This is a genomic window from Aeromonas sp. PI_26, assembly GCF_027854445.1.
Lineage (GTDB): Bacteria > Pseudomonadota > Gammaproteobacteria > Enterobacterales > Aeromonadaceae > Aeromonas > Aeromonas veronii.
The window spans coordinates 1-100,823 of sequence record NZ_JAJNOE010000017.1; the positions used below are offsets into that span (position 1 = coordinate 1).

Below are 100,823 nucleotides of genomic sequence, written 5' to 3' on the forward strand. Positions count from 1 at the left end.
CGCTCCTCAACAGTCATGAGACTGGCAAAGAACTTTTAAAAATGGCTGGGGTACTAGGATTCGAACCTAGGGATGGCGAGATCAAAACCCGCTGCCTTACCGCTTGGCGATACCCCAACAGCGTTCCTCAACAGTCGCGAGACTGGCAAAGAACTTTTAAAAATGGCTGGGGTACTAGGATTCGAACCTAGGGATGGCGAGATCAAAACCCGCTGCCTTACCGCTTGGCGATACCCCAACTAGAGATGGTGGCTATGACGGGATTCGAACCTGTGACCCCCGCATTATGAGTGCGATGCTCTAACCAACTGAGCTACATAGCCAACCTTGCTTCCGGTGAGTCGTTACCTCGTCACCGTGCGGGCCGAATTATGCGTATCTGGCTCTGGGGCGTCAACCCTTTTTTTGCCAGAAAAACGCAATTTGAGTGCGTTTGACCAGTTATTGGTCTCTGTTGCGCAAAAGCCCAACAATCTGCTTTTTTTTAAGACATTGCCATGATTGCCCGGGCAATGGCAGATAAAAAACAGGCCAGCAAATGCTGGCCTGTCATGGGATTAGACGTTGAACAGGAAGTTCATGATATCGCCATCTTTGACGATGTAATCTTTCCCTTCAGCGCGCATCTTGCCCGCTTCCTTGGCGCCTTGCTCACCCTTGTAGTTGATAAAGTCTTCAAAGGCGATGGTTTGGGCGCGAATAAAGCCTTTTTCAAAGTCAGTGTGGATCTTGCCAGCCGCTTGCGGGGCAGTGGCACCGACCGGAATAGTCCAGGCGCGTACCTCTTTCACACCGGCGGTGAAGTAGGTCTGCAGGTTGAGCAGCTGGTAGCCGGAGCGGATAACGCGGTTCAGGCCCGGCTCTTCGATGCCCAGGTCTGCCATGAACTCGGCGCGATCTTCATCGTCCAGTTCGGCGATGTCGGCTTCGATGGCGCAGCAGACCACGACCACGACCGCGTTCTCGGCGGCGGCGATTTCACGCACCTTGTCCAGATAGGGATTGTTCTCGAAGCCATCTTCCGCCACGTTGGCGATATACATGGTGGGTTTCAGGGTCAGGAAGTTGAGGTAGCTCACGGCGGCCAGCTCTTCTTTATCCAGCTTCATGCCGCGGATCATCTGGCCGTTTTCCAGCGCGACCTTGATCTTCTCCAGGGTTTCCACTTCCAGCTTGGCATCCTTGTCGCCGCCTTTGGCACGCTTGGACTGACGGTGAATGGCGCGCTCGCAGGCGTCCAGATCCGACAGGGCCAGCTCGGTGTTGATCACTTCGATATCGTCAGCCGGGGAGACCTTGCCCGCAACGTGAATGATGTTCTCGTCGTCGAAGCAGCGCACAACGTGGCCGATCGCTTCGGTTTCACGGATGTTGGCCAGGAATTGGTTACCCAGACCTTCACCCTTGGAGGCACCGGCAACCAGACCGGCGATGTCCACAAATTCCATGGTGGTCGGCACAACGCGCTGCGGATTGATGATGGCAGCCAGCTGATCGAGGCGGGGGTCCGGCATCGGCACCACACCGGTGTTCGGCTCGATGGTGCAGAACGGGAAGTTGGCGGCTTCGATACCGGCCTTGGTCAGCGCGTTGAACAGGGTGGATTTGCCTACATTGGGCAGGCCCACGATACCGCATTTAAAACCCATGGATTGTTACCTTACTTGATGGATGCTGTTGGGGGCGCCCGCAGGCGGCCCATGTCATGCTTGTTCTGGTCGTTGCTCATGTACCGGCACAATGCCCGTACAGGATCAAACCGACCTAACCCTTTTCAGCCTTGAAGCTGTGCAAGCGATTCATGGCCTTGGTCATATCTTGTTTGAACAGGATGTCGGTAGCGCGCAGGGACTCGTCCAGCGCGGCGTCGATCAGGTTCTGTTCACTGCTGGGGGCCTTGGTCAGGACGAAGCCCGCCACCTGCTCTTTGCTGCCGGGATGGCCGATCCCGAGACGCAGCCGGAAGAAGTTATTGTTGTTGCCCATCTTGGCGATGATGTCCTTGAGGCCGTTATGGCCACCGTGACCACCACCCTGCTTGAACTTGGCGATGCCTGGCGGCAGATCCAGTTCATCATGGGCCACCAGAATCGCTTCCGGCTCAATCTGATAAAAACGCGCCAGTGCGGCCACAGCCTTGCCAGAGAGGTTCATATAGGTGTTCGGGATGAGCAGCCGCACATCCTGCCCCTCGACCAGGATGCGGGCAGTATGGCCGAAGAACTTGGGTTCTTCACGCAGGCTGACATTGTGCCAGCGGGCCAGTTGCTCCACATACCAGGCGCCCGCGTTGTGGCGGGTCTTGGCATATTCCGGGCCGGGGTTGCCCAGTCCGACGATCAGTTTGATTTCGCTTGTCACGCTTGATGTCTTCACTCGCAGCTGCCGTGGGCACACTACCCAGGGCAATAGGACGCAATATTCTAGCCGCCGAGTGGCGATCACTCAACCAATGCGCATGTTATGGCGGGATTTGCAGCATTATTGCGGCCAATGGGTGGCTAACGGTGGGCAAACGGGCCTCTTGCAAGAGGCCCGTTTCAGTTTACCGATGGATTGTGCCCGGTTGACTACCGTCGTTATTTGGTACGCAGCAGGGTGACGGTCTCTTCATCCAGTGCGGTCAGGGTGGGACGGGCATCGCGCACATACTCCACGAAAGAAGCTGCATCGGTGCCGCAATCCACGCCGCTGGCCTTGCAATCGAGGGCCTGGCCCGGGGCATAGACGGCGCTCAGCAGTTCACCGTTTTGTTCCACCTTCAACACCGGGAAGGCGGTCAACTTGCCATTGACGCTGGCGATGTCGACCCGCTCGCTCTGGTGGCGCTGGGCATTGGCCAGTGCCTGCCAGCCATCGTTGCCGTTGGCGCTGTAGGCGTTCATCACTACCCGATAGCGCTGGCTATCCACCAGATCCTGCCACTCGCCGCTTGCGGTCTTGCGCTGCAATTGGGTCAGGGAGCCCGCTTTGCCTGCGTCGGTCTCCTGGAAGGTGTAACGCAGGTGACCGCCATAGGGGAACTTGCCGGCATGGGCGCTGGCGGGCAGGGTGGCGGTGATGGTCTCGGTCAGCAGGGCGCGTACCTCGGCGCCGGTCAGGGTCAGCACAGAGAGCTGGTTCTTGAACGGCAGCAGGGTGAGGGCACTATCCCCCTCACGCCATTCGCCAGCAGGCAGGTCGGCGCGCACGCCCCCCACCGCAACCAGAGAAAAATCGACCGGGCCGCCGGTCAGGGCTTGCACTGCTGGGGTATTGGCCCAGTAGAACTCCCCTTCGGCAACCAGCGGCGCGACATCTGAGCCGTGGCTGTCGCTGCCGTTGTCACCGGGGCGACGGGCATTTTGCAGCTGCTCGGGGATGGTGCCGATCACCGGGCCGTAGGCTTTCTCCAGCGCCGGTTTGTAGTGGCTGTCGATGATGCCGCGCAGGCGCGGATCTTCATCCACGGTCACCAGATTGGGCTGGTTGTCGACAAACTGGCTTGCCTCTTTGCTGCGGGCGTCGTCGAGCGCTTGCTTGCGCGCCGCATCGGCGAAGAAATCGCGGCTCGCCAGCAGGCTGTTGTGGCCCTGGCAGTCGGTCACATGACCCTGACCATCAAAGCTCACCTGAGCCAGACCAATGGCCTGGGCGTAGGAGCCAGCCTGCACCACGCAGGTTTTGCCGATGCCATCCGGATTGGTCACCAGCTTGGCGTAATCGCCGGTCTTGCCCCAGCCAATATTGCGAAAATCGCCGAGCAGGCTGTGGGAGTGGCCGCCGACGATGGCATCGAGGCCGTTTACCTTGGCGGCCAGTGCCAGATCCCGCTCGTTGCCGATGTGGGTGAGCGCCACGATCTGATGGATCCCCTTGGCTTGCAGCATGTCGACCGTGGCCTGAGCCGAGGCGACCTCCTTGCCAAAGCGCAGCTTGCCGACGTTGGGGGCGATATTGCCCATGTCTTCCAGTACCAGACCGATGACGGCGACCAGCTGCTTGCCTTGCGGCAGGTTGTCGAGATCGGTGACCGGGCTCTTCTGGTTGCCGTCAAAAGCGTAGACCACGAAGGGCTTGAGGTTGTCAGCCTTGCTGAGGGCCGGATCGGCCTTGGTGTCGAGGTTGGCGGCCAGCACCGGGAAGTTGACCCCCTCGATGAAGCGGGCCAGCTTCTGGTTATCCAGATCGAACTCGTGGTTGCCCAGCGCCATGGCATCGAGGCCGAACTGGCTCAGCAACTCGGCGTTGGCCATCCCCTCGTTGAGTTTGAAGTAGCCACTGCCCTGCCAGGCATCGCCGCCGTGCAGCAGCAGCAAGGGCTGGTTCTTGGCCAGCGCATCGGCCTGATAGGCTTTCGCCATGGTCAGCAGGCGCGGGTAACCGCCAAAGCGGGTATAGAGGGTGTCCGTCTCCCCCTGCTGGGCAAAGATCTGCCCTTTGATCTCGGCATTGACCGGATCAAACTGGGAGTGGGTGTCGTTCATGTGAGCCAGAGTCAGCACGAAGGACGGGTTCTCTTTGACGGGCTGACAGGCGAACAGGGCGGAGGTGAGGGTCGCGAGCAGGAGGGGACGCAAGCAATTCATGGGTAAATCCTTAAGCCTGCCGGGGGCAGGGTCGTACCAGATAGCAGAAAGTTGGAAAGAGAAGGTCCAGAAAGACGAAAACCGCCTGATGGCGGTTTTCGTTATTGCTGAATCTATCAATGCTCAAACATGGCAGAGATGGACTCTTCGTTGCTGATGCGACGAATGGCTTCGGCCAGTACAGTTGACAGAGTCAGCTGCTTGACCTTGCCTACCGCTTTCATCTCCGCAGTGAGCGGGATGGAGTCGGTGATGATCAGTTCATCGATCACGGAGTTCTTGATGTTCTCGACGGCGGAACCGGAGAAGACCGGGTGGGTAGCGTAGGCGAATACACGCTTGGCACCGCGCTCTTTCAGGGCCTCTGCAGCTTTGCACAGGGTGCCGCCGGTGTCGATCATGTCATCAACGATGATGCAGTCGCGGCCGGCAACGTCACCGATCAGGTGCATGACCTGGGAGACGTTCGGGCGGGGACGGCGCTTGTCGATGATGGCGATGTCGGTGTCATCCAGCAGCTTGGCGATGGCGCGGGCACGCACGACGCCACCGATGTCCGGGGAGACAACGACAGGAGACTCGAGGTTCTTGGACTTCATGTCTTCCAGTAGCACCGGGCTACCGAACACGTTGTCTACCGGAACGTCGAAGAAACCTTGAATTTGCTCGGCATGCAGGTCAACGGTCAGCACGCGATCCACACCGACGCTGGAGAGGAAGTCAGCGACAACCTTGGCGGTGATGGGTACACGGGCGGAGCGGACGCGACGGTCCTGACGGGCATAACCAAAGTAGGGGATAACGGCAGTGATACGGCCAGCTGAAGCACGACGCAGAGCATCCACCATGACGATCAATTCCATCAAATTGTCGTTGGTCGGGGCACAGGTGGATTGAATGATGAAGATATCGCCACCACGTACATTCTCATTGATCTGTACGCTGATCTCGCCGTCGCTAAAGCGACCTACGGCAGCATTGCCGAGTTTGATAAACAGGCGATCTGCGATCTTCTGGGCTAGTTCCGGCGTTGCGTTACCAGCAAACAGCTTCATGTCAGGCACGGTTTGAAACCTCGGGGTTGCATCCAGTATGTGGGGGAGTCTGAAATCAGACCCTATCGTTTTGGGGCAAACGATTTATCAAGATAACGTACAAGGTGTCTGCTGCCCAATGATTGTGATGATACCGGTAACCCGAATCCGTGGCCGAGTGCAAAACCGGCCACGTTAATCATCATCAATACCGTTCGGTAAAATTGGCTGGGGTACTAGGATTCGAACCTAGGAATGGCGAGATCAAAACCCGCTGCCTTACCGCTTGGCGATACCCCAATCATTTGAACTGTTGCAATGTGGAGAAGAGAGGTGATATGTTCTCGCCCTTGGCGACAAACCCATCAAGTCCCTTCGGCACGCAGGCCAACACTTCCCGAGCAGTCACTTCGTCTTCAAATTGAGCAAAGACGCAGGCTCCTGTGCCCGTCATTCTTGACGGCGCGTATTCTAGCAACCAGCCGAGCGCATTGGCAACCTCGGGGTGGCGCTTTTTCACCAGTGATTCGCAATCGTTTTTCCACTCGCCTTCCAGCAGGTTGTCCAGCGCCATTTTCGGCGTGGCTCTCGGCAGCTCCGGATCCTGGAATACGGCCGCGGTCGCCACATGGCAATCGGGCTTGAGCACCAGATACCAGGCATCGGGCAGTTCGACCGGTTGCAGCCGCTCGCCCACTCCTTCTGCAAAGGCCGCCCGGCCACGGACAAACACCGGCACATCGGCCCCCAGCTGCACGCCGAGCGCTGCCAGTTCATCTTCGCTCAAACCCGCTTGCCAGAGGTGGTTAAGCGCCACCAGCGTGGTCGCTGCATCGGACGAACCGCCGCCAATGCCGCCCCCCATGGGCAGCACTTTCTCCAGCCGAATATGGGCACCTTGCGGGCTCGGCAGAGTTGCCTGCAGCAGCCGTGCCGCGCGGATAATCAGATTCTGCTCATCCGGCACCCCGGGAATGGCCGGGCTCAGGGTGAGTGTGTCGCTATTCGGTATCACCTCGAACTCGAGCCAGTCGCTGTGGTTGAGGAAGATAAACAGGGTCTGCAGCTCGTGATAGCCATCAGGACGACGGCCATTGACGTGTAAAAACAGGTTGAGTTTGGCCGGTGCCGGCCAGCGTGTGGAAGCCATTAACGTGCAAGAGTCCATTGGTTGATCTGAAGCTTGAGGCGGCTGTTCTGGCCGGTCATGGTCAGCTGGTGCGGCAGGCGGTAGCCATCCTGATCCCGATAATCGCCATAGACGATCTGCCACTGGCCGTCGCGCACGCTGGCCAGACTGCTGTCGGGGTTGAGTTCAAACTCCGCCTGACCCGGCAGCCCCTTGATCCACTCCGGTAATCCCGCAACCGGAATATTCCAGCCGGTCAGTTGATAGATGAGCGCTTCGGCATCCTGGCTCTGGTGGCGATTGCCGTCGCTGTCGAGCAGGGTGATTTCCCCCTTGCTGCGGGAGAGCTCCAGAATGCTGGTGCCAATCAGGCTGGTGAGGTTGAGGCGATAATCCTCCCCATCCTGCTGCCAGTTGAGACGGGCGCTGCCCTTTTGCTGTGGCGTGATGATGGCCATCTTGCCGGATAGCTGCCAGTGGGTGAGCTGCTCGAGGCGGGCCCGCTCCTGGTTCCAGTTCACCTGGTCACGCTGGGGCTGGGTGGTGGCACAACCGGCCAGCAACAGCAGGCAGGTGAGGGTAAAAATACGTAGCAGCAAGAGACGGCTCCAGAGAGAGGAATTTGCCACAGTATACGGGGCGGCCGTATTGCTTTTAAAGACTTACCCTTTCTCGTACAATTGGCAGCCTTTGCACCCAGCGTATGAAATGATCGTCGCCCACTCATGAGTTTGCTTGCCCTCGGAATCAACCACAACACCGCCAGTGTCGCCTTGCGGGAACGGGTCGCCTTTGGCCCGGACTGCATCGATCGCGCCTTGCGTGAGCTGGTGAGCCAACCCGGTGTCAGCGAGGCGGTGATCGTCTCCACCTGCAACCGGACCGAACTCTATTGCAATCTGGAGGAGGAGCGGCAGGAGCAAGTGCTGCGCTGGCTGCAGCAGTTCCACGGGCTGGACGCGGCCGAACTGGTCACTGCCATCTATCAGCATCACGATGAAGAGGCGGTGCGCCACTTGATGCGGGTGGCGTGCGGGCTCGACTCGCTGGTGTTGGGGGAGCCGCAGATCCTGGGGCAGATCAAGCAATCCTATGCCCACGCCCAGCAGGCGGAGTCGGTGAAGGGGGCGCTGGAGCGGCTGTTCCAGAAATCCTTCTCGGTGGCCAAACGGGTGCGTACCGATACCGAGATTGGCGCCAGTGCCGTGTCGGTGGCGTTTGCCGCCGTCAGCTTGGGTCGGCGGATCTTCTCCGATCTCTCCCAGACCAAGGTGCTGCTGGTCGGTGCTGGCGAAACCATTGAACTGGTGGCCCGTCATCTGCGCGAGCAGAACGTCACCAAGATGATGGTGGCCAACCGCACCCTGCAGCGCGCCCAGACCCTTGCGGCCGAATTCGGCGCCCAGGTGATGACGCTCGAAGAGATCCCCGACTATCTGCACGAGGCGGATATTGTCATCAGCTCGACCGCCAGCCCCCTGCCCATCATCGGCAAGGGGATGGTGGAGCGCGCGCTAAAGGCCCGCCGCTTCAAACCCATGTTTCTGGTGGATATTGCCGTGCCGCGCGACATCGAAGCCGAAGTCGATGAGCTCTCCGATGCCTATCTCTACACGGTGGATGATTTGCAGGGGATCATCGAGCAGAACCTCGAAACCCGTAAACGGGCTGCCGCACAGGCGGAAGTGATCGTGCAGGAAGAGCGCGACGAGTTTATGGGCTGGTATCGCGGCCAGAGCTCGGTCGATCTCATTCGCGATTACCGCCATCAGTCACAGCAAGTGGCTGATGAAGAGTTGCAACGGGCCCTGCTGGCATTGGCGCAGGGCGAGAGTGCCGAACAGGCGCTCAAGGCGATGGCCCATCGCCTCACCAACAAATTGATCCACGCGCCGACCCAGGCGTTGCGCCAGGCTGCCTCCCAGGGGGATCAGAGCGAGCTCTCCCGCTTGCGGCAGGCGCTGGGGTTGTCACAAGAGCCATAATTTTCGGGCAACCTGCCGGTTGTCCCGTCCTCCATTGAGAATGCAAGAGTTATGAATCCGTCACTGATCAGAAAGCTGGAAGGCCTCATCGAGCGCCACGAAGAAGTACAGGCCATGCTCGGCGAGCCAGACGTGGTCTCGGATCAGGATCGCTACCGCGCCCTGACCCGCGAATATGCCCAGCTGGAAGATATCGTTCACGCCTTCCAGCGTTACCGTCAGGCGCAGGATGATCTTGAGACCACCCAGATGATGCTGGAGGAGGAGGATGCCGACCTACGCGAGATGGCGCAGGAGGAGCTGCCGCTGGCCAAGGCCAATCTGGAGGCGCTGGAGCAGGAGCTTCAACTGATGTTGCTGCCCAAGGATCCCAAGGATGACAACAACTGCTATCTGGAGATCCGCGCCGGTGCCGGTGGCGACGAAGCGGCCATCTTTGCTGGTGACCTGTTCCGCATGTATTCACGGTTTGCCGAGCGTCAGGGCTGGCGCGTCTCCATCGTCAGCTGCAACGATGGTGAATATGGTGGCTACAAGGAGGTGATCGCCAAGATCGACGGCGAGCGCGTCTATGGCCGTCTCAAGTTTGAATCCGGTGGTCACCGGGTACAGCGGGTGCCGGAGACCGAGTCTCAGGGCCGGGTGCACACCTCCGCCTGTACCGTCGCCGTGCTGCCGGAAGTGCCGGAAGCCGAGCAGATCGAGATCAACCCTTCCGACTTGAAGATCGACACCTTCCGCGCCTCCGGTGCCGGTGGTCAGCACGTCAACAAGACCGACTCGGCCATCCGCATCACCCACCTGCCGACCGGTCTGGTGGTGGAGTGTCAGGACGAGCGCTCCCAGCACAAGAACCGCGCCAAGGCGATGTCGGTGCTCTCCGCCCGCCTGCAAGCGGCCGAGGATGAGCGCCACCGCGCCGCCGAGCAGAGCACCCGCCGCAATCTGGTGGGCTCCGGTGATCGCTCCGAGCGCATTCGTACCTACAACTATCCGCAGGGTCGCCTCTCCGAGCACCGTATCAACCTGACCCTCTATCGCCTCTCCGAAATTTTGGAAGGGGATCTGGACTGCGTCATCACCCCGCTGGTGCAGGAGTATCAGGCCGATCAGCTCGCCTCGCTGGCCGAGAACAACTGATGCAAATGGTGATCCGGCAAGCTCGCATTAAGTGTCGTGCCCATAAGGTGGAGTGGCACTGATGCAGATCCAGCAGGCTCGTGCCCATATTATGACTGTGTTGGCTGAGGGGGAGTCCCCCCGCGCCGACGCCGATGTACTGCTCTGTCATCTGCTCGATTGCCGTCGCAGCTATCTGATGACCTGGCCCGAGCGTGAGCTGGATGCCGCCCAGCAGGCCACCCTGCAGGGGTGGCTGGTCCGTCGTCTCAATGGCGAACCCATCGCCCATCTCGTTGGCGAGCGGGAGTTCTGGTCGCTGCCGCTGAAAGTGAGCCCGGCGACCCTGATCCCGCGCCCCGATACCGAGGTGCTGGTCGAGCAGGCGCTGACCAGAATCCCGCAGGGGCCGTGCGCCGTGCTGGATCTCGGCACCGGCACCGGCGCCATCGCGCTGGCGCTCAAGTCCGAGCGGCCCGAAATCGATGTGTGGGCGGTGGATCGGATGGCCGATGCTGCGGCGCTGGCTCGCGAGAACAGCGCCGCGCTGGGGTTACCCATCGAGGTGCGCGATGGCAGCTGGTTCGAGTCCCTTGGCGAGCCGGATCGCGACAATACGCCACGTTTTGCGGTGATTGTCTCCAATCCCCCCTATATTGATGGCGCCGATCCCCATCTCGAGCAGGGTGACGTGCGCTTTGAACCCCGCTCGGCGCTGGTTGCCGATGACGCTGGGCTGGCCGATATCCGCCACATCGTGGCCCATGCCCCCGCTTATCTGCTGACCGATGGCTGGTTGCTGCTGGAGCATGGCTGGGATCAGGGGGAGGCGGTGCGTCAGTTGCTGCGTGATGGCGGCTACCGCGAGGTAGCCACGGTGCGTGATTACGGGGATAACGACAGGGTGACGCTGGGCCTCTGCCCGCTGCGCTGACAGCCCCTTACTGTTACACGGCGGGTTGCCTGTGCGCCCCCATGCAAGGATTGAATATGGTTTTTGTGCTCAAACACCTGCACCTCACCCTGATTGCCGGGGCCGTGCTGATGTTTATGCTCCGCTTCTACTGGGTACAGACCGCCACTGGTCGAGCCTATAGCGCGCCGGTGATGAAGGTCAGCGGCTGGCTCAACGGTCTGGTGGTGCTCTCCGGCGTATTGCTCTGCATGGTGCTGGATCTCAACCCGCTCAATAACGGAACGCCCTGGCTCAGCGAGAAGCTGATGGCCATTCTGGTGCTGGTATTTCTGGCGGCGATGGCGCTGCGGCTGGCCAAAAGCAATCTGGTGCGCTGGTGCTCCTTTCTGGGGGCGCTCGGCTGGATCTACTTTATTGCCAAGTTGGCAGTGCTCAAACAGACGAGTGTGTTCGGCTAAGGCATGAAGAGAATGTTACACATAGACGAATGGACCGATTTCGAAGCCCACGACATCACTGAGCTGGCGTTGTCTGTCAGTGACGAAATTTATGGCTCGGTCGAGGAGGGGATCCGCGAGTTGAACCTGCTGGACGAGTGGCTGGATGAGCAGATCGAAGAGGGCACCTGCGACGAAGTGCGCCAGCAGTTGCTGCAGGGTTTCTACCACAGCCTCGGTTTTCATGGCGACTGGCAGGATTATTTCTCTGCCAACAACTGCGATCTCAATCAGGTGCTGGTTCAGCGCAAAGGGATCCCGGTCAGCCTCGGTATTCTCATCATCCAGCTGGGGCGCAAGCTCGGGCTCGATGTGGAGGGGATCTGCTTCCCCGGCCACTTCCTGGTGAGCTTTGCCGGTGGCGAGGGGGAGGTCTATGTCGACCCCTTTACCGGCGACGAGCTGAGCCTGGCCCGCATCGAGCTGCTGCTGCGCGGTGCGTTGGGGGACTTGGCGACCCTGACCCCCGACTACCTGCAGCCCTCCGGCCAGTGGGAGATCATCGAACGGCTGCTCAACGTCAGCAAGGGTGCCCTGCTGCGGGAAGATCGCATGCCCGAGGCGCTGCGTTGCAGCGAGCTGTTGTTGCGGATGAAGCCCGGCGATCCGCTGGAGACGCGGGATCGCGGCTTTATCTACGAGCAGCTCGATTGCCCGCGCCAGGCCGCCGACGATTTTGAATATTTTATTGAACAATGCCCGGACGATCCGGTGGCCGATGTGCTGAAAGTGCAGCTGGCCGCGCTGGATCTGAGCCCCAAGCCCCTCCATTAAGGGCGGCTTGAAACTTAAACAGAAGAATATCAAGGCCGCAGCGCTCGGCTGCAACGGAGTAACTTGGCTTCAGGCCCCTTCATTAAGGAAGTCTTAGATGGAACAGAAGAATATCAAGATCAACCAGATCGACGTAGCCAACGACAAACCGTTCGTGCTGTTTGGCGGCATGAACGTGCTGGAATCCCGCGACATGGCGATGGCGGTGTGCGAGAAGTACGTGGAAGTGACCAGCAAGCTGGGCATCCCGTTTGTCTTCAAGGCGAGCTGGGACAAGGCCAACCGCTCTTCCATCCACTCCTACCGCGGTCCGGGTCTGGAAGAGGGGATGAAGATTTTCCAGGAGCTGAAAGCGACCTTCGGCATGCCGGTCATCTCCGATCTGCACGAACCCCATCAGGCCAAGCCGGTCGCCGAGGTGGTGGACGTTATCCAGCTGCCCGCTTTCCTGGCACGCCAGACCGATCTGGTGGAAGCCATGGCCCGCACCGGCAACGTTATCAACATTAAGAAGCCACAGTTCCTCAGCCCAAGCCAGATGAAGAACATCACCGACAAGTTCGAGGAGTGCGGCAACGATCAGCTGATCCTCTGCGAGCGCGGTGCCAATTTCGGCTACGACAACCTGGTGGTGGACATGCTGGGCCTGGGCGTGATGAAGAAGAGCACCGGTGGCTATCCGGTGATCTTTGACGTAACCCACTCCCTGCAGTGCCGTGATCCGCTGGGTGCGGCCTCCGGTGGTCGTCGCGAGCAGGTGACCGAGCTGGCGCGCGCCGGTATGGCGGTCGGTCTGGCCGGTCTCTTTATCGAATCCCACCCGGATCCGAAAATTGCCCGCTGCGATGGCCCGAGCGCCCTGCCGCTGGAGAAGCTGGAAGGCTTCCTCAAACAGATGAAGGCCATCGATGACCTGATCAAGGGTTTTGAGCCCCTAGATACCTCTGCTTGATGGGACAAGCACTTATCACAAGGCCTCGCAATGCGAGGCCTTGTTTTTTGCGCTTGCCTAGTGAAAGCACGTATAAAAAAACGGCCAATCGGCCGTTTTTTTGTGCTGATACCGCAAGTATCAGCTTTTCACTGCAGGGCGCTGATTACAGGCTCTGGGTGAAAGTACGGGTAACCACGTCACGCTGCTGTTCCGGGGTCAGGGCGTTGAAACGCACTGCGTAGCCAGATACACGGATGGTCAGCTGCGGGTACTTCTCCGGGTTTTCGATAGCATCTTCCAGAGTTTCGCGACGCAGCACGTTGACGTTCAGGTGCTGGCCACCTTCAACAGCAGGCTCAGCCTGAACCGGCAGTTCGCGGTATTCGAACTGACCCAGGTCAGCCAGTTGCACTTCTTGATCGGCAGCGAAAGCATCGCCTTTGACGCAGATGCAGCGAGCTTGTTGCTTCTCTTCGTCCAGCAGCCAGAAAGAGTTCAGCAGAGCGGTGTTGGCGGCCTGGGTGATTTGAATGCCTTTGATCATGGTATGACTCCTCAATGGGAACGCGAATCCAACTGTAAGGAAATTACCCTGATGTATTTAAGCTACCGTCGATGGCGATGACTTAAAGGGCCCTTGCCTTACACCTTTTCTTTGATGGGGTCATATATACCACGGTGGTAATATTACCAAAATTGATCTGGATCAATAAAATCAGACAAAGCGCCATTTCAATGGGATTAAATTATTGAGTTGAATCAAAAATAGGTCATTTTTCTGATTTTGTAAGATATCCAAATTATGCATCTTTTATCTCGTTAATATAGTAATTTAACTACATCTTTTCGGCTTTTTCTGAGGTTAATTGAGGGGTTGGCTACACTCAGCAAAAAAAGCGAGGAGCGTGCTGGTGAATAATGGGTGGCGAAAGTGGGCATGGCTGGCCCTGTTCTGTTGCTGGGCAAGCAGTGTTGCGGTACGGGCCGAGACGGTGCGTATTGCTGTGGGCGAGTGGCCACCTTATATCAGTGAGGCGCTGCCCAATCAGGGCTTTCTCTGTGAGGTGGTGCGTCAGGCCTTTGCCGAAGAGGGGCTCGATGTCAGCTTTCACTTCTATTCCTGGGCCGAGGCTTACCGACTGACTCTGGAGGGGCGCTATGTGGTCACCATGCCCTGGTTTCGCTCCCGTGAGCGGGAGCAGCTTTTCTATCTCTCCGCCTCGCTCGGCCATTTCACCACTCGCCTGATGACGCTGACCGGTACGCCCGCGGTCAATCTGGGTGAGCTGAAACACGAGCCAGTCGGGGTGACCCGTGGCTATTTCTATGGCGATGGTTTTGCCGCTCGCCAAGCCGGGCTCACCCTCGAGTGGTCAGATTCCGATGAGGAGAGCATGGGCAAGCTGCTTGACGGGCGGATCCACTATCTGGTGATGGATGAGCAGGTGGCACAGACTCTGTTCCAGCAGGCGCTCGTTCGTCATCCCCAATCGCTGTCACTGACCGGTGCCGCCGACCCCATCTGGTCGCAACCGGGATACTTGCTGATGCGCAAGGCCGATCCAGAGGCGCGCCGTCTGATGCTGCTGTTCAATACCGGGCTGCGCAAGCTGGAGCGCTCGGGGCGCCTCGCCAGGCTCTGGAAAGCGTGAGCCACGGTTGCGTCTTGCGGGCTGGCCCCCTATCCTGAGCCCTTCGCCGTATCAAGTGAGGAGGCCGGGGTGCTGACCTGGAGTGATGTGATTGGCTCTGAGAAAGAGCAGGACTATTTCAAGAGTACGCTGGCAACTGTCAGAGCCGAGCGGGAAGCGGGCAAGGTGATCTACCCGCCAGCCACCGATGTGTTCAATGCCTTCAAGCTGACCGAGCTGGATCAGGTCAAGGTGGTGATCCTGGGCCAGGATCCCTATCACGGCCCCAATCAGGCGCACGGGCTCTGCTTCTCCGTTCTGCCCGGCGTGCGTACGCCCCCCTCACTGGTCAACATCTATAAAGAGATGCAGCGTGACCTGCCAGGTTTCGTCACACCCAATCACGGCTTTCTCGAATCCTGGGCCAAACAGGGTGTCTTGCTGCTCAACACTGTGCTGACGGTGCAGGCCGGTCAGGCTCATTCCCACGCCCATCTGGGATGGGAGACCTTTACCGATCGGGTCATCGAGCAGATCAATGCCAGTTGTCAGGGGGTGGTGTTCCTGCTGTGGGGGGCCCACGCCCAGAAGAAGGGACGTTTCATCGACCGCCAGCGCCACTATGTGCTGACCGCGCCGCACCCGAGCCCCCTCTCTGCCCACCGCGGTTTCATCGGTTGCGGTCACTTTAGCGAGACCAATCGCTTGCTGGAACAACAGGGCAAGAGTCCGATAGAGTGGAAATCTGTCTGCATCCCACTTGATTGAGTGCAAAGTTCGGGCGACAAATGACCGTATACTCAGGGACATAAGATTAATTCAGAGCCAAGGAGTGCCCATGTTATCCAGTCTGCACAAGGATCATCTCAACATCGCCCGACTTTTGGAGCTGCTCAAGCACAAGCTGGCAGCCATTCGTGCCGAAGAGCCCATCAGCTATTTTCTGGTGCGCGATGTCATCGACTACCTGCGGGAGGTCTCTGACAAGTACCACCATCCCAAGGAAGATCTCATCTATGACTACTACCTGAAATATCGGGTGGTGGAGGGTGAGGTCGCCAACCGCCTGCAGGAGGAGCACGTCAAGCTGCTGGAGGCCGGGGCCGATCTCAAGGAGATGGTGGAGATGATCCTGATGGATGCTGTGATCCCCCTCGATCAGTTCACCACCAAGCTGGAGCGCTTCGTGGAACTGCAAGAGGCACACATGAACTATGAAGAGGGGGTGATCTTCCCCCATCTGCGTGACTCCCTGACCGAGGATGACTGGCGTCATCTGGAGCAAAACTGGCAGAACCGCGCCATTGGCGACCCCCTGTTTGGGGCTGAGGTGAGCCAGCACTTCCAGGCACTGGCTAAACGCCTCTCTTTGCCGCTCACTAACGGCTAAGACGAGCCCGTACCTGCCGCGTGGCGGGTATTGTGTGAGTGCAACTTGAGTGAAAACAGAAAGGCCTCCATCAGGAGGCCTTTTGCATGGTGGAGCAAGCTTACGCCTGTGGTTTCAGGAAGTTGCGATAGAGCATATAGAGGTGGGCCGAGCTCCAGCTGAAGTTGCTTGCCCCCTGCATGGCGCCGGTCTCCGGATTGTAGTTTTCGCGGATGGGGCCGCTGCCCGCCAAGCCCTCTGCGTTGTTGAATAGCTTGTTGACCAGAGCCTCGGCATCGCTGCGGTAGCCGTAGTTCTCCAGCCCCTTCACCCCGAAGTAGAACTGATCGAGCCATACCCGGCCGCGCCAGTAGATATTGGGGTCGTAGGCCGGGTTGGTGAGTGCGGCTGTGCCCAGCGGAATCTTTGTGTTGAACTCCTGGGCGTTGAGCATCACCTCACGCACCCGCGCCGCTTTCTCCTTGTCTGCGACCTCTGCCCAGAGCGGGCTCCACCCTTCCGGACCACGGCCGCGAGCGGTCAGCAATTTGCCGACGCAGCCGTTGCCGTCAGCCACATCCCCCTGACCAATCTGACGATCGTAATAGAAGCCTGACGCCTCATCGAACATGCAGCTGTTGATGTAACCAGCCAGCTGGGCCGCGCCATCGCGGTAGCGGCTCGCGTCGTCCGGCTTGCCAAGCAGGTCGGCCATGTCTGCCAGAATGCGTTTCTCTTTGGCGAGGAAGGCGTTGAGCTCCACTGACTCCTGATCGATGGAGAAACCGATCAAATCGCCATTGTCCTGATGGTTTTCAAAGAAGGCGACGTTCCAGTCCTGACGTGCCTTGGCCAAATCTCCGCCATAGGTCTTGTCGGCATAGCGTTGCAGCTGGCCCGGTTCGATAAAGCCGAAGCGGGCGGCGTTGTCCATGCCTGACTCCCAACCGGCGCCGTGCTGGGCACCGATATCCATGTCGCTGTAACCGCCCACGTTCAACACCTGTTGATAGAGCGGCATACCGGCGCAGGCATACCAGCCATCCCCCTCACTGGTACAGCTGGAGAGATCCAGCCCAGCGGGAATACCGTTGGAGTACTGCACCTTGAAGGTGATATTGCCGTACTCGTCATTGTGCTCCACATGCTTGGTGGCGCCATATTCGATGATGCCGTTGCGGTTGTTGTCCCGCGCGCGGTACCACCAGTCGTGGTAGGCCTGCAGCTTGGGATACATCTCGGCGATAAAGGCCTTGTCCTTGGTGGCGCTGTAGATTTCCCAGATGGCCCAGGCGGAAAGGGGCGGCTTGGTATCGCGCTCGTTCCAGTTGCCGCCATCGCCACCGCGATCCGCCAGCTTGTTGTAGAAGACGGCATCGATCACCATGCCCGCATCCTGCGGTCGTACCGGATCATCCGGCTGTACCTGATAGTCATACATGGCGCGCACGTTGTTCTTGGCGACCTCCGGGTTGAAGTGTGCCATGGCATAGGCGTGCTTCCAGCTGTCCCAGGCCCAGACGCCGTCGAACCAGCGGGCGGTATTGGAGGGGGTTACCCCATCGTGGAGGATGGCGCCAGCCGGGGATCGCCAGTTGCCATTGAGGGTCTCCATCGCCTTGACGGCGATGCGACGCTCCGACTCGGGGATACCCTGATTGGAGAGACCGTTGGCAAGGTAGCCCTCCCAGCGGCGGATGGAGTCGGCAAAATAGCTGGCCGGGTTGGCCAGCAGGGCCTGACGGCTCTGCTGATGGCGGCTGGCGTCATCTGCGGAGTGGAGATAGCTCTGCAGGGTGTAGATATCCTCGCTCCCCTTGGCGGCCAGGGTAATGCTGGCGTCGCTTTGGTAGCCCAGTGTCTTCTGGTCGAGGGTGGTGCGACTTGGCAGGGTGCGGTCGATTCGATAGCGGGCGCTGCCGCTCTGCATGATGTTCCAGGTGCTGCGCAGTTTACCGAACTGGAATTCGATTCCTTTGTCGCTCTCGCTGATGGTGCGTGTCCAGCCTGGATATTTGCTGGCAATCGTATCCTTGGCATCCCATTGATTGAGCAACTCGCCCTGCCAGTTGAGGTTGAGGGTGAGCGGTGCATCGGTCTGGTTGATGAGTCGGGTGCGGATAAGGGCGGTGCGGGCATCGCCATAACGCAGCTCCAGCTCCAGTGTGAAGGGCTCGAACTCGAAGCGTTGCACCAGCGCACCGGGAATGGCGTACGCCTCCTGCTTGCGGGCGCTGGTGAGCGGGAACGGGCGGCCGCTCGCATCGCTCAGGGTGAGCTTGTCCAGCTCGCTGGCAAAGAAGAGGCTGTACTCCTCGGAGATGACCATGGGGCCGGTAAAGCCCCCCCACTCCTTGTCGCTGGCAGGCAGCAGGAAACCGTGCCATGCCCCCAGATCGAGCAGCGGGTTGTATTTGAGGTTGGAGTAGCTGTCAAAGTCGCGGAATTGGGTCGGTGTTCCCCGACGGTCGATCACGTCCTTGTATTGGATGGCCTGCTCCGGTTTGGCGACTGTGCTGCCCTCTGTCTGGTTATCGTTGCAGGCAGTCAGTCCGAACAGGGCGGTGCCGAGGGCTACCGAGAGTAAAGTTTTACGAAACATCGCTCGCTCCAATTCCGTTTATGTAGGTTAAAAGGAAGATTTTTACGCTTATTTTTAGTGAAAAGGTGTTCGGTAGCCATTGTATGGCAAGGGAAAAGGGAGCGCTGGCGCGAGATCACACTCTGAAGAGGTGGCAATGTGAGCGGGATCACCGGGTTACATCAGGTTACATAGAATTGGTTTTAAGTAATATTTTACTTGTCGTTGCTCGCCAATCTGGCAGGGCAGGTGTGCAGGTATTGGTGGGGCGTCAGGCCGAACTCCTGTTTGAAGCGAGCGGCAAAGCGGCTGGGGGAGTCATAACCGCAGGCGAGGGCGGCCTCCAGCGGGGTCAGGCCCTGTTGCAACAGGTTGAGGGCGTGACTCATCCGCACCTGAGCCAGCAACTGGCGAAAGCTGCGACCTTCGGCGGCCAGCTTGCGCACCATGGAGGCGCGGCTCATGGAGAAGTGGGGGGCCACCGCCTCCAGGGTGTGATCGATGCCGGGTTCCACCGCCAGGTAGCGTGCCAGCCGCTCTGCGAGAGTCATGGTGCTGGCGGGAAAGAGCAATCCGAGGGCGTTGGCGGCCCGCAGCTCGGCATAGAAGCCGCGCAGCAGTTCGGCCTGGGTCGCCTCGCTCAGTCCCCGTTCGGCCATGGTGCTGATGAGTTCAAAGCAGAAGGCGAGCCCGGGGGTGACCTTGACGGCGGGTTCCTCCAAATCGGCGTGGGAAGGGGCTGACTCGGCCAGCCATTCTGGTGGCGGCGGAGTGAGCAGCGTGATGGCGTGGGAGCGAAATTTGCCCTGCTCCGGCTGATTGACGAAGGTGAGCTGGTGGCCTGCCGGGATCAGCAGCCAGCGCTCCCTGTCAAACGACAGACGTCGCTCGCGCCACCATAGTTGCTTGCTCCCCTGGGTGACCCAGATGAGGGTCGGGGCATAGATGAGCACCCGGTGCAGGGGCTGCTGGCGGATCCCGAGATAGTGGCTCTGTTGCAGCAGGGGAGTGCTCATCCGGTTGGCTCCTAGGGGGTGACGAAGGTGGTGGTCAGGGTGGCTTTGCCGAGCGCCATGCTGTTGAGCATGTAGCCTACCATAGCCGGCGGGGTATCAGCCTTTACCTCGAGATCATGGGGCAGGGCCCAGGCGGTGAACTGATAGCGGTGCATGCCGTGACCAGCGGGCGGGCAGGGGCCGCCATAACCCTGGCTGCCAAAGTCGGTGCGGATCTCCAATCCCTGCTTGAGCTTGCCGGAGGCATTGCTGGCCAGCTCGCTCTGGGTGGCAGGCAGGTTAACCACCAGCCAGTGCCACCAACCGCTGCCGGTAGGGGCATCGGGGTCATAGGCGGTGATGGCAACACTCTTGGTGCCTGCCGGCAGATCCTGCCAACTAAGTTGGGGCGAGTGGTTGTCGCCGCTGCAGCCAAAGCCGTTGAAGCTGAACTGTTTGTCCATCAGCTGGCCTTCGTGAATATCCGCGCTCTTCAGGGTCATGGCAAAGGCTGGCATGGCCGTCAGGCAGAGCAGTGGCAACAAGGCACTCTGTTTGAGCAATTTCATCGGGTGACTCCTCGTGTGGTAACGGGTTCACTTTAACGAGGGCAGGGTAGAATGTTATTGCAGAACGGCTCAATGTGAGGTCGATTGGTGAGTTAATTGAGCCTTTGGGTGATTTTATGGCAAGAAGGTAAACGGCAGCCATAAAAAAACCGGCATCAGGGATGCCGGTTTTTTGTTTGACGATGAGAGGTGCGGCTTAGCGCAGGATCATCTCGTCACGGCCCGGGCCGACGGAAACCATCGGAACCGGTACGCCGAGCAGCTCTTCGATACGCAGCACGTACTGCTGGGCCGCTTTGGGCAGCTCTTCGAAGGTGCGGCAGCCGGTGATGTCTTCGCTCCAGCTTTCCATCTGCTCGTAAACCGGCTTCAGGGCGGCAGTTTGCGGCCAAATCGGGTTCTCGGTGTGGGCACCTTCGTAGGCCACGCAGATCTTCAGATCCGGCAGACCGGTCAGGCAGTCCAGCTTGGTCAGGGCCACTTCGGTGGCGGCTTGCAGCTCGACACCGTTCTTGGTGGCGACCGCGTCGAAGTAACCGACATCACGGGGACGGCCGGTGGTGGCACCGAACTCGTTGGTGATCTTGCGGAACTCGTCCTGGTTCTCCATGGCGGTCAGCAGAGTGCCGGTACCGACAGAGGAGCTGAATGCCTTGGCCACAGCGATGACGCGCTCCGGGCGCAGACCCGGCAGACCGCCACCGATACCGGCGTAGGCGCCGGATACGTGGGAGGAGGTTACCCAGGGGTATTCGCCGTAGATCAGGTCACGGCCAGCGCCCAACTGCGCTTCGAACAGCAGGGTCTTGCCTTCTGCCTGCAGCGCTTTCAGCGGCATGCTGACGTTGCACACGGCGTCGATCCACGGTGCAGAGACTTCCAGCAGCCAGTCGGCCATTTCCTGGGCAGTCTGGGTGAATTCGAAGGAGGGGTAGATAGCCTTCATCTGCGGTAGTTTCCAGTCCAGCATGAACTGGATGCGCTCGACCAGCACGTCCGGCTGTTTCAGCCAGCCAACCAGGATCGCTTTCTTCATCACGCGATCGCCGTAGGCAGGAGCGATGCCCTGACGGGTGGAGCCATAGGCGCCGTCACCCAGACGTTGCTCTTCAAGGGTATCTTCCAGTGCGTGCAGCGGCAGGCACAGGGTTGCGCGGTCAGAGATGGCCAGCTTCGGAGTCACGCCGGAGGCTTTGACTTCCTCGAGCTCGACGGTCAGTTTCTCGGGGCTGATCACCATGCCCGGGCCGAGGACAACCAGGCAATCCGGGTTGAATACGCCACTCGGAACCTGGTGCAGCTTGAAGGTGCCAAGGTCGTTGACCACGGTGTGGCCGGCGTTGTTGCCGCCCTGGAAGCGAATGCTGGCGCCAGCTTGACCTGCCAGATAATCCACGATGCGGCCTTTGCCTTCATCACCCCAGTTAGCACCTACGACTACGATAGACGACATGACTCTTTCTCCTAAGACGTTAGGCGTCCATCCTAGGAGCCTGATGCGGATTAGAAAAATTAATTATCTTTATAATTCCGATAAGAGAACCATATAATTATGGCCAATTAAGCGGCAAACTGCTCGATTTTGCCTGACAAGCCCCGCACCTCGCGGGTTGAGGGACTCTTATGCTGGATATTCACTGGCTGCAAACCTTTGTCACTCTGGCCCGATTGCAACATTTTGGTCAGACCGCCACCGAGCTGCACATGACCCAACCCAATGTCAGCCTGCATATCAAACGGCTGGAGCAGGCGACCCGGGTGCGGCTGATCGAGCGCAGTCCGTTTCGCCTGACGCAGGCGGGGGAGCGGCTACTGCAAAGCGCCGAGCGCACCATCGCCGAGTTGCAGCTCTGCCAGTCCGATCTCAATGCCCTCAACCAGCTGAGTCAGGGGACGCTGGCCATCGCCGCCAGCGACATTATCTCCCGCCTGCTGCTTATCCAGCCGTTCCAGCGCTTCAAGCGGGAGTTCCCCGGCATCGACCTCACCCTGTTCAACACCACTTCGGATCAGGCCGCCGAGCTGGTCAAGGCGGGCAAGGCGGATCTGGGTTTTGTCATGGCGCAAAAGCGCAGCGAACCGCTCTTCTACACCGAGCTGCAACAGGTGACCTGGTGCGCGCTGGGTCACGGCCTTGCTCGCTGGCAAGCACGGGCGGTGGCGGGGGAGAGCGATCCCCTCGACGAGCCGACCCTGATCCTGCTCGGTCACGACACCCGCACCCGGGCGCTGATCGACCCGTCCCTGCCGCTGCTGGCCTTGCCCCCCTGCCGCATCATGGAGGTAGGCAGCGTGGACGCCCAGCTGGATTGGGCCGAGGCGGGCTTTGGTGTCGCCATCGTGCCGGACTTCTCCCTGCATCCGCGCCTCAACCTCACCGCGCCGGTCACCAGCCTCGGCGATTTTCCCGGTACCAGTCTGGGTTACGTGGTACGCCAGAATCAGGTGTTGTCTCGGGCCATCAAGCAGTTGCTGCACTGGGTGGAGGAGGAGATCCAGAAGCCCAATCCCTATCTGACCCGGGTGATAGAGCCGTAGCGGGGCGGCAAGGTGAGCAGGCCTCGGGGTGACTGTGCTGCCATCAATTGCGCCACTATCGAGCGCATATCAATAATCAGGGCAGCCGAGGCTGCCCTGATGCGTTTGTGGGAGCTGACCACTCAGGGTTGCAGCGGTGTGGCTGCGCTGGTGGCAGGGGCGGGAGGCGTGTCGGTTTTATCCTGCTGCGAGGTTTCGCCAGTCACCGCGCTGCTGGCAGGCTGGATTGCCTGTTCTTGCAGCGCAGTGGCCGCAGAGGCGCTCTGTGGCAACTGAATCGACACGGCAGCCGATGGTGATGGAACCGTTGACGCTGCGGCAGAGGCCGAAGGGGCCCCGCTCTCACCCTCGGTGGCTGGCGCAGTGAGCTCGGAGGTGACCTCGAGCGCCTCTTCGGGCAAGGGATTAACCTCTGTGGCTTCTGTCGCCACTGCGGCACTGCTGGTGGCGGTCGCGTCAGAGGGCGCAGTCGCCCCGTTGGCGGCGCTCACCGGCCCTGTCGTGGGCACCGCCTCCGAGGCCGATGGCGCTGGTGATAACGGCTCCGGCGTCAGCTGTTCCGCGGTTAACTGCTCGGGGGTCAGTGGCAAGGGGGCGGGCGGTTGATCCGACATTCCCGCATGGAGGGGCAGCTCGGTTTGCGCCTGCAACTGCTCGGAGGTCACCTTGCTCAGGGCGGGATGCAGCCGGCTGAACTGTTTGACCCGGGCCAGCAGGGTATCGCGCACGGTTCGGACGATAGGGTCCGGCAGGCTGGCCAGCGCCACCAGTTCGGCACTCATCCCGATATTGTTGATGGCGGTGGTCTGCCCCGGATAGAGGTTGGCGGCGATACGGCTGCGCTGGTAGTAGGGGTGTTGCTTGAGCAGCGTGTCGATCTGCTCCCCTTCGATGGGGATGAGGCGCACCTTGCAGCGGCTGATCAGATCGCCGACCGCCAGACTGGGGTGACCGGCCACCACAAAAGCGGCATCCAGCGAGCCATCGCATAGCCCTTCCAGCGGTTCGCTGTCCGACTTGAGCTGATAGGCAGCAAACTGCCCAGGTTGCCATCCCATGGCTGCCATCAGGGCCTGGCTGGTGATCTGCTCACCGGCGCCCTTGTTGCCCGGATAGACCCGTTTCCCTTCGATATCTGCCAGGGTGGTGATGCCGCTATTGGGGGCGGCCAGCAGGGTCAACGACTCCTGATAGAGGCGAAACAGGCTGCGCAGCTCATTGTTGGCCCCCTGCCCGCTGAAGGGGCCGGTGCCGTGCAGGGCGTGGTGCAACACATCGGATTGCACCAGCGCCAGCTGTACGTCCCCCTTGTCGAGTGCCTTGAGGTTGGCCATCGAGCCACGGGTGCTCTGCACGGTGCAGCTGTCCCCATGTAGAGCATGGCCGGCATTGAGCACCCGGCAGATGGCGCCACCGGTCGGGTAGTAGACCCCATTGAGCGGGCCTGTTCCGATAGTCAGCGCCTGGCTGCCAAAGGGGAGCAGCGCAGAGAGTGCACAGAGGGGAAGCAGAAGGTGATGCAAGATCCGTAGAGACATAATTGACCGTTGACTGAGTTGACCGCTGGCTGATGACACAGGGAAAAAGGGATGGGGCTTGCCCATCCCGTTGCTGGCTGATCAGGGCTTGTTGTTGAGGATTGCCCGCTCCATCCGCGCCAGCGCGTCGGTCAGCCGTGCCCTGGTGCAGCCGAAGTTGAGCCGCACGAACTGACCGTCGCCAAACTGGGCGCCGGGGGAGAGACCAACGCCGGCCTGCTCGAAGAAGGCGATGGGATCGGCAAGGCCAAGGCCGCTCACATCGATCCAGGCCAGATACGTCGCCTGATGGTTGGCCAGCTTGACGCCGGGCCAGCGGGCAACCGCCTGCTGGATCAGGGCCAGATTGGCCGCCAGATAGTCGAGTTGCTCGGTCAGCCACTGTTCGCCACCCTCATAGGCTGCTTCGGCGGCGACAAAGCCCAGCAGGTTGACGTCGGCGCTGATGCCGCGCATCGCCTGTTGCAGCCTGAAGCGCAGACGGGCGTTGGGGATAATGGCGAAGGAGCAGCAGAGACCGGCGATATTGAAGGTCTTGCTCGGGGCCATCATCACTGCGCAGCGCTCGGCCGCTTGTGCACTGATGGCGCCGTAGGGAATGTGGCGGGCGTTTTTATCCAGCAGCAGATCGCAGTGGATTTCATCGGAGCAGATCACCAGATTGTGGCGCGCGGCGATGGCATCGATGGCCAGCAGCTCGTCACGGGTGAAGATGGTGCCGCCCGGGTTGTGGGGGTTGCAGAGCAGCAACAGATCTGCGGCGGGAGCCTGACGCTCCAGCTCTTCAAGATCCAGCACCCAGCGACCGGCTTCTTCAATCATCGGCACGGTGAGCAGGGGACGATCATTGAAGCCCGGCGCCTGCAGGAAGGGGTAATAGACCGGCTTGGGGGTGATGATACCGCGGCCATGCTGGCTCCACGCCTTGCAGGCGAGGTTGAGCCCCGGCACCACGCCCGGCAGGAACACCAGCCATTCGGGCTCGATGGCCCAGCCATAGCGGGTCGCCATCCGTTCGATGATGAGTTCGATCAGGCGCGGCGAGGGGCGTGAATAGCCGAAAATGCCGTGGGCAACCCGTTTGGTCAACGCCTCAATCACGGACGGTGGGGAGACAAAGTCGGTATCGGCAACCCACATGGGCAGCACATCCTGGCCCTTGTACTTGTCCCATTTCAGGCTCATGGTGCCACTGCGGTCTACTTCCTGATCAAAATCAAACATGCGAACTCCTTGTGCTGGCAGGATGGGCTTTCACTCTACGGGGTCGCGGCCTCCCTCGCAAGGCGCACACCTGCTTATGCATCCTTGAGCCCGCTCTTGATAGTGACATAAGATAGGCGCCGAATTTTCATACGGCTGCCGCCCGTTAGCCCGTATCGTCCCTTCAACCAGTGGTAACCCTATGAGCTTGTCGATAGCGGCGGTCAAACGCCCTGACCCCGTCTCTCTTTCATTTCTTGCCGTGACCTTTATGACCGGCGTCGCAGTGGCACTGCAGGTGCCTACCTTAAGTCTGTTTCTGGCCGAGGAGGTGCAGGTGCGCCCCTTTCTGGTCGGGCTCTTCTATACCATCAATGCGGTGGTGGGCATTCTGGTCAGCCAATGGCTGGGTCACCGCTCCGACAACAAGGGGGATCGCAAGCGACTGATCCTGCGCTGCTGCTTTGCCGGGGTAGCGCTCTCCCTGCTGTTTGCCTGGAACCGCAACTACTGGCTGCTGGCGAGTCTGGGGGTGATGCTGGCGGCGCTGGCGGCCACTGCCAGCCCCCAGTTGTTTGCGCTGGCGCGGGAGTATTCAGACAGCCGCAACCGGCGGGCGGACATGTTCAGCTCGGTGATGCGGGCTCAGTTTTCGCTGGCCTGGGTCATAGGTCCGCCCATCGCCTTCGCGCTGGCCATCGGCTACGGTTTCGAGCTGATGTACCTGGCCTCGGCACTGGCCTACCTGCTCTGTGCGCTGGTGGTGTGGCGCTGGCTGCCCTCTCTGCCGTTGCCCAAGATGGCTGAAGAGAGCGAGCGGGTCAGCAGTTGGCGGGATCCGGCGGTGCGGGCGCTCTTTATCGCCTCCACCCTGATGTGGACCTGCAACAGCATGTACCTCATCAATATGCCGCTCTACATCACCCGGGAGCTCGGGATGGATGAGAAGCTTGCCGGTATCCTGATGGGCACGGCAGCGGCGCTGGAGATCCCCTTCATGCTGCTGGCGGGTTACTACACGGCGCGTTTTGGCAAGCGCCCCATGATGTTGCTGGCGGTGCTGGCTGGCGCGGCCTTTTACACAGGTCTGGTGACCCTCACCGACCAATACGCTCTGATCGCCTTGCAGCTGTTCAACGCCATCTTCATCGGTATCGTGGCGGGGATCGGCATGTCTTACTTTCAGGATCTGATGCCGGGGCGAGCCGGGGTGGCGACTACCCTGTTTGCCAACAGCATCCGCACCGGCTCCATCATGGCTGGGGCCATCGCCGGTGTGGTGGCGGAGGTGTGGAGTTTCCACGGGGTCTTTATGGTGGCGCTGGGATTGGCACTGGTGGCACTTGCCGCCAGCTGGCGGGTGCCCAACGTCTGACGGGGGATCTGGCTGTTATTTATCGTGCTGGGAGTGGGCGTGCGGGAGCGGCGCTGATTCGCCCTGATACTCGTTACGCAGGCAGCGCAGCAGCAGCTCGGTCGCGGGGCCGAGGGATTCGGGGGAGAGGGTCAGCAGATAGGTGTAGAGGTGGCGCTCGTTGCCGCTCTCCAGATCCAGCTGTATGAGTGACCCTTCCACCAGCTCCCGCTCCACCAGATGGCGCGGCAGCCAGGCATAGCCGAGGCCGAGGCGCAGCATGGCGAGCACTTCGTGGTAGTGGGTCGCCTTCCAGCCGGTATCATCTGCATCGTTCCAGTCTACCGAGCGGTGAATGGGGGGATGCAGGCTGATCTGGTTGTGGCCGGTCAGCACATCGCTGCGGATGGCCCCCTCCTCTTGCGCCAGCGGATGGCTGGCGGCGCAGAGGGGCAGCAGGCACACCTCGTCCAGCAGCAGGCCGGTGCGATCGCTGGGCAGGTGCTCGGAGAGCATCAGATCTCCCGGTTGCAGGGCGTTGAAGTGGCAGTGAATGCGTTCGTGCAGGTTGACCCGGCAACCCCGACTGCGAGGATAGAAGCTGGCCAGCGCCCGATAGAGGCGATCCCTTGGCTGCAGCGCCGAGACATAGAGGTTGATCTGCGGCTCCCACTGCCGCTCCAGGTTGTTGGCCAGATTCTCCAGCTCTTCCACCTGCTGGCTCAACTGACGGGCCCGCTTGAGGAAGATCTCGCCCGCCGGTGTCAGCACTGCCTTGCGGCCGCGCACCTCCAGCAAGGGCACCCCCAGACTCTGCTGCAACTTCGCAACCGCATGATTGAGGGAGGACTGGCTCTTGTTCAGCGCCTCGGCCGCCTGGGCGTAGCCGCCGCAGTCGACCACCGCCTGAAAGATCCGCCATTGCTCAAACGTGCTCTTGGGACGAAACATAGTTCAACCTGATTGGAGATAGGATGGTCAGTGGTTCGAACAGGGAGCCTGTGCCCCCTATTCAATTTAACCCTTGCCGCACAACACTCTGGGTATTTTATTGATTTATTTGGGATGATACGCCTGTTTATTTTGGCTGAGCCACAAAGGTCTGGCCGGTTTTGCCGCGGCTGTCCGACCCCATCAGGTAGAGGTAGAGCGGCATCAGGTCGGCCGGGGTCTTGAGGTTCATGGGATCTTCCGCCGGGAAGGCGCTGGCGCGCATCTTGGTGCGGGTACCGCCCGGATTGAGGGTGTTGACCCGCACGCCTGTGTTCTCCAGCTCGTCGGCCAGCACTTCCATCATTCCCTCGATAGCAAATTTGGAGATGGCATAGGTGCCCCAGTAGGCGCGCCCTTTGCGTCCCACGCTGGAGGAGGTGTAGACGATGGAGGCATCGCCCTGCGCCTTGGCGGTCTGGCGCAGCAGCGGCAGCAGTGCCTGGGTCAGCAGGAATTCCGATTTGACGTTGACCTGCATCACCTCGTCCCACTCCTTCTCCTGAATATGTTCAAACGGAGAGAGGGTACCGAGCAGACCGGCGTTGAACAGCACGCCGTCGAGGCGGCCAAACTGCTGGGCGAAGGTTTCGGCCATGCCGCGGTAGTGGGCGGCGGTGGCCCCTTTCAGATCCACCGGCACGATGGCGGGCAGCGGATAACCGGCCGCTTCAATCTGGTCATACACGGCTTCGAGTTTGGCGCAGGTGCGGCCGAGCAGGATCACGGTGGCACCGTGGGCGGCGTAGGTGAGGGCGGCTTCGCGGCCGATCCCGTCGCCGGCACCGGTGACCAGAATGACTTTATCCTTGAGCAGATCGCGGGGTGGCTGATAATCGAGCATGACAACTCCTGTTAACAAATTCCGGCCATAAGTGCATGGCAATCGGCGCCAAGTGTACTGATCCGCGCGCCTGTTTGACCAGCCAGCGGCAAGAAAAATGTGAAGAAAATAGAGAGGTTGTGATGCTCGGGTTGGTTTTTCCGGGCACTGGCTGCGATTTTTTGCGCGCCTCCATCAAACTCCCTAGAATGTGACGAAAACCGATCCATTCTGGAGTCCATCGTGACATTTCTGACCGAATATGGCCTGTTTTTGGCCAAGACAGTGACCTTCCTGCTGGCCATCGTCGCCATCATCCTGATGATCGTCAGCACTCGCCAGCCGAAAGCCCGCAAGGGGGAGCTGGTGGTGACCGATCTCTCGAGCGAGCTGGAGCAGGGGCAGTTTGCGCTCAAGAGCGCGCTTGCCAGCAAGGCCGAGCGCAAGGTGATGGAAAAGCAGCAGAAAGAGGAGCAGAAAAAGCGCGCCAAGGCGGGGGATGAGCGCAGTCGCCTGTTTGTGCTCGATTTTAACGGCAGCATGGATGCCAAAGAGGTGGCCTCCCTGCGCGAGGAGGTGAGCGCAGTGATTGGCGTCGCCCAGCCCGGCGACGAGGTGCTGCTGCGGCTCGAATCCGGTGGCGGCGTGGTGCATGGCTATGGCTTGGCCGCCTCCCAGCTGCAGCGGCTGCGCGATCGTGACATCAAGCTCACCGTGGCTATCGACAAGGTGGCGGCGAGCGGTGGCTACATGATGGCCTGTGTGGCAGACAAGATCCTGGCTGCCCCCTTTGCCATCGTCGGCTCCATCGGGGTGATCGCCCAGATGCCGAACTTCAACAAGTTGTTGAAAAAGCACGATATCGAATTCGAGATGCACACCGCCGGCCAGTACAAGCGCACTATCACCATGTTCGGCGAGAACGACGATCTGGGGCGCGAGAAGTTTCGCGAGGAGCTGGCGGCGATCCACGAGCGCTTCAAGGCCTTTGTTGCCGAACACCGCCCGCAACTCGATATCGATCAGGTCACGACCGGTGAACACTGGCTGGCGAGTCAGGCCAAGGGGCTGGGGTTGGTGGATACCCTCTGCACCAGCGATGATTACCTGCTGGCGCAGGCCAGCCACCACAAGGTGATCGGCATCAGCTATCGCAAGCCAAAAAGCCTGACCCAGAAGCTGGGGCAGCAGGGCGCGCAGGCGCTCGAGGCAGGAATTGGGCGGCTGTGGCAGCAGAGCCCCTGGCGCTAGCCAGAGAGAAATCCTGTGATAAAAAGGCCAGCCGATGCCCATCGGCTGGCCTTTTTGCATCCGGTCGCACCTTGTCGGTGAGCGAGGGTTGTTTCTATTGAGGCCCTCTGTTACAACTGAATGCTTTCCCCGTTTATGACAGGATCTTGTGGTAAGAGCTGCGGGGCATGGAGCATAGCGATGTCATGGAGCACCTTCAGGCAATTTACCCCGCTGGTCTGGATTGTCATTCTGGGCACCTTTATGGTGCGTACCAGCTACTACATGGTGTGGCCCTTCCTCTCCATTCTGCTCTATCGGGAGTATGACCTTTCGGCCACCTTCATCGGCCTGTTGCTGGGTGGCTCAATGGCCCTCTCTACTCTGGTCAGTTTTTACGGCGGCTGGCTCTCTGATCGCTTCGGGCGGCGCAGCACACTGCTGGCCGGTTGTCTGGTGGCGATGCTCTGTTTCGGCCTGCTCGGTTTTTCGCACGAGGTATTCTGGATCGGGGTCGGGGTGATGGGCAGCGGCCTCTCGTCGGGGCTCATCGATGCCCCCGGCAAGGCGCTGATGGCTGACAGTCTGGCCTCGGCCAAAGCGCGGGAGTTGGCACTGCACCTGCGCTATTTTTTGCTCAACCTGGGGGCCGCGCTGGGGCCGCTACTGGGGGTGACCCTCGGGAGCAACGCCCAGCAGGAGACCTTCCTGTTTCTGGTGGTGAGCTATTTGCTGCTGGCGCTGGCCTTTGTCTGGGGATTTCGCCGGGTTGGCAGCACAGGCAAGCCGGGTGCTGCTGGCCCCGGACTGCGGGATGCCATCAAGGTGTTGCTGGCGGATCGCGCCTTCCTGCTGCTGGTGATGGCCAATCTCCTGATGGTGCTGGTCTACTCCCAGTTTCACTCGCCGCTGGTGCAATACCTGACCCGGGCCGGTATGCCGCAGGTGGCCGAGCTGGTTGCCCTGCTGGTGGCGACCAATGCCCTGACCGTGGTGCTGCTGCAGTTTCCGCTGCTGCGGTTGTTGTCACGCTGGCCGGTACGGGTACGGCTTCATATCGGCATGGCGCTCTTTCTGGCGGCCCAATTGCTCTTCGCGCTGGGGGATCCGATGGTGCGTAGCCACTGGTTTGGCGCCGTGCTGCTGCTCAGCATCGGTGAGACTATCCTCTTCCCCCTGCTCAACGTGCTGATCGATCAGATGGCCCCGGCTCATCTCAAGGGGAGCTACTTTGGTGCCAGCGCACTGGCCGGGTTGGGAGGGGCCGCAGGTGCCCTGCTGGGAGGCTGGATCCTCGAGCAGTGGAGCGGTCAGTGGCTCTATGTGCTGATGGCGCTGCTTTGTGTGGCGATTTTTGCGCTCTATGAGTGGGGGGCCAGAGTACAGCGTCCCGCTGTGGCCACGTCTGTGGTTGAGCGGAGCTGACCCGGTTAATGCGGGGATCTGTGATGCTGAATGTTCAGTGCGTGCTACCCGGCGTCTTCTCTTTGAGCGCCTTCTTGGCTGCGTACATCCTCTCGTCGGCGAGGCGGATCAGGTTTAGCCCGTCGTCGTAGTGCTCCGGCCCGGTCTGCACTATGCCGATACTGAGGGTGAGATCGCCCAGCTGCTCCTTGACGGTGTTGACCAATCGTTTGAGATAGATATCCCGCGCCTGACTCTCGTTGCAGTTGGGCAGGATCAGGCAGAACTCATCTCCGCCATAACGAAAGCAACTGTCTTCGGCGCGAAAGACTTGACGGATGCAGTTGCCGACGATGCGCAGGATCTCGTCTCCGCGCTGATGACCTTCGGTATCGTTGATTTGCTTGAAGTTGTCGATATCGAGATAGGCGATGGCCATGGGTTCGGCACGGCGCTGACAGGTGCGCAGGCTCAGCAGCAACAGCTCGTTGAGGTGGCGAACGTTGAGCAATCCGGTCAGGGCATCGGTGCGGTTCAGCTCCTCCAGTTGTTTGGTTCGTTCGCGTACTTTCTGCTCCAGACTCTTGGCATAGTTCTCCGATTTCTCTCTGGATGACTCTATTTCCGACACCAGACTGCGAATGTAGGTTTCGAAGACCAGAGTGATGTCGAACAGAAAGAGTTTGTCCAGTGCGGCCAGCATGACGAGGCGCTCCGGTTCATCGTGGATCTGCTCGAACATATCCTCGATCAGCAGGGCTTTGAGGGTGTTGATGGCGGCCAGATAGAGCTTGGGTTCGACCCCGATCCGCTTGTGAACCAGCCCGATCCGCAGCCGGTTGTTGACGTACTCCAGATCGTAATGGCCGCTGAAGAGATCGAGCACATAGCGCCGTTGTGCGGTGCGCAACCGTATGAGGGTATCGGCATCCCCGATCAACAGGGCGATCTCGGTGATGGCCGTCTGCTGCTGGTAGAAGCGATCCACCAGGGCGTCGATCCGTGGTTCTATTTTGCTGCAATAACTTGCCAGCCGCGCCACATCCTGTTCATTGAGCAGCAATAACTCCTTGCGATGGGCAATCTCGAAGTCGGTGATCCTCATCTGCTCAAGCAGGGTCTGTTCGGTCGGATTCATCGTCGTCCTCGGTTTATTACTGGGCGTTACGCTGTCCGTGAGGTGGGACAAACAAGCAGGTGTAGCAACTGATAGTGTAGTCAGTGAGACTGGCGGCGCGTGCAATGCCCCCGTATGGCGGGGGCCATGGAGGGTCAGATGAGGGCTAAAGGGGCAAGAGATCCGGAGGGGGAGGTCAGAACGTCAGCACCTTGTCGGCAGCCAGGGTCCATTGGGCCAGCATCGGCAGGGTGCCGACCTCAATGCCCTCGATCAGCGGCAGGGCGGTAATGCCACGGGCATCGGTGCAGGTCTTGCACAGGCGAATGGTGACGCCTTGCGCCAGCAGGATCTCCAGCATCTGGCGCAGGTTGTACCCTTCGGCCGGAGCCTGACCGGCCAGCGCTGCACTCACCGCATCGGACATCAGGAACAGCTTCAGGCTGGCACCACCCTGTTCGTTGAGGGCGATAGCGAGACGCAGGGCGTTGAACAGGGATTCGCTGCCATAGGGGGCGCCGTTGGCAATGACCACAATTTGTTGATTCATAACAGACTCCCGATTGGAAAGAGCGCCATTGTAGAACCAACGGGGTGCCAATTGCGTGATGTTGCACAACTTCTGTCGCACCTTTTTCCCGCTTGCTTGACCCTGCTGCCGATCGAGGTTTTTATGGTCAGCTCGCAAACAAGACCGGATGAATCGAGATGTGGAAAGTATTGGGAGCCGGCTTGCTGCTGTTGGCGGGTCAGGCCTTTGGCAGTGAGGCGGTCGGTTGCTGGGCCCGTCTGCAGGCCGTCAATGACCAGCTGGTGTTTGCCAAAGCACACAACAACGTTGGGCAGATTGCCGGGCTCGAACAGGCAGCGCGCAATATCAAGGCCAACTGTACTGATGAAGGTCTGCTCAAGGAGCAGAAAGAGCGGGTTAACAAACTGCGCGGCGAGGTGGACGAGCGCCTGCTCGAGCTGCAGGAGGCGAGAGTCAGTGGCAAACCGGAGAAGATTGCCAAGCGGCAGGCCAGGCTGGAGGAGTCCCAGACCCGGATGCTGGAGGCCCAGCGGGAGCTGGACAAACTGATCCGGCTGGTCGGCAAGTGATGGCCAGCCGCTGCACGCAGGATCAAAAAAGGCCGATTGCTCGGCCTTTTTTTCGTTTTACGGTCTGTGCATCAGCTACTGCCGGTGCATCCGCACAAATTTTTCCATCAGCTGATCTTCGGTCTCCACATGAGCGGGATCCCAGATGATGCAGTCGATAGGGCAGACACTGATGCAGGTCGGCTTCTCATAGTGACCGACGCACTCGGTGCAGCGACTGGGGTCGATCTCGTAGATCTCCTCACCCAGGCTGATGGCCTGGTTGGGGCACTCAGGATCGCACATGTCACAGTTGATGCACTTGTCGGTGATGAGCAGTGCCATTTCAGGCGGCCGAGTGGGGCTGACGAGTATCCTCGCGCTCGCCCAGATTGCGCAGCAGGATGCCGTAGTTCACATCCAGATCTTTCGGGACCGGCACATAGACCACGTGACCGTTGCCCGGCGCGGTATCGATAAGCTCGCCCTTGCGGTTCTCCATCTGCTCCAGATTGAAACGGACGTTGCCCTGCGGGGTCATCAGCTCCAGGTTGTTGCCCACCAGGAACTTGTTCTTCACCTCGACCTCGACCATGTCACCTTTGCGACCGGTGATCTCGCCGACAAACTGTTGGGTGTCGGAGACCGAGTAGCCGTAGTCGTAGTTCTGGTATTCGCTGTGGTTGTGACGGCGCAGGAAGCCCTCGGTGTAGCCGCGGTGGGCCAGATTTTCGAGGGTGCCCATCAGACTGCGATCGAACGGACGACCCGCCACCGCATCGTCGATGGCCTTGCGGTAAACCTGAGCGGTACGGGCGCAGTAATAGAACGACTTGGTGCGCCCTTCGATTTTCAGGGAGTGAACGCCCATCTTGGTCAGTCGCTCAACGTGCTCGACCGCGCGCAGATCCTTGGAGTTCATGATGTAGGTGCCGTGTTCGTCTTCGAACGCGCTCATGTACTCGCCCGGGCGGTTGGACTCTTCCAGCAGCACCAGCGCATCAGTCGGCTTGCCAAGGCCTAGCGTGTTGTCCGGACGCACTGCGATGGGCTCCTGACGGTGGACGATCTGGCCCACGTCATCTTCTTTACCCTCGTGTACCTTGTACTCCCAGCGGCAGGAGTTGGTGCAGGTGCCCTGGTTGGGGTCACGCTTGTTGATATAGCCGGAGAGCAGGCAGCGGCCGGAGTAGGCCATGCACAGCGCGCCGTGAACGAACACTTCCAGCTCCATCTCCGGTACCTGCATGCGGATCTCTTCGATCTCGTCCAGCGACAGCTCGCGGGAGAGGATGACCCGGGTCAGGCCCATTTGATGCCAGAACTTCACCGTGGCCCAGTTGACCGCGTTGGCCTGCACCGAGAGGTGAATGGGCATATCCGGGAAGGCTTCACGCATCATCATGATAAGACCGGGGTCGGACATGATCAGCGCATCGGGGTTCATCTCCACCACAGGGCGCATGTCGCGGATAAAGGTCTTGAGCTTGGAGTTGTGGGGCTGGATGTTGGCCACCACATAGAACTGCTTGCCCAGCGCATGGGCTTCGTTGATGCCCAGCTGCAGGTTTTCGTGATCGAATTCGTTGTTGCGCACCCGCAGGCTGTAGCGGGGCTGACCGGCATAGACGGCATCGGCGCCATAGGCGTAGGCGTAACGCATGTTCTTGAGGGAACCTGCGGGGGAGAGCAATTCTGGTTTAAACATGGCGGACTCTTTATATCTGATTGCAAATCAGGACGATGCCACCTGATGGCATCGTAGTGGTTGAGTTGCGGTGCAAAAAGCTCTCAGAGAAGAGGCTCAATGCAGCGCGACCCGATGACGGCATATCCGGGCCTATCTACAGAAGATGCGCCGGATATTCGGGGTGCGAGATTGTACTCGCCCCCACGTCATCATGCAATTTGGCTGGAAATTGTTGGCAGCGCGAGCCGACAGAATGCCGAAATGAAACAGCCGCTCAGGCCCAACGGGAGAGGGGGGCGGGCATGGCGTAGACGTAACCCTGTTGATAGTCACAGCCGAGCTGGTCGGCAATCTCGATATGGGTCTGGTTTTCCACCCCTTCGCACACCACCTTCATGCCGAGTCGCTGCAGGTACTCCACCAGTCCGGTCAGCATGCGCAAGGCATGGCTACTCCTAGTCGCTTGTAGCAGCAGGGAGCGATCCAGCTTGATGACCTCGTAGGGGAGCGCCATCACTCGCTGAAAATTGCACTCCTGGGTGCCAAAGTCATCGCAGGCGATATGGGCACCGTGGCTGCGCAGTACCTCGATCAGGGCCAACTCCTTGCGCTCTAGCGGGGCGTACTCCACCACCTCGAACCAGATTGCGATATCCAGCTTGCGGGCCTGCAAGAGAGTGAGCAACAGCAGGTTCTTATATGTAGGGCTCTCAAAAGCGGGGTTGAGGTTTATCGAGAGGGTACAAGGAGCATGGCGTACCAGCGCGGTCAGATCACGCCAAATGGCTCTGAGCATAACGATATCCACATGCAGGGACTCTTCATCGCTGAGAGAGGGAAAGTCTATTCCCTGATAGCGCTGCTGGCGGGGTTCCCAGCGTCTGGCCAGCGCCTCAAAGCCGATGATCTTGCGATCCCGGTTAACGATTGGCTGATAAAAGGGCACGGCAATGTCCGCTGTCGTCAGGGATGCCACGTCACCGACCGGAAACTCTTCTTTAAACGCAAACATGTCACTTCCCTGCTGACTGAGATGATTTCGGATAATAGGGGAGGATGTTGAAATCTGGCTGTAGGAATTGTCTGATTGTTTGCAGGAAAAATACTTTGGCAGTATCAGATTATTCCGATTAAGTTCGGTGCATGGATTATCTAGACTGGCCTCAATGACGAATCGCTGAGCCAAATATGATCATCTGGCGATCTGCATATATGGAACTAGTATATTTTTCGGAGCCTTAAATGAATGAAGGCACCACTCTCTATCGTTTTTACAGTGTGATAATTATTCATGAATAAGATTTTTACCGTATTGCTGTTTATATTCAGCAGCAATGCCTTGGCATCGCCGGATATCAGCGTTGGTACCTTATATGACTATATGCCGGCAGAGAAAAATACCCTGCTAAAGCGGGTTAGAAATATTGGTGATGAGACAGCCTTTGTCAAAATAACGCTGGCCGAGATTGTATATGGTGCTGATGGTGTGCCACAGGAGCGGGAGTTACCGGAGGAAGGTGTTCGTCAGCTGGTTACCAGCCCATCAAGGTTGATTATTCCCGCAAGCAGCATGCAGGCCACCCGTTTTATCTATATGGGAGAGCGGGAGCAGGAACGTTATTTTCGGGTGCGTTTTGTACCGGTCAAACCACAGGATGATGAAATAACCGAATTGCCACCACAACAGCAAATAAGCGCCGGTGTCAGCATAATGACCGGTTTTGGCACCATTCTGTTTGTGGCACCCAAAGAGACCCGTTATGACACCCGGATTGAACGTGAAACCGGTGCCCTCTATGTGGAGAACCGGGGCAATGCCACCGTTATTCTCGATTATCTGGAGCTGTGTGGCGAAGAGGAGAGGTCATGCAGCCAGCCGGAGAAGATGCATCTGCTGCCCGGCGTTAAGAAGCGGGTCAGTAAAGAGGCAACCCGGACTGTTCGTTTTGAACTGATCGAAGGGAAAAAATCGGTATTCAAGGAGTTCAAGCTTTGAATCCCGATTTATCAAAAGAAAGGCAATCATACCTGAAGGAGTGGCTATGAAGATGTTATCGCTTTTTCCCGCCCTGTTGCTGGCGAGCGGCTCGCTGCTGGCTGCCGAGCGTATTGAGCATACTGTAACTGTGACGGCGCAGATCCCGACAGAAAGTTTCTATGTGCAGCCTGTGGGATACTGGATGAATACCCAGCAGCAGCTCATATTCAACCCTTTTAGCCAAAAGTTGGAGCCTCTAGTCAAGCAGTTGGAGATGAAGAGCACCATTGGTCCTATCAAGGGTTATCTGGCCTACCCCCCCAAAATCGTGAGTGGTAAGGAGAATATTGACCTAAACGTCAAGGTCGCAGGGGTCGAGTTGACGACTACATCTGCCGAGTTACTGAATCTCGCTGACGCTAATACCGGTAAACAGGTCGAGCTGGAGATTATCCCCGCCGCGGCGCCAGCTGGTGGCTACAGGCCTGGTAACTACCAGGGAGTTATCAGCATGATGTTTGAGTCCGAGTCTCCATCCCCTCTCTGATTCTTAATCTTGCAAGGGGCTATCAAGCCCCTTGTCATGCAGGTTGAATACCATGGTTCGTTCTCTTTTTCTCTTGCTAGGGCTGTTGCTCTCTGCACCGCTGGTGGCGGCAGAACCGGCACTGCTGCTGCAACAGGCGCGGCAGTTGCCTGAAGGGTTTGAAGAGCACTTTTTTGGCGTTCCTCTTATGGTGCGAGTCACTGTTGACGGTCGCCTGCTGGGGGATGGGGAGGTGCTGCTCGGGCGGGATAACTCGGTACAGCTGCTTTCACTGGTGGATGTGCAGGAGAGCGAGTTTGACGAGGGAGCACGCGAACGCTGGTTGAGCAAGCTGGGAAGCCATCTGCCACTCGGCGAGTGTGGCCGGACCTGTCCTGAAGGCATAGTGGGGTTGCAATACAGCCTGGAGGAGTCCCAGCTCTCGATACTGACCGGTAAGGTGGAGCAGGGAGCGCGGGATCAGCGTTTTATGGCGTTGCCCCAAGAGAGCAAGGGCTTGCTGGTCCAGAACCAGCTGAACCTGGTGCAGGGCACCCAGCGCAATGGACACTACAACCTGCAGTTGGAGGGCAGCTGGGGACAGTGGACCCCTTTTATGGAGGGAGATGCCACCTGGCAAGAGGGGGGGCCAACTGATCTGGGGATGGCTCAGATCTATGGAGAACGGCTCCATGAGGCCAATTTTTATCGTCTCGGCTTCTTCTTTCCCTCGGCGCAGGGGTTGGTGCGTCAGCCCAACTACTACAGTGGTGCGACGCCCACTGTGCTTGGTGTGATGTGGGGCAGCTCGGACCTGCTGCGCCGGGAACGCGGGGTACCCAGTCTGGCGCCGATCCAGGTGGCACCGGCACGACCGGGCATGGTTGAGATCTATCGGGACGGCAACCTCATCCAGTCCCAGCCGGTCGTATCCGGTCTGCAGGCGCTCGATACTCGCTCGCTACCCGGTGGTATCTACGAGGTGGAGCTGCGGCTGCTTGAGGATGGTCAGGAGACTCGCCGTTGGCGCGAGATGATCTACAAACCCTCCAACTGGCAGACACCGGAGGAACCGTGGCGTTTCAACCTGTTTGCCGGGCGTCAGACCCGCTGGCTGGTGCGGCAGGGAGATAGCGATCTGGAAGGCGTCAGCGGTGGTGCTGCGGTGAACCACCTGTTGCTTCCCTCGCTGGTAGTGGGGGCGGGTAGCCAGTATGTGGACAGACGTGCCCAGCACTCCCTCTCGCTCGACTGGGAGGCGACCAGTCAGCTCCACGGCTTTGCCTCCCTCAACCAGAGTGTCGGCATGGGATGGGGTTACGATCTGCAGGGGATCTACTGGCATGGCAACAGTAGTCTGGTGGCCAGCCATTCACGCAATCTGCGCAAGCAGGGGGAGGCGAGTGCGTTGTCCAGCTTGTCATTGCAGCAATCGCTGGATCGGTGGGGCTCCCTCGGTGTCTATGTTTCTCACCAGTCTGGTCGTGGCAACGGCGCCGATGTGGGGTGGCACTACAGCGACCGGCTGTGGGGGCGTTGGGTGACCTGGGGGGTGACCCTGTTCGATCGCCCCGGCAGCGAGAGCACGGCGCAGCAGCGGGATCGCGGTAGCACGCTGAGTCTCACTATCAACTTGGGGGGGGATGATCGCCAGTTGTCGCTGGGGCTGGGCAGCAATACCTCACGCTCGGGCGGTGCCCAGCGCAGCGCCTATCTCAACTACCAGCAGGAGGTGGATTGGGGCCCGTTGCGTCAGGTCAGCGTCGGCAGCACCCACGACAGCTATGGTACCGGTCTATCCGGCTATGGTCGTTTCGCTGCTCCCTGGTTGGGGGGCGACCTGTTTGCCCAGCACTCCTCCTATAACGCAGAGGTGACCGGCGGCGTCAACCTGGAGAGTGTGCTGGCGCTGGGGCAGGAAGGGGATCTGGCGCTCGGTTCCCGCGATATGGGCGGTATGGGCAATGAGGCGGCGATGATCCTCGATATCGATGCTGATAACGAGGCGGCACGGATCCGGGTCAGCGACGATCTGGGCGGCGTACAGACCCTTGGACCCGGTCGCCATCTGGTCTCGGTGCCAGCCTTGCAGAGCGGTACCCTGCAACTGGAGATGGCTGACCACGAGGGGACGCCGCTCACCATCAAGCCCACCGTGCTCCCCTACCACCTTAATCGCGGTGGGGTGGGTTATAGCCAGGTGAATGCCATTAGTACCGTCACTGTGATTGGTCGCCTGCTGGACGAGCAAAATCGGCCGCTGCGTGGTGCCATGGTCAGCAACCCCATAGGACGGGCATTTACCGAAAACGATGGCTTCTTTGCGCTGGAGGCGAACCGGCGAAAGCCGGAATTTAGCGTGGAACATAATGGCGCCCTTCGCTGCAAGCGTTTGGCCGGAGACAACAACAGGGTGACAAAGTCGGATATAGTTTTATTGGGAGAGTTAAAATGCTCACTTGGTGTGACAGCAAAAAAATAATTAAAAACTTGTTTGTATTTTTAACTCTGCTTCCATGCATTGTAAATAGTGCTGTTTTTGAAATTACAGCTGATTATAGACCGGAAAGCTATAGCATGAGCGGTGGGCGGTTTGTAAATACGACAAGGTGTACTTTTCAAGAAAACCCTAATTTCTTACCTTATTGTAACAAAGATAAACCATTAGAGGACTCTACAATAATTAGATTGCCCGTGGAAATAACGCGCACACCTAATCGCAATAATGGTATAATGGATTATTTTGGTTATTTTAGAACGACGGGACCTAAAACTATAACCCTTACAAATGGGGTGAATTCATTTCAGCTAACATTAATCCCTACCCATATAGGAGCGCAAGCATCAAACATGAACATCCCTTATTCAGGTGATTTATGGCTTTTTGATCGCGTTGAAGGTGATTGTTATCATTCATTCACATCATTAATTTGGCGTACTAAATTAGAAATAAAAGGAGTCATGTTTATGCATAGCATATATCCATCGGCTCAGAAAAGAATCTCGGTATGTTACGTAAACTGGCCTCCTGGAGACGGTTTTGAGTATCGCTTAGATTGGATTAATTATGGTTTTAAGCTAAGCGCCCCTAACCCATTAAAAATTCCTAATGGAGTTTATACCGGCAGTCTAAAAATAAGGGTCGGACGTTATACTGATGATATTGATTTTGGTAATTCAATATATTGGGCTGGGAGAGACCACAAACTGAATTTTACATTGACTGTGCGTCATCAACTAAGAGTTGATTTTCCAATAAACGATAGTGGAAATAAAATTGAACTATTACCACTTGGTGGGTGGTTGGCAGGACTTTACCATGGAAAGGTTAAGGGAAATCTATTGCAACAAGACCTTCCCTTCCGAATTTGGTTTAGTTCACCATTTACCGTTTCGTTACGTTGCCAATATCCATGGGGAGCCAGCGACGAGTGCGCATTAAAAGATGGAAAGGGACGCACTGTTCCATTAAAAACATTCTATGTTGATCATCACAATGTAATAACAAATTTAACTAAAAGACCCTATAAGTTTTTTCCCCCCATACAGGGACAACCAGTTATAAATGCAGTCAGCGCTATTCGATTTCAGGTTGTTGGTGGGACGGTAACCGAAATGATGAAATATCCTGGCTCCTCCTTTAAAGGTGATGTCACTCTGATCTTTGATGCGGCTATCGATTAGCAGAGCCCGCAGCTTTTGGCATAGTCAAAGAGTGCGCTATCGCTGCTAATACCCAGCCGAGTCATGGCACTCTTTTTCTGGGTGCTGATGGTTTTGACGCTGCGATGAAGATAATCGGCAACCTGAGTGACCGACATGCCGCTGGCCAGCAGGCGCACTACTTCACTCTCCTTGGGGGTCAGCGGGTTGTTGTTGCTTTGCCCGGCGATACCGGCACTGGCCAGCAGCATCCGTACCGTCGGGCCAATATAGCGATGGCCAAGCAATATCTGGCGAATGGCATCGGCAAGTTCATTAATAACCGATTTCTTTAGTATCAGACCCTTTACTCCAGCCTGAATCAGGGATTGCAAGATGGCACTGTTCTGGATTTGGGTCAGCACGATAATGGGCAGATTGGGATAATCCCGGCGCAACTGCTGGATCATGACCATGCCATCGCTACGGGTATCTCCCGGCATGCTGAAATCGGTGATCAACAGATCACAATGATGTTGCTGCAGTAAATTCAGCAAGTCAGATACCTGATATGCCTCGGCGATCACTTCACAATGAGGTGTTATCTGGTCAATCAGGCTGCGGATCCCGGTCAGAATCAAGGGATGGTCATCGGCAAGAATAATCTTGAAGGACATGGATGAGCCTCTTATAAAACGGTGAATAATATTCAGGCTATCAAAGCTAACATTTCTATACTACCGTGCGCACCCCATTTTTTTCAGGTGCATATATCTTTTGATAAATATATTTGAATCGTTATGTCTATATATTGTTCGCTTATGTCATTAATCAAACGATTCATAATTATTGTCTCTGTTTTTTTCTTGACGCCTGCCGTATTGGCGAAATCTGGTCCCTCTCTCCCAACGATTGAAGTCGGAATATTGGCCGGAGGATGGGGCCCTTTTCAGCAGTGGGACGGCAGGGCCGCAGCCGGATTCAGCGTTGAATTGATGGAACAATTGGCCAAAAAGCTGGACTACAAGATTGCTTGGCAGGTTTACCCCGACTGGGAGGCTATGTATAGCGATGCCTGCCGTGGCAAGCTCGATATCCTGCTCGATGCTTTTAACTCTGAAGTGCGCCAGTGCATCACTTATAGCCTGCCTTACTACACCTCACCGACTGTGGTGGTGGTGCGCCAGGACAGCGCTCTGTTTCGGGATGTGAGCCGCTTGCAATCTGCCAGCATTGCCATCGAAAAAGGCTTTCTGACCGAGAAGCTGGTCAAGCTGCATTATCCCAGTGTCACGCCTAGGCTGTTTGTGGATACCCACAGCGCACTGCAGGCGGTAGAACAAGGGCGGGCGGATGCCTACATCGGCAATCTCCATGTGGCCAATCTGTTTATCGAGCGCCACCCGGCGTTGGCAGTGGTCGCCCAGTCCCCCTTGTTGATGGAAACCCTGCATCTTGGCGTCGCCAGCCAGAAACACTCCCTTGCTATCCGGCTTGATACGGCAATTCAGGCGCTGACGGTCGAGGCGCGCAGTGAACTGGAGAGACGCTGGCTTGGGGAGAGCCTGGAGCCCAACTTTATGGGGCACAGCAATTTCTTGCTGCGCCCTGATGAGCGAGCATGGCTCTCGATGCTGCCGCCGTTAAAGTTGGGATTGATCCCCGGCTGGGTGCCCTTCTCTTATCACGATGAGGGTGGCAATCCGGTCGGCTTGATGGCGGATTATCTGGACGTGCTGCAAGAGAAGTTGGGGCTGGCATACAGCCGTGTGCCAGTGCAGAGCTGGCCCGATCTGCAGCAGTTGCTGCTGCATCACGATGTGGATCTGGCGGTATTACCCACCCGCATCATTGAGCGGTTGGTGGGTTGGCATGCCAGCGAGCCCTTTGCATCATTCCCGATGGTGCTGGTGACGGCGCGCGGTAGTATTCCGATCGGGGATCTCTCTGATCTGGCCGGTAAAAAGTTGTTGTTGACCGACAGTATGCTGATCCCCCAGCTAAGGACACTGGTGCCTGACCTGAAACTGATCACGACCAAGAGTGCCAACGAGGGGCTCGCTCGTGTTGCAGCAGGTGAGGGAGATGCCTATATCGGCAATCTGGTGGTGGTTTCCCGTCTTGTCACCGAGCAGTTTGATGACCGACTTCATATTGCCGCGCCCACCCCTTTCAAAGATGAGTTGGCCGTTGCGGTACGTGAGCCTTACAGCCCCTTGCTGCCCCTGGTCAACCGGGTGCTTGCCAGCATGAGCGACAAGGAGAAGCGCCAGATACGCAACAGTTGGCTGGCGCTCAATTACAGCGAAGGTATCCCCAGAGCGAAACTGGTGCGAACCCTGCTGCCCGCCGGGATGGCGATCACGCTCTTTATTCTGGTGCTATCGGTGGCTTACTGGCGGCTGCGTCAGGAGATAGTCCGTCGTCATCAGGTTGAGGCAGCACTCGCCAGAGCCAAGACCAAGGCGGAGTCTGCCGCCACCCAGAAAGGAGAGTTTCTGGCCACCATGAGCCACGAAATTCGCACGCCCATGAATGGCATTGTCGGCATGGCGGAGCAGCTCACCTTTACCGAGCTGACCCAGGATCAGCGCCAGATGGTGGAGGTTATCAACCGCGGTGCCCAGGGGTTGCATGCGCTGATCGACAACGTGCTCGACTTCGCCAAGCTGGAAGCGGGCAAGATGCAGCTCGAAGAGGCTCCGTTTCTTGTCCGGGAGCTGCTCGACAACGTGCTGACCATGACGGTGAGCGAAGTACATCGCAAGGGGTTGCGCGTCTATCTCTGGGCGGATGCTGGTGTGGCGGCTCGGGTTAGTGGTGATGCGCTGCGTCTGCGCCAGATCCTCTTCAACTTTGTCAGCAATGCCATCAAATTTACCGAGCGGGGCTTTATCGAGATCTCGGTGCAACTGCTGTCGCAGGGGGAGGGGCAACAGCAATTGTGCTTCGGTGTGCGCGACAGCGGCATCGGTATGAGCCCAGAGGCGCTTGGCCGGATCTTCAATGCCTTTGAACAGGCAGAGAGCTCCACCACCCGCAGTTATGGTGGTACCGGCTTGGGCCTGAGTATCTGCCAGACCCTGGCCACCTTGATGGGTGGCGAGATCCGGCTGGAGAGTGCCCCTGGGCTGGGCACTTTCATCAGCCTGACGGTCACGTTGCCATTGCTGGCACAGCGAGAGCCGGATCTCCGTCTCAATGGCGTGCAAGCCCATATCGATCTCCATGACGAGAAGTTGTGCCACACCCTGCTGTTGCATCTTGATGCCTTGGGGGTAACACGAACGTCGGAGTCTGGTGATGCTCATTTGCGTTTCACAGACCATGAGCTGGCTGGCAACGGGGTCATCCGGGTGCTGCCGCTGGCAACCCCCCTCGGTTATCGTTGTGATGAGGAGGGTTACATCCTCAACAGTAATCCCATGACCTGGCATGCGGTGCGGGAAGTTTGCTATCGCCAGTTTGGCTTGAGCGCAGGGACGGCAACGAAAGCGATGCGAAAGAGCGCACCCATACAGCCCTGTCGGGTATTGCTGGTGGAGGATAATCCCCTCAACCAGTCGCTGGTAATACGCCAGCTCAGGCAACTTGGGATGAACTGCGATGTGGCAGAGCATGGCCAGCAGGCTCTCGAGATGGTCGCGCAGCATCCCTATGAGCTGGTGCTCTGTGACTGCCAGATGCCGGTGATGGATGGTTATGAGTTCACCCGCAGGATACGGGCTGCAGAGAAAGGTGAGCGGCTACTGATCATCGCCATGACGGCCAATGTGTTGCCAGAGCAGGCTCAGCGCTGTTTTGCCGCGGGCATGGACGATCTGTTGGGCAAACCGGTGCTGCTGGATGCTCTGCACCAGATGTTGCAGAAGTGGCAGATCTTACCCGCGCCAACCTTGATTGATATTGCAGCCATGGAGGCATTTTTTGGTCATGGTGAAAAGTTGCGGCAGATGTTTCCGCTTTTTCGCCAGGAGCTTGAACAGTCGATGGCACAGGCGCCACTTGATGACAATGCATTGGCCAGTTGGGTACATCGTCAGGCGGGGACCATCAGCATGATGATGGCGCCGGAATTGGCTGAACAGGCATGGCGATTGGAAGAAAAAATCCGTCAGTTTGGATCGCCAGCTTGTACAGATGAGCTGACACGCTTTCGTGCCCAATTACAGCAAATCATCGATGAATTGACGTTATTGAGCGAAAGAGAGGGGCATTCAGTTATCCAAGGAGAGCTGGAGTAAGGGGAACTGTTCGCTCATAAAATTACGGGGGCTGTGGCCATTGCCTGCGCTGGCCAGCCATTCCCAATCCAGTTTTGGCGAGCCCGCTTTGAAGCGTTGATAGGCAACGCCCTGATGAATGGTCAGAAAGAGGGTCGTGGAGAGTCCCAGCTTGTTGCTGTAGCGCACCATCAGATCGCCCTGATAGTCGTTGCTGATTCTGACTTTGAGCGCCTGCAGTGTCAGACCGGTGGCGTGACCATGCTCGTCCCAGACTTCAAACATGATTTGAACACTCTGATGTCGATGATGCCACGATGAGCAAGATGGGATGCAATTGCAACTGTCAGATCTGACAATGCCGAAAAAGTGTGAAGGGGATAGCAGAAAGCGAAAACCCGGCGCGAGGCCGGGTTTTCTTGAATGATGGTGGAGGGAGAAGGATTCGAACCTTCGAAGGCAGAGCCGTCAGATTTACAGTCTGATCCCTTTGGCCGCTCGGGAACCCCTCCACAGGGGCAAAGCAAATTGTATTCAGCCATTGCAATCAGGGAAATGGTGGAGGGAGAAGGATTCGAACCTTCGAAGGCAGAGCCGTCAGATTTACAGTCTGATCCCTTTGGCCGCTCGGGAACCCCTCCACGGGGTATTTCCTGATTGTCACTACTTTGCACTTGAATGGTGGAGGGAGAAGGATTCGAACCTTCGAAGGCAGAGCCGTCAGATTTACAGTCTGATCCCTTTGGCCGCTCGGGAACCCCTCCCCAAGTGCGAGGCGCATACTATCAGATCCAGAGGCTTTGTGAACCCCTTGATGAGGCATCTGGCAGTAAAAAATGACTGTTCGTCGATTTTTTGATACATCCAGCTCAAAATTCAAGCTTATCAGCAAGTTGTGCGCTGCTTTTCTGCACAAAACAGCATCTGTGCAATTTGACGATCGTGGCGAATACAAGAGAGATAGCAGAAGACCGCCAGTGTCGGCGGTCTTCCCTGGCATCACATCTAGCGCTGGAACGGGTAGACCGAACCCAGTTTCAGGATCTGGGCCAGCTCGTCCAGCGCGCTGCGGGACTCCTGCACCAGTGCCGGATCCCGCAGGTCATCGAGGGTCAGGCGGTCGCGGTAGTGGCGATCTACCCAGCCATCGAGGCGGGCAAACTGGCTGTCGTTGATGAGGCAGGCCGGATTGACCGCAGCGAGTTCCTGATCGTTCATGGCAACCCGCAGTCGCAGGCAGGCCGGGCCGCCACCATTGCGCATGCTCTGTTTCACATCCATATAGTGCACCGCCTTGATCGGGGTCTCCTGCGTCAGCAGCTTGCCAAGATAGGCCGACACCGCCGGATTATCGCGGCACTCGGTGGGGGCGATAATGGCCATCTCGCCGCTCGGCAGGGTGAGGATCTGGGTGTTGAACAGGTAGGATTTCACCGCATCCAGCACGGATACCTCGGCGGTCGGCACTTCGATAAAGTGCAAATCCCCCTCGCCAAACTTGCCGCGGATTTCGGTCAGCACCGCTTCGGTGTTGAGGAATGCTTGTTGGTGGAAGAAGAGCACGTTCTGGTTGCCCACCGCGATCACGTCGTTGTGGAATACCCCCTGATCGATCACCTCCGGGTTTTGCTGAATAAACACCACGCTCTCCTCGCCGAGGCCATGCAGGCGGGCGATGGCCTGGCTTGCCTCCAGGGTCTGGCGGGCCGGATAGCGCTTCGGCGCCGGGCGGGAGTAGTCAAAAGCGCTGCGGCCATAGACAAACAGCTCGACCCCCGCCTCGCCATAGGCGCGGCAGAGGCGGGTGTGGTTGGCTGCCCCCTCGTCGCCGAAGTGGTCATTCTCCGGCAGATGGAGGTGGTGGCTGAAGTGGCGATCGTTGTTGAACACGGCCCGCAGGATGTGACCTGTGACGTCCGGCTCCAGAGAGCGGTGAAACTTGTTGGTCAGGTTGGCGGGGGTGAAGTGAATGCGGCCATCCTGGGTATCGGCACTGGGAGAGACGGTGGCGGCGTTGGCGGTCCACATGCTGGAAGCCGAATAGCAGGCAGCCAATACGGCGGGAGCCTGTTTGGCTGCCTGCTCCAGCACCCGGGCATCGTTGCCGGTGAAGCCGAGGCGGCGCAGGGTGGCGAGATCGGGACGCTCTTGTGGCGCCAGTACCCCCTGGGTCATGCCAAGCTCGGTCAGCGCCTTCATCTTGCGCAGCCCCTGTTTGGCGGCCTCTTTCGGATTGGAAGCCTCCTGGGCATTGCTCTGGGAGGCAACGTTGCCGTAGGAGAGGCCGGCATAGTTATGAGTCGGGCCGACCAGACCGTCGAAATTGACCTCGAAGTGCTTCATTGAGTACATCCTTTCGATTTTTATGATGGGTAGCGGTTCCTTCCGCGCACAATGCGTCGGGGTTGGGCCATTATAAAGAGATTTTATGTTTTTGTAACAAGCTGGTAACCAGCAGACGTTTTTATGTCGTTTCAGATATAAAAAGAAGGGCGGTATGGCAGAAAATTGAAAAAGCGGTTGCGTCCGGCCTGTTGCCTTCGCATTAATAAATAAAGAAGCAATAAAAGAAGCCGTGTGGTTCGGGCTGGTCAGGCAAATTTGCTCACAAGATTGCTTTTTCGCGCCAAATCTCTTATACAGCCCCACAAAACCGCACACCAACCCCGTCGGGTGCAATGAGGATAATAGTTACAGCATGGGCAAATCACTGGTCATAGTGGAGTCTCCGGCCAAGGCCAAGACGATCAACAAATATCTGGGCAAGGACTACGTGGTGAAATCCAGCGTGGGTCATGTTCGCGATCTGCCCACCAGCGGCAGCGCCAGCACCGAGCCCAAGAAACCTGTCATTCGCGGCATCAAGTTGAGCGAATCCGAGAAGGCTGCCAAGGATCGCAAGGCCCTGTTTGCCCGGATGGGTATCAATCCGACCGCTGGCTGGCAGGCTAACTACCAGATTTTGCCCGGCAAGGAGAAGGTGGTCAGCGAGTTGCAAAGTCTGGCCGAGAAAGCCGACACCATCTATCTCGCAACCGACTTGGATAGAGAAGGAGAGGCGATCGCCTGGCACCTGCGCGAGATCATCGGTGGCGACGACAGCCGCTACAAGCGTGTGGTGTTCAACGAGATCACCAAGAGCGCCATCAAGGAGGCGTTTGCCCAGCCGTCCGAACTCAATATTGACCGCGTCAATGCCCAGCAGGCCCGTCGTTTCCTCGACCGCGTGGTGGGTTACATGGTTTCCCCGCTGCTGTGGAAAAAGCTGGCCCGTGGTCTCTCCGCCGGTCGAGTGCAGTCCGTTGCGGTGCGTCTCATCGTCGATAAAGAGCGCGAAATCAAGGCGTTCGTTCCGGTCGAGTTCTGGGATCTCAACGCCGACCTGCTGACCGGTGACAAGGCTGATCTGCGGATGGAAGTGGTCAGCCGCAACGGTGCCGACTTCAAGCCGGTGACCCAGGCCGAGACCTTCGCCGCCGTGGCGGCCCTGGAAGGGGTCGACTACAAGGTGGTGAACCGGGAAGACAAGCCGACCGGCTCCAAGCCATCCGCGCCGTTTATCACCTCCACCCTGCAGCAGGCGGCCTCTACCCGTCTGAGCTTCGGGGTCAAGAAGACCATGATGATGGCCCAGCGTCTCTATGAAGCGGGTTACATCACCTATATGCGTACCGACTCTACCAACCTCAGCAAAGAGGCGGTTGAGGCGGTGCGTGAATATATCGGCGAGCAGTATGGCGCGGCCTATCTGCCAGCCGAGCCGAATTTGTATGGCGCCAAGGCCAATGCCCAGGAAGCGCACGAAGCGATCCGTCCCTCCAACGTACAGGTGACAGCCGAGATGCTGGAAGGGATGGAGCCGGATGCCATGCGTCTGTACGATCTCATCTGGCGTCAGTTCGTTGCTTGCCAGATGACCCCGGCTCAATACGACTCCTCCACCCTGACCGTCAAGGCGGGTGAGTTCGAGCTCAAGGCTCGTGGCCGTACCCTGCGCTTCGCCGGTTGGACCAAGGCTCTGCCGCCGATGGGTCGCAAGGGCGAAGATAGTCAGCTGCCGGCGGTGAGCGTTGGCGAGGTGCTGAAACTGGTCAAGCTGGATCCGCGCCAGCACTTCACCAAGCCGCCGGCCCGTTTCACTGAAGCGGCACTGGTGCGCGAGCTGGAAAAACGCGGTATCGGCCGTCCGTCTACCTACGCCTCCATCATATCCACCATCGTCGATCGCGGTTATGTGCGGGTCGAGAGCCGCCGTTTCTTCGCCGAGAAGATGGGCGAGATTGTCACCGATCGTCTGGTGGAGAACTTCGTCGAGCTGATGAACTACGAGTTCACCGCCAAGATGGAAGACAAGCTCGATGGCATCGCCGAAGGGAGCCTTGAGTGGAAGAAGGTACTGGATTCCTTCTACGCCGAGTTTACCCAGGAGCTGGAGAAGGCCGACAAGGCGCCCGAAGAGGGCGGCATGCGTGCCAACCAGATGGTGATGACCGACATCGACTGCCCGGATTGCGGCCGCAAGATGGGTATTCGTACCGCCACCACCGGCGTGTTCCTCGGTTGCTCCGGCTATGCTTTGCCGCCGAAAGAGCGCTGCAAGAAGACCATCAACCTGGTCTCTGCCGACGAGTTTGTCTCCGCCACTGACGGCGAAGAGGCAGAAACCGAAGCGCTGCGCGCCAAGCACCGCTGCGGCGTCTGTGGTACAGCGATGGATGCCTACATCATCGATGACAGCCGCAAGCTGCACGTCTGTGGTCGCAACCCGGATTGCGATGGCTACGAAATCGAGAAGGGCCAGTTCAAGCTCAAGGGCTACGAAGGGCCGAGCATCGAGTGCGACCGTTGCGGAGCCGAGATGCAGCTCAAGAACGGCCGTTTCGGCAAGTACATGGGCTGCACCAACGAGACCTGCAAGAACACCCGCAAGATCCTGAAAAACGGCGACATCGCGCCGCCGAAGGAGGATCCGGTGCCGCTGCCGGAGCTCAAGTGCACCCAGTCCGATGCCCACTTCGTACTGCGTGACGGGGCTGCCGGTCTGTTCCTGGCGGCCAGCAACTTCCCCAAATCCCGCGAGACCCGCGCGCCGCTGGTGGAAGAGCTCAAGCGCTTCAAGGATCGCATCTCCGCCAAGCACAAGTATCTGGCCGGTGCCCCGCTCACCGATCCGGACGGCAACCCCGCCATCGTACGCTTCAGTCGCAAGACCAAGGAGCAGTACGTGATGAGCGAGGTCAACGGTAAGGCGACCGGTTGGACCGCTCACTACGACAACGGTACCTGGCAAGAGAGTTTGCCAAAGGCTAAAAAAGCCTGATGAAAAGAGGCCCCGACAAGGGGCCTCTTTGCTTATGGATAGCGGTATACTGAGACAGCTGCAAGGAGTGCAGCTGTCGTCAATCGCGAAGTAGACAAGGAGGTTGAGATGGAGATTAACGAGATCCGGCCGGGCATGAGCTGCATGACTCGGGAAGGGGCGGCCTATGTGCTGGAGGTTGACCGGCAGAGTCTGCTGGTGCTGCTGCAGCGCGCGGATGAGACCATACCGGTGCAGGTGCGCAGCGACGAGATCCTGGCGCCGCTGGAGTGATCCGGCTGTGATCCCCTCAAAACGGCAGTAGAAAAAGCAGCTCGGCCAGATCGGGCTGCCATTGCCACTCCTTCATTCTGACCCGCCCACCGATCACCACGACCCCCTCCTGCTGCAGGCGTCCCGTCTGTTCGGCAAAGCCTGGCGATCCTTTCGGTAACGAGATAGTGCCCGCTGCGCCCAGCACCCGATGCCAGGGCAGTACCTTGTCGGTTTCCCGCAGCACCTTGCCCACCAGTCTTGCCCGTCCGGGCAGCCCGGCCAGATCGGCCACCTGACCGTAACTGACCACCCGGCCTGCCGGGATCAGGGCGATGATCGCTTCGATACGGGCAGTTTTGTTCAATGGGGATGGACTTGGTTCAATGCTCATAAACCCGATTCGTCAAAAACAACAGAAGCGCCATTGTGGCGCTTCTGTCATGGGGCTGGCAATGATTCAGCCGAAGGTCTGGCTAAGCCCCTTCAGTTGCTTGGCCCGTTCCAGCAGAGCCTGACTGGAGTGATCGACATCCAGCATCTTCTGACTGTTGGCGTGAGAGTACTCTGAGATCTGGTGGATGCTGCGGCTGATCTCCTCCACAACCGCTTGTTGCTGCTCTGCTGCGGTGGCGATCTGGGTGGAGTGTTCGGTGACCAGCTCTATCTCTGCCAGCACGGTATGGAGGCTGCTGGCGCCCTGGCGGGTCATCTCAGCACATGCGCGGGTCTGCTGCAGGTTCTCCTGCATCATCCCCTTCCAACGTCCCAGCGTGTGCTGGATCTGCTTGATGCTGCCCTGGATCTGCTCGGTCGCCTTGTGGGTGCGGGTCGATAGAGTTCGCACCTCGTCTGCGACCACCGCAAAACCACGGCCCTGCTCCCCGGCGCGAGCGGCTTCGATGGCGGCGTTGAGGGCCAGCAGGTTAGTCTGCTCGGCGATGCCCTGGATCTCGCCCATGACACTGCCAATCCGTTCGGATTCGCTGGCGAGCTCCACTGCCGAGTTGAACGCCAGCTCAGCCTGTTTGGCGAGCTGTTCGATCTGTTGCTCGGTCTGGTTCAACTGCTGGTTGGTTTGTTCACAACGATTGCGAGCTTCGTTGACCTGACCGTTGGAGTCCTGAATGTTGCGGGCGATCTCGTGGGCCGTGCTGGCCATCTGAGTCATAGCCGTAGCCATCTGCTGGGTCTGGGCATCTTGCTCGTTGATATCGAGACAGGCTTGATGAGAGGCCTGCTTCAGATTGATGGCCAGGGTTTGCAGAGGTGCCGTGGCATCGTTGATCCGCCCCAAAACGGTTCGGATGCGGGCCTGCAGCATCTTGATATGAAAATCGGCAATGGCGCCGGGGTTGTCACCGGAGTAGACCAGCCGGGTCAGACTGTCATATTCACGGCCCAGTTTCTGCAGATAGTGGGGCAGGGCAAAGAGCTCGCGCCAGTAGGCTCCGCCAATAAGCAACAGGGGCAGCAGCATCAGCAGGACGGTCATGGCCCCTTGGCTGGCGAAGGTCCAGCCCATCAGGCCGAGCAGCAGCAGGGTAATGGCCGGGGTGCGTACTTTGGCAAGAGAGGGGAGGTTGCTGCTGTTGCCGCGCTCGGCCTTGAGCAGTGCCTGGTAGGTCTGAGCGGCGATGCGCTTGAATTGGGGCTCGGGCTTGCAGCGTACCGACTGGTAGCCGCTGATCCTGTTGCCTTCATAGATGGGGGTCACATAGGCATCTACCCAGTAGTAACGGCCATCCTTGCAGCGGTTTTTTACCATACCGCGCCAGGGTTTGCCCTCCTTGAGGCGGGCCCAGAGATCGGCGAAGGCGGCCTTGGGCATGTCGGGGTGGCGTACCAGATTGTGGTTGTGTCCCACCAGTTCATCGACCGTGTAGCCTGCGATTTCGCAAAAGGCCGGGTTGGCGTAGGTGATCACCCCGCGCAGGTCAGTGGTGGAGACCAGTTGTACGTCGGCAGGAAACTCCACTTCGCTATCCAGGGTATGGACGTCTCTGCGGGCCATAGGAATACGCTCCGATGTTCTTGTTGATAATGTTGTCGTTGTTATTGTGGCAGATCTGGAGGTGGCCGCAGGCTCGCGCCAGCAGGAGGCAGACCAGCTTCATTGGGGGCTGGATTTTGCCAATAATGGCGGATGAATGGTAGGGGGAAGTTGATGTTTTGTTGGTTAATCGTAAAAAAGGCGGCCAATTGGCCGCCAAAGTAGAGACAACATTACCTCTGTGGCATCCGGTAGCGCACCTGCAACTGATCGAGGATCTGCAGCTGACCCGGCAGGCGGGCGGCGAAGTGCTCCCAGCCCTTGTGGGCGGGATCGCTCCAGGCCACCTCGGCCGTGGCCAGCATACGCGGGAACAACATGTAGTCGAGACGATCACGGCTGGTGATCAATTCTGACCACAAGGGGCTCAGCACCCCGAGGATGTTATCGTTGGCATGGAAATCGGCTGGGGCAGGGTCACACGAGTAGATCTGCTCCAGATTGAGGGTCCCCGCCCAGTAGAGGCCGGGTTCATGAATATCGGCGCTCCAGGCGAGATCCAGATAGAGGAACTGGGCGGGCGCCATCACCACAGGATAACCGGCTGCGGCAGCATCCAACCCCGCCTGAAAGCTGGTCCAGGCACAGATGGCCGCTTTGCGGCTCACCTTGTCGCCATGCAGGATCTCCTCCCAGCCGATCATCTGTTTGCCTCTGGCGGCCAGATAGCGCTGGCAGTGGCGCAGCAGATGGCCCTGCAGCTCGCGGCAGTCGGCGTAGCCCTGATCGACCATCAGCTGCTGGCAGGCGGGGCTGTCGGTCCAGACCCCGGTCGGCACCTCGTCACCCCCCATGTGGATCTGCGGGCCGGGAAAGAGCTCGCATACCTCGTCCAGCACTGCCTCCAGAAAGCGGTAGGTGCCAGGCAGGGCGGGGTTGAGCACGTTGTCATCGAAATGCTGAACCGAGCGGTAGCGGGAGTGATCCGCCGTTTCGATCAGCAGCTCGGGCAGCGCCTTGATGGCGGCGTGGCAGTGGCCCGGGATGTCGATCTCGGGAATGACGGTGATGCCGAGCTCACCGGCATAGCTCACCAGCTCCTTCACCTCGCTCTGGGTGTAGTAACCGCCATAGGGTTCGGCGCCGCCGCTGAGCTGGGGGCCGATCGCCAGATCGTGGCCGCGCCAGGCACCCACGTCGGTCAGCTCCGGGAAGGCCTTGATCTCGAGTCGCCACCCCTCGTCATCGGTCAGATGCCAGTGGAAGCGGTTGAACTTGTAGAGGCTCATCAGCTTGAGCAGGCGCTTGATGGTGGCCGGGGTGTGGAAGTGGCGGGCGCAGTCGAGAAAAATGCCGCGAAAGCCAAAGCGCGGGGCATCCTCCAGCGTGACGCAGGGCAGGCTCTCGCCATGTTGCAAATACCACTGGGCCAGCGTGACCAGCCCATGACGCCAGCCCGGTTCGTCGGCGGCGGCAATCACTACCTCCTGCGGCGTGATGGTGAGTTGGTAGGCTTCGGGTGCCAGTTTGGCCTCGGTCAGCCGGATTTCTGCATCGTGATCCTGCTCCAGCGCCAGCGATGTGAGTTCGTTGAAGTGGGCCAGCAATTTCGGCACATCACGGGGAGCGCTGACATGAGCTCGCTCGGCCAACCGGAAGTTCCCCTCCAGCAGTACCAGATGGGCCGGTTGCGGCACGATTCCGGGCAGCGGCTCGACATCCGGCAGGTCGGGGCGGGTTACCGGCGGGTTCTCCAGTCCGAGATCCTGAGCGGCCAGCGTCACCGGCAGCAGCTGGGCACCCGTGGTGGCCTCCGGCAGGCTGAGAAAGAAGCCCTGCGGCATGTCGGAGAGCTTCTTGATGGGGGTCTGGCGGCAGCAAAAGCGCAGCTCGCAGCTGCCAGTTTTTGGGACAATCACCTTGTAGCTGCCGCTCTGGCGCTCCAGCTCGCCCCCTTGCAAGGAGTCGGGGTCGATATGGCGAGCCAGACAGAAGTGCAGCTTCCACTTGGTATCAGGCATGCGGGAGAGGGTGAAGGTGAACCAGACATCCTCGCCGTCACGCCGGGCTACCTGGGTGTGGATCAGGGGTGTAGACATGGAAAATCCTCTGATTGGGCAAACAGGATGGCGCCATCGAGCGCATCTGCCTGGGGGGGGATCAGGTTGAGCTGGCCGAGACGGGGAGCGAGGCGGGTGCCAATCCCCCCCAGCAGGGCGATCTGTCTGGCTCCGAGCTGGGTCATCCCCTCCAGCAGGATCCGCAGTTGTTCGCAAGTTTCGTCCAGCAGCTGATTGGCGAGCTCGTCACCATCGCTGGCGGCATCGAATACCCAGGGGGCAAAGTGGCCATAGTCCGCCGGAATGGCGCGGGTGGCCCAACGTACCACTTCGGCCTGATCCCGCTTGAAGCGGTCCATCAGGCGGATGGCGAGGGTGCTGGGGGGCAGAATGCCGTCGTGGCAGAGCAGGGATTGCTGGATGGCGCGCAGCCCCAGCCAGGCGCCGCTACCTATGTCTGAAATGGGGAAGCCGCGGCCGGAGCAGGTGCGGATCTGCCCCTCCTGATAGACCAGCCCCACCGAGCCGGTACCTGCGATCAGAATGGCCCCCTCACGGCCGCCAAAGGCGCCGAGGCAGGCACCGAAGGCATCGGAGGTGAGCCTGACGCTGGCAAAGGGGAAGGGCATCTCGAGCAGGGCGTGATAGCAGTCGGCCAGCTCGGCGGAGGCGAGCGCCAGCCCGACCCCCATCTGTTGTTCGCACTCGATAGCGATCCCGGCGGCAAGGCGGGCGCTGGCGATGGCGCCCAGCACATTGGCGTGGGCATGGGGGATGCCCAGCTCCAGATTGGAGCCGGCTGAACGCCCCTCTCCGAGCAGTTTGCCCGCCCGATCCCTAATGCGGGCGCGGGTGTGGGTGCCCCCGCCATCGACGCCTACCCAGAACTCAATCATGGCGACCTCCATTTCCCTGCGCACTCTGCCAGCTGATAGCCAAAGCAAACCAGGCAGCGTGGGGGATCCACTGCTCGCCCCAGCGCCAGTTCTGATCCAACCGATCCTTGTACTCCTCCGGAATAAAGGCCACGTTGTTTTCGTCATCAAACCCTGAGGTGATGCCGTTGCAGATCCCCCCCTGCGCGTTGGGATACCCGGCGGTATAGGCGGGGTTGTTGATGCCGTGGCCCGCCAGCATGCAGGCGTTGAAGGGGTTTTGCCCGAGGATCCAGTCGAGTTGGCGCTGACCGTAAGTGAGCAGCGGCTGGCTCTGGCGGGGGAAGTGACGGGCGCCAGCAAAGGCCATGGCCGCCAGAGAGGCGAGGCGGGCATTCTCTCCCTGCCACCAGTAACCGGATTCGTTGTTGTGGGGCATAAAGAAGCTGACGCGCGGCGCTTCATCCACCCCTTTCACATATTGGCGGGCGAGGGAGAAGGGGTTGCCCGCGCGGGCACAGAGCGCCAGCTCGGCGGCCAGCGCCTGCTCCACCACGGTTTGTACCCTGGCCTTGTATTCCTGATCCGGCTCTACGCCCAGATATTCCAGCAGCGCCAGTACCGGCAGACCCGCCTCAGCGGCGTGGTAGTAGGGGCGCGAGCCATCCTCGTTGGCCGACCAGTAGTGACCCAGCTCAGGATGGGAGCGCTGGCGGGCACAGAGCTTGCTGGCACGAGCTCTCGCCTCATTCAGCCACTCGGCGCCGAAGGTGCGGGTCAGCTCTACCGCCGCCAGCAGGGCGCAGTAGTCGTCGATGATGTTCTCGACCCCGTCATCGAGGTAGGCAAGGTTGTGTTCGCACAGATGCAGGTAGCCGCGTTTGGCTGCCTCGGCGTAGCGGCTGGCATCGAAGTCGCCACTGACGCTCTCGCGGGCGGCGCGGGCCAGCGCGGCGATGGCCATGCCGCCCCCTTGGCGAAAACCCGCCTGCCAGTTGGCGGACTTGAGCCCCTGCTGGGTGGCATAGGCGCACAGCTCGCGCTGGGCGGGATCCTTGCTCCACTTGTCGAACAGGGTCATGAAGAAGAAGCCCGACTCATCCTGCATCCGGCAGAGGAAATCGGCGCCGTGCAGCGCCTCGTCATTGAGCCGCTTGCAGAGGTTCACCCCGTCGATATCGCGGCGCGGGGCCAGCAGTTCCCGGCACTTGAGCAGGGCCCACACAACCATGGGGGTCTGCTGGGGGTTGAGGTAGTTGGCGTAGGAGAGGTGGCTCAGGTACTTGCTCATGTCGCCGCTGGCATCGAACCAGCCGCCGTGCACATCTTTGTGCTGGTCGGTGCCAAACAGGCGGGCGCTGCGGTCGGCCCGATCAAAGGTGCCGCTGGCGCGCTGCCCCTTGAAGTAGTGAATGACATCGGAGAGACAGCGGCTGGCCAGCAGATCCTGGCCGATGGCAAAACGGGTGGAGCGGACTATGCCTTGGGCAGTGATCGCCTCCAGCCGATAGTCGCCGGGCTCCTTGAAGGCGGAGAAGTCGGCGCGCCAGTAAGCGCGGCCCTGCCAGCCTGGGACGCTGCCAGCCGGTTGCAGCGGGGTTTCAAACAGGATCTGGCCATCATCAAGGCGTTGCAGCCCGACATAGCCGCTGAGATCAGGGGCGGGGGAGGTTTGCAACAGGGCGACCTTGTGTCCGTCGCACTCGTAGCCCACCTGATTGATCAAGAGTTCCATCAAGGTATTACTCCTGTGGTTCACCGCCGGGCGGTGAGGCACATCACGGGGCTGTGGCCGCCCCGTATCGAGGCATGGCCGGACTGTGCTGTCCGGCCGGTCTAAGGCTCACCCTCACTCGTAGAGGTAGCAGCGCACGAAGTGGTTGTCGGCAAGCTTGGTGATGGGGGGCAGCGCCTCCTTGCAGCGGGGCATCGTCTGATTGCAGCGCCCGGCAAAGGGGCAACCGCAGGATTCCGGCGTCCAGAGCGGGATCTCCCCCTTGCGGCCCCCTTCCAACTCGGCGTGGATACTCTTCTCCGGGTCTGGCACCGCCGAGATGAGCAGCTGGGTGTAGGGGTGCTGCGGGTGGTGCAGGATCTCGTCCACCTCACCCCACTCCACCATGTGCCCTACATACATGACAGCCAGATCTTCCGCCACATAGCGGGCGGTGGCGATGTCGTGGGTGATGTAGAGCATGGAGACGCCGAGCTCATTCTTCATCTGCTCCATCAGGTTGAGGATGCCGATGCGAATGGAGACGTCGAGCATGGAGGTGGGCTCGTCCGCCAGCACCACTTCCGCCTCCACCGCCAGATTGCGGGCGATGTTGACCCGCTGGCGCTGGCCGCCGGAGAGCTGGTGCGGATACTTGGCCGCCGTCGCCTTGGCGGGGGTCAGTCCGACCTTCTCCAGCAGGGCGTAGACCATGTCGGGCAGCTCTTTCTTGTCGATCACCTTGCTGTGCAGCAGCAGGGGGCGGGCGATGTGGTGATAGATGGTATGGGTCGGGTTGAGCGAACCGAACGGATCTTGCCACACCATCTGCACGCTCTGGCGATAGTCCAGCAGGGCGGTGCCCTTGTTGAACTCCTCCAGATCGTGGCCGCGATAGAGAATGCGCCCGGCACTGAGCTTGTACATCTTGGCGATGATCTTGGCGATGGTGCTCTTGCCGGAGCCCGACTCTCCGACCACCGCCAGGGCGCGGCCCCGGTGCAGGTTGAAGGTGATGTCGGAGAGGGCCCGCATCTTGCCACTCTTGATGGCATTGGAGTTGATGGGGAAGTCCTTGTAGAGGTGCTGGACTTCGATGATGGGTGCATCGGTTTTGGCGATTTGCATGACAGACATCCTTAACAGCCAGCGGCCTTGTCCAGATAGATCACGGAATCTTGTTGCAGTCCCTGCTCCTCATAGAGGTGGCAGGCGGTCTGTTGCCCGGGGCGGATCTCGGCCAATCTGGTGTACTCCTGACGGCAGCGATCGTGCACCTTGCCACAGCGTGCCTGAAAGCGGCAGCCGACCGGCACCTCCAGCAGGTTGAGCGGTGTGCCCGGGATCCCCTCCAGCACCTTCTTCGGCCCGTGCAGGGGCGGGAAGGAGTTGCCGAGCCCTCTGGTATAGGGGTGCAGCGGCGCGGTCAGGATCGCCTTGGAAGGAGCCACCTCCACCAGCTCACCGGCATACATGATGCCGATGCGATCGCAGAACTCCACCATCAGGGAGAGGTCGTGGGTGATGAACAGAATGGAGAAGTTGAACTTCTCTTTCAGGGCATAGACCTTCTGCAGGATCTCCCGCTGTACCACCACATCGAGCGCCGTGGTCGGCTCATCCATGATGAGCAGCTCGGGGTTGAGCGCCATGGCGATGGCAATCACCAGCCGCTGGCGCATGCCGCCGGAGAACTGGTGCGGGTAATCCTTGAGCCGGCTCGGGTGGATATCGACGATGGTGAGCAGCTCCTGGGCGCGCTTGATCGCCTCGTAACGGGTCATGCCGGGGTTGTGGGCCAGCAGCACGTCGCAGAACTGCTCCTCCATCCGCAACACAGGGTTCAGGGCGTTCATGGCGGACTGGAACACCACCGACACCTGTTGCCAGCGGTAGGAGCGCAGCCGCTCGTCACCGTAATGGAGGATGTTCTCCCCTTTGAACAGGATCTCGCCACCGCTGATGTAGGCGGGCGGCTTGTGCAGCCGGGCCACCGAGAAGGCGACGGTGGATTTGCCGCAGCCCGACTCACCGGCGAGACCGAAGATCTCGCCCTGTCTGATATCGAAGCTCACCGAGTTGACGGCGCGCACGTCGCCATTTTCGGTGATGTAGTCGACGCAAAGATTGCGTACTGACAGCAGGGGATGCTTGTTCATGCTGTCTTCTCCTGTGCGGCAGAGAGTGGTGTGGCGACCGGGGTGGCAAGTTTCTTCCAGCGGCTCAACCCTTTGTGGGAGCGCAGCTGCGGGTTGGCAATCTCGTCGATGGCGAAGTTGAGCAGGGCCAGACCGGCACCCAGGGTGGCGATGGCAAAGCAGGGCGCCAGGATCTCCCACCAGGCGCCGACCAGAATGGCGCTGGAGGTCTGGGCGTTGTAGAGCATGATGCCCCAGCTCACCACGGTCGGGTCGCCGAGCCCCAGGAACTCCAGGGTCGCTTCGGTGACGATGGCGTAGATGATGGAGCCGATAAAGCTCACCCCGATGATGGAGATGAGGTTGGGCAGGATCTCCACCAGAATGATGCGCCAGGCCGGCTCACCCAGCACTTCGGCGGCGATGACGAACTCCTTCTCGCGCAGCGCCAGAGTCTGGGCGCGGATGACCCGCGCGCCATAGGCCCACGAGGTCAACCCTATTATCACGGCAATCACCGCCGGTGACGCCTCCCCGATAAAGCTCGCCAGCACCAGTAGCAAGGGGAGGTTGGGGATCACCAGCACCACGTTCATCAGGAAGGTGAGGCACTCATCCACCAGACCCCCGAAGTAACCGGCGGTGATGCCGATGGCGACGGCGAGGGTGCAGACCAGCAGGCCTGCGCTGAAGCCCACCAGCAGCGAGATACGGGCGCCGTTGGTGAACTGGGCCCAGATGTCGTGGCCCATGCGGGTGGAACCCATCACGAACTCGGCACTGGGCGGCTGGTGCGGGCGAGCCACCCGCTTGGTCGGCTCGTTGCTGGCCAGAATGGGGGCAAAGAGGGCCATCAGCACGAAGGCAACCACGATGGCAAGGCCACAGGCAGCCTTCTTGTTGCCCAGCAGGATTTTTAGAATGGTCGGCATACGCATCTTATTTGCCTCCTGTACGCAGACGGGGATCCAGGAAGACGTAGAGCACGTCGGCCAGGAAGTTGAAGCTGAGCATGGTGATGGTCATGATGAGCAACTGCCCCTGAATGAGCGGGTAGTCGCGGGCCAGAATGCCCTGATAGAGGGTCAGGCCCAGGCCGGGATAGTTGAAGATCACCTCGGTGATGAGGGAGCCACCGATAACGAAGCCGAGCGCCATGGAGAGGGCGGTGACGCTGGGCAGAATGGCGTTGCGGGCGCCGTAGTTGAAGATCACCCGGTTGTTGGAGAGTCCCTTGGCCTTGGCCATGGTGATGTAATCCTCGCCCAGCAGGTTGATCATGTTGTTGCGCATGGTGATAAGAAAGCCCCCCACCTGTACCACGGCCAGGGTCAGCACCGGCATGATGGCGTGGGTCATGATGCTCTTGATGTGCTCCCAGCCCCAGTCAGCCTTGATCTCCGGGCTGTAGGCGTAGCCGATGGGCAGCCACTCGAGGCTGACCCCGAACAGGAACAGGGCGAGCAGGGAGACCACCACAGGCGGAATGGCCTGCATCACCAGGGTGAGCGGGGAGAGAATGCTGTCCATCCGGCCACCGCGATACCAGGCGGCGAAGATGCCGACGATGGAACCTAGGGAGAAGCTCAAGATGGTGGAGGTGCCGACCAGAAACAGGGTCCAGCCGATGGCACGGCCCAGCACGTCAGAGACCTGCTGCGGGTAGAAGCGCACCGAGGTGCCGAGATCCCAGGTAAAGACACTCTTCACATAGGTGAGAAACTGGGTGCCGATGGGGCCGTCGACGAAGCCGAAGGTGGCTTTGAGGGCTTCCAGGGCGGCGGGTTCCATCATGGCGCCAGCGCGGGCAAACATCACGGAGACAGGATCCCCTGGCATGGCTCGGGGTAACAGGAAGTTGATGGTGGCGGCTACCAGAAAGGCAACCAGATAGAAGGAAAAGCGTCTCAGTATGAATCCCATGATAGTACCTTTTACTGCAAGTCTGCCCCGCGTCGGGTATAGCTCCCCAACCCTGGCGGTGCCGGGCAAGAAGGGGATTAACGGGGAAGATGGCCCCCCGCAGGGGGCCGGGATTGTTTAGCTGTTTGGCTTGAGGGACAACACGTGCAGCAGACGCTCAGGGGTGTCCGGGTGGAGCTGAGGTTTGGCTACCGGGTTATCAGCGCTGAACCAGCCGTTGAAGCGCTTGGTGCTGTACTCATACCAGGTCGGGTTGTTGAAGACCGGAATGATGGTCTGGTTGGCACCAACACGATCCTGGATGGCGAACATGATCTCCTTCTGCTTGGCCGCATCGGCGGTCTGGGTGAAGTCATCGATCAGCTTGTCGAGCTCGGGGTCCTTGTAACGGGGCGCGGCGAAGCGGTTGCCACGGTCACCCATGTTGCGGGAGTGGAACGCGGTCTCGAAGTACTTGTGCGGGTTGGCACCGGCAAAGTAACCCTGCAGGGCGACGTCGAAGTCACCGGTGATCAGGTTCTCGGTCCAGACGGTCGCTTCCGGGGTGGCGGTCTTGGCGTTCAGACCCAGTGCCTGCAGCCCTTCTACACCGATCTGTACTGTGTTGACCCAATCGGTCCAGCCGTTCGGTACCAGTACCTTGAACTCGATCTTTTTGCAGCTTGGGGTGTCGAGGAACTTGTCGCCGTCACAATCCTTATAGCCAGCCTCTTTCAGCAGTGCCTTGGCCCCTTCCAGATCGAACTTGTTGTACTTGCCGTACTTCTTGTCCACTTCCGGGTTGTTCCAGGAGTCAAAGGCTTTGCCCAGACCTGACGGGTACTCGTTGACGGTGGGGTAACCGTAGCCCGCGATATCCACCATGGACTGGCGGTCCATCGCCATGGAGAAGGCGCGGCGGAAGTTGATGTCGTTGAAGGCTTCGTGGTTGCCCGGGTTCTTGGTCTGGAAGTTGACGTTGAACGCCACGGTACCGGAGGCCGGGAACCAGTATTTGTTGTTCTTCGGATCGTTGCCGACGTAGAGACGCTCGATATCCGGCACGAAGGAGCCGAACCAGTCGATGTCACCCTTCATGACAGCAGCCAGCACCTGATCGTTGGTGGCCATCTGTGGCATGCGGATACAGTCGATGGCGAGGTTGGCGTTATCCCAGTAGTGCGGGTTGCGGCACTGGGTATAGAGCTGGGCGGAGAAGTTGTCCACTTCGGTGAAGGGGCCAGTACCAACCGGCTTGTCGTTGGTGAAGGCAACCGGATCTTTCACCGATTTCCACTGATGCTCCGGCACTATGGGTACCAGCACCAGATCGTTCACCACGTTGGTGTTGACCTCGGTCAGGTCGAATTTGACCTTGTTGGGGGCCAGCTTCTCGACGCTTTTGATCTGGGTCCAGATTGAGCGCTCATCCAGCGCCTTGTTGGCCTTGACCAGATTGAAGGAGAAGATGATGTCATCGGCATCAAAGGCTTCGCCGTCAGACCACTTCACGCCGTCACGCAGATCGAAGGTGACGGATTTCAGGTCATCGCTGAACGCATAGTTGGTGGCCAGACGATAGACGGGTTTGCCCCCTTGCATATCGTTGAAGATCACCAGCGGTTCATAGATGAAGTGACGGGTGGTGTGCAGCAAGCCCGCTTGCAGGAAGGGGTTGAAGTTCTTGACCCAGGCGGTTTCCTGCTGTGCGACCATGGTCAGCACGGTTTTATTTTCTGCGGCCATGGCGTTACCGGCGGCACCGGCAAGCATCATGGTTCCCAGCATTACAGCGGTAGAGATTTTGGATACTTTGGCAAGCATATGTTTTCCTTTCTTATTTTTTGGCATTCCCGAGGGTTCGCCTTGTTTTGTGTGAGCACCGGTTTCGCATGCTGATGAAATCGGCCCTCTGTGTTGGTCAGGTGTCTAACCTTTGTCGTTCTGTTTTCCAACGCCCTAAGCAAACCAGAATTAACAGGAAAACAACAACTATTGATTTCGTTGTTTTCGTAAAAATTGACGGTGTTACGTCAATCTCGTCAAAATGTTTTTTTATCTGTTTAGAATCATTTGTTTGCGTTATTTACTCTCGCGTAGAAAGTGGCTGTGAAAATGGCGTATATGACAAATTTGTGAATTGGATCTGCTCTCGGTTTCGGGGTCGGGCGGAGCTTTGTTTTGCATAAAAAGAAACCAGATTGCCAATTGTGATCCGGCGCCCGTTTAGGGCACCGTGTCACGGTTTGCGGTTGGCGAGTTGACGCAGGGTCTGGGCGCTGTGCTGCAACTGCTGGCGCTGGTGGTCATTGAGCGGGCAGTGGCCCAGCACATACTCGGTGGTGGCCACGACCGTCTTCCAGCGTGGCGACTTGGGGAGGGTGTCCAGACTCAGGTATTTGTCGAGGGTGCGGGTCTGCGGGCTGGATCTGTCCATATAGACCCGCCACAGCTTGCTCTTCTCCGCCAGCACGATTTTGCCCTTGCCGGTCCCCTGCTGCCAGGCATCCAGGGTGAGCTGCATGGTCTCTACCAGCGCACGGCGCAGCGGCTCGTCATCCTGCTGGCGAATGAGGTCGTCGGCCAGCGAACGGAACTCGCCACCCAGGCGGCTCAGCTCACCCAGCAGCTGTTCATCTTCGATGATAGCTTGCCGCGAGAGGTTCTTGAGGGCGTTCTCCAGCGCCATTACCCGGTTCTCATCCTGACGCAGCTCGGTACTCAGAGTGAGGGCGAAAGCGGCCTGTCCTCCGAGCGCGATGGGCAGGGCACGGGCGTTGAGCACATCTTTTTGCCCGGCCACCAGAAACTCCAGATTGTGTTCCCGCTCGCTGGCGAGGTCGGGCCACTGCTGTTGCAGCGGGGTGGCGAGCCACTCATTGAGGGGCTGCCCCTCCATGGCTTCCGGCTCCTGCCCCAGCAGGCGTGCCATCACCCGGGAGGCAAACAGCACTGTGCCCTGCTCGTCGATAAAGATCATGGGGTCGGCCCCTTCGCCGAGCAGGGTCAGCAGGCGCTGCTGATCCTGATGCAGTCGATCCTGCAGGGTGAGGCGATGTTCGATCTCCTGCTTCAATAGCCGGTTCTCTACCAGCGAGGCGCGTCCGGCCTTGGCCTCCAGCAGTGCCTTGACCCGGGCAAACAGCTCTTCTTTGCAGAAGGGTTTGACCAGATAGTCGTTGGCTCCGGCCCCGAAGCCCTCCTCGATATCCTTGGGCTGGTTGAGGGCGGTGAGCAGCAGCACCGGCAGCATATCTTTCGGGTGCTGCTGGCGCAGGCGACGGCAGACGTCAAAACCGGAGAGGGTGGGCATCATCACATCGAGCAGGATGAGGTCCACCGGCTCCTCGGCCAGCTTGGCCAGCGCATCGTGGCCATCGCTGCTGGGCAGAATGCGGTAGCCGCAGGGCTGCAGCAGATGGCGCAGGATGTGCAGGTTGATGGGCTCGTCATCCACCACCAGAATGAGCGGCGCATCCTCGGGGGGAGGGGGCAGATCGTCGCTCTCCCAGTCAGGCAGGATCAGCGGTTGCTGGCGCACCAGCTGATGCTCGATCTGGCGGCTGTCGAGAGTCAGATTGGCCGCTTTGCCGGTGGCAAGGGGCAGGGTAAAGGCGAAGGTAGAGCCAACGCTCGGCTCGCTCTCGACAAACAGCTCGCCCCCCATCAGGTGCACCAGCTGGCGGGTGATGGAGAGGCCAAGGCCGGCTCCCTGCTTGCTTACCTCCGGGCTCATCTGTACCAGCGGCTCGAAGATATGTTCCAGATGGTCGGGGGCGATGCCGATGCCGGTGTCGGTGACCTTGATGCGCAGGAAGTTGTTCTCGACGATGGCACTGAGCACCACCTTGCCCTGCGGCGTGTACTTGATGGCGTTACCCACCAGGTTGTAGAGCACCTGTTCGAGCCGCTGCTCGTCGGCCAGCACCGGCGGCAGTTCGGCCGGGCTGATATCCACCAGAGTGAGGGGTTTGGCCTGCACCAGATGCTGGCAGAGATCCAGCACCAGCCGGATAACCCCCTTGGATGAGACGGGCTGGGAGTGGATCTCCAGCTGGCCGTAGCGCATCTGGTGGTAGTCCAGCAGATCGTCCACCAGACGGGCCAGGCCGTCGGCGCTCTTGATGATGAGGCCGAGCTGCTTTTGCTGCCCTTCGGTCAAATCCTGCTGACTGGCGAGCATGGACTCGGCCATCCCCTTGATGCCGTGAATGGGGGTGCGCAGCTCGTGGGAGGTGTTGGCCAGCAGTTCATCCTTGAGCTTGTCCGCCTGCTGCAGGCTGAGGTTCTGCTTGTGGGTCAGCTTGACCTGCTGTTGCAGCTCCTGGGTCTGCTGTTCGATCAGTTCGATCTTGTCTTTCACCGAGCGCTGCATATGGCGAAACGCCTCGGCCAGCCGGTCGATATCATCGCCGGTGCGCTCGATGGCGATGGGGTGATCCAGCGCACCGTCGGCAACCTGCTCGGCCGCTTCGGTCAGGGAGCGCAGCGGCGCCGTGATGGAGTGGGAGAGCCAGCGGGAGAAAAGGATCAGAAGCAGCACCGAGCCCGCGCCCAGCACAATCACCAGGGTTTCTAGCTGGCGGATCGGGGCATAGGCTTCCCGGGTGGAGATCTCGGCAATAAACGCCCACTCGGTGTCGAATACCTTCACCTGGGTGTAGGCGGCCAGCACCTCGTCATCCTGATAGGAGCGGAACAGCCCGACCCCCTGCTCGCCGGAGAGCGTCTTGGTGATGAGGGGCGTTTGCAGCGGCCGGAAATTGGGGCTGAAGCTGTTCTCGACGCTGAACTCCGGTGCCAGCCAGGCATCGGCGCGCATCCGCTTGTCGGGGCCGATCAGGATGGTTTCGCCGGTCTCGCCCAGCCCCTCCCGCTCCGCCATGATCTGGTTGAGCTTGTCCGGCAGCAGCTCGAAAATCACCACCCCGCGCACATAGTCGTACTGCATCACGGGGGCCGCCATGTAGGCGACTACCTGCCCGGTCAGCTCGTTGCGGCCAAAATCGGTGAATTCGAAGATCTGCTGCGGTTTCTGGCCACCATCGAGGCGGCGTTTGATCTTGGCGAAGGTCTGGCCCAAGCCACTGCCCTGATAGGGGCCGGAGAGCAGATTGGTGGCAAAGTTAGGGTGCTTGGTGACCGAATAGACCACATCACCGTTGAGGTCCACCAGAAAGATGTCGCTGTAGTTGGACTTGCGCACCATGTCGGCATAGCCGCGATGAAAGCGCTGGTGCACCCGGCCATACATCTCGTCGGCGAGGATAAGCGCCGTGATGGAGGGTTCGATCTCCACCTGACTGTCCGGTTTGCGCAGTTGATCCCAGGAGCCGGGCAGATAGCGGGCCTGAGCACGGCTGCGGGCCTCCTGCGGTGTGGTGCCCAACTTCTCGAAGGCGCCGGTAAAGCCATAGAAACGGCCGATACTGTTGCCGGCAAAATCCTGCTGGGAGAAGTTGATGATCTGCTCTTTGAGGTTGTTGAAGTAATCCTCGAGCTGACTCTTCTTGATATTACGGACGGAGACCAGATGGTTGGAGGTCTGGGTGGTGAGATCCTTGCCGTGGCTGTATAGGAAGAAGAGGGTGATGACCAAAAAGGGCACCATGCCCAACATGAAAAAAGCCAGCATTAACTGCGGCCTGAGCCCACGAAGCGTGAAGATCCATTTCATCTTGTGATTTTCAATTGAGAATCCGGTTATTAAGCCGCTCAAGTCTCGAACGAAAGCGTAATCATTTCAACGACTTTATCCCAAATTCGCTTGGTGGGTCACAGCTGGCTGGAGAAAAATGCAGCAAGGCGTTTAAACCCTGAGCAAACAGTCTGCATCAGGGTTAAAATTGCGAAAAAGGGGTTGTGCTGGCGCTCGTGGTACGTATAATGCGCCTCGTTGTCAGGCAACTGGCACGAAAGCAGTAACGCGGGAATAGCTCAGTTGGTAGAGCACGACCTTGCCAAGGTCGGGGTCGCGAGTTCGAGTCTCGTTTCCCGCTCCAATTTTCCATCGCACCAACGATGGAACTCACTTTCAAGGCAATCAGTCTTGTCAGCATGGCGCGTTAGCAAAGCGGTTATGCAGCGGATTGCAAATCCGTTTAGTCCGGTTCGACTCCGGAACGTGCCTCCATCTTTTCTCTGTTTATCTCAATCATCACTCTTCGAGTCTGAGCCTTGGTCAGTATCCTTGCTGTACCAGTAACTGTTCGCAGCCAGCCTGTTTCCACTCGCGCTCGAGATAGTGGCTCACATCCGCCATGTTTTGCCCCCGATATTGAAACTGCACCTCGGCACTGTGCTGGTTGAGATCCGCAATCCGTTGCTTCAGTGTGCCGCATTGCCACAGGCTGACGGTGGGTACGCCCCGTTCGGCCAGCACGATGGCATCTTCCCGATTCAGTTGCCACTCCTCCAGTTGTGCCCGTGTCAGGGCAACCATCAGCACCAGCAGTGCCACTTCCGGCAGTTTCATGCGTGTCTCCCTACTGCATGTTTTTCCCCTGATAACTGTGGCAAAGCGCACGATTTTCGCAAGTTTGTTAACTGTTGGTTAATGACGTAACCCGTTTTCAGTATTTCCCGTTTTTCACCATTTTTTTATAAAAAAATGCGTTGGTGATGTAGTAATCCTACATGGAGTGGGGTAATCTTTGCTCAGTGGTCTTACCAGTAAGGAGTTACATCATGTTTCATCCCTTTTCTCTGACTCAGATTATTCTTCGTCGCATTTATGTATTGCTGGTGGGCATTCTGGCTTTCCCCGTGATGCTGTTTCGCAGCGATCGTGCCCGCTTCTACAGCTATCTGCACCGGATCTGGAATAAAACCAGCACCAAACCGGTGTGGCTCAAAATGAGCGAGCGTGGCGAGCGGATCTTCTACTAAACCCCATTCGCACCATGTGCAAAAAGAGACAGCCAAAGCTGTCTCTTTTTCTATCTGCTTGCCGCAACTCCTGGCTCCCAACACCACTCCGATTGTTTATTTATTGTTTCTTTAAAGTTGCATCCAGCCCTGCCTGTTGGCGGGGCTTTTTTATGTCTGACACATCTCTTTTGATGGAAGCAGTGAAGAAGATTAACGGGATGAAAGCACCATATGGCACTTTACTCGTTCATTAATGGGTGGTCGTCGAGAAATTTCTAATGATGAAATAGCTGTTTAAAATCAATTAATTGAGTGTCTGCCTTTGGGTTTTTTAACTCTTTTTGTGTTTTTTTTGAAAGGGAATATCCCGTTTGCCGGTTCTATTGCAGGTACCCGGTTGCGACAAATCGGGGATATCAGCAACATCCAACGACATCAAAAGGAACATGAACATGAATGTTAAAAAAAGCACTGCTATCGCCTCCGCCATGACCGGTCTGCTGGCGCTGGGCGCCCAATTTATCGCGGCACCAGCCATGGCTGCCGATGAAAAGGAGAAGTGCTACGGCGTGGTCAAGGCCAGCAAAAATGACTGTGCGACCAAGAGCAGCTCCTGCGCCGGTACTGCCAAGGAAGATGCTCAGGGTGATGCCTTTGTGGTGATGCCCAAAGGGCTGTGCGAGAAGCTGGTCGGCGGTTCGCTGCAACCCAAGTAAGAGACATCGGGCAGGGGGGATGGCCAACGGGTCGCCCCCTGCATCTTCTCTGATTGGCGAAAGCGAGTCTTGCGATGAACCCTTTGATTGGTATCGGATTACGCAATCCCCATTACGACGAGATCCGGCAAACCCTGCCGGCAGTTGGTTGGCTGGAGGTGCATAGTGAAAATTACTTCGAACGGCACAGTCACGGTTTTCAGGTGCTCGCCGAACTGGCGCAGCACTACCCCGTCAGTCTTCACGGCGTTGGTATGTCCCTCGGTTCTGCCGACCCGCTCGATCCGCACCATCTGCAGCAGTTGTCGACACTGGCCGCGGCGATAAAACCGGTACGGATCTCCGAACATCTCAGCTGGGGCAGCATTGGCGGGCGTTACTTCAACGATCTGCTGCCGGTGCCCTATACCCGAGCCTCCCTGCGCAACATGAGCGACAAGATCCAGCAGGTACAACAGACCCTGGGTTGCCGCATGTTGATTGAAAATCCATCCTCTTATCTGCAACTGGCCGGAGAGATGAGCGAGTGGGAATTTCTGGCCGAGCTGCAGCAGCGCAGCGAGTGCGGCATCCTGCTCGACCTCAACAATCTCTATGTCAGTGCCTTCAATCACGGTTTCTCTTGCGATGAGTATCTGGCGGCGATCGATCTCGCCACCGTCGGGGAGATCCATCTGGCCGGTTATACCGAGAAGCAGCTGCCGGAAGGCTCCCTCTATATCGATACCCACAGCGCCCCTGTGGTGGCGCCGGTCTGGGAACTCTATCGCCAGATCTGCCGCAAGCAGGCCATTCCCACCCTGATTGAGTGGGACCTCGAGATCCCGCCGCTGCCGGTCTTGCAGGCAGAGGCGGCGCAGGCCAGTGCCATTCTGGATGAGGCGCGCGCCATGAGTGCGCCACGGGAGGTAGCCCATGGCTGAACTGGCACAACTGCAACAGCACTTTGCCGATGGTCTGCTGGGGGTGCCTGACGCCATTTCCCCTCACATCAGCTCCCGGCTCTTTTCTGCCGAGTCTGTGCTGCAGGTCTATCGCAACCACTTCATCCTGAGCCTTGGCGAGGTGCTGGCGAGCAGTTATCCCGCCGTCAAGGCTATGGTCGGGGATGACTTTTTTGCAGCGGCGGCCCGTGGCTTCGTATTGGCCGAGCCGCTCAGGGAAGGGAGCGTCATGCATTATGGCGCCGGATTTGGCCAATGGTTGGCCCGCTTGCCGACTACAACCGGGCTGCCCTGGCTGGAGGCGCTGGCTCAGTTCGAATGGCAGCTTGAGCGTGCCAGTCTGCTGCCGCTGGAATCACGCTGCTGGCCAGCCGAGCGTCTGGCCGCATTATCGCCGCAACAATGGGAGCGGCTGCGGCTGTTGCCAGCCACGGATCTGCTGCTGGTTGCCAGCGATTATCCGGTGCTGGCCCTGTGGCAGATGGCGCTGCACTGTGGTGAAGCGGTGGAGGTGCTTGATGTCCCCGTCTGGTTGGCACTGAAGAAACAGCCGGATTGCCGGGTTGCCCCCTTGCCCCTGACGGCGGGTGAGTGGGCGCTGCTACAGGATTGTCTCGCTGGTACGGCGCTGGTCGATCTGCTTGCGGCCGACCCTGCGGCCAGTGAACATCTCACTCGCCTGATAACCCTTGGTCTGCTGGTGGATATGGAGGTAATGCCATGATGGCAAACAAATGGCTGGCGCTGGCCAGCTCGAGTGGTGATTTGCCGCGCTGGAGCAGTGCTGGTGTGCTGTTGTTGGCGCGGCTTTGGGTCGCCTCGGTTTTTATCACTTCAGGCTGGCTCAAGCTGACGGCGTGGGATTCCACCCTCTATCTGTTTGAATCCGAGTATCAGGTGCCCCTGCTGCCCTGGTTGTGGGCTGCTTATCTGGGTACGGCGACCGAGCTGCTGTTGCCGCTCTTCCTGCTGGCGGGGCTTTTTACTCGCCCGGCCGCCTTGCTGCTGTTTGGCTTCAATATCATGGCGGTGATCTCCTACCCGACCCTCTGGGCGGGTGGCTTTTACGATCACCAGCTGTGGGGCTGGATGCTGCTGATCCTTATCATCTGGGGCGGCGGTGTGCTGAGCCTGGATCACTGGCTGACACGTCGCAGCCATTGATTTATCAGTGATTTCCCCAATGACAAAGAGCGCCACAAGGCGCTCTTTGTCATAATGACGGCCGGCGAAATTTCCCATGAGAGAAAAGGAGCAGCCAATGATCATTCGTCAGGCAAGGGCCGCAGATATTCCCACACTGGTGGCGCTGCGCATGGAGCTGTTTTGTGAGGTCGGTGAGTTGGTGACGCCGCAGGCAGACCCGGCCTTGTGGCAGGCCACCCTTGACTACTTTACCCGGGCGATGAGTGAAGAGAGGGCTCTATCCTGGCTGGCTGAGGCCGATACGCAGGAGGGCGGCAAACAGATCGTGGCGGCAGGGACGCTGGCATTGTTTGAACGGCCGCCCTATCCCGGCAATCTGGCGGGGATGGAGGGGTATCTGCTCAACATGTATACGCGGCCACAATGGCGCCAGCAGGGGATCGCCACGGCGCTGCTCGATGCCATAACGGCCTTTGCCAGATCGCGTCAGCTGGGAAAGGTGTGGCTCCATGCCAGCGAGCAGGGGCGTCCACTCTATGAGCGGATCGGCTTTGTCGCCAATCCGGCCTATCTGGAGTGGGATCTGGCACCTTAATCGATGGGACCCCGTTATCCCTCTGCTTTCTCGTCTAAAGTTCATGCAGATGTGATGTAGTTGTAAACAGGTAACAGAGGGGCAGGGCAAGATGTTCAACTTCAAACTCAAAGCGGAATTACAAGCGTGTCAAATGCAGTTGGCCCAGGCCCAGGCATTTATTGATGCAGTAAAAGTCGGTGTCGCTACCATCAGTTTCACACCAAGTGGCGAGATCCTCGAGGCGAACCCGCTGTTTCTGAGTGTGGTGGGCTATAGCGAGCAGGAGGTGATTGGTAAACACCACCGGATCTTTTGTGATGCCCACTACGCCCAGTCATCCTCCTATGCCCAGTTTTGGGAACAGTTGCGTCAGGGGCATTCCCACAGTGGCATCTACCAGCGCATTGACAAACATGGCAGGGAGTTGTGGCTGGAGGCTACCTACTTCCCGGTCAAGGTTGAGGGCAAGGTGGTCAGGGTCGTCAAGATAGCCTCCGATATCACCGAGAGTTATCAGCAGTTGAGTCGTCAGAAAGCGATCATCTCGGCACTCGATCGGGCACTCGCCATTATCGAGTTCACCCCCAAGGGGGAGATTGTGACGGCCAATCAGAATTTCCTCTCCTGCGTCGGTTACTCCCTTTCGCAGCTCAAGGGGCAGCATCACAGGCTGTTTTGCGATGAGAGCTTCTATCACGAGCAACCTCACTTCTGGGACGATCTGGCCCACGGCCAGCTCAAGTCGGGGCTGTTCAGTCGTCGTGACAGCCACGGCAACGAGATCTGGCTGGAGGCTACCTACAACCCCATCAAGGATGAGAGCGGCAAGGTGGTCAAGGTGATCAAGTTTGCCAGTGAGGTGACAGAGCGGATCAAGCGCTCCCAGGCAGTGAGCGAGGCGGCCAACATAGCCCAGACCATTTCGCAGGAGACCACCCGCTTTGCCGAAACCGGGTCTGAACTGCTGGCGGCATCGGTTGCCATCTCCAGCGCCATTTCCGAACAGGTGAGCCGCACTTCCGGTCTGATTGGCCAGCTCAATGAGCAGTCGAAAAGCATTGAAGCCATCGTATCTACCATCAGCAGTATTGCCGAGCAGACCAATCTGCTGGCCCTTAACGCAGCCATCGAGGCCGCCCGGGCTGGCGATCAGGGGCGCGGATTTGCGGTGGTGGCCGACGAGGTACGTCAGCTGGCTGCGCGCACCTCCCTCTCGACCGGCGAGATCGCCAGCGTGGTTCAGAAAAACCGCGAACTGACGGCCCAGATCACCGGCAACATCAATGAGGTGGCCACCAGTGCCCAGCGTGGCAAGGAGCAGATCGGCGAGGTGAGTGGCGTGATGTCACAGATCGAGCAGGGCGCCATCAATGTGACCGAGACAGTCTCCAATCTGGCCATCGGCTCCTGACGGTTATTGGTTGTTGAACGAGGCGCCGAATGGATGATTATTCCATCGGCGCTTATTTATTGCTCACTTGGTACGCCAATCTGAACTCTTCCTGTATCACCCCGCCATTGTGAATTGTCCTCTTCTGGCCCCTTGATTAGGCTTGCCGCCTCATTTACTTCAGAGCAGGAACAGAACACGATGGCATTACAACAGAAGGGGCGGGCAATGGCCCTGCTGGTTATGGTCGCGAGCATGGGTCTGGGCGGCTGTATGGGGCAGATGGGGCTTTCCGGCATGGTCACCAAGGGCAACCTGAGCGTGGTGGATAACCGCTACGGTCGTGCCGGGGTTTTTATGCTACTCTCCCCTGTCTACGGTCTGGCCGCGACCGCTGACCTGTTTGTGTTCAATACCATCGAGTTCTGGTCTGGCAAGAACCCCATCACCGGCAAATCTCCGGCTGTGGTGGACATGAAAGCCAATCCGGTGATCAAGGTGAACCAGCATCTGGATCCGGCCCTCAAGAAGGTGCCGCTGGCCATGCTGCCACAAGGGGTGCGCGAGGTGGAGATCAGCTACCCGGACGAGCATACCGCCCAGATGGAGGTGCACTATCTGGATGGTCGCCGCAGCATGATGCGTGGCGAGAAGCGTGGCGAGTTGATGGATATCTACTTCGATGGCCGCTTTGTCTCTACCCTGAGCCGTGCGGAGCTGGAAGAGCGGGCTAATCAGGGCAAGGTTGCTGCCTAAATTCAACTGAATCCAGATCGATCCAGCTTCAGATGGGGTATACCTAATCTGCTGGCAAAATCGCCATGATGTCTAAGGGAGTAGACTATGACGGTGAATGGATTGCGATTGGCGGAGTTGATTGGTTCCCTCAGTCATGCGCTCGACATGACCGAGGGACAACCAAGAGGACACTGCATTCGCTGCTGCTGGATAGGTTCCCGTCTGGGGGAGCGGCTGGGACTGGACGCCCGTCTGCGCCATGATCTCTACTACACGCTCCTGCTTAAGGATCTTGGGTGCAGCAGCAATGCTGCCCGTATCTGCGAGCTCTATCTCACCGACGATCTTCACTTCAAACGCGATTTCAAACTGGTGGATGGCTCCCTCTCCGAGGTAGTCAACTTCGTGCTGGGCCACACCGGCTTGCAGGCGGATCTGCTGGGACGTTTTCGCAGCCTGTTTCATATCTTTCGCAACGGCGACCAGATTGCCAACGAACTGATCCAGACCCGTTGTCATCGGGGGGCGGATATCGCTCGCCAGCTTCGTTTCAGTGACGAGGTGGCTGATGGCATCCTCTCCCTTGATGAACACTGGAATGGCAAAGGTCGGCCCCTGCAACTGGCTGGCGAGGCGATCCCGCTCTTCTCCCGCATTGCCCTGCTCTGTCAGGTGGTGGATGTGTTTCACGCAGCAGCAGGCCCGGATGCGGCGCTCAAGGAGCTGCGCGAGCGCAGCGGCAGCTGGTTTGATCCGGCACTGGTTCGGGAATTTGAAGCGCTGGCCGACGAGGAGTTCTGGCAAGGACTGGCCGATCCCCGACTGACCGAGTGGGTCCTGGTCCACCCGGTCGGGCAGGGGGAGGTAGCGCTGGATGAGGATTATCTGGACGAAATCGCGGCGGCCTTCGGGCAGGTGGTGGACTCCAAAAGTCCCTACACCGCGGGTCACAGCGGCAGGGTGGCGCTCTATACCGACATTCTTGCCACCCAGATGGGGTTGTCCGAGCCGCGTCGACGCTGGCTCAAGCGGGGCGCCTTGCTCCATGATGTGGGCAAGCTCGGGGTGAGCAATGCCATTCTCGACAAGCCGGGCAAACTCGATGCGCAGGAGTGGGCGGCGGTGCAGATGCATGCCGCCTATACCGAGGAGATCCTGAGCCGTATTGGTGCCTTCGAGGAGCTGGCGCAAGTGGCGGGCGCCCACCATGAGAGGCTCGATGGCAATGGCTACCCCAAGGGGCTGAAAGGGGACGAGATTACCCTTGAGACGCGCATCATCACCACAGCCGACATCTTCGATGCCATCACCGCCAAGCGCCCCTATCGCGGCGCCATCCCTGTGCCGCAGGCGTTGGAGATGATGGCGGAGAATCTGGGCACCGCGATAGACCCTGACTGTTTTGCCGCCCTGCAGGCGGGTATTCAGGATTTCTCCCTCTACCTCACCACCGAGCAGCCGCTGGCCAATGCCAGTTAAGATTTGCTGCCTTCATTGCCCAAACGGCCAGTCAGACAGCAAAACGCCCCGCAACTGCGGGGCGTTTTGCATTGGATCTAGTCCGGTTGCTTGCGATGGGGCGGGGTGAGGATCAGTCCCAGCAGGCGGCGCAGGTGGGTGAGCTGTTCGGTCAGTTGGACGTTGAGCCAGAGGTAGCCATTGATGGCTGCCTCTGCGTTGGGCGGCAGCGATACCTGGGTCGCCACCTCGTGCAGGCGGGCGATGGCGGCATCCGCGCCACGCCCGTCACCGGTTTGCATCATCAGGGCAAGCTGGTTGATCGCCTCCTCGGTGGCCAGATGGCAGGCTTGCAGCGCAGCCGTGCTCTGCATCAGAAAGTGGCTCTCCCGATCGTTCCAGTAGGTGTTGGCCAGCATCTCAAGAGTGCAGAGGGTGTTGCGCATGGTGACCTGCACTGCATCAAACAGGGCGATGCTGTGGCGTGTCTCCTTGGCCGCAGGGGCCAGCAGGGCCCGCAGTTTGCCGGTCTGTGCCAGCAACTGGGAGAGATTATGCTTGAGGCGCGGGCGCTCCAGCACATTGGGGGAGAGGTGAGTGTGATAGAGCCGCCCCGACTGCTGCAGGATCTGGTGCAGTTGCAGCCGCCAGTGGCTGTAGGCCCGCTGGGGGTAGATGCTGCAAAAGAGCAGTGCCAGCAGGGAGCCCAGTATCACGTCGGCACTGCGCCACAGCGCCGTCTCTATATCCCCCGGCATGGCCCCCATGGTGACGCCCAGGGTGATGCCGATCAGCAGCCCCACATAGGGGCGCTTGCCGAGGGCCAGATAGCCGCAGAGAAACATGATGCACCCGCACCAGATCAGGGTGAGCGGTAGCGAGTAGATCTCGAGATAGAGCGCCACCACCCCGCAACTGGCGCCGAAGATGGTGCCCACCACCCGCTGCAGGGCGCGGGAGAGCACATTGCCCCAGAACGAGATGGGGCCCATCACCACCACCAAGGTTATCAGCGGCCAGGTGCTCTCCGGCAGTTTCAGCTCGCGGGTCAGCAGAAAGGTGAGCATAAAGGCGAGCGCAATGCGCAGGCCATGGACGATCCGGTAGCGGCCATAGACCAGCAGATCGAGTCGGGAGAGGGGGGCATCAAGACGCACGGTCTGCCTCCTGTCAGGTGGGGGACGGGGCGCCGTGCATCCGGCCAACGCCCCGTCGGGATTTAGGCCAGTCGTCCCTGCAGGGGGTGGATCCAGACCCGCTCGCCAACGGCGATCCCGGGTTGATCCGGTACGATTTCAATCAGGCAGTTGGCATCGGCCATGGAGCTGAGAATGCCGGAGCCCTGTGGCCCTGTGGTGCGCACCCTCAGCTGGCCGTTACGGTCCTGATGGAAGATGCCGCGCAGAAACTCGGTGCGCCCCGGGCGGCTCTTCATCTTCTCGTCCGCCAGTGCCGAGAGGCGCAGCGGCTGCCACCGCTTGCCCTGTAGGCGGGCGATGGCAGGCTCGACAAATTGCAGTACGCAGATCATCGCCGCCACCGGATTGCCCGGCAGGCCGAAGAAGGGGGTCTGCCCCAGCTTGCCAAAGGCGAGCGGGCGGCCCGGCCGCATCTGGATGCGCCAGAAATCGATCTGGCCGAGCTCCGCCAGCACCAGCTTGATAAAGTCGGCGTTGCCCACCGAGACCCCGCCCGAGCTCAGCACCAGATCGGCGCTGGCGGCGGCCTGCTCCAGCTGCTGGCGCAGGATGGTTTTGTCATCGGGAATGATGCCAAGGTCCATCACCTCACAACCGGCGGCGCGGATAAGGGCCATCAGGGTGAAGCGGTTGCTGTCGAAGATATGGCCGGGGGCGAGCTGCTCGCCCGGCGCCTGCACCTCGTCACCGGTACTGAACAGCGCCACTTTCAGCGGGGTGCGCACGCAGAGCGATGCCTGACCGAGTGATGCCGCCAGCCCCAGCTGGGGGGCGCCAAGCCAGGTACCGGCCGGGATGGCGACCGCACCTTTGGCGAGATCTTCCCCGGCGAGGCGCACATTCTGCCCTGCGCGGATCGGTGAGGTGACCGTGACCCACTCACCTTCAATCAGCGTCTCTTCCCGCATCACCACAGTATCTACCCCGGGGGGCAGCGGAGCGCCGGTCATGATCTGCACCGCCTGACCGGCCAGCACAGGCTCGTGGCGCTGCTGGCCCGCCAGCACTTCCCCCACCAGTTGCCAGCGACCGGCGGCGAGATCGTCGCTGCGAAGGCCGATGCCATCCATCGCCGAGTTGGCATGGGGCGGCACATTGATGGGGCTTATCAGATCTGCGGCCAGCACGGCGCCGTGGCACTGGGCCAGTGGTTTTTCGGAGCAGGCCGTGCTCGGGGTGAGGGCCGCCAGAATGGCGTTGCGGGCCGCCTCGACCGAGAGAAAGCCCTTGCCCGCCTCCGGCTCCTTGCTCTGGCAGCCGTCAAGCCAGCGGCAAACGAAGTCGGCGATAGCCGCCAGATCGTTGATATCGAGTCGGGGCAGGCTTGTCTGCTGTTGTTCGCCACTCTGTTGGGGCTGATCGCTGGCCAGCGCGATGATGTCGCTGTCTTCGGGGAAGAGCAGCGGCTTGCCAATCTCGGCGCGGTGCAGCTCGATTTTCGGGAAGTGTTCGTGCTTGAACCCCTCGACCAGCAGCAGATCGAGCTCTGTCTGATCGAAGCTGGCCAGCAGCTGGCGAAAATCGGCTTCGGCCAGTTCCGTCTCAATGATACGGGCATGACGACGGCGGGAGGCAACCATCATCTGTCGGGCACCCGCCTTGCGCAGGCGATAGCTGTCTTTGCCCGGCTGGTCGATATCAAAGTCGTGGTGGGCGTGCTTGAGCACCCCGATGCGCAGGCCGCGATCCACCAGCAGGGGGATCAACTGCTCCAGCAAGGTGGTCTTGCCGGTGCCGCTCCAGGCGGCGAAGCCGAGCAGGGGAAGGGTGGGGGCCGGGGTCATGAGGTGACTCCTTGTTGGGGGTCGATAGCCGGGGCAAGCAGACGGGCCTCGTAGGCGGCCAGCTCGGCAGGGCTGTTGAGATTGATAAAGGCATCCGGCTGATCGGCAAAGCTCACCACCGCCATATGGTGGCGGGCAAACCAGATATCGATTTTGCGCTCTCCCTCTGCCAACGCAGCGGTGAGGGAGGGGAGCAGGGATTTGTGCAGCAGGGCCACCACGGGTTGCAACCAGTCGCCGTCGTGGGCCACTACCAGCTCGGTCTGTGGGGTCAGGGCGGCGCGAAAGCGGCTCATCAGATCCAGCGGCAGGGCGGGGCCATCGCAGGGGACAAACAGCACCCAGTCATGACGGGCGGCGGCAAGGCCAGCCTGCATGCCCGCCAGCGGGCCGAGATAGTCGTTGTTGTCATCGCTGATGACCGGGGCCAGCGCCTGATAGCGGGCCTGACTGCGGTTGGCATTGATCAGCACCTCATCCACCTGGGGGCGCAGGCGCGCCAAAACATGGTCGATAAGAGGGCGTCCCGCCAGTGCTACCCATCCCTTGTCTTCGCCCCCCATGCGGGTGGCGCGGCCTCCTGCCAGGATCACTGCTGATACGGCAACGGGATCAGAGTGGCTGTCGCTTTTTGAAGTCATGTCGCTCGATGATTTTTAAAGGGGTCGTCTCTTGCAGCTGGCCACGGGCGAGGGTCCATTGCCGCTCGCACAGGTCGGTCAGGGCGTTGCTCTGGTGGCTGATGACGACCAGGCCGCTGCCATGTTCCCGCAGATCTTGCGCCAATGCGGCCATCAGGGCAACCGAATGTATGTCCAGATTGGCGGTGGGCTCATCCATCAGCAGAAAGGCAGGTTGCAGTGCCCAGGCACGGGCCATCGCCAGCCGTTGCCGTTCGCCACCGGACAAAATGCTGATGTGCTCCCGCGCCAGCCCCTCCAGCTCGACCCGGCGCAGCGCCTCGAACACCCGGATCTCGCTGCCTAGCTGTTTATCCAGCGCCCAGGCCACGTTGTCGTGCACCGTGCGATCGAACAGATAGGGGGTCTGGTGCAGATAGGTGACCCGGCCCGGCCCCAGATCCCGCTTGAGCAGCCGGTTGAGCCGCTGTTGCCAGCGCCCCGGCAGATTGGTGTGACCGCGGGTGGGTGCCAGCAGCCCCGCCAGGATTTTGAGCAGAGTGGTCTTGCCCACCCCGTTGGCTCCATGCAGCCAGATGGCATCCCCCGGTGCGATGGCGAGCCGGTCAATCTCGAACAGCTGGCGCTCGCCAAAGCGCATCGTCAGCTGGTGGGCGGTCAGAGCCATGGGATACTCCTGTGGGGTGCGGGCATGGTCAATTCTTCAGATAGCTGTGGCCACGACAGGCGGTGAGCAGCAGGTTGAGCAGCAAGGCGAGGGTGAGCAGCACTATGCCTAGGGCCACCCCCTGAGTGAAGGCCCCTTTCTGGGTCTCCAGCGCGATGGCGGTGGGGATGTTGCGGGTAAAGTGCAGGATGTTGCCCCCCACCATCATGGAGCAGCCCACCTCTGTGACGATGCGGCTAAAGGCGCCGATGATGGCGGCCAGCAGGCCAAAGCGGCACTCGTGCATCAGGCCGATCAGCGCCTTGGGCCAGGAGACCCCCAGGGTCAGGGCGGTCTCCCAGGCACGCCGGTCGCTCTGGACAAACGCCGCGTGAGCCATGGTGGCGATCACCGGAAAGGCGATCAGCATCTGCCCTACCACCATCGCCTGCTGGGTAAAGAGCAGCTTCCAGTCGCCAAAAGGGCCGGCCCGCGACAGCAGCATGTAAAGCAAGAGGCCGATCACCACGGTCGGCACCGATTGCAGAGTATTGATGCAGGAGAGCCAGAGCCAGCGGCCGGGCAGCGGCAGATAGGCCAGGGCAAAGCCCAGCAGCAAGGCGGGCAGCAGCACCAGCAGCAGGGCGATGCAGGAGACGGAGAAGGAGACCCCCACCACCTGCCACAGTTCGGTGTCACCACTGAACAGCAGGGCGAGGGCCGCCAATGTCGTGTCGAGCAGGGTCGGCATCAGGCGCCTCCCTCAGCGAACCGGGGGAGGGCCAGCAAGGTCATCGCAGGGGTCAGGGTTGCCATTATTTCCCGTTGGCATCCGCTACAAACAGCGCCTGACCCGCCACCTTGAAGTCACCGATCAGCTTCTGGCCATGCTCGGAGACCAGCCAGTTTTTCAGGGTGCGGGCCCCTTCGGTGTTGAGATCCGGGTAGCGGTTGGGGTTGACCAGGATCACCTGATAGGGGTTGAACAGGCGCTTGTCACCCTCCAGCAGCACGGCGAGATCCAGCTTGCTCTGGTAGGCGAGCCAGGTGCCGCGGTCGGTCAGGGTGTAGGCACCCAGCTCCGAGGCCATGGTCAGGGTCGGGCCCATCCCCTGGCCGATGGACTTGTAACCGGCAAACTCGGGTTTGACGTCAGCCGCCTGCCACAGGCTCTTCTCTTTGATGTGGGTGCCGGACTCGTCACCGCGGGAGATAAAGGTCTGGCCTTTATCCTTGATGGCTTGCAGCCCCTTGGCCGCGTCGTGCAGCTTGGCCAGACCCGCCGGGTCTTTGGCCGGGCCGACGATAACAAAGTCGTTGTACATCAGGTGCACCGGCTCGATGCCAAAGCCCGCATCGACGAACTTCTTCTCGGCAGAGGGGGCGTGGGTCATCACCAGATCCGCATCGCCATTCTCGCCCATCTTCAGGCTCTGGCCGGTACCGGCCGCCATCACCTGCACCGGATAACCGGTCTCCTTGGTGAATTGGGGCAGTAGCCAGCCCAGCAGACCGGACTGCTCGGTGCTGGTGGTGGTGGCGAGGCGGATCGGCGCTTTTGTGGCATTAGTATCCGCTTCGGCGTGGGCCGCACCGGCGATCAGCAGGCTGGCGGCGAGGGAGAGGGCAAAACGTTTGAAGCTGGTTTTTATCGTCATCGTGATGCAACTTTTTTCAGGGTGGATGAGGAGAGGGCAAGAGTAAGCAAGCAGGGTGCCAAACTGTTCCTTTGCCGGTGCATTCACGGTTTGCCGTTTAAAAACAGAAGCTTATTAGAATCAATTAGGTGAGCTTGTTATCGCTTTTAATAATTGGTGTTGGTGCTTTTGATACGGTAAGGACAAAATGTCCCACTAAGGTTCCGGTTATCGGGACATTCACCGACCGTACGTGCATCCGAGGTACTTTTTTCCATGACACTCCCTCCCAGCCGCTGGTCTGCCCTCTCCCTGCTTATCGTTGACGATGAGCCCGGCATGCGCAGCTTTCTGGCCAAGGCGCTGGCCAAGCGTTTTGCCCAGATTGAGACTGCCGCCAGTGTGGAGGAGGCGGAAGCCCTGCGCTGCCGCCTTCACTTTGACCTTATCATCGCCGACATCCGGCTGCCGGGGCGCTCCGGTATCGAGTGGCACGAAGCCATCGACCCGGCCACCCGCCGCAGCGACATCATCTTCATGACCGGTTTTGGCGATATGGAGACCGCCCTCAAGGCGCTGCGCCTCGGCGCCAGCGACTTTATCCTCAAGCCCTTCAACCTCGATCAAATGGTGCAGGCGGTGGACAGAGTCATCGAGCGCCGCCAGATGGAGCGGGAGAACCTGCTGCTGCGCCGGGAGGTGAGCAAGCTGTTCCCGCCCACCCTGATCGGCGACAGTGCCAAGACCCGCGAGCTCAAGACGCTCATCGCCAGAGTGGCCCCCTCCAACGCCGCCGTGCTGGTGGAGGGGGAGTCCGGCACCGGCAAGGAGCTGGTGGCCCGCGCCCTGCATCAACTCTCTGGCCGGATGGGGGCCTTTGTGCCCCTCAACTGCGCCTCCATCGCGCCGGAGCTGCTGGAAAGCGAGCTGTTCGGCCACGTGCAGGGGGCCTTTACCGGCGCCCGCAAGGGGCGTGACGGCCTGTTCCGGGTCGCCCATCAGGGCACCCTGTTTCTCGACGAGATCGGCGAGATGCCCCTTGCCATGCAGGCCTCATTGCTGCGGGCGCTGGAGCAGAAGGCCATCCGCCCGGTGGGGGCCGAGCGCGAATTGGCGGTGGATGTGCGCATCGTCGCCGCCACCAACCGCAACCTCAAGGCCGAGGTGGAGGCGGGCCGCTTTCGCGAAGATCTCTTCTATCGCCTTAACGTGGTGGCGCTGCCGGTCGCCCCGCTGCGGGAGCGGATCGACGATATCCCCGCGCTGGTACACCACTTTACCCGCCAGCTCACCGCCGAGATGGGGATGGGCTCCTTGAGCTGGACCCACGAGGATGTGGTGGCGATGCAGGCCTACCCCTGGCCCGGCAACGTGCGGGAGCTGCGCAACCTTATCGAGCGCTGCCTGCTGCTGGGCAAGCCCCCGGCGGATTACTGGCAGAGCAGCAAGCCCGCCGAACCGGGGGCGAGCGAGGAGGGCTATCCGTTGGCATGGCCGCTGGCGGAGGTGGAAAAAGCCCACATCCTGCAAGTGGTGGCGAGCCATGATGGCAACAAGTCTGCCGCCTCCCGGGTGCTCGGGGTGGCGCGCAAGACGCTGGATCGCAAATTCAAGGAGTGGGCCATCGAATGAGGAAGGCTGACTGGATGGGGTGGCGATGAAACTGACCCTGCTCTCCCGCTGCATGCGCGCCCTGTTGCCCCGTTGCGTGCGCACCAAAGTGCGCTGGCGCCTGCTGCTGCTCACCTCGGTACCCATCATGCTCACCCTGGTGGGCATGATCGCGCTCACCCTCTACTGGACTCTCACCTACAGCTGGCAGAACCTGCTCACCACGGTGCGCAGCGATCTTGGGGTGGCCCACCACGCCATCACGGTGCAGCAGCAGCGCCAGACCGAGCATCTCGAGCATCTGCGCGATGCCTGGGCCTTTCAGCTACGGCTGCGGGAATCGCCGGATCAGCTGCATGACTGGGTGATGCCGCTGGCGGCCAACTATGGTCTCGATTTTCTGCGCTTGCGCCGTGGCCCCGAGCTGGATCAGCTGACGGCGCAGGAGCGGGCCGCCCTCACGGCCGGACGCAGCGTCAGTCACTTTGTGGTCTGGTCGCAGCAGGAGATGCTCGCCCTCTCCCCGCAACTGGCCAAGCGGGCTGTGTTGTGGCAACGGGATGGCACCAGGGTGGTGGAGAGCAGGGGACTGATCAGCCTGTCACTGACGCCGGTGATGGGCCGCGACGGCTCCCTTTGGGCCGTGCTGGAGGGGGGCGAGCTTGTCAACGGCAGCACCCGGCTGGTGGATGAGCTCAAGGGGCAGGTGTTTGCCAAAAATACCCTGCCAGATGGCAGCGTTGGCACCGTCACCCTGTTTCTCGACGATCTGCGGGTGAGCACCAACGTGCCGGTCAGCAGCAGCCGTCAGGTGGGTCGGGCGGTGGGCACCCGGGTCTCGCCGCCGGTGCGCGAGCAAGTGCTGGGGCGGGGGGAGATGTGGGTTGACCGCGCCTTCGTCCACGACGCCTGGTATGTCTCGGGCTACGAGCCGCTGCAGGGAGCCAGGGGCGAGCGGCTCGGCATGCTCTATGTGGGCTTTCTCGAGTGGCCCATCATCCGCACCTACCTCACCAATCTGGTGGAGCTGGGCTCCGGCGTGGTGCTGCTGTTGCTGCTCTCCGGCCTGCTGGTCTATCGCGGCGCGCGGGACTTGTTCACCCCCATCGAGCGGATGCACAAGGTGGTGCGGCAGGTGCAGGCCGGGGAGTCCGCTCGCATCGGCCCGCTGGCACTCGATCCCGACCACGAGCTGGCCCAGCTCGGTCGCCAGTTCGACGCCATGCTGGATAGGCAAGAAGCGCATCAGCAGCAGATGGCCCGTAGCGCCGATGAGCTGGAGCAGAAGGTGGCCGAGCGCACCCAAAGCCTCGAGCTCAAGACTGCCGAGCTGGAAGATCATATCCATATGCTGACCGAGGCGCGCCAGCAGCTGCTGATCAGCGAGAAGCTGGCGGCCCTTGGCGAGCTCTCGGCCGGTGTGGCCCACGAGATCAACAACCCGCTGGCGGTGATCCTCGGCAATGTGGAGCTGATGAAGCTGGAGCTGGGGGCGGCGGCCGAGCCGGTCAGCGAGGAGCTGGCGCTGGTGCTGGCCCAGATCGAGCGCATTCGTGCCATCACCCGCAGCCTGCTGCAATATTCGCGCCCCGGCGATTACGAGACGGCGCCTGTGTGGCAGCACCTCAACCCCATCATCGAGGAGAGCCTGACCCTAGTGCGCTCTGCCCTGCGTCAGCAGCAGGTGGAGCTGGTGGCCGATCTCAAGGCCCAGCAGCCCATTGAGGCGGATCGACAGCAGTTGCTGCAGGTGCTGATAAACCTCTTGGTCAACGCCAGCCACGCGCTGGGGGAGCAGGGGGAGATCCGGGTCGAGAGCCGCGACTGGTTCGATGAACTGGGTCAGCTGCGCGGGGCCGAGGTGCGGGTCATCGACAACGGCAGCGGCATCGAGGCGGCCATTATCGACAAGATCTTCGACCCCTTCTTCACCACCCGCGCCACCGGCACCGGGCTGGGGCTGGCCCTGAGCCACCGCATCATCAGTCGCTGGGGTGGGGAGCTCTTGGTGGACTCCACCCCGGGGCAGGGGAGCTGCTTTACCGTGCGGCTGCGCAGCCACGCCCTGCTGCCCAGCGGCAGCGAGCCCGCGAAACTGGAAGGGTGGCGCATCGCCCTCAATGCCGAGGGGCGTGAGACAAGCGATTGATGCTGTTATAAAAAGGCCCGTTATAAAAACAGCCCGTCAACATGGTTGGCGGGCTGTTTTGTCGGTGGGGGAGTGGTTCTTTACTGCGGGCTCCACACCAGCTTGCCGCTTTGGGTCAGGTCATAGCCGCCGAGGCGGGCCGCCAGCTCGCGCCCCTCGGGGGATTGCAGCCAGCCGATCAGCTGTTGCAGCAGGGTGCGAAAGAAGACCCCCTGCGGCATCACCAGATCGAAGCACTCCTGCGACAAGGGCATAAAGCCGAGGCCAAACTCGGTGGCGGTGCTCTGGGCGCCGGGCCCGACATCCGCATCGCCGCGGCTGATGGCGGCGGCCAGTTCCCGCTCGCTGTTGACCTCGAGGGTGCGCTCCAGCCGGGTCAGCGACTCGCCTTGCGTTTGCAGCCACTCCTGCAGGGCGCGCTGGCTGCCAGCCCCCTCCTGACGCATGGCCCAGCGCCAGTCAAGCGCCTCTTTCGCCTCCCTGGGTTGCAATCCCTGGCGCAGCACCAGCCCCTGTACCCGGCGAAATCCATGAACGATCACCCATTGCCGGTGACCCTGATACTGCTGCACCAGCGCCGGGTGGCGCAGGTGCGCCTCCTCGGCCTGCCCCCAGTGGATGGCGCAGAGATCCACATGGCCGCGGGCCAGCATCGCCAGCCCCTGACGGGTACCGCACGGGGTGTAGCCCACCAGTGCCTGGGTGCCGAGCTGCTGGGCCAAGCGGCTGCTGGCGTAGTGCAGCAGCACGTCGTCGGAGCCTGCCAGCAGCAGCCGGTCGTTCATCACCCCCTCGTGGCAGCTGCCGAGCAGCCAGCGGTCGAGCAGGGAGCGGGGAAACAGCCACTTGCCGGTCGCCTTGGTGGCGGGGATGCGCGCCTCGTTGGCGAGCTGGTAGACCTTCTTCTCGTTGAGATCGAGGTATTCCGCCACCTGCTTCACGTTCATAAACTCGTTCATGACTTAATCCCGCATCCCGCGACCGGCCGGACTGGGTGCCAGCACCGGTGGCTTCTCGTCCAGCACCATGTGGTCGTGGCCGCTGAATACCTCGAAATGGCGCCCTTTGGCGCGGGCAATCATGGTGATGCCGAGCTGGCGGGCCAGATCCAGCCCCATCTGGGTGACGCCGGAGCGCGACAGCAGCACCGGAATGCCCATCTGCGCCACCTTGATCACCATCTCCGAGGTGAGCCGCCCTGTGGTGTAGAAGATCTTGTCGTGGCCAGCCTCGCCGCGCATCCATAGCTCGCCTGCCAGGGTATCCACCGCATTGTGGCGTCCCACATCCTCGACAAAGGAGAGGATTTCGCTACCGCGACAGATGGCGCAGCCATGGACGGCTCCCGCCATCTTGTAGGTTTCGTTATGGGCCGACAGCGCCTTGAGCAGGGCGTAGAGGGTGCTCTGTTTAAGCTCGGGCGCCGCTAGCACGACCCCTTCGAGCTTCTTCATCACGCTGCCATACATAGTGCCCTGACCGCAGCCGGAGGTGACCGTCTTCTTCTCCAGCGACTTGTCGAGATCTTCGGCCTGCTGGCTGCTCACCACGGCGGCGGCCTCGCTCTCCCAGTCGACGATCACCGACTCGATGGCTGCGATATCCTCGATAAAGCCCTGATTTTTCAGATAACCCAGCACCAGCGCCTCGGGGCGGGCCCCCAGCGTCATCAGGGTCACTATCTCCTTCCAGTTGAGGTAGACCGTCAGTGGCCGCTCACAGGCGATTTGGCGGGTGTTCATTGTGCCCTGTTCATCCATCACCTCTACGGCCATGGTGAGCTGGGCGGCAGCATTGCTTTTGATAAAGGTCGGTGTCATGGGCCCCTCGCGACCGGTTGCCGGGATCTAAGGGGAGGGATACAGCAAGTTTTGTTCCAGATTACTTTGGGCGAGATTCTCTCTGTGGAGCCAGTGAGTTCCCTGTTCAGCCAGATTTGGCTACATCCCGGACTTTTTGCTCGACTTGATAGGCAATGGCCTGAATTTGCGAGAGTTCAAGGGTTCCAACGCGAAACTGATGCAGTAACTTTGGCAATGCCGAAGGGTTTACCACATAGGGTGATATTGCTTTTTGCCGCAAATCCACAAACCAGCCAGGTAGCACCAATATCCCCCCAACGGGAATATCGTTGCCTGTGGCGCTGTTGAGCCAGTTGCGAACCGAGGTGACGTTACGGCGAACCTGCTCCAATGGTTCTGTTTCCGTATGATTGGGAAAATGGAGAGCATCATTTTCAACCCGCACTTTGAACTGCTTTGCACCGTCGTTGATGGGCTTGGATCTGCCTTTGGTTTCTATGACGAATACCCCATTGGGGCAGATGATCAGGTGATCTATGTTGAAGTTATCAAAGGGAATATCGTGGTAGACCCGATAGGGGTGTTGAGGTGGGCGCACGATTTGATCCAGCTCTTGACCGACAGCAAGTTCGCATGAATACCCCAGTTTGAGGTGCTGCAGCCGTTTTGCTGTTTTGTAAGTTTTGGTGGTGCCATAGGTGAAGATCCCCAGCATTACGATCCCGATGAAAAGCAAGACTGTGGAGGTAATGGCCGTATTCTGCATGTAGTTCTGCAGCAGGACGTAAAACCCCATCATCATCATGATCAATGGAGTGAAGAATATTTGGGAAAAAAGGTCTATTTGCAGATCCTGGATTTGCTGCTGAAGTGTATGACCTGCTGGTCGCAGGAGATCTGCGGTTAACGGACTGACGTTGTGTGAACGCAGCCTTTTTCTTATCAACAAGATTATCCCTACTGATAAGAGAATTGGCCCCAAGAACAAGCCAGTGGCCGCCAGGATAGAGACAACAAGCGAAGAGAATTCCATTTCGAACGTCTTTGTTGGTACGTGACGTTCTAGCGTAGCGGCCCTGTAAGGGTCTATCAATATGATTTTGCGTTAGTTAATTGTTTATAAAGCTAAAAGTTAGACGCTAAATCCTCTGTCATTGCGCCATGTTCTGAATGCGCGATCATCGGAATGAGATTCGCTAATCGAGCTGCCGAAACCCCATCCCGCCTTGGCCCCACTCTTGCTATGTCTTATCCCATTGATGGCCGTGGCCGCCATAAATCTCCTGCCGTGATCCGCCCCGAGCGGGGTGGATTACGGGGGAGGGCGGCCCGGCAGAGACCTTCTGATGGGAGCCGTGACAGTGCAAGAGACAACCAATACCTTGCCCCCGCAGCGCTGGCTGCAACTGGAGTTAAAGGCCATCGACAGCCAGGTTGGCCGCTGGCAGAGCCGCCGTTTCGAGATTGCGGCGCTCCACCCCGCCGAACCCGAGGCTGCCGGTGCCTTGCCCCTTACCCTGTTTCGTGATGAGCGGGGGGATTATCGCTTCAATTTGAGCTCCGGTTCGCCCCGCCTGTTTGTCACCGGAAGCCGCGTGGACAATGGCTTTGTGGCCGATGGCCTCACCCTGAGCCAGACCGTGGCCGCCGCCTATATGGATGGCGAGCGGCAGGTGCTCTCCTGCCCGCTGCCCGAGGCGCTGCAAGCCTGGGTGGAGGCCTTTATCGGCCGCCACGGCGAGCTGCTGGAGGCCCGCCGCAAGGGCAAAAAGGGCAAGGGACGGGCGCAGGATCAGCTGGGTGTCGATACGGTAGATCAAGCCAGCTGTGGCGCAGTTAAAGCCACCGGCCCCGATGGCCGCGAGCGTGGCAGTGACAGCGGAAATCGCGCCCATGAGTGAGTTCCTCAAGCGCTGGTCGTCTCGCAAGAGTGAGGCGCGCAAGCATCAGGCATTGCAGCCACGGGAAGAGGTTAGCCCCGAGGCTGTTGCCGCCCCCATCGAAGGCAGTGGTGAAGGTGAAGTCTCAGATACTGCGCTGGATAGCCCCGTAGTCAGCACTGACAAGGGGAGCTGTGAACCTCTTGCCGTTGAGGGGGCCGAGAGTGGCGAACCGCCGCTAACAACAGCCCAGCCGGGCAAGGCCAAACTCCCCGACAAGGAGGCGCTGCGGGCCATGTTTCGCAGCCACAAGCCGGATGGACTCGACGACTACACCCAGGATTTCAGCCAGCCCGAATTGCTGCCTGCGGCCCTGACCGCCGGGCTGCGCAACTGGCTGGTGGATCAGGTAACCGCCCCGGAGAGCGAATCGACCAATCCGGCCAGCGGGTCTGCTGAACCGGTGGCGGTTGCCAGCGAACCTGCCGCCGACGAGCTGGCTGATAACCATTCTCAAACCCACAGCGACGATCGGGACATTTTGGTTTCCTGTGGTGGACAAAATGTCCCAACCAAAGGTGGGGGAATGGAACCCTCAGGATCCTGACTCCCTGTCGGTCACTTTTTTTCCGGGGGAGTTGGCTCGCCTCTTGCTCTCTCGGCTTACCAACAAGCGCCCATCCCATGAGGTGGCGCGCACAGGAGCGTATGTGAGCACTGAACAAACATTGCCAAATCTGAGCCCAAATCTGGCCTCCAATCTTGCCCATGGGGCGGGGGCGGCCGAGCATAACGCGCGCGCTCGCGCCTATGCCCTGCAGCATACGGTCAAGACCGACAACCTGATCCCGGCCACTGTCTCTTACCAGAGTCAGGGGCGCCTGCTGCTGGTCGGCCCGGAAGATCGCATTCGCCGCGCTGCCAGCCTGCTGCCTGCCGGGGTGAATCCCACCCTGCTGGTGACCGAAGCGGTCCACGATGCCGAGGCGGCAGATCTCGATACCATTTTCGATGCCACGGCATCCCTCGCGGCCCTGACCCTGCGCGAACCGAGCCTGACAGGGTATCTGGGGCAGTTCCAGCTCACCGGCCTCAATGGTCAGGGTGAGCGGGTTAATCTGGCTGCGCTTTGTTTCCCACAACAAGGCTTTCCACACCAAGCGGCTGCTGTTAGTGAACAGCCACGCGAACCGCGCTTCGATCTGGTGGCCGATCTGGGCCGCGCTCCGCTTTTTGCGCTGGAGCGCCCGCCGGTCGGTTATCTGCATCTCTTTGATGACCAAGGGCTTGCCGAACGGCTTGCCGAGCTCGGTGCGCTGACCGGCATCTTCGACAAGCCGCGCTATTTTCGCCTCGACTCCGAGGCCTGCGCCTTTACCGCCCGCGGCGTGCCCGGTTGCAGCCGCTGCCTCGATGTCTGTCCGACCGATGCCCTCAAGCCCATCAATGGTCGCATCCAGATCGATCCCCATCTCTGTCAGGGCTTTGGCAGCTGCGCCTCAGCCTGTCCGACCGGGGCGATTGCCTATCACCAGCCCGATGCCAACACCAGCGGAGACTACTTGCTGCGCCTGCTCAAGCACTACCGGGAGGCGGGCGGTGAAGCGCCCCAACTGCTGATCGCCGGTGAAAACGAGCGCAAATGGGTGGAAGCCGAGCTCACCCGCTTGCCCGCCAACTGGCTGCCGGTCTGGGTGGAGGAGAGCGCGAGTTTGGGTATCGAGAGCTGGTTCGCGGCACTCGCCTACGGTGCCAGCACGGTGCGCATTGCGCTGGGTGACGATGCCCCCGCAAGCGTCCGTGCGCTGGTTGAGCGGGAGCTGGCCAGCGCCGCCGTGCTGCTGGCGGGCGCTGGGCTTGCTACCGATCGCATTGCTCTGTTTGACGCAGATGCTGGTGAGCCTGTTTCCGGCCAGCCAACCGTTGCCCTGCTGGAGAAGCCGCTCAAAGGGGACAAACGGGAGAACCTGTTTGCCGCCTTCGATGCCCTCTGGCAGGCCAACGAGGGGAGCCGCGAGCCGCTGGCGGTGCCTCACGGCGCCCCATACGGTAGCGTGGAACTCAAAGAAGCAGACTGCACCCTCTGCATGGGCTGCGTGGCGGTTTGCCCGAGCCGCGCCCTGCATGCGGTTGGGCACACGCCCGGCCTCAACTTTATCGAGCAGGACTGCATCCAGTGCGGCATGTGCGAAAAGGCGTGCCCCGAGCAGGCCATCGTGCTGGTGCCCCGCTTGCAGCCTGTGCCCGAGGCACGCCGCGCCGTCCAGAGCCTCAAAGCCGAAGAGGCTGCCTGCTGCATTCGCTGCGCCAAGCCGTTCGCGCCCGCCTCGATGATCCGCCGCATCCAGCAAAAACTGGCCGGTCACTCCCACTTCCAGAACGAGGCCGCCCAGCGGCTGCTGATGTGCGAGGACTGTCGAGTCAAGGATGTGTTTGCGGCGCTGGCGGCGGATCCCGTCTCCCAGCTCAAGGTGTGAGGGCCAGTGATGAGTGAACAACATAACGAAAAGGCTGGCGAACTGACCATGACCGAACTGGAACAGAGCAGCGCCGATCTCTACGCCCTGCTGGCAAGCCTCTGGCGTGCCGCCCCCCTTGGCGAACAGCTCGCCTGGCTGCAAGGGTTGCAGCCGATGCCGGGCCCCTTTGCCAGAGGGCTGGGGCTGGTGCAGCTGGCGGCCAGCAGCCACCACGAAAACGAGCTTGCCGAGGAGTATCAGGATCTCTTTATCGGGCTGGGGCGCGGGGAGATCGTGCCGTTTGCCTCCTGGTATCTCACCGGCTCTTTGATGGAGCTGCCGCTGGCGGTGCTGCGCGCAGATCTGCAGTCCCTCGGTTTCGAGCGCCAGAGCGGAGTGTGCGAGCCGGAAGATCATCTGGCCGCCCTCTGTGAGGTGATGGCGGTACTGATTGGCGAGCAGCACCCGGAGCGCAACCGCTTCTATGAGCGCCACCTTGCCCCTTGGGTTCTCGCCTGCTGCCGCGATCAGCAACAGGCGAAAGGGGGCAGCTTCTACCGGGCGGTCGGGGCCCTTGCCGAAGATTTCTTCAAGTTGGAAAACGAATTGCGCCTGCCGTTTGGCGCCTGCGTGGTGCCGGGCTGAACGCCCCTGTCTGTGCACAACAAGAGCTGCGCATAATAAGAGCTGCGCATAACAAAACGAGCAGACGAGATATCCCATTGGACGCGAAGCTGGCGCGCAGGCGCCAGCAAGAACAACAACAGAGGTCACAAGAATGAGCGATGAACAGCTGAAAGACCCGTCCCGCCGCAATCTGATCAAGGGAGTTGGCGTGGTCGCCACCATAGGCGTGCTGGCCGGTGCCACCGGTCGGGTGGTGGGCAAAGAGGTGCTGACCCACGACACCGAGCCTGACAAGGGCTATCGGGAGACCCCCCATGTTCACGACTTTTATCGCACCCTGCGCGGCACCGACTGAGCCGGATCAGTGAAGGAGAACTCATGAAACTGACAAAACGTGCCGAGCAGCCCCAGGCGGGCGAGCAGGGCAATCAGGCTGTTCGCGGTCAGGGGCTGACCCGTCGCGCCTTTATGGTCAACTCCGGTCTGGTGGCCGGTGGCGCCGTGGCCGCCGGTTGGCTGGCGCCAGCAATGATGCAGCGGGCCGAAGCCAAAACTGTGGCGGCCGGGGTACCGGTCGAGGTGAAGCGTACCATCTGTTCCCACTGCTCGGTGGGTTGCGGCGTTTATGCCGAGGTGCAGAACGGCGTCTGGACCGGTCAGGAGCCAGCTTTCGATCACCCCTTCAACCTTGGCGGTCATTGTGCCAAGGGGGCGGCCCTGCGCGAGCATGGCCACGGTGAGCGTCGCCTCAAGTACCCGATGAAGCTGGTGGGCGGCAAGTGGCAGCGCATCAGCTGGGATCAGGCCATCGAAGAGGTGGGCAACGAAGTGCTGCGGCTGCGCAAGGAGTCCGGCCCCGACAGCGTCTACTGGCTCGGCTCCGCCAAGCACTCCAACGAGCAGGCCTACCTGTTTCGCAAGATGGCGTCCTTGTGGGGCACCAACAACGTGGATCATCAGGCGCGCATCTGCCACTCCACCACGGTCGCTGGCGTCGCCAACACCTGGGGCTACGGTGCCATGACCAACAGCCTGAACGACATGCACAACAGCAAGTCGATCATGTTTATCGGCTCCAACCCGGCGGAGGCCCACCCGGTCGCCATGCAGCACATCCTGCTGGCGAAAGAGCGCAACGGCTGCAAGATCCTGGTGGTCGACCCGCGCCGCACCCGTACCGCCGCCAAGGCGGACATGTACCTCTCCCTGCGTCCGGGCACCGACGTCGCCTTTATCTGGGGCATGCTCTGGCACATCTTCAAGAACGGCTGGGAAGACAAGGAGTTCATCCGCACCCGCGTCTATGGCATGGACGAGGTGCAAAAAGAGGTGGCGCGCTGGACTCCGGCCGAAGTAGAGCGGGTGACCGGCCTCAACGAGCAGCAGGTCTATGGCGCCGCCAAACTGCTGGCCGACAACCGCCCCGGCTGCGTGGTCTGGTGCATGGGCGGCACCCAGCACACCACCGGCAACAACAACACCCGCGCTTACTGCATCCTCGAACTGGCCCTCGGCAACGTGGGCAAGAGCGGGGCGGGCACCAACATCTTCCGCGGCCACGACAACGTACAGGGGGCCACCGACTTTGGCGTCACCTCCGACTCCCTGCCCGGCTACTACGGGCTGGAAGAGGGCTCCTGGAAGCACTGGGCCCGGGTGTGGGACGTCGATTATGAGTGGATCAAGGCACGTTTTGACAACAAGGCCTACAACGGCAAGTTGCCGATGAACAACAACGGCATTCCGGTCTCCCGCTGGGTGGATGGTGTGCTGGAGAACGCCGATCTCATCGAGCAGGGTTCCAACATCCGCGCCATGTTCTACTGGGGCCATGCGGTCAACTCCCAGACTCGCGGCCCGGAGATGAAGAAGGCGATGCAAAAGCTCGACATGATGGTGATTGTCGACCCGTACCCCACCGTCGCCTCGGTGATGAACGATCGCACCGACGGCGTCTACCTGCTGCCGGCCACCACCCAGTTCGAGACCTATGGTTCCGTCACCGCCACCAACCGCTCCATGCAGTGGCGCGACAAGGTGATTGAGCCCCTGTTCGAATCCAAGGTCGACCACGAGATCATGTATCTCTTGAGCAAGAAGCTCGGCTTTGCCGACCAGCTGTTCAAGCACATCAAGGTAGAGAACAACCAGCCACTGCTGGAAGACATCACCCGCGAATACAACCGCGGCATGTGGAGCGTGGGCTACACCGGCCAGAGCCCGGAGCGGCTCAAGGCGCACCAGCAGAACTGGCACACCTTCCACAAGACCAACCTCAAGGCTGAAGGGGGCCCGGTCAGTGGCGAAGTGTACGGTCTGCCGTGGCCCTGCTGGGGCACCCCGGAGATGAAACATCCCGGCAGCCACATTCTCTACGACACCAGCATTCCGGTCTCGGAAGGGGGCGGTGGTTTCCGCGCCCGCTTCGGCATCGAGTATCAGGGCGTCTCGCTGCTCGCCGAAGACTCCTGGCCGAAGGGAAGTGAAGTAGAAGACGGCTATCCCGAGATCACTGCCGATCTGATGAAGCAGCTTGGCTGGTGGGATGAGCTGACCGAGGCCGAGAAGAAAGAGGCCGAGGGCAAGAACTGGAAGACCGATCTCTCCGGCGGTATCCAGCGGGTCGCCATCAAGCACGGCTTTGTGCCGTATGGCAACGCCAAGGCGCGCTGCGTGGTGTGGACCTTCCCGGATCAGGTGCCCAAGCACCGCGAGCCGCTCTACACTCCGCGCCGGGATCTGCTGGCCGACTACGCCACCTGGCCTGATTCGAAGAGCCTGTGGCGCCTGCCGACCCAGTACGCCTCGGTGCAGGAGAAGGATGTCAGCAAGGAGTTCCCGATCATCCTCACCTCCGGCCGTCTGGTCGAATACGAGGGGGGCGGCGACGAGACCCGCTCCAACCCCTGGCTGGCTGAATTGCAGCAGGAGATGTTCGTCGAGATGAACCCGGCGGATGCCAACGATGTCGGCGTGCGCGATGGTCAGGACGTGTGGGTGGAGGGGCCGGAAGGAGGCAGAGTGAAAGTGAAGGCGCTGGTGACCCCGCGGGTCAAGCCGGGGCTCGCCTTTATGCCGTTCCACTTCGGCGGCCACTTCAAGGGCAAGGATCTGCGATCCAAATATCCGGAAGGGTCTGACCCCTATGTGCTGGGGGAGTCGGTCAACATAGTCACCACCTATGGTTATGACCCGGTCACCCAGATGCAGGAGACCAAGGTCACCCTGTGCCGTTTTCGCAAAGTAGGAGCCTGATCCCATGGCCAGAATGAAATTCATGTGTGACACCAATCGCTGCATCGAGTGCAACGGCTGTGTGACGGCGTGCAAGAACGAGAACGACGATGCCCTCGAGTGGGGCATCCAGCGCCGCCGGGTGGTAACCCTCAACGACGGCCTGCCAGGTGAAACCTCCATCTCGGTCGCCTGCATGCATTGCACCGACGCCCCCTGCATGGCGGTCTGCCCGGCCGACTGCTTCTATCACACCGACGACGGCATAGTGCTGCACAACAAGGATCTCTGCATCGGTTGCGGCTACTGCCTGTTTGCCTGCCCGTTCGGGGCGCCCCAGTTCCCGAAAACCGCCGCCTTTGGCGATCGGGGCAAGATGGACAAGTGCACCTTCTGCGCCGGCGGCCCGGAAGAGGATCACAGCGAGGCGGAGCGCCAGAAGTACGGTGCCAACCGCATCGCCGAGGGCAAGCTGCCCATGTGTGCCGAGCTCTGCTCCACCAAAGCACTGCTGGCAGGGGATGCGCAGGTGATCTCCGATATCTTCCGCGAGCGGGTTGCCTATCGCGGTGCCAAGGATGCGGCTTGGGGTAATGGCGATGAGCTGTTCCACGATGCCAGCAAGCTGAACAAGCAGGGAGGGGCGGCATGAAAACCTGGCTAATGGCCCTGTTTGCTGCCCTGCTGCTGGTGAGTACCGCAAGTTTCGCCGATGCCGAGAAAGAGGCGGTCGGCTTTGCCGGCGCCGATTACTGGCGGGCGGTGAAGGATGGGCAGGAGGGGGTGACCACCTCCCGCTCGCCGGAGCACGGGGTGCTGATCTCGGTGCCGGGCCAGCTCTGGTTCGAGGTGAAGACCAAGTGGGTGTCGCCGCTCGGTGCCATCGCCATTTTCGGGTCGCTCGCCATGTGTGGCCTGATGTATCTGGTGGTGGGGCAGACCAAGCTCTCCAAACCGCGTACCGGGCGCAAGCTCAAGCGCTGGAGCAGGCTGGATCGGGCGCTGCACTGGACCACGGCGGCCATGTTTCTGACCCTGTCCGGGTCGGGGCTGGCCATCATATACGGCAAGTACTTCATCAAGCCGGTGGTGAGCCTCGGGGTGTGGGAGAACTGGATCTGGTTTGCCAAGGTGTTCCACAACTACGTGGGGCCGCTCTTCTTCCTCTGCCTGATGGGGGTACTCATCAAGTGGTTCCGCCACAACATCGTCAACATGGTGGATGTGCAGTGGTTCATGAAGTTTGGCGGCATGCTCGGCAAGCACAAGGGGAGTCACCCCTCGGCGGGCTTCTCCAACGGCGGCGAGAAGGCGATCTTCTGGCTGCTCATCTGGTTTGGCGGCATTGTGGTGGCGACCGGACTATTTCTGGACTTCCCCATCTTCGGCCAGCTGCGCCGTCAGATGGAGTGGGCCAGCTTTATCCATATCGTAGGCGCCTTGATCCTTATCTGCGGTTTTATCTTCCATATCTACATGGGTCTGTTCCAGTTGGAAGGGGCGCTGGAGGGGATGGTGACCGGCGAGGTGGACGAGACCTGGGCCAAGGAGCACCACGACCTCTGGTATGAAGAGGTGAAGCACACTCTCGATGAGCCCAAGGCGGGCAAATCAAGCTGATGGTCGACAAAGAGTAAAGAGAAGGGGCGCTGCGGCGCCCCTTTTGATGGCGGGTCGATCGTGATGGCAAATTGATTGAGCGATGCCGCAAACGGCGATGGTTTTTTGGGCCACCTTGAGCAACAGTAACAGGGGTTCCATTCACACAAGGGATGACAAATGATGAGAAAAGCATGGCTGGCAGCGGTATGTGCATCTGCGCTCTTCGGTGGTATTGCGGGCGTGGCGCAGGCGGCTGACGGGATCAAGACCCAGCAGGTGCAGTTCAAGAAGGGGGAGTCAGGGGCGACTATCAACGGCACCATTCAGGGTAGCCAGACCCTCGATTACAAGCTGACGGCCAACAAGGGCCAGAGCATGGTGGTGATCCTGACCGGCAAGCCCTACTTCAATATTCTGCCGCCGGGCAGCAAGGGGGAGGCGATGTTTATCGGCTCTACGGAAGGGAACAACTTTGAGGCAACCCTGCCCGCCAAGGGCACTTATACCATTCGGGTCTACCAGATGGGGGCGGCCGAGAGCAGCAAGGCCAAGACGCCGTTCAAGCTGGAGGTGGGCATCAGCGGCTAATGCCGGCCGCTGACAAGCATCACAGAGGTGGCGGCCACAAAGGGCCGCCACCGTTGTTTTATCCTCTCTTTTTTTGCCTCGCCAAGGTCAATATTCCCCCCGGGCCAGCCGCTCGAAGTAGCGCTGATAACGTCCGCTGGCGATGGCCTGCTGCAACTGCTGATTGAACTGATCCCGCAGTTTGGCTGAATCGGGCATCTTGCGCGGGAACATCACGAAGCTGTCGTTGCGCAGAAAAGGGGTCTGACTGTGGGTGATGAGTGCCGCGCTGGCGGGGTCGAGCTGGCTCTGCAACTCGGCCAGGCCGACTCGCAGCTCTTGCGGATAGAGGTCGATCCGCCCGCGCAGCAGCTTGCCGAAATTCTGTTTCACGTCGGTGACTTTCTGTTGGGTTACCTTGCCATCGACCACCATCTTGTCCAGATCTGGCCCGTAGCTATAGGCGATATCGCCCCCCAACCGCATGCCGATGATCTGCTCAAGGCGCTCGGCTTGCAGCTGCCGTGATTTGAGGGAGAAGAAGACAAACTGCTCCTGCAGCACCGCTTCGCTGAACAGAAAATCCTGCTCCCGCTCCGGTTTGTGCATCCAGACGGCGGTGGCGTCGTAGAGCTGGCTGTTGGCCGCCAGCGAATAGACCCGGCCCCAGGGGGCGAAGTGGAACTTCACCTCATAGCCCGCCTCCTTGAACAGATCGCTGATAAGGTGGGCCACGGGACCGTGCTGTTTTGATTGCTCGGAGACGAAAGGGGGCCATTCACCCACGATGATGTTCAGTTCTCTCCCTTGTGCGGCGAGAGCTGACTGGCAGGCAAGCAGTTGTGACAGGGCAAGGAGCAGTATCAGACGCATGGCGAGAGGAGGCAAAAGCTGGCTGAAAAAGTCGAGGGCATCAGGTCACTCCCGGCTGCGGCATGGTGAAACGTTGCGGAATTGATCGCAATGCTAGCATGAGTCTCATTCCTCTCCGTGGATATTTATCACTCGGGGAGCGAGATGAGCGGATTTTGGCCACAGGGTATGCCCAAGCTCACAAAACCGATCGAGTAAACGTCATATGATTGATTTCATTATGAGTCTTGCTCTCCTGCCGAACGGCAATTTCACGTAAATCAAAGAGAATGACTATGGCTACCGGACAATATCTGCTGTGGAAAGATGCACAGGGACAGGATTTTCGCCCCGTTGCACTGACCGGCACTGATCTGCTTAACAATCGATACCTCAACAAGGGCACGGCCTTCACCGAACAGGAGAGGGCCGATTTTGATCTCGATGGTTTGCTGCCGCCTCAGGTGCAAACTTTTGAAGCCCAGCTCGAGCGAGTGTATGAGGGGTTCAAGAGCGCTTGCAGCGATATCGAGAAGTACCAGAACCTGCGTGCCCTGCAGGATCGTAACGAAACCCTGTTTTATGCCCTGTTGTCACGCCATGTGGAGGAGATGACTCCCTACATCTATACCCCGACCGTGGGCAAGGCGTGTCAGGAGTTCAGCCACCGCTTTCAGAAGCCGCGCGGCCTCTACATCACCCCGGACAACGTGGATGACATGGGCAGTCAGGCCCGTCACTTCGATGCCAAATCGATCCGCATCATAGTCGTCACCGACAGCCAGGGCATTCTGGGGATCGGCGACCAGGGGGTCGGCGGCATGGGCATCCCCATCGGCAAGCTGGCGCTCTATACCCTGGGTGCCGGTATTCACCCCGCCTGCTGTATGCCCATCGCGCTGGATGTGGGCACCGACAATCAGAAACTGCTCGATGATCCCATGTATCTGGGCCGCCCGCACAAGCGCATTCGCGGCAAGGAGTATGAAGAGTTCATCGACAAGTTCGTGCAGGGGGTCAAGCGCCACTTCCCCAATGCCGTGCTGCAGTGGGAAGACTTCAGCAAATCCAACGCCTTCAACAATCTGGCCCGCTACCAGCAGGCACTGCCGTCATTCAACGATGATATTCAGGGCACCGGTGCCGTGGTGCTGGCCGGTATCATAGGCGCGGTCAAGGTCAAGGGGGAGACCCTGGGTCAGCAGAACTATCTGGTCTACGGCGCTGGCGCCGGTGGGGTTGGCGTCGCGGATCAGATCTGCGCGGGGATGATCCGTGAGGGGATGGATCCGCAGGCCGCGCGGGATCGCATCTACATCCTGGATACCCAGGGGCTGGTGTGCGACAACCGCGAGGGACTTGACGAGTACAAGCGTCGTTACGCCAAACCGGGGCTGCTGCTGGCAGGCTGGGACACCGAGGTGCCCGGCAAGGCTAATCTGGCCGATGTACTGCGTCATGTGCCCATTACCGTGCTGCTGGGTACCAGTGGCTCGGGCGGTGCCTTCCAGGAAGAACACATCCAGCTGATGCTGCAGCATTGCGAGCGCCCCATGGTGTTCCCGCTCTCCAACCCGACCGCCAACTGTGAAGCGCTGCCGGAGGATATCTACCGCTGGAGCAAGGGCAAGGCGATCGTGGCGACCGGTAGTCCCTTCAAGGACGTGAGCTACGAGGGGCAGGAGTTCCGGGTGGGGCAGGGCAACAACGTCTTTATCTTCCCCGGTGTAGGTCTGGCGGCCATCGTCAGCCAGATCCGCGAGATCAGCCCGGATATCTTCACCACCGCCGCCTTTGCGCTGGCCGAGTGCGTAAGCGAAGAGGATCTGGCCAAGGGAGCCGTCTATCCGCGTATTCGCGAACTGCGCAACATCTCGGTGCATGTGGCCACCGCCGTGCTCAAGGATATCGTGCGTCGGGATCCGTCCCACCCGCTGATCGGGCAGGATCTGCATCAGCATATCCTCAACCACATGTGGGAGCCGGTTTACCTGCCCTATCGTCGGGTATAACCGCGTATTCACCGCCCCGATAAAGGGTCGGTAAAGATGACAAGGGGGTAGCGCTGCTACCCCCTTTCGTTTACCCCGTGGCATTCACTAAGTTCGCAATGGTCGCCAGCGCCCTTGCTGATTGCGACAGGCGGTATCCTGCCACTGCTGACTGGCCTGGCCGATATAGAGTTGCTCGCGATAGTCGCGACACCACTCCCCGCTGGCATGGCGGAAGGTGCGTAGCGGCGTGACGCTGCCCGAGTGACGATTAGCCGGATTGAACCAGGTGAGGCTCTGCCCTTTGGTACGGGTTTCCAGCGCCTTGGCAAGGGCCTGATTGGCCAGTTGAACATCTGCCTTATCCATCTGATGGTAAAGCGGCGGAGTGTCGACCGTGGCGCAGCCAGTGAGGCCGAGCAGGAGGAGTGGTAACAGATATCGCATCATGGTTGCCCCTGTTGGCGAAAACCGTTGTTGAGCAGCACCCGCTCCTGCTCATCGGTAAGCACTTGCTGGCGATCATCGACCGTGCCGTCACCTCTTAGTTTGTTGCCGTTGGCATCGACAGCATCCACACCGTTGTCATCGACCGTGCCATCACCTCTTAGT

87 protein-coding genes, 9 tRNA genes and 1 pseudogene are annotated in these 100,823 nt (G+C 59.8%); 44 read left to right on the forward strand and 53 right to left on the reverse strand.

The features are described 5' to 3' along the window. Positions 1-42: 42 nt before the first annotated feature. The 10 genes and pseudogenes from LRL22_RS16470 to lolB form a co-directional block, all read right to left on the reverse strand. Positions 43-117, reverse strand: a tRNA-Gln gene (locus LRL22_RS16470). Positions 118-163: 46 nt separating this feature from the next. Beyond that, positions 164-238, reverse strand: a tRNA-Gln gene (locus LRL22_RS16475). 8 nt (positions 239-246) lie between these two features. Continuing rightward, positions 247-323 (reverse strand) — tRNA-Met (locus tag LRL22_RS16480). A gap of 234 nt (positions 324-557) precedes the next feature. After that, positions 558-1,649 (reverse strand): redox-regulated ATPase YchF, encoded by a 1,092-nt coding sequence (gene ychF / locus LRL22_RS16485; protein ID WP_139440410.1) that lies wholly within the window; start codon positions 1,647-1,649, stop codon positions 558-560. Positions 1,650-1,764: 115 nt separating this feature from the next. Next, on the reverse strand, positions 1,765-2,361 hold the full coding sequence (pth, locus tag LRL22_RS16490) for an aminoacyl-tRNA hydrolase (RefSeq protein ID WP_058059203.1): 597 nt from the start codon (positions 2,359-2,361) through the stop codon (positions 1,765-1,767). Between the two features lie 218 nt (positions 2,362-2,579). Further along, on the reverse strand, positions 2,580-4,568 hold the full coding sequence (locus LRL22_RS16495; RefSeq protein ID WP_270905890.1) for a bifunctional metallophosphatase/5'-nucleotidase: 1,989 nt from the start codon (positions 4,566-4,568) through the stop codon (positions 2,580-2,582). A 116-nt stretch (positions 4,569-4,684) separates the two neighbouring features. Continuing rightward, on the reverse strand, positions 4,685-5,632 hold the full coding sequence (locus LRL22_RS16500; protein ID WP_005343846.1) for a ribose-phosphate pyrophosphokinase: 948 nt from the start codon (positions 5,630-5,632) through the stop codon (positions 4,685-4,687). Between the two features lie 195 nt (positions 5,633-5,827). Next, positions 5,828-5,902: transfer RNA gene (locus LRL22_RS16505), tRNA-Gln, on the reverse strand. After that, positions 5,882-6,752: pseudogene (gene ispE, locus LRL22_RS16510) on the reverse strand (4-(cytidine 5'-diphospho)-2-C-methyl-D-erythritol kinase). The gene LRL22_RS16505 and the pseudogene ispE overlap by 21 nt, the downstream one beginning before the upstream one ends. Beyond that, positions 6,752-7,330, reverse strand: coding sequence for a lipoprotein insertase outer membrane protein LolB (gene lolB / locus LRL22_RS16515; RefSeq protein WP_005334955.1), 579 nt, complete (start codon positions 7,328-7,330; stop codon positions 6,752-6,754). The pseudogene ispE and the gene lolB overlap by 1 nt, the downstream one beginning before the upstream one ends. A gap of 126 nt (positions 7,331-7,456) precedes the next feature. Here lolB and hemA point away from each other — a divergent pair, with 126 nt between their 5' ends. The 6 genes from hemA to kdsA all read left to right on the forward strand — a co-directional run bounded on the left by hemA (position 7,457) and on the right by kdsA (position 12,974). Next, entirely contained in the window at positions 7,457-8,716 is a 1,260-nt protein-coding gene (hemA, locus tag LRL22_RS16520; protein WP_005362209.1) for a glutamyl-tRNA reductase, read from the forward strand. Between the two features lie 51 nt (positions 8,717-8,767). After that, complete coding sequence (gene prfA / locus LRL22_RS16525) at positions 8,768-9,856, forward strand: peptide chain release factor 1 (RefSeq protein ID WP_042061304.1); 1,089 nt, start codon at positions 8,768-8,770, stop codon at positions 9,854-9,856. 61 nt (positions 9,857-9,917) lie between these two features. Continuing rightward, positions 9,918-10,769, forward strand: a complete 852-nt coding sequence (gene prmC, locus LRL22_RS16530; protein ID WP_270905891.1) for a peptide chain release factor N(5)-glutamine methyltransferase — start codon at positions 9,918-9,920, stop codon at positions 10,767-10,769. 56 nt (positions 10,770-10,825) lie between these two features. Continuing rightward, positions 10,826-11,209 carry a SirB2 family protein gene (locus tag LRL22_RS16535; protein WP_005334939.1) on the forward strand — a complete coding sequence of 128 codons (384 nt, stop codon included), beginning with the start codon at positions 10,826-10,828 and terminating at the stop codon, positions 11,207-11,209. A gap of 12 nt (positions 11,210-11,221) precedes the next feature. Continuing rightward, a complete protein-coding gene (locus tag LRL22_RS16540; RefSeq protein ID WP_005362204.1) occupies positions 11,222-12,022 on the forward strand; it encodes a SirB1 family protein in 801 nt (266 codons plus the stop codon). A gap of 97 nt (positions 12,023-12,119) precedes the next feature. After that, the gene (kdsA, locus tag LRL22_RS16545; RefSeq protein ID WP_005334937.1) at positions 12,120-12,974 is read left to right on the forward strand and encodes a 3-deoxy-8-phosphooctulonate synthase; all 855 of its coding nucleotides are present in this window, start codon (positions 12,120-12,122) and stop codon (positions 12,972-12,974) included. 145 nt (positions 12,975-13,119) lie between these two features. On the opposite strand, the gene grcA is transcribed toward kdsA, so the two are convergent. Then, positions 13,120-13,500 (reverse strand): autonomous glycyl radical cofactor GrcA, encoded by a 381-nt coding sequence (gene grcA / locus LRL22_RS16550; protein WP_005334936.1) that lies wholly within the window; start codon positions 13,498-13,500, stop codon positions 13,120-13,122. Between the two features lie 367 nt (positions 13,501-13,867). Here grcA and LRL22_RS16555 point away from each other — a divergent pair, with 367 nt between their 5' ends. The 3 genes from LRL22_RS16555 (at position 13,868) to LRL22_RS16565 (ending at position 15,977) form a co-directional block, all read left to right on the forward strand. Next, positions 13,868-14,608 (forward strand): substrate-binding periplasmic protein, encoded by a 741-nt coding sequence (locus tag LRL22_RS16555; protein WP_042054533.1) that lies wholly within the window; start codon positions 13,868-13,870, stop codon positions 14,606-14,608. 69 nt (positions 14,609-14,677) lie between these two features. Continuing rightward, positions 14,678-15,355: a uracil-DNA glycosylase gene (gene ung, locus LRL22_RS16560; protein WP_005353881.1), complete on the forward strand. Its 678-nt coding sequence runs from the start codon at positions 14,678-14,680 to the stop codon at positions 15,353-15,355. A 70-nt stretch (positions 15,356-15,425) separates the two neighbouring features. Further along, the gene (locus LRL22_RS16565; protein ID WP_005362195.1) at positions 15,426-15,977 is read left to right on the forward strand and encodes a hemerythrin domain-containing protein; all 552 of its coding nucleotides are present in this window, start codon (positions 15,426-15,428) and stop codon (positions 15,975-15,977) included. 100 nt (positions 15,978-16,077) lie between these two features. On the opposite strand, the gene ygjK is transcribed toward LRL22_RS16565, so the two are convergent. From ygjK to LRL22_RS16585, 4 genes are all read right to left on the reverse strand, one after another. Continuing rightward, the gene (gene ygjK, locus LRL22_RS16570; protein WP_270905892.1) at positions 16,078-18,558 is read right to left on the reverse strand and encodes an alpha-glucosidase; all 2,481 of its coding nucleotides are present in this window, start codon (positions 18,556-18,558) and stop codon (positions 16,078-16,080) included. A 194-nt stretch (positions 18,559-18,752) separates the two neighbouring features. Then, positions 18,753-19,553 (reverse strand): helix-turn-helix transcriptional regulator, encoded by an 801-nt coding sequence (locus LRL22_RS16575; protein WP_236563315.1) that lies wholly within the window; start codon positions 19,551-19,553, stop codon positions 18,753-18,755. A gap of 11 nt (positions 19,554-19,564) precedes the next feature. Next, positions 19,565-20,101 carry a YbhB/YbcL family Raf kinase inhibitor-like protein gene (locus tag LRL22_RS16580; protein WP_270905893.1) on the reverse strand — a complete coding sequence of 179 codons (537 nt, stop codon included), beginning with the start codon at positions 20,099-20,101 and terminating at the stop codon, positions 19,565-19,567. A gap of 196 nt (positions 20,102-20,297) precedes the next feature. Then, complete coding sequence (locus LRL22_RS16585; RefSeq protein ID WP_005362191.1) at positions 20,298-21,554, reverse strand: adenylosuccinate synthetase; 1,257 nt, start codon at positions 21,552-21,554, stop codon at positions 20,298-20,300. A 170-nt stretch (positions 21,555-21,724) separates the two neighbouring features. Between LRL22_RS16585 and LRL22_RS16590 the strand changes: the two genes are divergently transcribed. Further along, positions 21,725-22,639: a LysR family transcriptional regulator gene (locus tag LRL22_RS16590; protein ID WP_042658174.1), complete on the forward strand. Its 915-nt coding sequence runs from the start codon at positions 21,725-21,727 to the stop codon at positions 22,637-22,639. A 122-nt stretch (positions 22,640-22,761) separates the two neighbouring features. Here LRL22_RS16590 and LRL22_RS16595 read toward each other — a convergent pair whose 3' ends face one another. Both LRL22_RS16595 and LRL22_RS16600 read right to left on the reverse strand, forming a co-directional pair. Beyond that, positions 22,762-24,177: a TAXI family TRAP transporter solute-binding subunit gene (locus tag LRL22_RS16595; RefSeq protein WP_270905894.1), complete on the reverse strand. Its 1,416-nt coding sequence runs from the start codon at positions 24,175-24,177 to the stop codon at positions 22,762-22,764. Between the two features lie 81 nt (positions 24,178-24,258). Beyond that, positions 24,259-25,401: a MalY/PatB family protein gene (locus LRL22_RS16600; RefSeq protein WP_247823264.1), complete on the reverse strand. Its 1,143-nt coding sequence runs from the start codon at positions 25,399-25,401 to the stop codon at positions 24,259-24,261. Positions 25,402-25,582: 181 nt separating this feature from the next. On the opposite strand from LRL22_RS16600, the gene LRL22_RS16605 reads away from it, so the two are divergent. Next, positions 25,583-26,755, forward strand: a complete 1,173-nt coding sequence (locus tag LRL22_RS16605; protein ID WP_005362183.1) for an MFS transporter — start codon at positions 25,583-25,585, stop codon at positions 26,753-26,755. A 15-nt stretch (positions 26,756-26,770) separates the two neighbouring features. Here LRL22_RS16605 and LRL22_RS16610 read toward each other — a convergent pair whose 3' ends face one another. Together LRL22_RS16610 and LRL22_RS16615 are read right to left on the reverse strand one after the other, a co-directional pair. Further along, a complete protein-coding gene (locus LRL22_RS16610) occupies positions 26,771-27,685 on the reverse strand; it encodes a LysR family transcriptional regulator (RefSeq protein ID WP_270905895.1) in 915 nt (304 codons plus the stop codon). A gap of 127 nt (positions 27,686-27,812) precedes the next feature. Next, a complete protein-coding gene (locus tag LRL22_RS16615) occupies positions 27,813-28,568 on the reverse strand; it encodes a YciK family oxidoreductase (protein ID WP_270905896.1) in 756 nt (251 codons plus the stop codon). Positions 28,569-28,790: 222 nt separating this feature from the next. Between LRL22_RS16615 and sohB the strand changes: the two genes are divergently transcribed. Continuing rightward, positions 28,791-29,798: a protease SohB gene (sohB, locus tag LRL22_RS16620; protein WP_270905897.1), complete on the forward strand. Its 1,008-nt coding sequence runs from the start codon at positions 28,791-28,793 to the stop codon at positions 29,796-29,798. Positions 29,799-29,978: 180 nt separating this feature from the next. After that, positions 29,979-31,202, forward strand: coding sequence for an MFS transporter (locus LRL22_RS16625; protein ID WP_270905898.1), 1,224 nt, complete (start codon positions 29,979-29,981; stop codon positions 31,200-31,202). 34 nt (positions 31,203-31,236) lie between these two features. Here the strand turns inward: LRL22_RS16625 and LRL22_RS16630 are convergent, their stop codons facing one another. Both LRL22_RS16630 and LRL22_RS16635 read right to left on the reverse strand, forming a co-directional pair. Next, positions 31,237-32,319 (reverse strand): diguanylate cyclase domain-containing protein, encoded by a 1,083-nt coding sequence (locus LRL22_RS16630; RefSeq protein WP_127005869.1) that lies wholly within the window; start codon positions 32,317-32,319, stop codon positions 31,237-31,239. A gap of 175 nt (positions 32,320-32,494) precedes the next feature. Next, a complete protein-coding gene (locus tag LRL22_RS16635; protein ID WP_005334901.1) occupies positions 32,495-32,848 on the reverse strand; it encodes a DsrE/DsrF/TusD sulfur relay family protein in 354 nt (117 codons plus the stop codon). 158 nt (positions 32,849-33,006) lie between these two features. On the opposite strand from LRL22_RS16635, the gene LRL22_RS16640 reads away from it, so the two are divergent. Then, positions 33,007-33,399, forward strand: a complete 393-nt coding sequence (locus LRL22_RS16640; RefSeq protein ID WP_216961399.1) for a DUF1090 domain-containing protein — start codon at positions 33,007-33,009, stop codon at positions 33,397-33,399. 75 nt (positions 33,400-33,474) lie between these two features. On the opposite strand, the gene LRL22_RS16645 is transcribed toward LRL22_RS16640, so the two are convergent. The 3 genes from LRL22_RS16645 to LRL22_RS16655 all read right to left on the reverse strand — a co-directional run bounded on the left by LRL22_RS16645 (position 33,475) and on the right by LRL22_RS16655 (position 36,080). After that, positions 33,475-33,723, reverse strand: a complete 249-nt coding sequence (locus tag LRL22_RS16645) for a YfhL family 4Fe-4S dicluster ferredoxin (RefSeq protein ID WP_005334896.1) — start codon at positions 33,721-33,723, stop codon at positions 33,475-33,477. A 1-nt stretch (position 33,724) separates the two neighbouring features. Then, positions 33,725-35,086, reverse strand: a complete 1,362-nt coding sequence (gene trhP / locus LRL22_RS16650) for a prephenate-dependent tRNA uridine(34) hydroxylase TrhP (RefSeq protein WP_270905899.1) — start codon at positions 35,084-35,086, stop codon at positions 33,725-33,727. Positions 35,087-35,342: 256 nt separating this feature from the next. After that, a complete protein-coding gene (locus LRL22_RS16655) occupies positions 35,343-36,080 on the reverse strand; it encodes an EAL domain-containing protein (RefSeq protein WP_270905900.1) in 738 nt (245 codons plus the stop codon). A 279-nt stretch (positions 36,081-36,359) separates the two neighbouring features. Here LRL22_RS16655 and LRL22_RS16660 point away from each other — a divergent pair, with 279 nt between their 5' ends. The 4 genes from LRL22_RS16660 to LRL22_RS16675 are packed head-to-tail and all read left to right on the forward strand — an operon-like array spanning position 36,360 to position 41,256. Next, positions 36,360-37,064 (forward strand): hypothetical protein, encoded by a 705-nt coding sequence (locus LRL22_RS16660; RefSeq protein ID WP_270905901.1) that lies wholly within the window; start codon positions 36,360-36,362, stop codon positions 37,062-37,064. Positions 37,065-37,110: 46 nt separating this feature from the next. Then, positions 37,111-37,593 carry a CS1 type fimbrial major subunit gene (locus LRL22_RS16665; protein WP_270905902.1) on the forward strand — a complete coding sequence of 161 codons (483 nt, stop codon included), beginning with the start codon at positions 37,111-37,113 and terminating at the stop codon, positions 37,591-37,593. 52 nt (positions 37,594-37,645) lie between these two features. Then, a complete protein-coding gene (locus LRL22_RS16670; RefSeq protein WP_270905903.1) occupies positions 37,646-40,054 on the forward strand; it encodes a TcfC E-set like domain-containing protein in 2,409 nt (802 codons plus the stop codon). Further along, positions 40,024-41,256: a hypothetical protein gene (locus tag LRL22_RS16675; RefSeq protein WP_270905904.1), complete on the forward strand. Its 1,233-nt coding sequence runs from the start codon at positions 40,024-40,026 to the stop codon at positions 41,254-41,256. The genes LRL22_RS16670 and LRL22_RS16675 overlap by 31 nt, the downstream gene beginning before the upstream one ends. On the opposite strand, the gene LRL22_RS16680 is transcribed toward LRL22_RS16675, so the two are convergent. Further along, on the reverse strand, positions 41,253-41,891 hold the full coding sequence (locus LRL22_RS16680; protein ID WP_270905905.1) for a response regulator: 639 nt from the start codon (positions 41,889-41,891) through the stop codon (positions 41,253-41,255). The genes LRL22_RS16675 and LRL22_RS16680 overlap by 4 nt on opposite strands. Before the next feature lie 123 nt (positions 41,892-42,014). Here LRL22_RS16680 and LRL22_RS16685 point away from each other — a divergent pair, with 123 nt between their 5' ends. Next, entirely contained in the window at positions 42,015-45,458 is a 3,444-nt protein-coding gene (locus LRL22_RS16685) for an ATP-binding protein (RefSeq protein ID WP_270905906.1), read from the forward strand. Here the strand turns inward: LRL22_RS16685 and LRL22_RS16690 are convergent. The 5 genes from LRL22_RS16690 to astB form a co-directional block, all read right to left on the reverse strand. After that, entirely contained in the window at positions 45,432-45,722 is a 291-nt protein-coding gene (locus LRL22_RS16690) for a hypothetical protein (protein WP_270905907.1), read from the reverse strand. The genes LRL22_RS16685 and LRL22_RS16690 overlap by 27 nt on opposite strands. A gap of 142 nt (positions 45,723-45,864) precedes the next feature. Then, a tRNA-Tyr gene (locus LRL22_RS16695) sits at positions 45,865-45,949 on the reverse strand. 44 nt (positions 45,950-45,993) lie between these two features. Then, positions 45,994-46,078, reverse strand: a tRNA-Tyr gene (locus tag LRL22_RS16700). 38 nt (positions 46,079-46,116) lie between these two features. Next, positions 46,117-46,201: transfer RNA gene (locus tag LRL22_RS16705), tRNA-Tyr, on the reverse strand. Between the two features lie 241 nt (positions 46,202-46,442). Further along, the gene (astB, locus tag LRL22_RS16710) at positions 46,443-47,780 is read right to left on the reverse strand and encodes an N-succinylarginine dihydrolase (RefSeq protein WP_270905908.1); all 1,338 of its coding nucleotides are present in this window, start codon (positions 47,778-47,780) and stop codon (positions 46,443-46,445) included. Positions 47,781-48,135: 355 nt separating this feature from the next. Between astB and topA the strand changes: the two genes are divergently transcribed. Both topA and LRL22_RS16720 read left to right on the forward strand, forming a co-directional pair. Beyond that, positions 48,136-50,757 (forward strand): type I DNA topoisomerase, encoded by a 2,622-nt coding sequence (gene topA, locus LRL22_RS16715; RefSeq protein ID WP_270905909.1) that lies wholly within the window; start codon positions 48,136-48,138, stop codon positions 50,755-50,757. A gap of 108 nt (positions 50,758-50,865) precedes the next feature. After that, entirely contained in the window at positions 50,866-51,030 is a 165-nt protein-coding gene (locus LRL22_RS16720) for a hypothetical protein (RefSeq protein WP_005334891.1), read from the forward strand. 16 nt (positions 51,031-51,046) lie between these two features. Here the strand turns inward: LRL22_RS16720 and LRL22_RS16725 are convergent, their stop codons facing one another. The 11 genes from LRL22_RS16725 to LRL22_RS16775 form a co-directional block, all read right to left on the reverse strand. Beyond that, positions 51,047-51,403 (reverse strand): MGMT family protein, encoded by a 357-nt coding sequence (locus LRL22_RS16725; protein WP_019446729.1) that lies wholly within the window; start codon positions 51,401-51,403, stop codon positions 51,047-51,049. A 66-nt stretch (positions 51,404-51,469) separates the two neighbouring features. After that, positions 51,470-53,023, reverse strand: a complete 1,554-nt coding sequence (locus LRL22_RS16730; protein ID WP_270905910.1) for a methyl-accepting chemotaxis protein — start codon at positions 53,021-53,023, stop codon at positions 51,470-51,472. Between the two features lie 212 nt (positions 53,024-53,235). Continuing rightward, positions 53,236-55,101 (reverse strand): beta-N-acetylhexosaminidase, encoded by a 1,866-nt coding sequence (locus LRL22_RS16735; RefSeq protein WP_270905911.1) that lies wholly within the window; start codon positions 55,099-55,101, stop codon positions 53,236-53,238. Continuing rightward, positions 55,086-55,958, reverse strand: a complete 873-nt coding sequence (locus tag LRL22_RS16740; RefSeq protein WP_270905912.1) for a BadF/BadG/BcrA/BcrD ATPase family protein — start codon at positions 55,956-55,958, stop codon at positions 55,086-55,088. Before LRL22_RS16740 ends, LRL22_RS16735 begins: the two co-directional genes overlap by 16 nt. Beyond that, complete coding sequence (locus LRL22_RS16745; RefSeq protein ID WP_270905929.1) at positions 55,951-57,672, reverse strand: glycoside hydrolase family 9 protein; 1,722 nt, start codon at positions 57,670-57,672, stop codon at positions 55,951-55,953. The genes LRL22_RS16740 and LRL22_RS16745 overlap by 8 nt, the downstream gene beginning before the upstream one ends. Positions 57,673-57,786: 114 nt before the next feature. Continuing rightward, the gene (locus LRL22_RS16750) at positions 57,787-58,779 is read right to left on the reverse strand and encodes an ABC transporter ATP-binding protein (RefSeq protein ID WP_270905913.1); all 993 of its coding nucleotides are present in this window, start codon (positions 58,777-58,779) and stop codon (positions 57,787-57,789) included. An 11-nt stretch (positions 58,780-58,790) separates the two neighbouring features. Beyond that, a complete protein-coding gene (locus LRL22_RS16755) occupies positions 58,791-59,810 on the reverse strand; it encodes an ABC transporter ATP-binding protein (RefSeq protein WP_005362143.1) in 1,020 nt (339 codons plus the stop codon). Next, positions 59,807-60,727, reverse strand: coding sequence for an ABC transporter permease (locus tag LRL22_RS16760; protein WP_005353820.1), 921 nt, complete (start codon positions 60,725-60,727; stop codon positions 59,807-59,809). The genes LRL22_RS16755 and LRL22_RS16760 overlap by 4 nt, the downstream gene beginning before the upstream one ends. A gap of 1 nt (position 60,728) precedes the next feature. Then, the gene (locus LRL22_RS16765) at positions 60,729-61,712 is read right to left on the reverse strand and encodes an ABC transporter permease (protein WP_270905914.1); all 984 of its coding nucleotides are present in this window, start codon (positions 61,710-61,712) and stop codon (positions 60,729-60,731) included. 117 nt (positions 61,713-61,829) lie between these two features. Continuing rightward, complete coding sequence (locus LRL22_RS16770) at positions 61,830-63,515, reverse strand: ABC transporter substrate-binding protein (protein ID WP_110302548.1); 1,686 nt, start codon at positions 63,513-63,515, stop codon at positions 61,830-61,832. Positions 63,516-63,930: 415 nt separating this feature from the next. Then, a complete protein-coding gene (locus tag LRL22_RS16775) occupies positions 63,931-67,368 on the reverse strand; it encodes an ATP-binding protein (RefSeq protein WP_270905915.1) in 3,438 nt (1,145 codons plus the stop codon). Between the two features lie 249 nt (positions 67,369-67,617). On the opposite strand from LRL22_RS16775, the gene LRL22_RS16780 reads away from it, so the two are divergent. Then, positions 67,618-67,693: transfer RNA gene (locus LRL22_RS16780), tRNA-Gly, on the forward strand. Between the two features lie 57 nt (positions 67,694-67,750). Then, positions 67,751-67,824: transfer RNA gene (locus LRL22_RS16785), tRNA-Cys, on the forward strand. A 48-nt stretch (positions 67,825-67,872) separates the two neighbouring features. Here the strand turns inward: LRL22_RS16785 and LRL22_RS16790 are convergent. Further along, positions 67,873-68,166 carry a hypothetical protein gene (locus LRL22_RS16790; RefSeq protein WP_005347702.1) on the reverse strand — a complete coding sequence of 98 codons (294 nt, stop codon included), beginning with the start codon at positions 68,164-68,166 and terminating at the stop codon, positions 67,873-67,875. Between the two features lie 212 nt (positions 68,167-68,378). On the opposite strand from LRL22_RS16790, the gene LRL22_RS16795 reads away from it, so the two are divergent. From LRL22_RS16795 to LRL22_RS16835, 9 genes are all read left to right on the forward strand, one after another. Continuing rightward, the gene (locus LRL22_RS16795) at positions 68,379-68,579 is read left to right on the forward strand and encodes a YbfA family protein (protein ID WP_005334863.1); all 201 of its coding nucleotides are present in this window, start codon (positions 68,379-68,381) and stop codon (positions 68,577-68,579) included. Between the two features lie 434 nt (positions 68,580-69,013). Beyond that, positions 69,014-69,277: a BufA1 family periplasmic bufferin-type metallophore gene (locus tag LRL22_RS16800; RefSeq protein ID WP_005334862.1), complete on the forward strand. Its 264-nt coding sequence runs from the start codon at positions 69,014-69,016 to the stop codon at positions 69,275-69,277. A 74-nt stretch (positions 69,278-69,351) separates the two neighbouring features. Next, positions 69,352-70,200, forward strand: coding sequence for an MNIO family bufferin maturase (bufB, locus tag LRL22_RS16805; protein ID WP_270905916.1), 849 nt, complete (start codon positions 69,352-69,354; stop codon positions 70,198-70,200). Further along, on the forward strand, positions 70,193-70,945 hold the full coding sequence (locus LRL22_RS16810) for an HvfC/BufC N-terminal domain-containing protein (RefSeq protein WP_270905917.1): 753 nt from the start codon (positions 70,193-70,195) through the stop codon (positions 70,943-70,945). The genes bufB and LRL22_RS16810 overlap by 8 nt, the downstream gene beginning before the upstream one ends. Beyond that, positions 70,942-71,385 (forward strand): DoxX family protein, encoded by a 444-nt coding sequence (locus tag LRL22_RS16815; RefSeq protein WP_158112124.1) that lies wholly within the window; start codon positions 70,942-70,944, stop codon positions 71,383-71,385. The genes LRL22_RS16810 and LRL22_RS16815 overlap by 4 nt, the downstream gene beginning before the upstream one ends. 97 nt (positions 71,386-71,482) lie before the next feature. Continuing rightward, positions 71,483-71,962, forward strand: coding sequence for a GNAT family N-acetyltransferase (locus tag LRL22_RS16820; protein ID WP_216978274.1), 480 nt, complete (start codon positions 71,483-71,485; stop codon positions 71,960-71,962). A gap of 91 nt (positions 71,963-72,053) precedes the next feature. Next, positions 72,054-73,355, forward strand: coding sequence for a methyl-accepting chemotaxis protein (locus tag LRL22_RS16825; RefSeq protein WP_216978275.1), 1,302 nt, complete (start codon positions 72,054-72,056; stop codon positions 73,353-73,355). A gap of 180 nt (positions 73,356-73,535) precedes the next feature. Beyond that, complete coding sequence (locus LRL22_RS16830; RefSeq protein WP_270905918.1) at positions 73,536-74,090, forward strand: DUF3332 domain-containing protein; 555 nt, start codon at positions 73,536-73,538, stop codon at positions 74,088-74,090. Between the two features lie 87 nt (positions 74,091-74,177). Further along, positions 74,178-75,551, forward strand: coding sequence for an HD-GYP domain-containing protein (locus LRL22_RS16835; protein ID WP_270905919.1), 1,374 nt, complete (start codon positions 74,178-74,180; stop codon positions 75,549-75,551). Between the two features lie 77 nt (positions 75,552-75,628). Here LRL22_RS16835 and LRL22_RS16840 read toward each other — a convergent pair whose 3' ends face one another. From LRL22_RS16840 to LRL22_RS16865, 6 genes are all read right to left on the reverse strand, one after another. Next, entirely contained in the window at positions 75,629-76,687 is a 1,059-nt protein-coding gene (locus LRL22_RS16840) for an FUSC family protein (RefSeq protein ID WP_043822423.1), read from the reverse strand. 62 nt (positions 76,688-76,749) lie between these two features. After that, positions 76,750-78,513 carry a bifunctional molybdopterin-guanine dinucleotide biosynthesis adaptor protein MobB/molybdopterin molybdotransferase MoeA gene (locus LRL22_RS16845; RefSeq protein WP_270905920.1) on the reverse strand — a complete coding sequence of 588 codons (1,764 nt, stop codon included), beginning with the start codon at positions 78,511-78,513 and terminating at the stop codon, positions 76,750-76,752. After that, on the reverse strand, positions 78,510-79,154 hold the full coding sequence (gene mobA, locus LRL22_RS16850; RefSeq protein ID WP_118853491.1) for a molybdenum cofactor guanylyltransferase MobA: 645 nt from the start codon (positions 79,152-79,154) through the stop codon (positions 78,510-78,512). The genes LRL22_RS16845 and mobA overlap by 4 nt, the downstream gene beginning before the upstream one ends. Then, entirely contained in the window at positions 79,126-79,821 is a 696-nt protein-coding gene (locus LRL22_RS16855) for an energy-coupling factor ABC transporter ATP-binding protein (protein WP_270905921.1), read from the reverse strand. The genes mobA and LRL22_RS16855 overlap by 29 nt, the downstream gene beginning before the upstream one ends. 28 nt (positions 79,822-79,849) lie before the next feature. Beyond that, a complete protein-coding gene (locus LRL22_RS16860; protein ID WP_005347674.1) occupies positions 79,850-80,551 on the reverse strand; it encodes an ABC transporter permease in 702 nt (233 codons plus the stop codon). Between the two features lie 64 nt (positions 80,552-80,615). After that, positions 80,616-81,458: a substrate-binding domain-containing protein gene (locus LRL22_RS16865; RefSeq protein WP_270905922.1), complete on the reverse strand. Its 843-nt coding sequence runs from the start codon at positions 81,456-81,458 to the stop codon at positions 80,616-80,618. A 255-nt stretch (positions 81,459-81,713) separates the two neighbouring features. Between LRL22_RS16865 and LRL22_RS16870 the strand changes: the two genes are divergently transcribed. Both LRL22_RS16870 and LRL22_RS16875 read left to right on the forward strand, forming a co-directional pair. After that, positions 81,714-83,069, forward strand: coding sequence for a sigma-54-dependent transcriptional regulator (locus LRL22_RS16870; protein WP_019446240.1), 1,356 nt, complete (start codon positions 81,714-81,716; stop codon positions 83,067-83,069). A 25-nt stretch (positions 83,070-83,094) separates the two neighbouring features. Next, entirely contained in the window at positions 83,095-85,197 is a 2,103-nt protein-coding gene (locus tag LRL22_RS16875) for a sensor histidine kinase (RefSeq protein ID WP_270905923.1), read from the forward strand. A gap of 80 nt (positions 85,198-85,277) precedes the next feature. Here the strand turns inward: LRL22_RS16875 and LRL22_RS16880 are convergent, their stop codons facing one another. The 3 genes from LRL22_RS16880 to LRL22_RS16890 form a co-directional block, all read right to left on the reverse strand. Then, positions 85,278-86,144 carry a helix-turn-helix transcriptional regulator gene (locus LRL22_RS16880; protein ID WP_270905930.1) on the reverse strand — a complete coding sequence of 289 codons (867 nt, stop codon included), beginning with the start codon at positions 86,142-86,144 and terminating at the stop codon, positions 85,278-85,280. A gap of 15 nt (positions 86,145-86,159) precedes the next feature. After that, a complete protein-coding gene (locus LRL22_RS16885) occupies positions 86,160-87,017 on the reverse strand; it encodes a formate dehydrogenase accessory sulfurtransferase FdhD (RefSeq protein WP_150389478.1) in 858 nt (285 codons plus the stop codon). A gap of 106 nt (positions 87,018-87,123) precedes the next feature. Next, on the reverse strand, positions 87,124-88,032 hold the full coding sequence (locus LRL22_RS16890; RefSeq protein WP_201965615.1) for a nuclease-related domain-containing protein: 909 nt from the start codon (positions 88,030-88,032) through the stop codon (positions 87,124-87,126). 313 nt (positions 88,033-88,345) lie between these two features. Here LRL22_RS16890 and LRL22_RS16895 point away from each other — a divergent pair, with 313 nt between their 5' ends. The 9 genes from LRL22_RS16895 (at position 88,346) to LRL22_RS16935 (ending at position 97,389) form a co-directional block, all read left to right on the forward strand. Beyond that, a complete protein-coding gene (locus LRL22_RS16895; protein WP_100653240.1) occupies positions 88,346-88,900 on the forward strand; it encodes a DUF3305 domain-containing protein in 555 nt (184 codons plus the stop codon). Further along, positions 88,893-89,486: a DUF3306 domain-containing protein gene (locus LRL22_RS16900; RefSeq protein WP_270905924.1), complete on the forward strand. Its 594-nt coding sequence runs from the start codon at positions 88,893-88,895 to the stop codon at positions 89,484-89,486. Before LRL22_RS16895 ends, LRL22_RS16900 begins: the two co-directional genes overlap by 8 nt. A 103-nt stretch (positions 89,487-89,589) precedes the next feature. Further along, on the forward strand, positions 89,590-91,356 hold the full coding sequence (locus tag LRL22_RS16905; protein WP_270905925.1) for a 4Fe-4S dicluster domain-containing protein: 1,767 nt from the start codon (positions 89,590-89,592) through the stop codon (positions 91,354-91,356). A 9-nt stretch (positions 91,357-91,365) separates the two neighbouring features. Continuing rightward, positions 91,366-91,983, forward strand: a complete 618-nt coding sequence (locus tag LRL22_RS16910) for a TorD/DmsD family molecular chaperone (protein WP_111900504.1) — start codon at positions 91,366-91,368, stop codon at positions 91,981-91,983. A gap of 133 nt (positions 91,984-92,116) precedes the next feature. Then, positions 92,117-92,320 (forward strand): transcriptional initiation protein Tat, encoded by a 204-nt coding sequence (locus LRL22_RS16915; protein ID WP_005303194.1) that lies wholly within the window; start codon positions 92,117-92,119, stop codon positions 92,318-92,320. Between the two features lie 23 nt (positions 92,321-92,343). Continuing rightward, positions 92,344-95,220 carry a formate dehydrogenase subunit alpha gene (locus tag LRL22_RS16920; protein WP_270905926.1) on the forward strand — a complete coding sequence of 959 codons (2,877 nt, stop codon included), beginning with the start codon at positions 92,344-92,346 and terminating at the stop codon, positions 95,218-95,220. Positions 95,221-95,224: 4 nt separating this feature from the next. Further along, positions 95,225-95,851: a formate dehydrogenase FDH3 subunit beta gene (fdh3B, locus tag LRL22_RS16925; RefSeq protein ID WP_270905927.1), complete on the forward strand. Its 627-nt coding sequence runs from the start codon at positions 95,225-95,227 to the stop codon at positions 95,849-95,851. Next, entirely contained in the window at positions 95,848-96,819 is a 972-nt protein-coding gene (locus LRL22_RS16930) for a formate dehydrogenase subunit gamma (RefSeq protein WP_005334792.1), read from the forward strand. Before fdh3B ends, LRL22_RS16930 begins: the two co-directional genes overlap by 4 nt. Before the next feature lie 159 nt (positions 96,820-96,978). Then, positions 96,979-97,389, forward strand: a complete 411-nt coding sequence (locus LRL22_RS16935) for a hypothetical protein (protein WP_013723543.1) — start codon at positions 96,979-96,981, stop codon at positions 97,387-97,389. A gap of 87 nt (positions 97,390-97,476) precedes the next feature. On the opposite strand, the gene LRL22_RS16940 is transcribed toward LRL22_RS16935, so the two are convergent. Beyond that, the gene (locus LRL22_RS16940) at positions 97,477-98,154 is read right to left on the reverse strand and encodes a substrate-binding periplasmic protein (RefSeq protein WP_270905928.1); all 678 of its coding nucleotides are present in this window, start codon (positions 98,152-98,154) and stop codon (positions 97,477-97,479) included. Positions 98,155-98,516: 362 nt separating this feature from the next. On the opposite strand from LRL22_RS16940, the gene LRL22_RS16945 reads away from it, so the two are divergent. Next, positions 98,517-100,232, forward strand: a complete 1,716-nt coding sequence (locus LRL22_RS16945; RefSeq protein ID WP_236396763.1) for an NAD-dependent malic enzyme — start codon at positions 98,517-98,519, stop codon at positions 100,230-100,232. Between the two features lie 87 nt (positions 100,233-100,319). Here LRL22_RS16945 and LRL22_RS16950 read toward each other — a convergent pair whose 3' ends face one another. After that, positions 100,320-100,661 (reverse strand): RT0821/Lpp0805 family surface protein, encoded by a 342-nt coding sequence (locus LRL22_RS16950; protein ID WP_216953134.1) that lies wholly within the window; start codon positions 100,659-100,661, stop codon positions 100,320-100,322. Between the last annotated feature and the right edge of the window lie 162 nt (positions 100,662-100,823).

Coding starts and splice junctions, on each gene's coding strand:
- LRL22_RS16775 (WP_270905915.1), bottom strand. CDS start 67,368: ATGAAATGGATCTTCACGCTTCGTGGGCTCAGGCCGCAGTTAATGCTG.
- LRL22_RS16655 (WP_270905900.1), bottom strand. CDS start 36,080: ATGTTTGCGTTTAAAGAAGAGTTTCCGGTCGGTGACGTGGCATCCCTG.
- LRL22_RS16835 (WP_270905919.1), top strand. CDS start 74,178: ATGACGGTGAATGGATTGCGATTGGCGGAGTTGATTGGTTCCCTCAGT.
- LRL22_RS16875 (WP_270905923.1), top strand. CDS start 83,095: ATGAAACTGACCCTGCTCTCCCGCTGCATGCGCGCCCTGTTGCCCCGT.
- hemA (WP_005362209.1), top strand. CDS start 7,457: ATGAGTTTGCTTGCCCTCGGAATCAACCACAACACCGCCAGTGTCGCC.
- LRL22_RS16630 (WP_127005869.1), bottom strand. CDS start 32,319: ATGAATCCGACCGAACAGACCCTGCTTGAGCAGATGAGGATCACCGAC.
- LRL22_RS16575 (WP_236563315.1), bottom strand. CDS start 19,553: ATGAGCACTCCCCTGCTGCAACAGAGCCACTATCTCGGGATCCGCCAG.
- LRL22_RS16825 (WP_216978275.1), top strand. CDS start 72,054: ATGTTCAACTTCAAACTCAAAGCGGAATTACAAGCGTGTCAAATGCAG.
- LRL22_RS16565 (WP_005362195.1), top strand. CDS start 15,426: ATGTTATCCAGTCTGCACAAGGATCATCTCAACATCGCCCGACTTTTG.
- LRL22_RS16495 (WP_270905890.1), bottom strand. CDS start 4,568: ATGAATTGCTTGCGTCCCCTCCTGCTCGCGACCCTCACCTCCGCCCTG.
- ychF (WP_139440410.1), bottom strand. CDS start 1,649: ATGGGTTTTAAATGCGGTATCGTGGGCCTGCCCAATGTAGGCAAATCC.
- LRL22_RS16610 (WP_270905895.1), bottom strand. CDS start 27,685: ATGTTTCGTCCCAAGAGCACGTTTGAGCAATGGCGGATCTTTCAGGCG.
- LRL22_RS16750 (WP_270905913.1), bottom strand. CDS start 58,779: ATGCAAATCGCCAAAACCGATGCACCCATCATCGAAGTCCAGCACCTC.
- LRL22_RS16855 (WP_270905921.1), bottom strand. CDS start 79,821: ATGGCTCTGACCGCCCACCAGCTGACGATGCGCTTTGGCGAGCGCCAG.
- LRL22_RS16680 (WP_270905905.1), bottom strand. CDS start 41,891: ATGTCCTTCAAGATTATTCTTGCCGATGACCATCCCTTGATTCTGACC.
- mobA (WP_118853491.1), bottom strand. CDS start 79,154: ATGACTTCAAAAAGCGACAGCCACTCTGATCCCGTTGCCGTATCAGCA.
- LRL22_RS16915 (WP_005303194.1), top strand. CDS start 92,117: ATGAGCGATGAACAGCTGAAAGACCCGTCCCGCCGCAATCTGATCAAG.
- LRL22_RS16880 (WP_270905930.1), bottom strand. CDS start 86,144: ATGAACGTGAAGCAGGTGGCGGAATACCTCGATCTCAACGAGAAGAAG.
- LRL22_RS16735 (WP_270905911.1), bottom strand. CDS start 55,101: ATGTCTACACCCCTGATCCACACCCAGGTAGCCCGGCGTGACGGCGAG.
- LRL22_RS16800 (WP_005334862.1), top strand. CDS start 69,014: ATGAATGTTAAAAAAAGCACTGCTATCGCCTCCGCCATGACCGGTCTG.
- LRL22_RS16660 (WP_270905901.1), top strand. CDS start 36,360: ATGAATAAGATTTTTACCGTATTGCTGTTTATATTCAGCAGCAATGCC.
- LRL22_RS16585 (WP_005362191.1), bottom strand. CDS start 21,554: ATGTCGTCTATCGTAGTCGTAGGTGCTAACTGGGGTGATGAAGGCAAA.
- LRL22_RS16690 (WP_270905907.1), bottom strand. CDS start 45,722: ATGTTTGAAGTCTGGGACGAGCATGGTCACGCCACCGGTCTGACACTG.
- LRL22_RS16790 (WP_005347702.1), bottom strand. CDS start 68,166: ATGAAACTGCCGGAAGTGGCACTGCTGGTGCTGATGGTTGCCCTGACA.
- LRL22_RS16625 (WP_270905898.1), top strand. CDS start 29,979: ATGTCATGGAGCACCTTCAGGCAATTTACCCCGCTGGTCTGGATTGTC.
- LRL22_RS16580 (WP_270905893.1), bottom strand. CDS start 20,101: ATGAAATTGCTCAAACAGAGTGCCTTGTTGCCACTGCTCTGCCTGACG.
- LRL22_RS16535 (WP_005334939.1), top strand. CDS start 10,826: ATGGTTTTTGTGCTCAAACACCTGCACCTCACCCTGATTGCCGGGGCC.
- LRL22_RS16665 (WP_270905902.1), top strand. CDS start 37,111: ATGAAGATGTTATCGCTTTTTCCCGCCCTGTTGCTGGCGAGCGGCTCG.
- bufB (WP_270905916.1), top strand. CDS start 69,352: ATGAACCCTTTGATTGGTATCGGATTACGCAATCCCCATTACGACGAG.
- LRL22_RS16810 (WP_270905917.1), top strand. CDS start 70,193: ATGGCTGAACTGGCACAACTGCAACAGCACTTTGCCGATGGTCTGCTG.
- LRL22_RS16870 (WP_019446240.1), top strand. CDS start 81,714: ATGACACTCCCTCCCAGCCGCTGGTCTGCCCTCTCCCTGCTTATCGTT.
- LRL22_RS16740 (WP_270905912.1), bottom strand. CDS start 55,958: ATGATTGAGTTCTGGGTAGGCGTCGATGGCGGGGGCACCCACACCCGC.
- LRL22_RS16760 (WP_005353820.1), bottom strand. CDS start 60,727: ATGCGTATGCCGACCATTCTAAAAATCCTGCTGGGCAACAAGAAGGCT.
- LRL22_RS16615 (WP_270905896.1), bottom strand. CDS start 28,568: ATGCTCGATTATCAGCCACCCCGCGATCTGCTCAAGGATAAAGTCATT.
- LRL22_RS16770 (WP_110302548.1), bottom strand. CDS start 63,515: ATGCTTGCCAAAGTATCCAAAATCTCTACCGCTGTAATGCTGGGAACC.
- prmC (WP_270905891.1), top strand. CDS start 9,918: ATGCAGATCCAGCAGGCTCGTGCCCATATTATGACTGTGTTGGCTGAG.
- LRL22_RS16885 (WP_150389478.1), bottom strand. CDS start 87,017: ATGACACCGACCTTTATCAAAAGCAATGCTGCCGCCCAGCTCACCATG.
- fdh3B (WP_270905927.1), top strand. CDS start 95,225: ATGGCCAGAATGAAATTCATGTGTGACACCAATCGCTGCATCGAGTGC.
- LRL22_RS16900 (WP_270905924.1), top strand. CDS start 88,893: ATGAGTGAGTTCCTCAAGCGCTGGTCGTCTCGCAAGAGTGAGGCGCGC.
- LRL22_RS16865 (WP_270905922.1), bottom strand. CDS start 81,458: ATGACGATAAAAACCAGCTTCAAACGTTTTGCCCTCTCCCTCGCCGCC.
- LRL22_RS16815 (WP_158112124.1), top strand. CDS start 70,942: ATGATGGCAAACAAATGGCTGGCGCTGGCCAGCTCGAGTGGTGATTTG.
- LRL22_RS16920 (WP_270905926.1), top strand. CDS start 92,344: ATGAAACTGACAAAACGTGCCGAGCAGCCCCAGGCGGGCGAGCAGGGC.
- LRL22_RS16635 (WP_005334901.1), bottom strand. CDS start 32,848: ATGAATCAACAAATTGTGGTCATTGCCAACGGCGCCCCCTATGGCAGC.
- trhP (WP_270905899.1), bottom strand. CDS start 35,086: ATGTTTAAACCAGAATTGCTCTCCCCCGCAGGTTCCCTCAAGAACATG.
- LRL22_RS16820 (WP_216978274.1), top strand. CDS start 71,483: ATGATCATTCGTCAGGCAAGGGCCGCAGATATTCCCACACTGGTGGCG.
- LRL22_RS16795 (WP_005334863.1), top strand. CDS start 68,379: ATGTTTCATCCCTTTTCTCTGACTCAGATTATTCTTCGTCGCATTTAT.
- LRL22_RS16830 (WP_270905918.1), top strand. CDS start 73,536: ATGGCATTACAACAGAAGGGGCGGGCAATGGCCCTGCTGGTTATGGTC.
- LRL22_RS16950 (WP_216953134.1), bottom strand. CDS start 100,661: ATGATGCGATATCTGTTACCACTCCTCCTGCTCGGCCTCACTGGCTGC.
- LRL22_RS16745 (WP_270905929.1), bottom strand. CDS start 57,672: ATGGAACTCTTGATCAATCAGGTGGGCTACGAGTGCGACGGACACAAG.
- topA (WP_270905909.1), top strand. CDS start 48,136: ATGGGCAAATCACTGGTCATAGTGGAGTCTCCGGCCAAGGCCAAGACG.
- LRL22_RS16720 (WP_005334891.1), top strand. CDS start 50,866: ATGGAGATTAACGAGATCCGGCCGGGCATGAGCTGCATGACTCGGGAA.
- grcA (WP_005334936.1), bottom strand. CDS start 13,500: ATGATCAAAGGCATTCAAATCACCCAGGCCGCCAACACCGCTCTGCTG.
- LRL22_RS16890 (WP_201965615.1), bottom strand. CDS start 88,032: ATGGAATTCTCTTCGCTTGTTGTCTCTATCCTGGCGGCCACTGGCTTG.
- LRL22_RS16600 (WP_247823264.1), bottom strand. CDS start 25,401: ATGTTTGATTTTGATCAGGAAGTAGACCGCAGTGGCACCATGAGCCTG.
- LRL22_RS16730 (WP_270905910.1), bottom strand. CDS start 53,023: ATGGCCCGCAGAGACGTCCATACCCTGGATAGCGAAGTGGAGTTTCCT.
- prfA (WP_042061304.1), top strand. CDS start 8,768: ATGAATCCGTCACTGATCAGAAAGCTGGAAGGCCTCATCGAGCGCCAC.
- LRL22_RS16930 (WP_005334792.1), top strand. CDS start 95,848: ATGAAAACCTGGCTAATGGCCCTGTTTGCTGCCCTGCTGCTGGTGAGT.
- LRL22_RS16755 (WP_005362143.1), bottom strand. CDS start 59,810: ATGAACAAGCATCCCCTGCTGTCAGTACGCAATCTTTGCGTCGACTAC.
- LRL22_RS16725 (WP_019446729.1), bottom strand. CDS start 51,403: ATGAGCATTGAACCAAGTCCATCCCCATTGAACAAAACTGCCCGTATC.
- LRL22_RS16675 (WP_270905904.1), top strand. CDS start 40,024: ATGCTCACTTGGTGTGACAGCAAAAAAATAATTAAAAACTTGTTTGTA.
- LRL22_RS16860 (WP_005347674.1), bottom strand. CDS start 80,551: ATGCCGACCCTGCTCGACACGACATTGGCGGCCCTCGCCCTGCTGTTC.
- ygjK (WP_270905892.1), bottom strand. CDS start 18,558: ATGTTTCGTAAAACTTTACTCTCGGTAGCCCTCGGCACCGCCCTGTTC.
- astB (WP_270905908.1), bottom strand. CDS start 47,780: ATGAAGCACTTCGAGGTCAATTTCGACGGTCTGGTCGGCCCGACTCAT.
- LRL22_RS16895 (WP_100653240.1), top strand. CDS start 88,346: ATGGGAGCCGTGACAGTGCAAGAGACAACCAATACCTTGCCCCCGCAG.
- LRL22_RS16765 (WP_270905914.1), bottom strand. CDS start 61,712: ATGGGATTCATACTGAGACGCTTTTCCTTCTATCTGGTTGCCTTTCTG.
- LRL22_RS16605 (WP_005362183.1), top strand. CDS start 25,583: ATGAGCTTGTCGATAGCGGCGGTCAAACGCCCTGACCCCGTCTCTCTT.
- kdsA (WP_005334937.1), top strand. CDS start 12,120: ATGGAACAGAAGAATATCAAGATCAACCAGATCGACGTAGCCAACGAC.
- LRL22_RS16945 (WP_236396763.1), top strand. CDS start 98,517: ATGGCTACCGGACAATATCTGCTGTGGAAAGATGCACAGGGACAGGAT.
- LRL22_RS16595 (WP_270905894.1), bottom strand. CDS start 24,177: ATGTCTCTACGGATCTTGCATCACCTTCTGCTTCCCCTCTGTGCACTC.
- LRL22_RS16645 (WP_005334896.1), bottom strand. CDS start 33,723: ATGGCACTGCTCATCACCGACAAGTGCATCAACTGTGACATGTGCGAT.
- LRL22_RS16845 (WP_270905920.1), bottom strand. CDS start 78,513: ATGACCCCGGCCCCCACCCTTCCCCTGCTCGGCTTCGCCGCCTGGAGC.
- LRL22_RS16670 (WP_270905903.1), top strand. CDS start 37,646: ATGGTTCGTTCTCTTTTTCTCTTGCTAGGGCTGTTGCTCTCTGCACCG.
- LRL22_RS16935 (WP_013723543.1), top strand. CDS start 96,979: ATGATGAGAAAAGCATGGCTGGCAGCGGTATGTGCATCTGCGCTCTTC.
- LRL22_RS16685 (WP_270905906.1), top strand. CDS start 42,015: ATGTCTATATATTGTTCGCTTATGTCATTAATCAAACGATTCATAATT.
- LRL22_RS16540 (WP_005362204.1), top strand. CDS start 11,222: ATGTTACACATAGACGAATGGACCGATTTCGAAGCCCACGACATCACT.
- LRL22_RS16910 (WP_111900504.1), top strand. CDS start 91,366: ATGAGTGAACAACATAACGAAAAGGCTGGCGAACTGACCATGACCGAA.
- LRL22_RS16590 (WP_042658174.1), top strand. CDS start 21,725: ATGCTGGATATTCACTGGCTGCAAACCTTTGTCACTCTGGCCCGATTG.
- LRL22_RS16640 (WP_216961399.1), top strand. CDS start 33,007: ATGTGGAAAGTATTGGGAGCCGGCTTGCTGCTGTTGGCGGGTCAGGCC.